The sequence below is a fragment of the Klebsiella sp. LY genome, from assembly GCF_004010915.1.
Taxonomy (GTDB): domain Bacteria; phylum Pseudomonadota; class Gammaproteobacteria; order Enterobacterales; family Enterobacteriaceae; genus Klebsiella; species Klebsiella quasipneumoniae.
In genome coordinates this window covers 2,606,576-2,721,918 of record NZ_CP022444.1, presented here as the reverse complement: position 1 = coordinate 2,721,918, position 115,343 = coordinate 2,606,576, and the positions used below count along the sequence as shown (strand labels likewise).

The window sequence follows — 115,343 nt, the reverse complement described above, 5'->3', positions numbered from 1 at the left end:
TGTCGGCAGCTTTGGTCTGCGCGATTTCCTGCAGCTGAGCGCGGGAGATTTTACCCACTTTATCTTTGTTCGGCTTACCGGAACCAGACTTGATGCCTGCAGCTTTCTTCAGCAGAACAGCAGCCGGCGGAGTCTTGGTAACAAAGGTAAAGGAACGGTCAGCGTAAACGGTGATAACAACCGGGATCGGCAGACCTTTCTCCAGGGAATCAGTTTTGGCGTTGAACGCTTTGCAGAATTCCATGATGTTCACGCCCTGCTGACCCAGTGCTGGGCCGACCGGCGGGCTCGGGTTCGCCATACCAGCTGCAACCTGCAGCTTGACGTAGGCTTGGACTTTCTTAGCCATTCTTAAATCCTCAAATTGGGTATTAACGCTTCAGAGAAGCTCCCCGTGATTAAACATCGTTTTACGGGCCGGGCCCATAAAAACAAAAGGCGCGAAATTGTATGCCAATTTCGCGCCCTATGCAACGATTAAATCGCTGCTTTTTTGATCGCCGGCTTACGCCTTCTCAACCTGGCTGAAGTCCAGTTCTACCGGGGTCGCACGACCGAAGATAGAAACGGAAACTTTCAGGCGGGACTTCTCATAGTCCACTTCTTCCACCACGCCGTTAAAGTCAGCGAACGGACCGTCGTTAACGCGAACCATTTCACCCGGTTCAAACAGCGTTTTCGGACGCGGCTTATCGCCAACCTGCTGCAGACGATTCATGATGGCGTCGACTTCTTTGTCGCTGATCGGCGCCGGACGGTCAGAGGTACCGCCGATGAAGCCCATCACGCGCGGTACGCTGCGCACCAGGTGCCAGCTTGCGTCGTTCATGACCATCTGGACCAGAACGTAGCCCGGGAAGAATTTACGTTCGCTTTTGCGACGCTGGCCGCCACGGATCTCAACCACTTCTTCGGTCGGGACCATGACTTCGCCAAATAACTCTTCCATGTTGTGTAATTTGATATGTTCACGCAGCGACGTGGCTACGCGACCTTCAAAACCGGAAAACGCCTGAACGACGTACCAGCGCTTTTTAGGAGCTTCAGACATCTCAGAACCTCAGGCCAGTGATAAAGGAGACCAGGCGAACCAGAATACCATCCAGTCCCCACAGGATCAGTGACATTACTGCAGTCACGGCAGCAACAATCAGCGTAGTATGCAGCGTTTCCTGGCGAGTCGGCCAAATCACTTTACGAACTTCGGTTCTCGCTTCGCGAGCAAAAGCAACGGTCGCCTTACCTTTCGTCGTCAACAGCGCGACGCCACCGGCAGCAGCAATAAGAATAACCACGGCCAGCGCACGCACCGCCAGCATAATGTCGCGATAAAGGAAGTTGCCCACGATCGCCACGATCAGCAGCACGGCAACGATAATCCACTTCATCGCTTCCAGGCCGCGCCCGCTCCCTTGAGCTTCGGTATTCGCACTCATAAACCAACCTGTCAGAAGTATTCTACAAACAATTTCACCCCGCGGGGGCGAGGCGATCCAAACCGAAATTAAGTTTCGGATTATACACTTAACTATTCAAATTGCTTCAACGCTGACGGTTTTGTCGCCCCTGCCCTGCTAACGCAAAGGAGGATGCTGATTGCCGTCGCACTATCGCTCGAATGGTTTGGTGTATAAACGCCCTCTTCAGAGCCTGTCTCAGCAATGATTATGACAAATAAAATCACTGATGAGCCAGGTTCTGGTGTGAAAGCGTGCAAAAAGGGCATCAAATGATGCCCTTTTATTGCGCATTGCGTCAAATGTTATCAGCGATTAGCCGAGAACTTTAGCAACCACGCCCGCGCCAACGGTACGACCGCCTTCACGGATTGCGAAACGCAGACCATCGTCCATCGCGATCGGGTGGATCAGGGTAACAACCATTTTGATGTTGTCGCCCGGCATTACCATCTCTACGCCTTCCGGCAGTTCGATGGTGCCAGTCACGTCAGTTGTACGGAAGTAGAACTGTGGACGGTAGCCTTTGAAGAACGGAGTATGACGGCCGCCTTCGTCTTTGGACAGAATGTACACTTCAGATTCGAACTTGGTGTGCGGGTTGATGGTGCCCGGCTTAGCCAGTACCTGACCACGTTCGATTTCTTCACGTTTGATACCACGCAGCAGAACACCTACGTTCTCACCAGCACGGCCTTCGTCCAGCAGTTTGCGGAACATTTCAACGCCAGTACAGGTGGTTTTCGCGGTTTCTTTGATACCAACGATTTCAACTTCTTCACCCACTTTGATGATACCGCGCTCTACACGACCGGTAACAACGGTACCACGACCGGAGATGGAGAATACGTCTTCGATCGGCAGCAGGAACGGCTTGTCAATCGCACGCTCTGGTTCCGGGATATAGGTATCCAGGTGGCCAGCCAGTTCGATGATTTTCGCTTCCCACTCTGCGTCGCCTTCCAGCGCTTTCAGAGCAGAACCACGAACGATCGGAGTGTCGTCGCCCGGGAAATCGTACTGAGACAGCAGTTCACGAACTTCCATCTCAACCAGTTCCAGCAGCTCTTCGTCATCAACCATGTCGCATTTGTTCAGGAACACGATGATGTACGGAACGCCTACCTGACGACCCAGCAGGATGTGCTCACGAGTCTGCGGCATCGGGCCGTCAGTCGCAGCAACAACCAGGATCGCGCCGTCCATCTGCGCAGCACCGGTGATCATGTTTTTAACATAGTCGGCGTGGCCCGGGCAGTCTACGTGCGCGTAGTGGCGAGTCGGGGTGTCATATTCAACGTGAGAGGTGTTGATGGTGATACCACGAGCTTTTTCTTCCGGCGCGTTATCGATCTGGTCGAATGCGCGAGCGGAACCACCGTAGGTTTTAGCCAGTACGGTAGTGATGGCAGCGGTCAGCGTTGTTTTACCATGGTCAACGTGGCCGATAGTACCGACGTTAACGTGCGGTTTTGTACGTTCAAACTTTTCTTTAGACATCGATTGTCCCTCTAAGACACGGATAAATCGGTGATATCACCACATCAACCAGGCAACATGCCCGACTTGTTGAATGAACATAACAGAAGAGAAACAGGGAAGGAGAGAAAAGAAGTGGTGCTGATACCCAGAGTCGAACTGGGGACCTCACCCTTACCAAGGGTGCGCTCTACCAACTGAGCCATATCAGCACGTCTGGAGCGGGCAGCGGGAATCGAACCCGCATCATCAGCTTGGAAGGCTGAGGTAATAGCCATTATACGATGCCCGCATCCTGAAACTCGGCTACCCAGTTCTTTCTGTAATACTAAAAAGACTGCTCTCTTTAGTATTGAGCTGATTAGTTTACCCAACCAACTCCGGCTACGCAAAGCGTCGCCAGAAAGTGGTGGTGGGGGAAGGATTCGAACCTTCGAAGTCGATGACGGCAGATTTACAGTCTGCTCCCTTTGGCCGCTCGGGAACCCCACCCAAATTGTTATGGTGCCGACTACCGGAATCGAACTGGTGACCTACTGATTACAAGTCAGTTGCTCTACCTACTGAGCTAAGTCGGCATCAAGTAGCGCGCATTCTAGGGAGAGGAGCGAGTTCATGCAACTAAAAATTTGCATAAAACGTTCTCTTGCTCACATTTTGTGCTCTTACGCGAAAAAACGGTGTAATTTCAAACAAAGGAGTGCAAATAATCGCCAGCAAACAGCACAGCAGGCGCGGTTTCGGTCATCCACGTTTACCCGGAACGTATGCTGACCGCAGACTGAAAGGCAGCAGGCCGTTAGTACCATCCTGTTAGCAAAGGCCATGCTTTGCAAAGCATAAGAAACTTATTCCTCTCTTGTGACGCTGGCGCGAGAAAGCGGCATTCAATGAGTTTTTTTCTTATTATTCCCGGCAATCTGGTGTTACCCTCCTGCCCATTGTCCTGATTAACTCGTGTGAAGCATCGCCGTTTCAACGTATTCGGTGATGGTAAGAACATGCTTATGAGCCAAAAAGAGCAGACGTTAATGACACCGTACCTACAATTTAACCGCCACCAATGGGCTGCACTTCGTGATTCTGTCCCGATGACGTTAACCGAGGAAGAAATCACGCGGTTAAAAGGCATCAACGAAGATCTCTCTCTGGAAGAGGTTGCTGAGATCTATTTGCCGCTGTCGCGTTTGCTCAACTTCTATATCAGTTCTAACCTGCGTCGTCAGGCTGTTCTCGAACAATTTCTTGGCACCAACGGTCAGCGAATTCCCTATATTATCAGTATCGCTGGCAGCGTGGCGGTAGGAAAAAGCACCACCGCCCGTGTACTGCAGGCCTTGCTGAGCCGTTGGCCGGAGCATCGCCATGTCGAACTCATTACCACTGACGGATTTTTGCACCCTAACTCAGTTTTGAAAGAACGTGGGTTAATGAAGAAAAAAGGCTTTCCGCAGTCCTATGATATGCATCGGCTGGTGAAGTTTGTCTCCGATCTCAAATCAGGGGTACCACAGGCAACTGCACCGGTTTATTCCCATCTAATTTATGATGTTATTCCCGACGGCGATAAAACCGTCGCTCAACCGGATATTCTCATTCTTGAAGGACTGAATGTTCTGCAAAGTGGGATGGATTATCCACACGATCCGCATCATGTATTCGTATCGGATTTTGTCGACTTTTCTATTTATGTCGATGCCCCGGAAGAATTATTGAAAAGCTGGTATATCAACCGCTTTCTTAAATTCCGGGAAGGGGCATTTACCGACCCGGATTCTTATTTTCATAATTACGCCAAGCTGTCGAAGGAAGAAGCGGTCGAAATTGCCACCTCGCTTTGGAATGAGATTAACCTAATGAATCTCAAGGAAAACATCCTTCCAACTCGCGAGCGCGCCAGCCTGATTATGACCAAGAGCGCCAATCATTCTGTTAATCAGGTACGCTTACGTAAATAAAGCAAAGGGAGCCGGAGCTCCCTTTTTTATTCTGCGCTGCGCAATGATATTTCACCACCAACCCAGGCTTTTATCACACCATCCTGCTCCAGCAATAGCGCACCCTGGGCGTCAATGCCGCGGGAAATGCCATAAATTTCTTTATCACCGATAATCAGTTTTACCGGACGATGAATAAAGTTATCCAGTTTTTCCCAGCGCGGCAGATAAGGAGCCAACCCTTCCTGCTCGAACAGCTCCAGTCCCAGGCGCAGCTCTTTAATCAGGCGCGCGGCGAGGAGATTACGGTCGATGACCACCCCCGCTTCCTGAAGACTGATCCAACCCTGATTGACGACATCAGACTCCACACGACGCATCACAAGGTTGATACCCGCGCCGCTGACGATTTGTGCGGCATCGCCCGTTTTCCCCGTCAGCTCCACGAGGATCCCTGACAGCTTACGATCCTGCAGGTAAATATCGTTTGGCCATTTCACGCGAACCTGTTCGGCCCCGAGTTGCTGCAGCACTTCAGCGATCACAATACCAATCACCAGGCTTAGGCCAATCGCCGCTGCCGGGCCCTGCTCCAGACGCCAGTACATCGAGAGATAGAGATTCGCACCAAAGGGGGAAAACCATTTTCTGCCTCGCCGGCCTCGCCCTGCCTGCTGATATTCAGCTACGCAGGCATCGCCGGACGTCAGCTCATCCAGTCTGTCCAGCAAATACTGGTTAGTGGAGTCGATTACCGGAAGGACAGTCACTCGACCGTGCTCTATCTGTTGGGAGATCTTTTTCTCATCCAACAGATGAATGGGCTCTGGCAGGCTGTACCCCTTGCCCGGCACGGTAAACACATCGACGCCCCAGTCGCGTAACGTCTGGATATGCTTATTAATCGCCGCCCGGCTCATGCCTAACTGCTCGCCAAGCTGTTCACCTGAGTGAAACTCACCATCAGCAAGGATAGAAATTAGCGTTAAAGGGATAGTATGGTCTTTCACGCAATGCTCTCCTCTGCGTTGACTTCACCATGCGTTCCAATGAAGCGCACCTCGGGCTGAAGCCATACATTGAATTTTGCCCCCACCTGCTGGCGAACGTAATGGGCTAGCTTTATCACATCCTCGCTGGTCGCTTGATCTTCATTAATCAGTACCAGCGCCTGCTGTCGATGCACGGCCGCGCCGCCGATGCGTTTTCCTTTGAGCTGACATTGATCGATTAGCCAGCCAGCGGCCAGCTTGACGCTGCCATTTGCCTGCGGATAGTGCGGTGCATGAGGGAACTGCGCCAGCAGCGCTTCAGCAACCTGAGCGCTGACGATCGGGTTCTTAAAAAAGCTGCCAGCATTACCGTTAATCTTTGGATCCGGCAATTTAGTCATTCGCATATGGCAGACCGCATCGAATACCTGCTGCGGGGTGACTCTCTGCGGATCGAGACGTGTTAAATCACCGTAGCTCAGCACAGGTCGCCACGCTTTCGCTAACGATAAGCCAATCGCGACGATGGCGTAGCGGTCCTGATATTCATGTTTAAAGATACTGTCGCGATAGCCGAAACGGCATTCCGCCGCGGAAAGGCGTTGTTTACGTCCCGTTTCCAGCTCGATGCAGTCAACATATTCGCAGACCCGCTGTAATTCGACGCCGTAGGCACCAATATTCTGGATCGGCGACGATCCTGCGCAGCCTGGGATTAATGCCAGATTTTCCAGACCAGGCATCGCATGCTGTAGCGTGAACTGCACCAGTTGATGCCAGTTTTCGCCGGCGCCGACGTGCAAGCGCCAGGCATCCGGGGTTTCGCTCACCTCGATCCCCATAATCCGGTTGAGGATCACCGTACCGGCATAGTCGTTCAGAAACAGGACGTTACTGCCTTCCCCAAGGATTAGCGTGGGTTCGCCAGCCGCGGCAGCGGTTTGCCAGGCGCTTAGCAACTGTTGCTCAGTTTCGGCGCGTACTATCGTATTGGCGGATCGCTCAATGCCAAAGGTATTCCAGGGTTTGAGGGAGTGGTTCATAGTGGCTTCCTGATGCAAAATCGGCGTTAGTTTACCGTATCTGGCGGGGGAAGGCTTGCCTGATTACAGAGGCAATAATATTGCGGAGCGTTACCAGTGGTGAGAGGTGTACCGCGCCGGGCTACAGAACCCGCAAGGCCCCTGGCCCAGGTAAGCGCAGCGCCACCGGGGGGGCATGCCGGCACCCTTCCCGGATGGCACAAACGCAAAAAAGCCCAGTCTTTCGACTGGGCTTTCTGCTTTATTTGATGCCTGGCAGTTCCCTACTCTCACATGGGGAGACCCCACACTACCATCGGCGCTACGGCGTTTCACTTCTGAGTTCGGCATGGGGTCAGGTGGGACCACCGCGCTAGTGCCGCCAGGCAAATTCTGTTTTATCAACACGTCCTGCGGACGCATCGACTAATCTGTATCAGCTGAAAATCTTCTCAAACCGCCAAAACATCTTCGGCGTTGTAAGGTTAAGCCTCACGGTTCATTAGTACCGGTTAGCTCAACGCATCGCTGCGCTTACACACCCGGCCTATCAACGTCATCGTCTTTAACGTTCCTTCAGGAGACTTAAAGTCTCAGGGAGAACTCATCTCGGGGCAAGTTTCGTGCTTAGATGCTTTCAGCACTTATCTCTTCCGCATTTAGCTACCGGGCAGTGCCATTGGCATGACAACCCGAACACCAGTGATGCGTCCACTCCGGTCCTCTCGTACTAGGAGCAGCCCCCCTCAATTCTCCAGCGCCCACGGCAGATAGGGACCGAACTGTCTCACGACGTTCTAAACCCAGCTCGCGTACCACTTTAAATGGCGAACAGCCATACCCTTGGGACCTACTTCAGCCCCAGGATGTGATGAGCCGACATCGAGGTGCCAAACACCGCCGTCGATATGAACTCTTGGGCGGTATCAGCCTGTTATCCCCGGAGTACCTTTTATCCGTTGAGCGATGGCCCTTCCATTCAGAACCACCGGATCACTATGACCTGCTTTCGCACCTGCTCGCGCCGTCACGCTCGCAGTCAAGCTAGCTTATGCCATTGCACTAACCTCCTGATGTCCGACCAGGATTAGCTAACCTTCGTGCTCCTCCGTTACGCTTTGGGAGGAGACCGCCCCAGTCAAACTACCCACCAGACACTGTCCGCAACCCCGATAAGGGGCCAACGTTAGAACATCAAACATTAAAGGGTGGTATTTCAAGGTTGGCTCCACGCAGACTGGCGTCCACGCTTCAAAGCCTCCCACCTATCCTACACATCAAGGCTCAATGTTCAGTGTCAAGCTATAGTAAAGGTTCACGGGGTCTTTCCGTCTTGCCGCGGGTACACTGCATCTTCACAGCGAGTTCAATTTCACTGAGTCTCGGGTGGAGACAGCCTGGCCATCATTACGCCATTCGTGCAGGTCGGAACTTACCCGACAAGGAATTTCGCTACCTTAGGACCGTTATAGTTACGGCCGCCGTTTACCGGGGCTTCGATCAAGAGCTTCTCCTTACGGATAACCCCATCAATTAACCTTCCGGCACCGGGCAGGCGTCACACCGTATACGTCCACTTTCGTGTTTGCACAGTGCTGTGTTTTTAATAAACAGTTGCAGCCAGCTGGTATCTTCGACTGGTCTCAGCTCCATCCGCAGGGACTTCACCTACACACCAGCGTGCCTTCTCCCGAAGTTACGGCACCATTTTGCCTAGTTCCTTCACCCGAGTTCTCTCAAGCGCCTTGGTATTCTCTACCTGACCACCTGTGTCGGTTTGGGGTACGATTTGATGTTACCTGATGCTTAGAGGCTTTTCCTGGAAGCAGGGCATTTGTTACTTCAGCACCGTAGTGCCTCGTCATCACACCTCAGCCTTGATTATCCGGATTTGCCTGGATAATCAGCCTACATGCTTAAACCGGGACAACCGTCGCCCGGCTAACATAGCCTTCTCCGTCCCCCCTTCGCAGTAACACCAAGTACAGGAATATTAACCTGTTTCCCATCGACTACGCCTTTCGGCCTCGCCTTAGGGGTCGACTCACCCTGCCCCGATTAACGTTGGACAGGAACCCTTGGTCTTCCGGCGAGCGGGCTTTTCACCCGCTTTATCGTTACTTATGTCAGCATTCGCACTTCTGATACCTCCAGCAACCCTCACAGGTCACCTTCGCAGGCTTACAGAACGCTCCCCTACCCAACAACACATCGTGTCGCTGCCGCAGCTTCGGTGCATGGTTTAGCCCCGTTACATCTTCCGCGCAGGCCGACTCGACCAGTGAGCTATTACGCTTTCTTTAAATGATGGCTGCTTCTAAGCCAACATCCTGGCTGTCTGTGCCTTCCCACATCGTTTCCCACTTAACCATGACTTTGGGACCTTAGCTGGCGGTCTGGGTTGTTTCCCTCTTCACGACGGACGTTAGCACCCGCCGTGTGTCTCCCGTGATAACATTCTTCGGTATTCGTAGTTTGCATCGGGTTGGTAAGTCGGGATGACCCCCTAGCCGAAACAGTGCTCTACCCCCGAAGATGAGTTCACGAGGCGCTACCTAAATAGCTTTCGGGGAGAACCAGCTATCTCCCGGTTTGATTGGCCTTTCACCCCCAGCCACAAGTCATCCGCTAATTTTTCAACATTAGTCGGTTCGGTCCTCCAGTTAGTGTTACCCAACCTTCAACCTGCCCATGGCTAGATCACCGGGTTTCGGGTCTATACCCTGCAACTTAACGCCCAGTTAAGACTCGGTTTCCCTGCGGCTCCCCTATACGGTTAACCTTGCTACAGAATATAAGTCGCTGACCCATTATACAAAAGGTACGCAGTCACACCATAAAGGTGCTCCCACTGCTTGTACGTACACGGTTTCAGGTTCTTTTTCACTCCCCTCGCCGGGGTTCTTTTCGCCTTTCCCTCACGGTACTGGTTCACTATCGGTCAGTCAGGAGTATTTAGCCTTGGAGGATGGTCCCCCCATATTCAGACAGGATACCACGTGTCCCGCCCTACTCTTCGAGTTCACAACCTGTGCATTTTGGTGTACGGGACTATCACCCTGTACCGTCGGACTTTCCAGACCGTTCCACTAACACACAAGCTGATTCAGACTCTGGGCTGCTCCCCGTTCGCTCGCCGCTACTGGGGGAATCTCGGTTGATTTCTTTTCCTCGGGGTACTTAGATGTTTCAGTTCCCCCGGTTCGCCTCGTTAACCTATGTATTCAGTTAACGATAGTGCAACGAATTGCACTGGGTTTCCCCATTCGGACATCGCCGGTTATAACGGTTCATATCACCTTACCGACGCTTTTCGCAGATTAGCACGTCCTTCATCGCCTCTGACTGCCAGGGCATCCACCGTGTACGCTTAGTCGCTTAACCTCACAACCCGAAGATGTTTCGTAAAACATCATCGTGTCGCGAAAATTTGAGAGACTCGAACACACATTAACTGTGTGTCGTTTCAATTTTCAGCTTGATCCAGATTTTTAAAGAGCAAAACTTCGCAGTGCACCTTTTCAGGTTCACTCTGAAGTTTTCTTGTGTTCGCAGTAAAGATGGTGGAGCTATGCGGGATCGAACCGCAGACCTCCTGCGTGCAAAGCAGGCGCTCTCCCAGCTGAGCTATAGCCCCATCGGTGTTATCTCTGTACCGGTAATTTTTCCTGAGACAAGGCGTGGTGAAGCGAAGCATACTGAAGTATGCGAGCTTTGCCACAACGCAGTATTCAGGGAAAATTTGGTAGGCCTGAGTGGACTTGAACCACCGACCTCACCCTTATCAGGGGTGCGCTCTAACCACCTGAGCTACAAGCCTGCAGAGATTATTTACTGCTCTATTTCATCAGACAATCTGTGTGAGCACTGCAAAGGCAGGTTCTTTAAGGTAAGGAGGTGATCCAACCGCAGGTTCCCCTACGGTTACCTTGTTACGACTTCACCCCAGTCATGAATCACAAAGTGGTAAGCGCCCTCCCGAAGGTTAAGCTACCTACTTCTTTTGCAACCCACTCCCATGGTGTGACGGGCGGTGTGTACAAGGCCCGGGAACGTATTCACCGTAGCATTCTGATCTACGATTACTAGCGATTCCGACTTCATGGAGTCGAGTTGCAGACTCCAATCCGGACTACGACGCACTTTATGAGGTCCGCTTGCTCTCGCGAGGTCGCTTCTCTTTGTATGCGCCATTGTAGCACGTGTGTAGCCCTGGTCGTAAGGGCCATGATGACTTGACGTCATCCCCACCTTCCTCCAGTTTATCACTGGCAGTCTCCTTTGAGTTCCCGGCCGAACCGCTGGCAACAAAGGATAAGGGTTGCGCTCGTTGCGGGACTTAACCCAACATTTCACAACACGAGCTGACGACAGCCATGCAGCACCTGTCTCACAGTTCCCGAAGGCACCAAAGCATCTCTGCTAAGTTCTGTGGATGTCAAGACCAGGTAAGGTTCTTCGCGTTGCATCGAATTAAACCACATGCTCCACCGCTTGTGCGGGCCCCCGTCAATTCATTTGAGTTTTAACCTTGCGGCCGTACTCCCCAGGCGGTCGATTTAACGCGTTAGCTCCGGAAGCCACGCCTCAAGGGCACAACCTCCAAATCGACATCGTTTACGGCGTGGACTACCAGGGTATCTAATCCTGTTTGCTCCCCACGCTTTCGCACCTGAGCGTCAGTCTTTGTCCAGGGGGCCGCCTTCGCCACCGGTATTCCTCCAGATCTCTACGCATTTCACCGCTACACCTGGAATTCTACCCCCCTCTACAAGACTCTAGCCTGCCAGTTTCGAATGCAGTTCCCAGGTTGAGCCCGGGGATTTCACATCCGACTTGACAGACCGCCTGCGTGCGCTTTACGCCCAGTAATTCCGATTAACGCTTGCACCCTCCGTATTACCGCGGCTGCTGGCACGGAGTTAGCCGGTGCTTCTTCTGCGGGTAACGTCAATCGACAAGGTTATTAACCTTATCGCCTTCCTCCCCGCTGAAAGTACTTTACAACCCGAAGGCCTTCTTCATACACGCGGCATGGCTGCATCAGGCTTGCGCCCATTGTGCAATATTCCCCACTGCTGCCTCCCGTAGGAGTCTGGACCGTGTCTCAGTTCCAGTGTGGCTGGTCATCCTCTCAGACCAGCTAGGGATCGTCGCCTAGGTGAGCCGTTACCCCACCTACTAGCTAATCCCATCTGGGCACATCTGATGGCATGAGGCCCGAAGGTCCCCCACTTTGGTCTTGCGACGTTATGCGGTATTAGCTACCGTTTCCAGTAGTTATCCCCCTCCATCAGGCAGTTTCCCAGACATTACTCACCCGTCCGCCGCTCGTCACCCGAGAGCAAGCTCTCTGTGCTACCGCTCGACTTGCATGTGTTAGGCCTGCCGCCAGCGTTCAATCTGAGCCATGATCAAACTCTTCAATTTAAGTTTGATGCTCAAAGAATTAAACTTCGTAATGAATTACGTGTTCACTCTTGAGACTTGGTATTCATTTTTCGTCCGAGGACGTTAAGAATCCATTTCACTTTGAGTGCCCACACAGATTGTCTGATAAATTGTTAAAGAGCAGTGCCGCTTCGTTTTTCGCTGCGGCGCGGGGTGTGCATATTACGCTTTCCCGCTGCAGAGTCAAGCATTTATTTTTGCTTTTCTCTGCGAGGTTCTCACCGGAACCCCGCTGACCCGGCGGCTTGCTTGCCGTTGTTCCGTGTCAGTGGAGGCGCATTATAGGGAGTAATTCCGAGGTGACAAGGGGAAATGCAAAAAAACTTTTCGTTCGCTCGCTTTTCCATCAAGACGCTGTTTAAACGCCCTGTTTGCTGATCATTTGCGCGATTTCTCGGGCAAATCGGGAGACCTGTTGCCAGTCGGTATAGACCACTTCTTTACGGGTATCCGTTTCGCCCCCGGTCATTTTCATAATCAGGCGGATCATAAACCGATCGTACCAGCGGTAACGCGGGTAACGTAGCGCCCCGGCAAACACCGCGCAGCTCTGCGGCTGCCAAGGCGAGTTGAGCAGAAACTTGCGCGTATAGCTATTGGTCTGCGGCGTGCGCTTTTCGGGTTTGCGCGCAACCAGGTTCACCGAAAAGAATGCCCCCGGCAGCGCCTGCAATGCTGCCAGGTGCTTTTTCACAAAGCGGTCCACCGCCGGATGAAAGTGTCCGTAGCGAATCGACGCGCCAATCACCACGCGATCATAATGATGCCATTCCACGTTATCGGTACGGTTCAGATTCAGGGTATCCGCATCGATACCCAGCTCTTTCAGCTCCGAGGCGAGAAACGAAGCGATTTCACGGGTCTGCCCGTCGCGGGTGGAAAAGAGAATTAAAGTTTTCACGAGCACTCCTGTTATTCGCGCCAGAAAGTGGGAGTAAAGAGCACCAGTAAGGTGAACACTTCCAGACGACCAAACAGCATATTAGCAATCAGGATCCATTTCGCGACCGGGTTCATGGTGGCAAAGTTGTCCGCGACGACGCCGAGCCCAGGCCCGAGGTTGTTCAATGTCGCCACCACGGAGGCGAAAGCAGAGAAGTCATCCACCCCGGTGGCGATAATAGCCAGCATACTAATGATAAAGACCAGCGCATAGGCGGAGAAGAATCCCCACACCGCTTCCAGAATACGTTCCGGCAGCGCGCGGTTACCTAATTTAATGCTATACACCGCATTCGGGTGAACCAGACGCTTAAGCTCACGGTTGCCCTGCTTGAACAGCAACAGGATACGGATCACCTTTAAGCCACCGCCCGTGGAGCCAGCGCAGCCGCCGATAAATGCGGAGCACAGCAGCAGCACCGGCAGGAACAGCGGCCAGCGCGCAATGCTATCGGTGGTGAATCCTGCGGTGGTCGCCATCGACACCACCTGGAAAAACGCCTGATTCAGCGTCGTCAGCACCGAGCCGTACACGTTATGAAGCCATAGCACCAGCGTACAGACGATGACCAGCGTCAACTGGACGCCAATGAACATTCGAAACTCAGGGTCGCGCCAGTACACCTTCAGGCTGCGTCCGCTCAACAACGAAAAATGCAGACCGTAGTTACAGCCGGAGATCAGCAGGAAGATGGCAATGATGGAGTTGATCATCGGGCTGTTGAAATAGCCGACGCTGGCATCGTGAGTCGAGAAACCGCCGATAGCGATGGTGGCGAAGCTGTGCCCTATCGCATCGAAGGCCGGCATACCGGCAAACCAGAGCGCCAATGCGCAGGCGACCGTTAGTAACACATAGATAAGCCACAATGTCTTTGCCGTCTCGGCGATGCGCGGGCGCATCTTGTTATCTTTCAGCGGGCCGGGCATTTCCGCGCGGTAGAGCTGCATTCCCCCGACGCCGAGGATAGGCAGAATGGCCACCGCCAGCACAATGATCCCCATGCCGCCGAACCACTGCAGCATCTGCCGGTAAAAAAGGATAGCGTGCGGAAGCGAGTCCAGCCCCACCAGGGTGGTCGCCCCGGTCGTCGTCAGGCCGGAAAATGATTCGAAGAAGGCATCCGTCACCGTCAGGTTCGGCTGTTCGGCGAATATAAAGGGCAAGGCCCCTACGCTACCCAGCACGGTCCAGAACAGCACCACGATCAGAAACCCTTCACGAGATTTCAGTTCGCCCTTTTGCTTACGGTTCGGCCACCACAGCATGGAGCCGATCGCCAGAGCGACAAAAAAAGTTTGAGTGAAGGCCCGTCCCGCGCCATCGCGATATATCAGGGCCACTAATCCCGGGACGATCATTGTCCCCGAGAATAAGATGACCAGCAGTCCAACGATTCGGGTTATGGCGCGAAAATGCATCTCTGGCGCTTCCTTTGATAGGCAAAAAAACAGAGGGGATTATTCGTTAATCTTCAGCAATTGCAATGAACCGCGACTAAAATCAGCCAGTTTTGCTGAAAAAGCCGCCACTTCGGCCTGGGGAAGCGCCACGCGCAGCCGAACCGACGCCAGATATTCGCTTTCAACGACATTCCCGGAAAATTGGGCGAGCAACGCTTCAACGCCGGCCAGTTGCCCATATTCACATTGCAAAGTATATGCCGTTAACGGCGTCTTGCGCAGCGTCGTCAACTGCGCCAGCGCCTGATGGACACCGCCGCCATAGGCTTTCACCAGGCCGCCGGTGCCCAGCAGGATACCACCGTAATAACGTACGACGACAGCGGTTATCTCACCGACGCCGCTACCCATCAACTGCGCCAGCATCGGTTTACCCGCCGTTCCCGCCGGTTCGCCATCGTCTGAGAACCCAAGCTGTTGCGAATCATCAGGCGGTCCGGCGACCCACGCCACGCAGTGGTGGCGAGCATCGGGGTGATCCGCTCTGACCGACTCGACAAAGGCTTTCGCCGCCGCCACGCCGTCGGTATGCGCCAACAGCGTGATAAAACGGCTCTTTTTGATCTCCTCAACGACGGAAACTGGCGCCGCCGGGATTAACCAGCTCTCCATCAGGCCAGCTTCAGATCGCGCGTCATGTTTTCGATACTGTTTTCGTGAACCACCACGTTATCTTCGATACGGATCCCGCCGAATGGCTTCATGGCGTCAATTTTTTGCCAGTTGAAGTGCTTGCTGAACGGGCCTTCACGCCACGACGCCAGTAACGACTCGATAAAGTAGATGCCGGGTTCAATGGTCAACACCATCCGCGGCTCGATAATACGGGTGCAGCGCAGATACGGGTATTTCGCTGGCGCCGCCAGATGCGTACCGGAGTCGTCTTGCATAAAGCCAGCAACATCATGCACCTGCAGACCCAGCGGATGACCAATCCCGTGCGGCATAAATGGCCCGGTCAGATCGTTCTCCACCATCGCCTCTTCGCTCATGTCAGTGACTAACTGGTGTTTACGCAGCAGCTTCGCAATACGCTGATGGAACTGGATATGGTAATCAACGTAGCGCGTCCCGGCTTTCATGGTGCTAATCAGCGCCAGCTGCTCGTCGTTAACGTCTTTAATCAGATGGGCGAAATCGTTATCGCCGTGTGCCGCCCAGGTCCGCGTCAGATCCGCGGCATAGCCGTTATATTCCGCGCCGGCGTCGAGCAGGAAGCTGCGCATCTCCGCCGGAGCGCGATGGTCCAGTTTGGTGTAGTGCAGGACGGAAGCATGCTCGTTCAGCGCCACGATGTTGCTGTAAGGCACGTCGGTATCGCGGTGACCGGTGGCGGTAAGATAGGCCTGGTTGATATCGAATTCGCTCATCCCGGACTGGAAAGCCTCATAGGCCGCACGATGACCATTCACCGCCGACTTCTGCGCTTCACGCATACAGGCCAGCTCGTAATCGGTTTTGTAAGCCCGGTAGTAATGCAGATAATCGATAACCCCTTTCGGGTTGATCTTATCCGCGGCGATTCCCAGGCCCAGCGCGCGCTCCGGCACCGGCCCGATATAGCCAATATTACCGCGAGCGGCAGGCAGTTGGCTGCCGATGCCATCGGCCTTCGGCAGCGCGACCACATCGACCTCTTCGGTCCAGAACGAGGTCGGCAGCGGCTCAACGTTATGCCAGTAATCAACCGGCAGATAGAACCACAGCTTCGGTTTATTCACACCGTCCACCAGCAACCAGCAGTTAGGCACCTGAGTCACCGGCACCCAGGCTTTGAACTGCGGATTGACCTTGAACGGGTATGGATGGTCATCAAGGAAGACGTTAACCAGCTCGCCGGAGTGAATCAGCAGAGCATCCATCTGAAAACGGGCCAGGACGTCGCGGGTACGTTCTTGTAGGGTAACAATATGATTTTTATAGAGCGCGGCCAGGGATTCCATCTTTTGTCCTTTGCTTTTATGGGATCGTGATACTCCGCATCTTAGCACATCGACCTGCGTGCGGGTGATTTCCGCCGGATGTGATCCGACCAGCAATTATTTAAAGAGTAATTTGCAATTCTTTAACATAAATTCCACACTCCGTTTCATCTGGTATGACCAGATCATATTGCTGGATTCAGGAGACTGACATGCTCTACAAAGGCGACACCCTGTACCTCGACTGGCTGGAAGATGGCATCGCCGAACTGGTGTTCGATGCCCCAGGTTCGGTCAACAAGCTTGATACCGCAACCGTAGCCAGCCTCGGTCACGCGCTGGATGTACTGGAAAAACAAAACGATCTCAAAGGCCTGCTGCTGCGCTCTGAAAAAGCGGCGTTTATCGTCGGCGCGGATATCACTGAATTCCTCTCACTGTTCCTGGTCCCTGAGGAGCAGTTAAGCCAATGGCTGCATTTTGCTAACAGCGTCTTTAACCGTCTGGAAGATCTTCCCGTCCCCACTATCTCTGCCGTCAATGGTTACGCGCTGGGCGGCGGTTGTGAATGTGTCCTGGCGACCGATTACCGCCTGGCGACGCCGGATCTGCGCATTGGCCTGCCGGAAACCAAACTCGGCATTATGCCAGGCTTCGGCGGCTCAGTCCGTTTGCCGCGCCTGCTCGGCGCCGACAGCGCGCTGGAGATCATTGCTGCCGGGAAAGATGTCGGCGCCGAGCACGCGCTGAAAATCGGCCTGGTGGATGGCGTGGTCGCCGCGGAAAAACTGCGCGACGGCGCGCTGGCGATCCTGCGCCAGGCGATTCAGGGCGACCTGGACTGGAAAGCGAAACGTCAACCGAAGCTGGAGCCGCTGAAACTCAGCAAAATTGAAGCGACGATGAGTTTCACCATCGCCAAAGGCATGGTCGCGCAAACCGCCGGGAAGCATTATCCGGCGCCGATCACCGCGGTGAAAACCATCGAAGCCGCTGCGCGTCTTGGTCGTGAAGAAGCTCTGGTGCTGGAAAATAAAAGCTTTGTCCCGCTGGCTCATACCAACGAGGCCCGCGCACTGGTCGGTATCTTCCTGAACGACCAGTACGTCAAAGCGAAAGCGAAAAAACTGACCAAAGATGTCGAAACACCGAAGCATGCTGCCGTACTGGGCGCTGGCATTATGGGCGGCGGTATCGCATACCAGTCGGCCTGGAAGGGCGTGCCGGTGGTGATGAAAGACATTAGCGACAAATCGCTGACCCTTGGGATGACCGAAGCGGCGAAGCTGCTGAATAAACAGCTGGAACGCGGCAAAATTGACGGTCTGAAGCTGGCCGGAGTCATAAGCACCATTCAGCCGACGCTGGAGTATAGCGGTTTTGATCGCGTGGACGTGGTCGTTGAAGCGGTGGTGGAAAACCCGAAAGTGAAGAAAGCGGTGCTGGCGGAAACCGAGGCAAAAGTGCGCCCGGATACCGTACTGGCATCCAACACCTCAACGATCCCCATCAGCGAGCTAGCCAGCGTTCTGCAGCGCCCGGAGAACTTCTGCGGCATGCACTTCTTTAACCCGGTGCATCGCATGCCGCTGGTTGAAGTGATTCGCGGCGAAAAAACCTCGGATAAGACCATTGCCAAAGTGGTGGCCTGGGCCAGCAAAATGGGCAAGACGCCAATCGTGGTCAATGATTGTCCCGGTTTCTTCGTCAACCGCGTGCTGTTCCCCTACTTCGCCGGATTTAGCCAGCTGCTGCGCGACGGGGCGGATTTCCGCAAAGTCGACAAAGTGATGGAGAAACAGTTTGGCTGGCCGATGGGCCCAGCTTATCTGCTGGACGTGGTCGGCATCGATACCGCGCACCATGCTCAGGCGGTCATGGCGGCGGGTTTCCCGCAGCGGATGCAGAAAGATTATCGCGACGCTATCGACGCCCTGTTTGACGCCAACCGTTTCGGGCAGAAGAACAGCCTCGGCTTCTGGCGCTATAAAGAAGACAGCAAAGGTAAGCCGAAGAAAGAAGAAGATGCTGCCGTCGACAGCCTGCTGGCCGACGTCAGCCAGCCGAAGCGCGATTTCAGCGATGAAGAGATTATCGCCCGCATGATGATCCCGATGGTTAACGAAGTCGTCCGCTGCCTGGAAGAAGGCATTATCGCCAGCCCGGCGGAAGCGGATATGGCGCTGGTATACGGCCTCGGCTTCCCTCCGTTCCACGGCGGCGCCTTCCGCTGGTTGGATACCATCGGCAGCGCGAAGTATCTCGATATGGCGCAGCAGTACCAGCACCTTGGGCCGCTGTATGAAGTCCCTGCCGGTCTGCGAGACAAAGCGCGCCATAACGAAGCGTATTATCCCCAGGTAGAGCCAGCCCGTCCGGTTGGCGCTCTGAAAACGGCTTAAGGAGTCACAATGGAACAGGTTGTCATTGTCGATGCTATTCGCACCCCGATGGGCCGTTCAAAGGGCGGCGCATTTCGCCACGTGCGCGCGGAGGACCTCTCCGCGCACTTGATGCGCAGCCTGCTGTCGCGCAACCCGTCGCTTGAGGCAAGCGCGATAGACGATATCTACTGGGGCTGCGTACAGCAAACCCTCGAGCAGGGTTTTAACATCGCCCGTAACGCGGCGCTGCTGGCGGAGATCCCGCATTCGGTACCGGCAAACACGGTTAACCGTCTGTGCGGTTCTTCCATGCAGGCGCTGCACGATGCCGCACGCATGATCATGACCGGCGATGCCAGCGTCTGCCTGATTGGCGGCGTGGAGCACATGGGCCATGTGCCGATGAGTCACGGCGTCGATTTCCACCCGGGCCTGAGCCGTAACGTGGCAAAGGCGGCAGGGATGATGGGGCTGACCGCTGAAATGCTGGCGCGTTTGCACGGCATTAGCCGGGAAATGCAGGATCAGTTTGCCGCGCGCTCCCACGCCCGCGCCTGGGCTGCGACCCAGTCCGGCGCATTCAAAGCCGAGATTATCCCCACCGGCGGCCACGATGCCGATGGCGTACTGAAGTCCTTTAACTATGACGAAGTGATCCGCCCGGAAACCACCGTCGAGACGCTGTCTACCCTAAGGCCGGCGTTTGACCCGGTGACCGGTACGGTAACGGCGGGCACCTCTTCCGCCCTTTCCGATGGCGCGGCGGCGATGCTGCTGATGAGCGAAAGCCGCGCCCGCGAACTGGGTCTGAAGCCACGCGCCCGCGTCCGTTCGATGGCGGTGGTCGGCTGCGACCCGTCTATTATGGGCTATGGCCCGGTTCCCGCTTCGAAGCTGGCGCTGAAAAAAGCGGGCTTATCCACCAGCGATATCGACGTCTTTGAAATGAATGAGGCCTTTGCCGCGCAGATCCTGCCGTGCATTAAAGATCTGGGCCTGATGGAGCAGATCGATGAGAAGATCAACCTCAACGGCGGGGCGATCGCGCTCGGTCATCCGCTGGGTTGTTCCGGGGCGCGTATTAGCACCACGCTGATTAATCAGATGGAGCGTAAAGATGCCCAGTTCGGCCTCGCCACCATGTGCATCGGCCTGGGACAAGGGATCGCCACCGTGTTTGAGCGGGTGTAAATTTACAAAAGGATATCTCACAGCCAATGGCGTCAGAACAAGGCGGCAAGCGAGCGAATCCCGATGAGCTTACTGAAGTAAGTGATTCGGGTGAGCAAGCGCAGCCAACGCAGTGATGACGTCATTGGCGAAGAGAGACAGTTTAGTTGCCGTTCTTCCCGCCTGTCAGGGGCGGGTTTTTTATTTGCAGATATCAGATAAAGGCAAACGCGTCGCCAAACAGGCGATCTTCGCGCGCGCCGCGTTCGTTGCAGAACAGGTCGCGAGCAATCTTAGCCATCTCGAAACGCCCGGCAATATAGATATCGTGATCGGCCAGGGTACCGTAATCCTGCAGCACCGCGGTCAGCACGGTGCCGGAACGCCCACGCCAGCCCTCTTCCGGCTGCTCAACCACCGGCTCGATGCGCAGATTTGGATGCTTGACGCTCAAGGCTTCCAGCTCGGCCAGATCGTACAGATGTTTGGTCTCGCGACCGCCCCAGTAAATCGCGATATCGCGCTGAGGATTGCGTGACAGCGCGGTGAGCAGAATAGAACGCACATAAGAGAAGCCGGTACCGCCGGCAATCAAAATCAGCGGGCGGTCTTCATCTTCACGCAGCCAGGCTTCGCCATGCGGAATATCAACCTCAATTTCACGCTCTTTCAGGATGCGATCCATGACCGCCATCGCGTACAGATTGAGCTCCGAGGCGCCGATATGCAGTTCGATAAACTCCTGTTCCGCCGGCGTGGAGGCCATGGAGAATGGGCGTTTGTCGCGCTCATCCATTACCACCATCAGATACTGGCCAGCGCGGAAAGAGAATGCCGCTTCCGGTACTAATCGAACACGATACACGGTATCGGTAATCGCCTCCACCGAGGTCACTTTACAGCTTAAGGTTGTCATGCGTCCCCTCTGTCGGGTCTAAAGAGCAAAACAGCGGCGTTAGCCCCGCTTACTGTTGTTTAAAGATGGCCAGATCATCCCAGATGGCGTCAATGCGCGCCGTGACGGCAGGATCTTTTTTGATTGGGCGACCCCATTCACGCTGGGTTTCGCCAGGCCATTTATTGGTGGCATCCAGCCCCATTTTTGAACCCAGGCCGGAAACCGGCGAGGCAAAATCCAGATAATCAATTGGCGTATTCTCTACCAGTACCGTATCACGAGCCGGGTCCATACGGGTAGTGATCGCCCAAATCACATCGTTCCAGTCGCGGGCGTTAACATCGTCATCGCAGACAATCACGAATTTGGTGTACATAAACTGGCGCAGGAACGACCAGACGCCCATCATCACGCGCTTGGCATGGCCTGCGTACTGTTTTTTCATCGTCACCACCGCCAGGCGGTAGGAGCACCCTTCCGGCGGCAGATAGAAATCGACAATTTCAGGAAACTGTTTCTGCAGGATCGGGACGAAGACTTCATTCAGCGCCACGCCCAGCACCGCAGGCTCATCCGGCGGACGGCCGGTATAGGTCGAATGATAAATCGCGTCTTCACGCTGGGTAATATGGGTGACCGTAAACACCGGGAACTGGTCTACTTCATTGTAGTAGCCGGTATGGTCGCCATACGGACCTTCCGGCGCCATCTCCCCGGCCTCGATATAACCTTCCAGCACAATCTCTGCGCTGGCAGGCACCTCAAGATCGTTCGAGACGCATTTCACCACTTCGGTTTTGGTGCCGCGCAGCAGCCCGGCAAAGGCATATTCCGACAGCGTATCCGGCACCGGGGTCACTGCACCAAGAATGGTCGCCGGGTCGGCGCCGAGTGCCACAGAAACCGGGAAGCGTTCCCCCGGACGCGCCGCGCACCACTCCTGGAAATCCAGCGCGCCGCCGCGATGAGACAGCCAGCGCATAATCAGTTTGTTTTTGCCAATCAGCTGCTGGCGATAAATCCCCAGGTTTTGCCGATCTTTGTGCGGCCCACGGGTCACCGTCAGCCCCCAGGTGATCAGCGGCGCGGCATCTTCCGGCCAGCAGGTCATAATCGGGATTTTCCTCAGGTCGACGTCATCGCCCTGGATGATTTTTTGCTGACAGGGGGCGCCGCGCAGACGTTTGGTGGGCATATTCAGCACTTGCTTAAACTGCGGCAGCTTATCAAACAGATCGCGGAAACCTTTGGGCGGCTCAGGCTCTTTCAGAAAGGCTAACAGCTTACCCACCTCGCGCAGCGAACTGACGTCCTCCTGACCCATCCCCAGCGCCACGCGCCGCGGCGTGCCGAACAGGTTGCACAGCACCGGCATGGTATAGCCTTTCGGATTCTCAAACAGCAGCGCAGGACCGCCAGCGCGCAGGGTGCGGTCGGCAATTTCGGTGATTTCCAGGTGAGGATCGACCGGCAGAGTGATACGTTTTAGTTCGCCCTGTTGTTCCAGGAGTGTCAGAAAGTCGCGAAGATCGTGATATTTCATGAAAGTGTTATTGACCTCTCTACAGGCGGCTAATTATACGGTGTTCAACGGCGAGATGCTGTAATTTTGTTAAATTAGCGTGAAAGAACGCTGAAATTTGGATTTCAATTATAATGGCTTTCGCGATTACACCAGCCATTTGTTATGCTTGCCGTTATTAGAAGTGGAATGAGTCATTATGCAAGCCTGGTACTTACTGTATTGCAAACGTGGGCAGCTACAACGAGCCCAGGAACATCTGGAACGTCAGTCAGTTAACTGCCTGATGCCGACGATTGCGCTGGAAAAAATCATTCGCGGTAAACGCACCATGGTCAGCGAACCGCTGTTCCCGAACTACCTGTTTATTGAGTTCGATCCAGAGGTGATTCATACCACCACCATCAGCGCCACCCGCGGGGTTAACAACTTCGTGCGCTTTGGCGCCCTACCCGCTATCGTCCCCTCGGCGGTCATCCACCAGCTCTCTATCTACAAACCGGAAGGCATTACCGACCCGGAAACGCCGCATGAGGGCGATAGCGTACTGATCACCGACGGCGCGTTCGAAGGCTTACAGGCTATCTTTACCGAGCCGGACGGTGAAGCACGCTCTATGTTGCTGTTAAACCTGCTGAATAAGCAAGTCCTGCAGAGCGTTAAAAACACCGATTTCCAGAAAATCTAAGCGCCGTTAACGTCGACGCCAAACAGCGCCCTGACGTTGGCGTCCGTTTGCGCCTCCAGCCACTGCGCTTCCTCGCCGCGCCAGGCCGCGACGCTGGCCAGGATATGCGGCAAATACGCGGGCTCGTTACGACGCGAGGCGGGTTTCGGCTTGAGGTCGCGCGGCAGCAGATAGGGCGCATCGGTCTCCAGCAGCAGACGTTCCGCCGGGATCGCCGGCAATAGCGCTCGCAGCTCGAGCCCGCGCCGCTCATCGCATACCCAACCGGTAATGCCGATAAACAGCCCCAGATCCAGACATTCCTGCACCTCGCTGCGGCTGCCGGTAAAGCAGTGCAGCACCGCGCCCGGGATCTTCCCAAGCCAGGGTTTAAGCAGCGCCAGAAACCGGTCGTGGGCGTCGCGGCAGTGTAAAAACACCGGCATCGATAGCTCGGCGGCCAGCGCCAGCTGGGCACTGAACGCCTCCTCCTGCTCCTGGGGCGTGGAGAAATTACGATTAAAATCCAGACCGCACTCCCCTATCGCCACCACCTGCGGCTCGCGGGCGAGGGCATAAATCGCCTCGGCGACCGCTGGCGTCCAGCTGCTGCCGTCATGGGGATGAACCCCCGCCGTGGACCAGCAGCCGGCGTAATGACTCGCCATTCTCTGCGCCTGCTGGCTCTCCGGTAAATTTGTGCCGGTCAGCAGCATGCCGTGAACCCCTGCCGCCCGGGCGCGCGCCACCACCTCATCATGGTCGCGGGCAAACTGTGAACTGGTCAGATTAACGCCGATATCAAACATGATCGCTCCATATGACAACCGCCCTGACGGGCGGTTGGCGGTATTACTCTTCTCTGTGCTCAGCGGCTTCAGCTTCGGCCGCGGCATCGTCATCACGCGTCAGGCGCTTCCCGGTGTAGAAGCGGGCGAAGAACACCCCGACTTCAAACAGGCAGTACATCGGAATAGCCAGCAGCGTCTGCGAGAACACGTCCGGCGGCGTCAGCAGCATCCCCACCACGAAGGCGCCCACCAGCACATACGGCCGTTTTTTGCGCAGCTCTTCCGGCGTGGTGACGCCCATCCAGCAGAGCAGCACAATAGCGACCGGCACCTCAAAAGAGACCCCGAACGCCATAAACAGCGCCATCACGAAGTCGAGATAGCTGCGGATATCGGTCGAGACCAGCACCCCCTCCGGGGCAGCATGGGTCAGGAAGCCGAACGCCAGCGGAAACACGACAAAATACGCGAAAGCCATGCCGATATAGAACAGCAGAGTGCTGGAGACCAGTAAGGGCACCACCAGCCGGCGCTCATGCTTATACAGCGCCGGCGCGACGAAGGCCCATACCTGATACAGAATAATCGGCACCGACAGGATCACCGACACCATGAAGGTCAGCTTTATCGGCGTAAAGAAAGGTGAAGCGACATCGGTGGCGATCATCGTCGCGCCTACCGGCATCTTGCTGATAAGCGGGGCCGAGACCAGCTGATAGATATCATTGGCGAAATAGACCAGCGCCAGGAAGATCACCAGGATAGCAATGATGCTGTTGAGCAGACGCTTGCGCAGCTCAATCAGATGCGAAATTAGCGGTTGTGTATCGTCTACGCCCATGTTTACGGTTTATCACTCGATGCGGGGGAAGAATGGGGGGCAGCCGCCGTAGCGGTTGTTTTCTCTGCCGGTGAAGCGGGTTGCTCGTCGGCCACGGGATCCGGCGCATGAACCGGAGCGCTGGCGTGATGTTCTGCCGTCGCCGGCGTGATGTCCTGCCGCTGCGCTTCGCTGCCTTTCACCACCGGATTATGGATGGTATTCGCTTCGTCACTGGCCTTTTCCGGGTCGTGGGCGCTATAGGAGCGCTTCATCGACTCCGCGGCCTCGCGCAGCTCATCCATGGAGGCTTTCAGCTCCGGCGTCAGGTTATTCAGGCTGGCCTTTTCCACCTTCTTGAGGCTCTCCTGGAACTCCTGCAGTTTTAGCTCCTGAGCCAGCTCATTCTGTACCGTGGTCGCCAGCGACCGTAGCGTACGGATCCAGCCAACCACCGTTTTAACCGCGACGGGAAGCCGCTGTGGCCCCAGAACGATGAGGCCAATCACAAACACCAGCAGTAGTTCACTAAAACCAATATCGAACACGAGTTACACCTGCTCTTTGTCGTGGCGTTTTGTCTCGTCTTTTTTTGCATCATCCTGTTTATCGGCGATAGTTTTCGCCGTGAAATCTGCGTCTGGCGCCGACTTTTCAGGTTTATCATCATCACTCATGGCTTTTTTAAAGCCTTTGATGGATGCCCCTAAGTCTGACCCCAGTGAGCTCAGCTTCTTCGTCCCGAAAAGCAGAACTACGATGACGACAACAATTAATAACTGCCAAATACTGATACCACCCATACACGTTCCCCTATGACAGATGATGAATTATGTGGACGCATTATACACGCCATCCTGCCAGCCGCCTCGCCGTCAGGCCACCGGCATGATTTTGCGCAAATAAGCCTGCGTCATGAAGAGGCGAACCGATCAGCGGGTTTTTCGCCAGCCAATCAGCCAGGTCACGATACCGCCGGCCATCAGCCAGCCGGGCATCATTCCCCACTCAGGGCGATGGATAAAAAGCAGCGTACCACTGAGCAATAAAACCGCGCCTATACCAAACAGATAACGGGATTGGCCCTGGCGCACATGACGCACATGCATATCCCGCACGATAGTATCGACGCTGGTCTGCAGCTGTTTGCTCTGCTGCAGGCTCTGATACACCAGCTCAGGTATTTCAGGCATTCTTTCGATCCAGAACGGCGCTTTGTCTTTAAACGCGCGCACCAGCGCCGGAATACCGACCTGATCTTTGATCCACGACTCAAGGAAAGGCTTCGCCGTTTTCCACAAGTCTAACTGAGGATAGAGCTGCCGGCCTACCCCTTCTACGTAAAGTAATGTCTTCTGTAGCAAAACAAGCTGCGGCTGGACTTCCATATTGAAGCGCCGCGCGGTGTTGAACAGATTTAGCAGCACGTGGCCGAAGGAGATCTCCGCCAGCGGCTTCTCAAAGATGGGCTCGCAGACCGTGCGGATCGCGAACTCAAACTCTTCAACATTGGTGTCCGGCGGAACCCAACCGGAGTCGACGTGCAGCTCGGCAACCTTACGATAATCGCGGTTGAAAAAGGCGATAAAGTTTTCCGCCAGATAGCGCTTATCTTCTTTGTTCAGCGAGCCGACAATACCGCAGTCGATGCCAATATACTGCGGATCTTCCGGGTGCTCGTAGCTGACGAAGATGTTGCCAGGGTGCATATCGGCATGGAAAAAGCTGTCGCGGAACACCTGGGTGAAGAAGACCTGCACACCCCGCTCCGCCAGCAGTTGCATATTGGTTCCCTGAGCCTCGAGCGCCTCCACGTCGGAAACCGGAATGCCGTAGATGCGCTCCATCACCATCATGCTTTCGCTGCAGTAATCGGGGTACACTTCCGGCACATACAGCATCGGGCTGTCTTCGAAATTACGCCGCAACTGAATGGCGTTGGCGGATTCCCGCAGCAGGTTCAGCTCGTCCAGCAGCGTTTTTTCATACTCACGAACCACCTCCTGCGGGCGCAGACGTCGGCCGTCAGGCAGCAGTCGCGGCACCCAGCGCGCCAGGCGGTAGATGAGCTTCATGTCCGCTTTAATGATCGGCAAGATATCCGGGCGGATAACCTTGATCACCACCTCTTTGCCGCTCTCTTTCAGACGCGCGGTATGCACCTGGGCGATAGACGCCGAGGCTAACGGCTCAACGGAGAAATCATCAAACCAGGCCTCCACCGGCAGGCCACCCATCGCTTTTTCTATCTGCTGCTGCGCAAGCTTCCCTTCAAAGGGCGCCACGCGGTCCTGCAACAGCGCCAGTTGATCGGCAATATGCGGAGGAAAGAGATCCCGCCGCGTGGAAAGCATCTGGCCGAATTTAATCCACACCGGCCCCAGCTCCTGGAGCGCCAGCCGCAGACGGGCGCCAAGAGGTTGATCCTGATGGCGGTTTGGCATCCAGAAGAGCATCCGCCGCCAGATACGCAGCGGCAGCGTGATCCGCATTTTGGGGATAAGCTCATCGAGCCCGTAGCTCAAAAAGGTGTGGATGATGAAATACAGGCGCCGTAATTCTCCTGGCGTCATTTGCCCTCCAGCGTTTCCAGCCGTTTTTCCAGTGCGGCCAGCGCGCGTTCAATAGCCGTCGTCTCTTCAGCAAACCAGGCCAGCTCCAGCGGCCCCGGTGCCAGGCGCCACTCTTCAGTGATCGCTTCAGCGACATAACGCTGCTGGCGCTGCGCGCCCTTCAGTAAAAACTGAGCGCCGCCGCGGAGGACTTTACCGACGCCTTCGGCCACGATGTCACCGGTATAAGGCGCCAGCAGCTCAGCGGGATCGAACTCTGCCAGATCGCACAGGGTGACCATGTTCTGCACCACCTGCAGATCGCCCTGCACTTCCAGCTCGCCGCTACGGATAAGCGCCGTCAGTTGTTGACGGTTGCGTAGTTTTGGCAGCACGCTGAGCCGGGTAATCACGGTGCAGTCAGCCTCTCCGTCCCAGGCGCTCAGAACATCAACCTGGCGTTCACTGAACACCAGCACCACGGGCGTAGCGAAATCCTGCAGCTGTACCCGCAATACCTTGCCCAGCAGGCGCTGGCGGGCGGGTTTTAGCGCTTTGTCGCGCCAGAGGAAAGTATTTAGCGCCGTTTCAATGCCAGCGGTCACCAGGGGTGTGAAAGGCATAGCGTCCCTCCTGTCAGAACTTGTAACCGCGATGCAAAGCAACGATACCCGCCGTCAGGTTGTAGTAGTCCACGCTTTCGAAGCCTGCATCCTGCATCATCCCTTTCAGGGTTTCCTGGTCCGGATGCATACGAATAGATTCCGCCAGGTAGCGATAGCTGTCGCCATCTTTTGCCACCAGCTCGCCCACTTTCGGCAGGATATGGAAGGAGTAAGCGTCGTAGGCTTTGCTCAGCGGTTCGATAATGGGTTTAGAAAACTCCAGCACCAGCAGACGTCCACCCGGCTTCAGCACGCGGTACATCGAGCGCAGCGCTTTCTCTTTGTCGGTCACGTTACGCAGACCGAAAGAGATGGTGATGCAGTCAAAGGTATTATCAGCAAACGGCAGGGCTTCCGCGTTGGCCTGAACATACTCAACGTTACCCACGATGCCGATATTGCGCAGCTTTTCGCGGCCCATTTTGAGCATTGAATCATTGATATCAGCAAGCATAACGCGGCCGGTTTCCCCTACCAGACGGGAAAACTTAGCCGTCAAATCACCGGTCCCCCCCGCCAGATCCAGCACGGTCTGCCCGCGACGTACGCCGCTGCAGTCGATGGTGAAACGCTTCCACAAACGATGGATACCAAACGACATCAAGTCATTCATCACATCATACTTTGCGGCGACAGAATGGAATACATGCGCCACCATGTCTGCTTTCTGCTCTTTAGCGACCGTCTGAAAGCCAAAGTGCGTCGTTTCTTGTGAATCCTCAACCATCTTTATGCCTGCTTGCTTTTCAAGAAAATGTTCACTGAGTGTATCAGACTCAGCGCATTTCCCATACGTTTCAGCGTGGCGGAGCCGCCTCCCGGCTACGCACCGGCTCGGCAGAGTCGGGTGAAAATGCCTCATTTTCCGGCAGGTTATCCTCCGCTTCGAGACGATATGGATCGTCCTGAGCAATGGCTTGTTCGACTAAATCAGGATTAATCCCGCGCTTGACCTCCACGCCCAACCCGCGAAAAGCCTCCGCCTGGGCCAGAAGATTACCGCGCCCGGAAGCGAGCTTTTTCATCGCCTGGCGATAGTTCTCTTGCGCTTTATCCAGACTCTGGCCGATAGCGGACATATCGTCCACAAACAGGCGCATTTTGTCGTAAAGGCGCCCCGCCCGCTCGGCGATCTTCTGCGCGTTGCGGCTTTGGTGCTCATAACGCCACAGATTGGCGATGGTGCGCAGGGCCACCAGCAGCGTCGTCGGGCTAACCAGCATAATATTATTTTGCAGCGCCTCGCTGATAAGCTCGGGCTGACGGTCGATGGCCAGCAGGAATGCCGGCTCGACGGGAATAAACATCAGCACATAGTCTAGGGAGCGCAGGCCTGGCAGTTGCTGATAATCCTTGCGCCCCAGCAGGCGAATATGATTTCGCACCGAAGCAAGGTGCTCCTGCAGCGCGACTTCGCGGGTGTAGTCGTCCTCGGCGTTGAAATAACGCTCATAGGCGACAAGGGTCATTTTGGCGTCGATAACCACGTCTTTACCCTGCGGCAGGCGCACGATGACGTCCGGCTGCATCCGCGAGCGGTTGTCGGTCTCGATGCTGACCTGGGTTTGGTACTCATAGCCTTCCCGCAGGCCGGAGGCCTCCAGCACGCGGGTGAGAACCACTTCCCCCCAATTGCCCTGGGTTTTGTTATCGCCCTTCAGCGCTTTGGTCAGGTTCAGCGCCTCCTGCGCCATCTGCGCGTTCAGCTGCTGCAGGTTACGGATCTCATGCGCCAGGGTGTGCCTTTCTCGCGCCTCCTGACCGAAGCTCTCCTGCACCTGCCGGCGGAACCCGTCCAGTTGTTCGCGAAGCGGTGTCAGCAGGCCATGCAGGCTCTGGCGATTTTGCTCATCGACGCGTCGGTTGCTGTGTTCGAAAATGCGGTTGGCGAGGTTTTCAAACTGCTCGCTCAGGCGCTGCTCGCTGTTCACCATCTGGCGGATCTTATCTTCCGCATGCAGCTGGGTGGATTCGAGCCGGGTGGTAACCTCACGCAGATCGGCCTCCAGCGAGGTATTGATATCCCGCAGGCTGCGCAGCTCGTTGTTCAGCAGCTCGCACTCTTCACGCCAGTGGGCTTCCTGGACCAGTTGCTGACGGGCAGCGCTCAGCTCAATATCCAGCTCTCGCCGCTCCTCGATAAGATCGGCCCGAATTTGATCGGCGCGCGCTTTGGTCGCCAGCCAGCCGACGATTAACCCGGCAGCCAGTGCGATAACCGCGCTGATAATAATGGAGAGATCCACGACGCCCCCTGCGATAACCTGATGACACAAAATAGAATTGTGCTGTACAAACGTCCAGTTTAAAAGGAATTTCCTGCGAGAGGCGACGCAAAAAAAAGGCCGGAGGATCCGGCCTGAAGGGAAAGCGGTTTAATTACAGCAGACGGCGCGCCGCTTCGACGACGATTTTCACCGCGTGGCTTTCGGTTTGCTTCATGGTTTCGGCGTTAGGGATCTCTTGCTGGGTACGGTTAACGATAACCCCAGCCACCATCCCGGCGCGCAGGCCCTGGCTGGCGCACATGGTCAGCAGCGTAGCGGATTCCATTTCATAGTTCATCACGCCCATCGCCTGCCACTCTTCCATAGAGCCTTTGAAGCGGCTCACCACGCGACCGGAGAACGTGTCGTAACGCTCCTGGCCCGGGTAGAAAGTATCCGAGGAGGCGGTCACGCCGATATGGGTGGTGGCGCCAATGGATTTCGCCGCTTCCACCAGCGCGGTGGTGCAGGCGAAATCTGCGACGGCCGGGAATTCCATCGGCGCGAAGTGCAGGCTGGCGCCGTCCAGACGCACGGAGGCGGTGGTGACCAGCACATCGCCAACGTTGATGTGCGGCTGAATGGCGCCGGTGGTGCCAATGCGCAGGAAGGTACGTACGCCAAGCTGCGCCAGCTCTTCCACAGCGATAGACGTAGACGGGCCGCCGATGCCAGTGGAGCAGACGATCACCGGTTTGCCGTCCAGCTCCGCGCGCCAGGAGGTAAATTCGCGGTGGGATGCCAGCTTAACCGGCTTATCCATCAGCGCGGCGATCTTTTCCACACGCTCCGGATCGCCAGGGACGATAGCCAGCGTAGCCCCTTGTAAATCGTTCTTGGTGAGGCCGAGATGAAAAACATCAGACTTGGACATAAAAAACTCCTCTGTGGGTCGAATTATCAGCAGAAGCAAAACGGTACTGTACAGAAGCCCCAGGCAACATTTTGTGATGATAGTCACCAAGAACAATAATGATTGCAGTTGTTTTTCAGTAAATAGTGATACACATCACATTAACAAGTTATATTCATCGTCACAGAACAAAAGATAGCCGCTTTCAGGCACTGTGCTTTATTACCGCCCGAACTAAAGGTAAAGGGTCTATAGTTACTGATGCGCTAATAAATAAGGGTACGGAGAATACCATGACCACCACCAAGCAACCTGGATTCGCACCTGCAGCCTCGCCGCACGCCGCAACCGCCGTTCATACGCCGGAAGAGCATATTGTCGCCGGAGAGACCTCTATTCCCTCTCAGGGTGAAAACATGCCGGCTTACCATGCCCGTCCGAAAAACGTCGATGGCCCATTGCCGATCGTCATCGTGGTACAGGAAATTTTCGGCGTGCATGAGCATATTCGCGATCTTTGTCGCCGCCTGGCGCAGGAAGGCTATCTGGCTATCGCGCCTGAGTTGTACTTCCGTCAGGGCGATCCGAATGAGTATCACGATATCCCAACCCTGTTTAAAGAGCTGGTTACCAAGGTGCCGGACGCGCAGGTGTTGGCGGATCTCGACCACGTCGCCAGCTGGGCGGCGCGTCATGGCGGCGATGCCCATCGTCTGCTGATCACCGGCTTCTGCTGGGGCGGACGCATCACCTGGCTGTATGCCGCACATAACCCGCAGCTTAAAGCGGCAGTGGCCTGGTACGGCAAGCTGGTGGGAGAAAAATCGCTGAATTCGCCAAAACATCCGGTGGATATCGCCGTCGATCTCAACGCCCCGGTGCTCGGCCTGTACGGTGCGAAAGACGCCAGCATTCCGCAGGACACCGTCGAGACGATGCGTCAGGCGCTGCGGGCGGCTAACGCCACAGCGGAAATCGTGGTCTATCCCGAAGCCGATCACGCCTTTAACGCCGACTATCGCGCCAGCTATCACGAAGAGTCAGCCAAAGACGGCTGGCAGCGAATGCTGGCCTGGTTTGCGCAGTATGGCGGAAAAAAAGGGTAATCGCCCAAAGCATGAAAAAAGGAGGCAAATGCCTCCTTTTTGATTTTTCCGGTGACGATCAAGCGGACTGGCGCAGATTCCGCGCCGCTTGCACCATATTCGCCAGCGCGGCGCGCGTCTCCGGCCAGCCGCGGGTTTTCAGGCCGCAGTCCGGATTGACCCACAGCCGCTCCGCCGGGATACGCTGCGCGGCTTTTTCCAGCAGCGCTTCGATCCACTCCACGCTCGGTACGTTTGGCGAGTGAATATCATATACTCCCGGCCCGATCTCATTGGGATACTCGAACACTTCGAACGACTCCAGCAGTTCCATGTCGGAACGCGAGGTTTCAATGGTGATCACGTCAGCATCCAGCGCGGCGATGGAGTCCATGATGTCGTTGAACTCGCAATAGCACATGTGGGTATGGATCTGAGTATCGTCTTTGGCCACCGCAGCGTTAAGACGGAAGGCTTCCACACCCCACTGCAGATAGGCATCCCAGTCGCTGCGCTTCAGCGGTAAACCTTCGCGCAAGGCCGGCTCATCAATCTGGATGATGCCGATACCGGCCGCCTCCAGATCCGCCACTTCATCACGCAGGGCCAGCGCAATCTGTTTCGCGATGGTTTCACGGCTGACGTCTTCCCGCGGGAAGGACCAGCACAGAATCGTCACCGGTCCAGTGAGCATCCCTTTCACCGGCTTGTCGGTCAGCGACTGCGCGTACTTCGCCCATTCAACGGTGATCGCCTGCGGACGGCTAACGTCGCCGATCACCACCGGCGGCTTCACGCAGCGGGAGCCATAGCTCTGCACCCAGCCGTTTTGCGTGAAGATGAAACCGTCCAGATGTTCACCGAAGTATTCCACCATATCGTTCCGCTCGGCTTCCCCGTGCACCAGTACGTCTAATCCTAACCGCTCCTGCTCGACGATCGCCTGCTTAATATGTTCCGCAATGCCGGTACGATAATGACTGGCGTCAAGATTTCCCTTTTTGAAGTCCAGGCGCAGGCCGCGGATCTCGGTCGTCTGCGGGAATGACCCGATGGTGGTGGTCGGCCAGGCCGGCAGGTTAAAGCGTTGACGCTGTGCCTGAGCGCGAACCTCATAGGGGCTGGCTCGCTGGCTGTCCTGAGGAGTGATCGCCGCCAGCCGTTTTTCCACCGCCGGGTTGTGTACGCGAGACGAATGGCGACGAGCATGGACTGGCGCGCTCCACTCGGTAATCGCCGCCGTATCGCCGCTGTTCAGCGCATCGCGCAGCAGCGCCAGCTCACCGCATTTTTGCAGAGCGAAGGCAAACCAGCTCTTCACTTCCGCATCAAGGCGCGTCTCCACGCTCAGGTCGATCGGGCTGTGCAGCAGAGAGCAGGATGAAGCGACCCACAGCTCGCGCTTACCGACGAGGTCTTTAATTTGCGCATACTTTTCGGCGAGATCGGCGCGCCAGACGTTACGCCCGTTGATCAGGCCGGCGGACAGCAGCCAGTCGGCCGGCAGACGTTTATGCAGTTCGGCGACATCATCTTTACCGTGGACCAGATCGACGTGCAGCCCCTGGACCGGTAGCGCAGCAATGGTCTCGAGATTGTCGCTAACGCCTTCAAAATAGGTGGTCAGCAGCAGTTTGACCTGGCCCTGCAGGGCGTCATAAGCCGGTTTAAAGGCCTCCAGCCACGCTGGCGGCAGCTCCAGCACCAGCGCCGGTTCATCAATCTGCACCCACGCAATGCCGCGCTTCGCCAGTTCGGCCAGCACCTGCTGATAAACCGGCAGGATGGCATTCAGCAGGCTCAGACGGTCAAACGGTTCGCCTTTCACTTTGCCCAGCCACAGATAAGTCACCGGCCCCAGCAGCACGGGCTTGATCTTGTGGCCTAGCGCCAGCGCTTCGTCCACTTCATCCAGCAGTTGGGTCCAGGTCAGTTTGAACTGCTGGCCCTGCACGAACTCCGGCACCATGTAGTGATAGTTGGTGTTGAACCACTTGGTCATTTCCGCGGCGGCCGCTGGCTCGCCGGTGGGCGCGCGGCCGCGGCCAATGCGGAACAGGGTATCGATATCGACAGAGCCGTCTTTGTTCTGATGACGAGCCGGCACGTTGCCAAGCAGCAGGCTGGTGGTCAGAACATGGTCGTACCAGGCGAAATCGCCCACCGGCAGCAGGTCAATACCGGCCTGCTTCTGCTGCTCCCAGTGACGGGCGCGCAGTTCCCGGCCTACCGCCAGCAGCTCCTCGCGAGTGACATTGCCCGCCCAATAGCTCTCTTGCGCTTTTTTCAGCTCGCGACGCAGGCCAACGCGAGGAAAACCGAGGGTGTGGTTAATAATTGTCATTTTTGTTCCTCTCTTATTTCATTGAATCTGAAGAAAAACTCTAAATAGTTCGGCTTGCAGGAAGGCGGCAACGATGCGCATCCCCAGGAGCTTACTGAAGTAAGTGACTGGGGTAAGCGAGGCAGCCAACGCATCTGCAAGTCGAAATATGACGAGTTTTAGACGTCCAGATGTTTACACATCCATAATTGGCAGTTACTGTATATTCCTCAAGCGCAAATTGCTCATGGCGAAGTGAAGGACTTTCATGATCGAAATTAAACATCTGAAAACGCTGCAAGCGTTGCGGAATAGCGGTTCACTGGCGGGCGCAGCGGCTGCCCTGCACCAGACCCAGTCCGCCTTGTCTCACCAGTTCAGCGATCTGGAACAGCGTCTTGGCTTTCGTCTCTTTGTGCGTAAGAGCCAGCCGCTGCGTTTTACCCCTCAGGGGGAGATCCTCTTACAGCTGGCCAACCAGGTGCTGCCGCAGATCGCCCGCGCCCTGCAGGACTGTAACGAACCGCAGCAGACCCGGCTGCGGCTGGCTATCGAATGCCACAGCTGTATTCAGTGGCTGACGCCGGCGCTGGAGAATTTCCGCGCCCGCTGGCCACACGTGGAAGTCGACTTCCATTCCGGCGTCACCTTCGACCCGCAGCCTGCGCTGCAGCAGGGCGAACTGGATCTGGTGATGACCTCCGATATCCTGCCGCGCAGCGGTCTGCATTACTCGCCAATGTTTGATTATGAGGTGCGCCTGGTGCTGGCGCCTGAGCACCCGTTAGCCATGAAGACGCTGATTACGCCGGAGGATCTGGCCGCGGAAACGCTGCTGATTTATCCCGTACAGCGCGGACGCCTCGACATCTGGCGCCATTTCCTGCAGCCGGCCGGTATCAGCCCCCAGCTAAAAAGCGTCGATAACACGCTGTTGCTGATCCAGATGGTGGCAGCCCGGATGGGCATCGCCGCGCTGCCGCACTGGGTGGTGGAAAGTTTTGAACGCCAGGGTCTGGTGGTGACCAAAACCCTGGGAGAGGGATTATGGAGCCGGCTGTACGCGGCCGTTCGCGATGGCGAGCAGCGTCAACCGGTCACCGAAGCGTTTATTCGCTCTGCGCGGAACCACGCCTGCGATCATCTGCCGTTTGTCCGGAGTGCGGAGCGACCCAGCGTCGATGGACCCACAGCGAGGCCAGGATCACCAACGCTCCGCTAATAAAGCTCGGCCAGTGCGGCTGCTCCTGCCAGATGGCAAGGTTAACCAGCAGCCCGGCGGGGACATGGACGTTATTCATGATCCCCAGCGTGCCGGCATCCACCTGGGTGGCGCCATAGTTCCACATAAAGTAGCCCAGCCCGGAAGCCACCACGCCGAGCCACACCAGCACGCTCCACTGCAGCGTGGTGGTCGGCAGCTTCTGGGCGTTGCCGAGCATAAACCACGCCGCCACCGCCACGATAAAGGCCCCGACATAGAACCAGGCAAAGGCATTGTGCTGCGGCATCGGACGCACCTCCATCAGGCGCTTGTAACCCACCATCCCGATGGCGAAGCAGAGGTTTGACAACTGCACCAGTAACAGCCCGGTCCAGAAATGATCGCTGACTTTGTCGTAACGGATAATCGCCGCCCCCAGCACCGCCAGCGCGGCGCTCAGCAGATAGCCCCAGCGCAGTTTCCGTCCGCTGAGCAGATCGTAGATCAGCGTGATATACAACGGGGTAAACACGGTAAACAGCAGGAATTCCGAGACCGTCAGATAGAGATAAGCGCGGAAGGCCAGCAGGTACATGATGCCAAGCTGCATCGCGCCCACCAGCATATAGAGCACGATCGTGCGCGGAGACTGGCCTCGCGTGCGCAGGAAAGGCAGGAACACCAGCGCCGCCAGGCCCACGCGCATCAGTACCGAAAAATAGCTGTCGACGCTACCGGCCAGGTACTCGCCAATCAGGCTAAAAGAAAAGGCCCACAGGATAGTGGTGATAATTAACAGCGCCACAATGGTCGTCTCGTTGGATAAAGAACAGGCATTGTAGCGAAGAGTCAGGTTGACGACTGGGTAATTATTCGCCAGTCGTCAATCTTTGTCAGTCGAGGTACAGCTTACGCAGGTAGTGCGGGACCGCATCGTCGGCGTTGCTACCGATCACTTCCAGTTCCGGATGCAGATCCTTCAGCCGCTGGTGGGCGTTGGCCATAATGCAGCCTTTGCCGGCCATCGACAGCATCTCGGCGTCGTTCATGCCGTCGCCGAAAGCGATGCAATCTGACAGACTGTAGCCGAGCATTTTCGCCACTGCCTCCAGCGCATGCCCCTTCGATACCCCGCCCGCCATCACCTCCAGGCAGGTTAAGGTGGAGAAGCTGACGTTCACGCGATCGCCCCAGCGGGCGTTCATCGCCTGCTCAAGCGGCAGCAAATGTTCGTGATCCTCACAGGTAAAGAACACCTTGCTGATCCCCTGCGGATCCAGTTCGCCCGGCTCATACAGCTTGTAGTTAAACACCGCCTCTTTGAAAAAGCGCATCTCTTCCGGGCGATGGCGGTTCATATACCACTCATCTTCCCGATAGACGTTAGTGACGATTTTCGGGTCGTTACGCACGATCTCAAACAGGTCGGCGGCAATATCACGGTCAAGGTTATGGGCGAAGATTTGCTGACCATCGCTATCGTGAACGCGGGCGCCGTTAGAGGTGATCATGTACGACCGGATGCCGAGGTTATCGCGGATCTGCCCGACGTCGATGTAGTGTCGGCCGGTGGCGAAGACGAAATTGATCCCACGGGCGGTAAGCAGCTTCAGCGTCTCTTTGGCATAGGGGGTCAGGAAATGATCGGGGGAAAGCAGCGTGCCGTCTAAATCAGACGCAACAACCTGGTACATAAAAAAGTTAACCTCTAAGCAGGGCGACGAGCGTTATCGTCGGATTAAGTATGTCGATTGAAAAACTCGACGATGGCATTGAGCGCGACTGAGCGCATAGCGTCCTTTTCAAAAAGGATCTCATGGTATGCCCCTTCAATGACGAGCGGCTTTCCGCCCTCACAGGGATGGCCGGCGGCGGCCCGTAATTCACAATAGCGGTCGTGCATTAGATTATCGACCACCCGCTCCTCCTCCGCCTGCAGCAGCAGCGTCGGGGCGGTATCTTTTTCCACATTCGCCAGCACTTCGTCACCGGCCAGCATGCCTTCGCGCACCCAGTGCCAGGTCGGGCCGCCAACCTGCAGTCGCGGCTCGTCGGCATAGAAGCGCAGGTTACGACGATAGCGTTGTCGACTGTGCGTCAGCACGTTAACGGCAAAAGGCAGCGCCCGCCAGCGTCCGGTGCCGATGGCATACTCTTCGCGAATGCGCTGATGGCCCTCAGCCCAGTCGAGAATATGACGCACCATCCAGTCCGGCAGCCGAATGATAATCCCGAACATCGGCGCGCAGAGCGCAATCGCATCGCAATGCGCCTGGTAGCGTTGCAGAAAGAGCGTGGCAATCGCCCCGCCCATAGAGTGAGCGAGGATAAACCGTTTTCGCCAGTGGCCGGGGACCACCTGCTGCTGCCAGAGCGCAGCCAGGTCATCAACATAATCGCTGAAGTTCACCACGTGCCCGCGGTGAGTATCAGAGAGCAGACGACCCGAGCGACCCTGACCGCGATGGTCGATGATCATCACGTCAAAGCCGCTGTGAAAGAGATCGTAGGCCACTTCAGCATACTTCACGTAGCTTTCAATGCGCCCAGGGCAAATCAGCACCAGTCGATCGTGATTTTGCGCGCAAAAGCGAACAAAGCGTACCGGTACATCATCGACGCCTTTAAATTCAGCCTCTTCGCGCTGTCGCCAGAAATCCGTCAGCGGCCCCATGCTAAAGGCCGCAAACGCGTTTTCTCGTGTTTCCCAGTCCTTTTTCTGCCCAAACATCGGGTTTACACCCCTGTTAACCGCTGAAAATCGTTTTTTTGCCGTGTATCACACAATGCTGACACAATAGCGTATTGTGGCATAAAAACAGACAATCAGGGAGTTTCTCATGACCATTGAGTGGTGGTTCGCCTACCTGCTGACATCAATCATTCTCAGCCTGTCCCCGGGTTCCGGAGCGATTAATACCATGACCACCTCCATTAACCACGGATACCGCGGCGCGGCGGCGTCAATTGCCGGTTTGCAGACCGGGCTGGCCATTCATATCGTGCTGGTCGGCGTCGGTCTCGGCACCCTGTTCTCCCGCTCGGTTCTGGCCTTTGAGGTGCTGAAATGGGCCGGCGCAGCCTATCTTATCTGGCTGGGTATCCAGCAATGGCGCGCGGCAGGGGCCATCGACCTGAATACGCTGGCGAAGGCGCAGACGCGCGGCAAACTGTTCCAGCGTGCGGTGTTCGTGAATCTCACCAATCCCAAAAGCATTGTTTTTCTGGCCGCCCTGTTTCCGCAGTTTATCCTGCCCCACCAGCCCCAGGTGATGCAGTATCTCGTTCTGGGCGTCACCACCATCGTCGTCGATATCATTGTGATGATTGGCTATGCGACCCTGGCGCAGCGCATTTCAGCCTGGATTAAAGGGCCAAAGCAGATGAAGGCGCTGAATAAAGTCTTTGGTTCACTGTTTATGCTGGTTGGGGCGCTCCTCGCCTCCGCCCGTCACGCCTGAATGATGAAATCTCGCTCGCAAAGAGAGGTTCGCCTGGCGGGCGAAGCAATCTCTCTGCGCGAGCCGGCGCGCAAAGCGGGAAATTAATTTTTTTGCCCGCTGTCGACGCTGAGCCCACCGTGCCAGGATGCCGCCAGATAGGTGATTCACGGATGAACGGCGATGGCAGAAACGGCGACCCCTCATGATGCGGTATTTAAAACTTTTCTCTCACGGATAGAGACGGCGCGCGATTTCATCGAGATCCACCTGCCTCCGGCGTTAACAGCGATCTGCAAACTGGATACCCTACGTCTGGAATCCGGCAGCTTTCTTGAAGACGACCTCAGGCCCTACTACAGCGATATTCTCTACTCGCTGGAAACCACCCGCGGTAAGGGGTATGTCCATGTTCTGATCGAGCACCAGAGCGCCCCCGATAAACTGATGGCCTTTCGCTTAATGCGCTATGCCGTCGCCGCCATGCAGCGCCATCTGGAGAACGGCCATAAAACGCTGCCTCTGGTTATCCCGGTCCTCTTCTATCAGGGACGACGCAGCCCCTATCCCTGGTCTATGAGCTGGCTGGATAATTTCGCCGATCCCGAGACCGCCCGCCAGCTCTATAGCGGAGCGTTTCCGCTGGTCGATATCACGGTGATCCCCGACGACGACATTATGCAGCACCGCAGCATGGCGGCCCTGACGCTGGTGCAAAAACACATCCGTCAGCGCGATATGGCGCAATTGCTGGATAAGTTGACCCAACTCTTAATGCTGGAGCAGATGAGCGGACAACAAATCACCGTATTGGTAAACTATATGGCTCAGGCAGGGGATGCCGAGGATACTCGGACACTCTTATACGGGCTGGCACAGCGCGTGCCGCAGCATGGAGGATTACTGATGACGCTGGCGGAAACATGGCTCGCAGAAGGTATGGAAAAAGACATCAGGAAAGGCGTACAGCAAGGTATAAAGGAAGGTATAAAGGAAGGCAAACATCAGGCCCTGCTGCAGGTTGCCGAAGCGATGCGCAAACGCGGTATTGATGACGAAGCGATTATGGAAATGACCGGTCTGTCTGAAGACGAGCTGCAGCGGCTTCGCCACTGACACTTTCTCCACCCGGATATAGCCGGGTGGAGCATCACGCCAGGTTAACGCGAGATAATCAGGTGGATGCCGAAGCCCGCAAACAGCGTGCCGGCGATACCGTCGATCCACTTCGCCATCCGCTGATAGCCGCGGCGCATCCCCGGCAGGGCGAACAGGCTGGCAACCACCATAAACCAGGCCAGCGTCTCCATGATAATCAGCAGAAAAATACCCCAGCGCGCGCCGGCGCCAACGCTGTCACCGACGAACAGCGAGAACACCGAGCCGAAATAGATAATCGCTTTCGGGTTCGCCAGATTGGTCAGCAATCCCTTCAGGAAGCTGCGTCCGCTGCGGGCCAGCTCAACCTGCGGCTCTGGCGGGGATACCGCCTCTTTTTTCAACGCGCCGCGCAGCATCTGGTAGCCCATCCAGCACAGGTACAAGCCCCCGCCGACCATAATGATGTTGTGCAGCCACGCCATTCTGGCGAGGATCAGGTTCAGGCCGAGCAGCGCTACCCCCGCCCAGATCATTACGCCGCAGGTGATCCCCAGCACTCCCATCATCGCCTCTCTGCGCGAGCGGCTGATGGCCGTTTGTGAGACAAAGAAAAAATCCGGCCCCGGACTCATCAGCGCAATGATATGCACCAGCGCCACGGTAAGGAAAAGCATCAGCATAGTTAACTCGCAGGAAAATAATGAAGAGGATAACTATTCTGGCACTTTTATAGCCAGCTGACTACTCGTCGTCGCCATCGACATGCGACCGGATCAGCGCCATAAACGGCTTGCCGAAACGCTCGAGTTTACGTGTCCCCACGCCGTTGACGCTGAGCATTTCGCCGGCGGTTAGCGGCGACTGCTCCGCCATCTCAATAAGCGTCGCGTCGTTAAAGACCACGTACGGGGGAATGTTTTCTTCATCGGCAATCGCTTTACGTAATTTGCGCAGCTTGGCAAACAGCTTACGATCGTAATTACCGCCGAAGGATTTCTGCATCGCCTTCGGCTTCAGCGCCACGATACGCGGTACGGCAAGCTGCAGCGGGACGTCGCCGCGCAGCACCGGGCGTGCGGCTTCGGTCAGCTGCAGCGCGGAGTGCTGGGCGATATTCTGCGTCACCAGCCCAAGGTGAATCAGTTGGCGGATCACGCTCACCCAGTGCTCGTGACTCTGTTCCCGGCCGATGCCGTATACCGGGAGCTTATCGTGGCCCATCTCACGGATGCGCTGATTGTTAGCGCCTCGCAGGACTTCCACCACATAACCCATCCCGAAGCGCTGGTTGACCCGGTAAATAGTGGAGAGCGCCTTACGGGCGTCCATTAAGCCATCGTACTGCTTCGGCGGATCAAGACAGATATCGCAATTGCCGCACGGCTCCTGGCGTCCTTCGCCAAAGTAGTTCAGCAGCACCAGACGACGACAGGTCTGGGCTTCAGCAAACGCCCCCATCGCGTTCAGCTTATGCCGTTCGATATCCTGCAGCGGCCCGGCGGGCTTCTCTTCCAGACAGCGGCGCAGCCACGCCATGTCCGCCGGATCGTAAAACAGCATCGCTTCCGCCGGCAGGCCGTCACGCCCGGCGCGGCCGGTCTCCTGATAGTAGGATTCAATATTGCGCGGGATATCAAAATGCACCACAAAGCGGACGTTCGGCTTGTTGATGCCCATCCCAAAGGCCACTGTCGCCACCACAATCTGCAGATCGTCGCGCTGGAATTTCTCCTGCACGTCGGCGCGCACGTCGTTTTCCAGGCCGGCATGGTAAGCCGCCGCGCTGATGCCGCGGCTCTGCAGACGCGCGGCGGTATCTTCCACTTTCGAACGGCTGTTGCAGTAGATAATGCCCGATTTGCCGCGCTGATCCTGGACGTAGCGCATCAGTTGGTCGAGTGGCTTGAATTTCTCCATCAGCATATAGCGGATGTTCGGCCGGTCGAAGCTGCTGACCTGTATGAGCGGATCGTTAAGTCCCAGCAGACGGACGATATCGCGGCGGGTGGTGTCATCGGCGGTGGCGGTCAACGCCATAAACGGGATCTGCGGCATCCGCTGACGAAGCTGGCCCAGCGCGGCATATTCCGGGCGGAAGTCATGGCCCCACTGGGAGATGCAGTGCGCTTCGTCCACCGCCAGCATCGCCAGATTCCAGTTCGCCAGATGCTCAAGGAAGTTGTCGAGCATCAACCGTTCCGGAGCGATATACAGCAGACGAACCTGCCCGCTGCGGCAGCCGGCCATCACGTCCTGCTGCTGTTCGCGGCTCTGGGTCGAGTTCAGACAGGCCGCCGCCACGCCGTTGGCCAGCAGCTGATCGACCTGATCTTTCATCAGCGAGATCAGCGGCGAGACCACTACCGTCAGGCCGCCCATAACCAGCGCCGGTACCTGATAACACAGTGACTTGCCGCCACCGGTCGGCATGACCACCAGGCAGTCACGGCCCTCGAGCACCGTCTCGATAATCGTCTCCTGGCCAGGGCGGAACTGCTGGTAGCCGAAGGTCTCTTGTAAAACCTGCTTAGCCAGCGATTCCTGATTTAATACTTCCGCCTGTGCCACGTTGACCCCATTTGCCTGAAAAGAAAACAGGCGCTATTTTCAGCGCCTGCGAGCCAGAGTGCAACGATTAAAACAGATCGTTGAGCATTAGCCCGACGCCGACGCGCGTTTGATTAAAGTTATAGTCGATAAGCGATTCGCCGTAGCCGCTGTAGATCTGGGTGTAAGCGCGAACATGTTTGGTGATGGGATAGCTCACCCCCAACTCCGCCCCGCCGTAGCCAGTGTTCCAGTTATATTGCCCCTGCGCGCTGAGGATCGCCTCGCCAAGCTGGTAACCCACCTTCAGGCGGTAATAGCCCATATATTTGGTGATATCCGGGTTATCATCGGTGCTGCCCACCACATACCAGGGTTTCACTTCCACCAGCCAGTTGCCATTTTGCGCCATCAGGCGGGCATAGAGCCGGTTCCAGCTACGCGAGGTGGGATCGGAGCGGCCATTCGAGTCGTGGTTATATCCCATTTCGATATCGCGCAACGTCCAGCCGGCAAACTGATAGTCGGTGGCAAAGCCAAGGAACAGCTGAGGTTCATAGTTGGTTTCGCGAAACGGCGCCGACTCTTTGCTGTTGGAGAGCTGCCACCAGGACTTCTGGGTATAGGACGCGCCGAGCAGCGAATTATCCCCCAGGATGCCGCGCCACAGCGGGAAGGCGAGGCTCAGTTGAAACTTGACTTCATCTTTACGGGCATTTTCGGCCCAGTCATAGCTGCGAATCGCCTCTTTATTGAGATCGCTGGTCCACGTGTAGAGCAGATAGTTGCTTTCATAAGGGTAGAGCAGAAAAGGATTATCATGATCCTGTAGCAGGTTGGCGATAATACTGCCGCGCACTGCTGGTTTGTCGTGTACCGACGCATCCTGCGCCATAACACCAGCCGGTAGCGCGCACAGCGCCGCCAGGCAGGCCAAAGAGATACGCATGCTGGTCTCCTGATAAATAGTTTTTATTTTTGTTTAACCTGAAGACATTCTACCTGTTTATTAATCCCCTGCCCCCTAATCCACTCCGAAAGTGGAAATCAATATTTTAGAAGCATAAAATCAACATTTTATTAACGAATGGAACCGGTGTTATGTCTGAACTTACTGCCGAAGCAGCTCTGAAACTGGTGGGGGAGATTTTCGTCTATCACATGCCGTTTAACCGCGCCCTCGGCCTCGAACTGGAGCGCTATGAAAAAGCGTTTGCCCAGCTCAGCTTTAATAATCAGCCGATGATGGTCGGCAACTGGGCGCAAAGCATTCTGCATGGCGGTGTAATCGCCTCCGCGCTGGACGTCGCCGCAGGTCTGGTCTGCGTTGGCAGCACCCTTACCCGCCATGACACCATCAATGAAGAAGAGCTGCGCCAGCGGCTTTCCCGCATGGGAACCATCGACCTGCGCGTGGACTACCTGCGTCCTGGCCGCGGCGAACGTTTTACCGCGACCAGCACCCTGCTGCGCGCCGGCAATAAAGTGGCGGTAGCCCGTGTGGAACTGCATAACGAAGCTCAGGTATATATTGCCAGCGCAACAGCGACCTATATGGTGGGTTGATTGCCCAAAATCGAGTAACATCACTCTCTTTGGCAATGGATTTTACCGATGGATGCGAAACAGACGCGGTTGGGGATTATTCTGGCCCTCGCCGCCTACTTTATCTGGGGTATCGCGCCGGCGTACTTCAAACTTATCTACTATGTTCCCGCCGATGAAATTCTGACCCATCGCGTGATCTGGTCTTTCTTCTTCATGGTGGCGCTCATCAGCGTTAGCCGTCAGTGGCCGCAGGTGAAAAAGCTGCTGAAGACGCCGCGCAAGATCTTCCTGCTGGCGCTCTCTGCGGTGCTGGTCGGCGGCAACTGGCTGCTGTTCATCTGGGCGGTGAATAACCACCATATGCTGGAAGCCAGCCTCGGCTACTTTATCAACCCGCTGGTGAATATTCTGTTAGGGATGATTTTCCTTGGCGAACGTTTCCGTCGCCTGCAGTGGCTGGCGATGATCCTCGCCTTTTGCGGCGTGCTGGTGCAGCTCTGGACCTTTGGTTCGCTACCGATAATCGGCCTTGGTTTGGCCTTCAGCTTTGCCTTTTATGGTCTGGTGCGGAAGAAAATCGCTGTCGATGCGCAGACCGGCATGCTGGTGGAAACGCTGTGGCTGTTGCCGGTGGCGGCGATTTGGCTGTTCGGCATCACCGACAGCCCCACCAGCCATATGGGGCAGAACCCCTGGTCGCTCAATCTGCTGCTGATGGCGGCGGGCGTGGTGACCACCATCCCTCTGCTGTGCTTCACCGGGGCGGCAACGCGTCTGCGGCTCTCCACGCTGGGCTTTTTCCAGTACATCGGCCCGACGCTGATGTTCCTGCTGGCGGTGACGTTCTACGGCGAAGTGCCGGGCAAGGATAAAATGGTCACCTTTGGCTTTATCTGGGTGGCGCTGGCGATATTCGTGATGGATGCGGTGTATACGCAAAGGCGGGGGCGTCGGAGCTAGGACATTGCCGGATGGCGGCTCCGCCCTATCCGGCTTACAAAAGTACAGCACCCAGGCCGGATAAGCGCAGCGCATCCGGCACAACAACTACAGCCAGTTTTTACGCTTGAAGTAGAGATACGGCGCCAGGCCAGCCAGCATCATAAAGACGATCGCCCCCGGGTAGCCGAAGCTCCAGTGCAGCTCAGGCATAAATTCAAAGTTCATCCCGTAGCTGGAGGCCACCAGAGTTGGCGGCAGGAACACCACCGACACCACCGAGAAGATCTTGATGATGCGGTTCTGCTCGATGTTGATAAAGCCCATCGCCGCCTGCATCAGGAAGTTCACCTTCTGGAACAGCGATTCGTTGTGCGGCAGCAGGGATTCGATATCGCGCAGGATCTCCCGCGCCTGCTCCAGTTGGCCCGCCGGCAGGCGCGCTTTGCGCACGAGAAAGTTCAGCGCGCGCTGGGTATCCATCAAACACAGGCGGACCTTCCAGCCGATATCTTCCAGCTCCGCCAACGTCGACAGCGCTTCGTCGTACTCATCGCCCTGGTGGCCTTCCATAATCACGCGGCTCAGCTTTTCCAGGTCGCTGTAGATGTTTTCTATCTCATCCGCCAGCTGTTCGATTTTGGTCTCGAACAGATCTAACAGCAGCTCGTAGGCGTTGCCGTCCACCAGGGTCTGGTTACGCACGCGCATGCGGTAGAGGCGAAAAGCGGGCAGTTCACGCTCACGCAGCGTAAACAGGCGCCCTTCGCGGATGGTAAACGCCACGGTAGAGTTACCCGCGTGATCGTCGGCATCTTCGAAAAAGAAGAAGGAGTGGATATGTAACCCGTCTTCATCTTCAAAGAAACGCGCGGAGGCTTCGATATCTTCCAGCTCCGGGCGCGTCGCCAGGTTCTGACCCAGTTCCGTCTGCACGCGGCTTCGCTCATCGTCGTCAGGCTCGACCAGATCGACCCACACCGAGCTGGCGAGGTGCTTGATCTCATCGGCTTCCAGGCGCGTTAAACGATTGTTTTCCAGTTGAAATGCGCTCAGCATGACCGGGACTCCCAATGCAAAAAAATTATCGGACAGTTCGGTGGGCACACAGAAACAAATTGGGTTTCAGACCATTAAGCCTGACTCAGCGCGACGGGAATGGGGCAGGTCGCTGACAACCGCTAAGGCTATCAGCATAAGAGGATAGCCTTAGGAGTTGTTCCTGAATGACAGGAAGTTGAGCCAGCATCTACTGGGTGTGTCCAAGGCGAATGTCCTCTTAGCGTAATCGTGCGCGCATGTTACGCCAGCGCAAAATCGGCGTCAACACGCAACGGAACGCGAAAGCGCAAATCAGGCGCCTTAACGTATAAAGGTAGCAGAATATTACAAAATAATGATATTTTTCTTAAAGTTACACTTCCTCGAGCCGGGCGTAAGCCGCGACCAGCCATTTGATCCCCTGACCCTGAAAAGCCACCTGCAGCCGGCTGTGCTCGCCGCTGCCTTCGAGGTTGACGATGGTGCCTTCGCCAAACTTCGGATGCCGTACGCGCTGGCCTAATTTGTAGCCGGTATCGCTCTCGGCAATCGGCGCGCCCAGTCGCTGATGGTTTACCGGGCGGCTCACCGTAGCCCGCAGACGCACTTCTTCTACGCACTCCTGCGGCAGTTCTCCAATAAAGCGCGACGGCCGATGGTAAACCTCTTTGCCGTACAGACGTCGGGTTTCCGCGTAGGTCAGCGTCAGCTTCTGCATGGCGCGGGTCACGCCGACGTAGGCCAGACGACGCTCTTCTTCCAGGCGGCCGCCTTCATCAAGGGCCATCTGGCTCGGGAACATCCCCTCCTCGACGCCGACGATGAACACCTGCGGGAACTCCAGCCCTTTCGCCGAGTGCAGGGTCATTAGCTGAACCGCGTCCTGCCAGGTATCCGCCTGTCCCTCGCCCGCTTCCAGCGCGGCGTGGGAGAGGAACGCCTGCAGCGGCATCAGATCTTCATCTTCTTCGTTGTAGCTAAACTGGCGCGTCGCCGTCACCAGCTCCTCTAAGTTTTCAATACGGGTCTGACCCTTCTCGCCTTTCTCCTGCTCGTACATCGCGCGCAGCCCGGAGTCTTTAATCACCCGATCGGTCTGGACGTGCAGCGGCATATCGGTGGTCTCCTGCGCCAGCGCGTCAATCAGCTCCATAAAGCGCTGCAGGGCGCTGGCGGCGCGACCGGCCAGCGCTTTATCTTTCAGCAGCTCACGGCTGGCCTGCCACAGCGTCAGCTGACGATCGCGTGACGTCTGGCGCACCACGTCCAGCGTGCGGTCGCCGATGCCGCGGGTCGGCGTATTGACTACGCGCTCAAACGCCGCATCGTCGTTACGGTTGGCGATCAGACGCAGGTACGAGAGCGCGTCTTTGATTTCCTGGCGTTCGAAGAAGCGCATGCCGCCATAGATGCGGTACGGCATACTGGCCTGCAGAAGCGCCTCTTCCAGCACGCGCGACTGGGCGTTGCTGCGATAGAGGATGGCGCACTGCTCCAGCGCCCCGCCGTTCTCCTGCCAGGTTTTTATCCGGTTCACTACGAAGCGTGCTTCGTCGAGATCGTTGAAAGCGCAGTACAGCGAGATCGGCTCGCCGTCGGCGCCGTCGGTCCATAGCTTCTTGCCCAGGCGACCGTTGTTGTTTTCAATCAGGGCGTTGGCGGCGCTGAGGATGTTGCTGGTCGAGCGATAGTTCTGCTCAAGGCGGATGGTTTCCGCACCGGGAAAATCGTTAAGGAAACGCTGAATGTTCTCGACCTGCGCGCCGCGCCAGCCGTAAATCGACTGATCGTCATCGCCGACGATCATCACCTTGCCGGTATCGCCCGCCAACAGGCGGATCCACGCGTACTGAATGTTGTTGGTATCCTGGAATTCGTCGACGAGGATATTGGTGAACCGCTCACGGTAGTGCTGGAGGATATGCGGCTTATTCAGCCACAGCTCGTGGGCGCGCAGCAGCAGTTCGGCGAAGTCCACCAGCCCGGCGCGATCGCAGGCTTCCTGATAGGCCTGATAGACCTTCTGCCAGGTCTGCTCGACCGGGTTGCCGTAGCTCTGAATATGATGCGGGCGCAGCCCTTCATCTTTCTGGCTGTTGATGTACCACATCGCCTGACGCGGCGGCCACTGCTTCTCATCGAGGTTCATCGCCTTAATCAGACGCTTCAGCAGGCGCAGCTGGTCTTCGCTATCGAGGATTTGGAAATCCTGCGGCAGGTTGGCGTCCAGATGGTGCGCGCGCAGCAGGCGGTGGGCCAGGCCGTGGAAGGTGCCCACCCACATGCCGCCCTGGGTGGTGCCCATCAGCTGGCCGATACGGTGGCGCATCTCTGCCGCCGCTTTGTTGGTAAAGGTCACCGCCATAATAGAATACGGCGAGCAGTTCTCCACGCTCAGCAGCCAGGCGATACGGTGCACCAGAACGCGCGTCTTACCACTGCCCGCCCCTGCCAGAACCAGCATGTTGGTGCGCGAGGCCGCTACGGCTTCACGCTGTTTGTCATTAAGGCTGTCGAGCAGGTAAGAAACGTCCATTGGCACCGCCGGAAGAGAAGGGGTTCCACGAACCCCTGTTAATATATACAGAGTAACTGGTGATTATATCAGCGAGGTCAGAGATGCCAACCGTGAAATTTCAATATGCGGCAGCAGGCGGCTGTCCGCGGTGTGCATCAGGTCCGCGCCTTGCTGTTTGATCCAGCAGGCCTGCATGCCACAGCGCAGCGATCCGGCGACGTCAGTGGTCAGGTCATCGCCGACGTGCAGAATATGCCCGAGCGGTAAGTTCAGGCGCTCCGCCGCCAGATGGTACATGTCGGCAAACGGCTTGGAGCGGCCATCCGGCCCGGCGCGCAGCACAAAGCGGAAATAGTCGCTCAGGCCGAACAACTCTGGTCGGGCGTTGCCGTTGGTAATCGCCACCAGCGGCCACTTCTCCGCCAGCTTCGCCAGCGTATCGTGGGTCTCCTGCGGGACATCGACGCGGCTGCGCCACTGGGCGAAGTGTTCCATCGCCGCATCGGCCCCCGCTTTCGCCTCGTCGGCGGAGAGTCCGGCGTTACGCATGCCTAACTCCAGCGCACGGTGGCGCCAGACGGTCACGTCGTGATAGATCTCAGGCTCGGATGCCAACAGCGTCTGGCGCAGCTGATTAAGCTCATGGGCGTCGAACTGGCTGAGCGACGGATGGTAGCTGCGTACAAAAGCCAGCGACTCGTGCATCGTCCGGTCAATGACCGGGCGGTTATCATAAAGGGTATCGTCCAGGTCAAACGTCAGCGCGGAAATCTGGCCCAGAGGTCGGTAAAAACGCATTATTTCCCCCGTTTTGCGCGCGGATGCGCGGCATCGTACACCGAGGCAAGGTGTTGAAAGTCGAGATGGGTATAGATTTGGGTGGTGGAGAGGTTAGCATGACCCAACAGCTCCTGCACACCGCGCAGATCGCCGCTGGACTCCAGCATATGGGTGGCAAAGGAGTGGCGAAGCTTGTGCGGATGCACATGGCTGTTCAGTCCCTGCTTAATGCCCCACTCGGCGAACCGCTTCTGTACGTTGCGCGCCGAAATGCGCTTGCCCAGTTTCGACAAAAACAGCGCGTCGTCGTCAGTACCGAACAGGCCGCGTAAATCCAGCCAGTGCTCAATCCACATCACGGCGTTGCGACCGATCGGCAAGCGGCGCTCTTTGCTGCCTTTGCCCATCACCCAGACCTCGCCGCTTTCGAGATCGAGATGTTTGATATCAAGGTTGACCAGCTCGGACAAACGCAGCCCCGCGCCGTACATCACCTCCAGCATCGCCCGGTCGCGCACCGCCAGCGGATCGTTGAGATCAATATCCAGCAGCCGATTGACGTCATCGACATCGATATTTTTTGGCAGGTGACGGGGAATTTTCGGCGCGGCAATCCCTTTCGCCGGATTGGCGCTGAGCTCGCCCTGGCCGACCAGCCAGTCGAAGAAACTGCGCAGCGCCGACAGGCGAAGCGCCAGGCTTGCCGGGCCTAATCCCGCGCGGCGACTGCGCACCGCAAAACTTCGCACCTGAGCGGCATCGCACTGCGACCAGCTTTTCAGACCCGCCTCATCCGCCAGGGCAATCAGCGCGTCCAGCTGTCGCTGGTAATTCAGTAACGTGATCGGGCTGAGCTGGCGTTCAACGCCAAGGTGGCGCAGAAAGCGGGCGACGGCGGAGAAGAGAGGAGAATCGGTCATGCGCGTTCAATCCAGCGCTCCAGCAGGCCGGGCAGCATCTGGGCGATCTCCTGCAGCAGCTGCGTCCCCTGTCCTGGCTGATAATGCTGCGCATCGCGGCTGCTAAAGAGCATCACGCCAGGGGCATTATCGCCGCCCAGCAGCGACATCGCCACTGACCCAATGGCTTTCGCCTCCGGCAATACCACCAGCAGCTCCGGACCGTTCAACGGCCCAAGGTAGTGGCGCGCCTGGCCCAGACGCTGAATACGGATCGGCTCAAACGCCTGCCGGCTTAACGCCAGGTGGGTAAACTTCGAAGGCGCGCCCAGGCGCCAGCTGTCAGGGAACAGGCGCACCGTGGCGCCCGCCAGCCCCAGCTCGCGCGCCCAGCGGTGAAGGCGGTTAAGCATATCGTCGAGGCTCTCCGCAGCCGCCAGCCGCGCTTGCAGCTGCAGCAGGCGCTGGAACAGGCTTTCATTGGCTACCGCCTGCTCCATCAGCAGCGACATATTCTCTTCCAGCACATGGATATGGTTACGCGCCCGCATCATGTGCCACTCCACCAGCGAAATCGTACCGCGCACCGGATGCGGGACGCGGAGATGTTCGACCTGGGCGGCATTACGAATAAAAAATTCAGGATTTTGCAACAGATAGTCCACCACTGCACGATCGTTCAATGCGCTGGCGACCTCCTGCTGTTCTTCCCCGATTGGTTTCATAAATGAATAAATCCATCATAGACATGGGCCGCCGGGCCGGTCATAAACAGCGGCTGGCCCGGGCCTTTCCAGGCGATATCAAGACGACCGCCGGGTAATTCCACACGTACCGTTTCAGCGAGCAACCCCTGCTGGATCCCCACCGCCACCGCGGCGCAAGCGCCGCTGCCACAGGCCTGGGTTTCCCCCGCGCCGCGTTCGTAGACGCGCAGACGAATATGGGACCGGCCGACCACCTGCATAAAACCGATATTCGCGCGCTCCGGAAAACGCTCATGGCTTTCCATCACCGGGCCGAGGGTTTCCACCGCCGCCGTATCCACATCATCCACCTGGATAACGCAGTGCGGGTTCCCCATGGACACCACGCCGCACAATACTGTCTGCTCGGCGGCACGCATGATATAGGTCTTTTCCGCTTTGTTGGCGCGGAACGGCACCTGGGAGGGCTCGAAGTTGGGCTCGCCCATATTCACCCGCACCAGATCGTCTTCCGTTACGCTTAATACCATACGGCCGTTGGCCGTACTCACGCGGATATCACGTTTATTGGTCAGGCCTTTCAGCCGGACGAAACGCGCGAAACAGCGCGCGCCGTTGCCGCACTGCGACACTTCGCTACCGTCGGCATTAAAGATCCGGTAATGGAAATCCAGATCCGGATCGTAGGGCGGCTCCACCACCAACAGCTGATCGAACCCGACGCCAAGGTGGCGATCCGCCAGGCGGCGAATCAGCTCCGGCGAGAAAAAAACATTCTGCGTTACCGCGTCAACGACCATAAAATCGTTGCCAAGGCCATGCATTTTAGAGAACTGCATCATCTACTCCAGTTGCGCGGAACAGAACGTTATCGTTAGTAATTGACCTGGCTCGGACCACCAGTATCGCCACGATCGTTACGATCCGGCGTTGAGCTCTGAATGCCCGGGTTAACCGGTTTGGTCGGCGGCGGCGCAGTTTTATCAGCCGGCGGGAAATAGAGAGGCCCTTTCAGACCGCAGCCGGTCAGGCTGAAGATCGCAAACAAAACGGCAAGCGTAGGAAAAACGTTTTTCATTGATAGTTGCCCGTGATTCATTCTTTCTGCTTTCTATCATCGCAGGAGAAGACGTAAAAGCAAGCCTTTAGCATCCGACTGCGCGCGCTTTTGTTTCGCGCTATACTGCGACCCATCTTCAAAAATCAAAAAAGCAGAATAAAATTATGAACGACAGTGAATTCCATCGCCTGGCCGATAGCCTGTGGATGACCATCGAAGAACGCCTGGATGACTGGGACGGCGATAGCGACATCGACTGCGAAATCAACGGCGGCGTGCTGACCATTAGCTTTGAAAACGGCAGCAAAATCATTATTAACCGTCAGGAGCCGCTGCACCAGGTGTGGCTGGCCACCAAACAGGGCGGCTACCATTTCGATCTCAAAGGCGACGACTGGATCTGCGATCGCAGCGGTGAAACCTTCTGGGATCTGCTGGAGCAGGCGGCGAGCCAGCAGGCCGGTGAGACGGTGAGATTCCGTTAATGACATGTTTCCCGGATGACGGCGCATTGCGCCTTTTCCGGGCCAAATCTACGAGTAGCGCTGCTGCAGCACCGGCGAGGCGGTAACGTCCTGGCTGGTGGGTATCGCGGCGGCAATCGCCTGGGTGCGGAAAGGGATCACCTGGGTGCGCCCGTCCACCTCGACAATCTGATAGAACTGCGGCAGGTTGAAGTTGATAAAACTGGAGCCGTAGGTAAAACGATCGTGCGATGACGAATAGAAGCGGCTGACGTCGCGCACCAGCTCCTCTTTGCTGCCCTCGCAGTGGTGATAGACCTCAGCGCGGTTGCTCTCATCGAGAATATAGATGTTAAAGCCGCTGTCGTTGTTATCCGCGTCTTCAAAGAAGAACTGGATAATCCCTTCGCTGGCGAATCCGTCCACTACCGCCGGCAGCTTAACGTGATTGGTTTCCACCTGCACCGACAGGCCATGGAGCTTGTTGTGCGAGATAGCGCCGTAGAACTCAATGGCGTTTTCCAGCTTCTGCACCGAAACATTGAGACGCTCGAAGAACAGTCCCCAGGTCTGGCCGGAGACGCGCAGCGCTTTAAAGCGCCCGGTATCCTGACGGGTACTGGAGAGACGCAGTTCGATGCACTCGGAGATCATCTGCTGTACGCGGGTGCGGATCAGGCCGCGCAGATGCTGGCTATAGCAGAAGACCTCCACGCTGTCCGGCGGCGCGGCATCCTGATGCATTTTACCAAGGATCGTTTTCAGCGCTTCAATCATCGCCTGCTCGCCGTTGAAATGCAGCGTACGCACTTCATTCCACGAGTTGCGATACAGCAGGTCGACGCTGCCGATCAGACATTTTTGCTCTTCGCCGAAGCTGAAGACATCGAGCTTACGGAAATCGAAGTGCACCACCTGATTGCGGAAGGCCGCCGTCGGGTCATATTCGAGGTTGACGATAATCGCCAGGTGGCGAATTTCGCACGGGCTGTATAGCGCTTTTGGCGTGGGCGCCGGCAGGCGCAGCGGGAAGTGGTGCGACACATCGGCCACCATCTCCTGCAGCTTCGCCAGATCGACGATGCCGTTGCCCTTAATAAACAGGCGGGTGCGTGAGGTCAGCAGGCCGTTAAACCAGGCCCAGGCCACCAGCTTATTAAGATAGCGGTTATATTCCAGCGGCTGATGGCTGATGATCGATTCCATATCCGGCGCGCGGTTATACAGATACCAACCGGTACGGTTGGCGCGACCCGGCGGCACGTGAATAAAGGTCAGATTCGGTTCCGACAGATCCGGCGAAATTTGCGGGTTCACCAGCGTCACTTTGCCCGGCAGCGCTTCAAAGGCCGCATACAGCTTACGCGTCAGCACGCCGATATCCTGCGGACTGGCGGAGACGCTGAGGTTATTGCGCCGTGCGAAGCGGATCAGATTACGATAGCTCTGCATCATCGCATCGAGCAGTTCGTTGTGCGCCTTGCGCACTTCATCAATTTTCCAGTTCGCCCGGTTGTCGAGCATCATCAGACGCTTTTCATCCCAGCCCCACGCGTTGACCAGCTGGCTGACGACTTCGCGACGCCAGCCGACGCAGGCGCGCTCGCGGCTGAGTTTTTCGCACACTTTCAGGTAGAAGCAGCGGCGCACCAGGTCGAGACGAGTTTCATCGTCAATGGCCTGGAGGTAGGTGGTCACGCGCTCCAGCATCATGCAGTAGGGGTCGAGTCCGAAGGAGACGATCTCGCCGTCGTGCAGGCGCTGTTTGATATCTTTCGCCAGCAGGCGGTTGTTGGGGTATTCCCAGGAGTAGGCTTCCAGCAGCAGCGTTTTCAGCACCGCTTTATAGGGCGAGTCGATACTCTTATACAGCTGCCACAGGCTGGCGCCGAAGTACTCTTCCGCCGACAGTGAACTAAGGCCGCCGAGATCGAGCCACTCGTTTGGCGTCAGCACGCCCTGGGCATACAGCCCCATGACGTAATCGTCGTAATGCTCTTCTTCATCGCACGGCACCATATTCCACAGAATACGCTTGCCGGCGAGACGCACCGCGGTGCGGTAGAACTCATCGAGCAGTAAAATATGCTGGGTCGAACCGCAGTCTTCGCCGCCGAGGCTGCCGCTTTCGTTATGGCGGAAGCGGTTTTCGTCGATCAGGAAGAAGCTGACTTCCACGCCGAGCGAGGCCGCCCAGCTCTCAAGCAGGCTGCATTTTCGCTGCAGCAGCTGGCGCTCTTCGCTATCCAGCCAGGCCTGGTGACATACCCAGATATCAAGATCGGAAGAACAGCTCTGGCCGACGGAGGAGGTACTACCCATCGAGTAGACGCCGGTGATCGGCAGCTCGCCTTTTGGCGGCTCCTGGGTCTGCATGCCGCGATGCAGTTCCAGTTCTTCAAGATAGTGGCGTTGGGTTTCATCAGGCGTGTAGAGGCAAATGCCACGGGGAACGTTACCGTCAAGGTAACCCGGCATCAGCGGGTGATGATAATGTAATAACGTTGGCAGTAGACTGTAAACCTGCTGGAAAGCGGGTCCCATGGCAGCAAGCGCGCGATCCACGCGCAATTGGTTGATGGCATCCAGTCTCTGTTTCAGTGTCTCAATATAGAGGTACAAGACATATCGCCTGATGTTCAAAAACCCGAGGTACAATAGTACGGAGGATTTCAGTATTTCAACAAAAACCGTCACCATTCGTCGTCGGTGTGGTTGTGATGAGCAGCGGACGGACAAATGGTTTAAAACGTGATCAATTTAACACCTTGCTCATTGACCGTAAAGAAAGATGCGCTACATACAAGTGTAGCACCGTTTATTACCTGTAAATTCCTCACTACGCCTCCGGCAACCGCCACGCGCATGAAAGGTTAAAAAAGAGTGGGCCGGAGCTATCTCCCACATAAACCGTGAAAACTAACATCCGTAAGACAACAATGTTAGGATGGTTAGTGGTCGACAATGACGGTAACAAGCATGTTAGACAAAGTTTTGAAAATTGCCACACGGCAAAGCCCGCTTGCGCTATGGCAGGCGCAATATGTTAAAGCGCGCCTCGAACACGCGCATCCCGGACTGAAGGTCGAGCTGGTGCCGATGGTCACTCGCGGGGATGTCATCCTTGATACTCCGCTGGCAAAGGTGGGTGGCAAGGGCTTATTTGTGAAAGAGTTAGAGCTTGCCATGCTCGAAGGGCGCGCCGATATCGCCGTTCATTCGATGAAAGATGTGCCGGTGGAATTCCCGGAGGGTCTGGGGCTGGTGACTATCTGCGAGCGCGACGATCCGCGCGACGCGTTTGTCTCCAATCACTATGCCTCGATTGATGAACTCCCGGCCGGCAGCGTCGTTGGCACATCAAGTTTACGCCGTCAGTGCCAGCTGGCCGCCACTCGTCCGGACCTGGTGATCCGCTCTCTGCGCGGTAACGTCGGTACCCGACTGAGTAAGCTGGATAACGGCGAGTATGACGCCATCATCCTCGCCGCCGCCGGCCTGAAGCGCCTGCAGCTCGAGGCGAGAATTCGCCAGCCGCTGTCGCCGGAGCAATCCCTGCCGGCGGTCGGCCAGGGTGCGGTCGGCATCGAATGCCGTCTCGACGATGCATGGACCCAGGGGCTGCTAGCGCCTCTCAACCATACGGAAACGGCAGTGCGCGTGCGCGCCGAGCGGGCGATGAACACTCGTCTCGAAGGCGGCTGCCAGGTGCCGATTGGCAGCTATGCGGAACTCGTCAACGGCGAACTGTGGCTGCGGGCGCTGGTTGGCGCCCCGGATGGTTCGCAGATGGTACGCGGCGAACGGCGCGGGCCAGCAGAGCAGGCCGAAGCGCTCGGCATCTCGCTGGCGGAAGAGCTCCTGGATAACGGCGCGCGCGACATTCTCGCGGCAGTTTATGATGGAGAAGCCCCACGATGAGCATCCTGGTCACTCGTCCATTACCGCAAGGAGAAGCGCTGGTCAGCCGTCTGCGGGCCATGGGACGCGTGGCCTGGGGCTTTCCGCTGATAGAATTTACGCCTGGCCGGGAGCTTCCCGCGCTGGGCGACGCGCTTGCCCGCCTCGGGCCTGACGATCTGCTGTTTGCGCTGTCCCAGCATGCGGTGGAGTTCGCCCATGCCCGCCTGCAGCAACAGGGGCTGCCCTGGCCCACTTCCCCACGCTATTTTGCCATTGGCCGCACGACGGCGCTGGCCCTGCATACGGTCAGCGGGCAGCATATCCATTACCCGTTAGATCGGGAAATTAGCGAAGTCTTGCTACAATTACCTGAATTACAAAACATTGCCGGGAAAAATGCGCTGATCTTACGCGGCAATGGCGGGCGGGAACTCTTAGGCGCGACGCTGACCGAGCGCGGCGCCAGGGTCACATTTTGTGAATGTTATCAACGTAGTGCAAAGCATTACGATGGCGCAGAAGAAGCGATGCGCTGGCAATCTCGCGGGGTCACCACGCTGGTGGTCACCAGCGGCGAGATGCTGCAGCAGCTATGGTCGTTAATACCGCAATGGTATCGCGAACGGTGGCTCCTGCACTGCCGCGTTGTCGTTGTCAGCGAACGTCTGGCCCTTCAGGCCCGGGAGCTGGGCTGGCAGGAGATTCAGGTTGCCGATAGCGCCGACAACGATGCGCTGCTACGCGCATTACAATAACTCTCAACATTGGAAGCCATAATGACGGAACAACAAAATCAATCCGCCGTGGTTGAAGAGACCAGGGAGGCCGTGGAGACCACACCACAGCCAGAGAACACTGATAAGAAGAAGGCTGGCAACAAAACCAGCCTGGCGCTCAGCGCGATCGCTATCGCCATTGCGATAGCCGCCGGTATCGGTCTGTATGGCCTGAACAAACAGCAGGCCTCGCGTCAAAACGAAACCACCTCTGAATTATCAAGCCAGGTCGCGGCGCTGCAAAAAGCGCAGGAGAGCCAAAAAAGCGAACTGGAAGGCATTATCAAACAGCAGGCCGACCAGCTAAACGAAGCCAAACGCCAGCAGGAGACGCTGGCCAAACAGCTGGACGAAGTCCAGCAAAAAGTGGCGGTCATTTCCGGTAGCGACGCCAAAACCTGGCTGCTGGCCCAGGCCGACTTCCTCGTCAAGCTGGCGGGACGTAAGCTGTGGAGCGATCAGGATGTCACCACCGCCGCCGCGCTGCTGAAAAGCGCCGACGCCAGTCTCGCCGACATGAATGACCCGAGCCTGATCGGCGCCCGCCGGGCGATTACCGACGACATCGCCACTCTCTCCGCGGTGAACCAGGTGGACTACGACGGCATGATCCTCAAGGTTAATCAGCTGGCGAACCAAATCGATAACCTGCGGCTGGCGGATAATAACGATGACGATTCGCCGATGGATTCTGATAGCGATGAGCTCTCCAGCTCCATCAGCGAATGGCGCATCAATCTGCAGAAAAGCTGGCAGAATTTTATGGACAGCTTTATCACCGTGCGCCGTCGCGATGAAACGGCGGTCCCGCTGCTGGCGCCGAATCAGGATATCTATCTGCGGGAAAATATTCGCTCTCGCCTGCTGGTCGCCGCGCAGGCGGTGCCGCGCCATCAGGAAGAGACATGGAAACAGTCGCTGGATAACGTCTCGACCTGGGTACGCGCCTATTACGATACCGATGACGCCACCACTAAAGCCTTCCTTGAAGAGGTGGATAAACTCAGTCAGCAAAGCATTACCATGACGGTGCCGGAGACGCTGCAGAGCCAGGCGTTGCTGGAAAAACTGATGCAGACCCGGGTGCGTAATCTGATGGCGCAGCCTGCCGTTTCCGCGGGCGGCGCGCCCGCACCTGCACCGTCTGCACCTGCTGCACCGGCCGCCCCCGCTGCGCCGCAAGGAGAGTAACGCATGCTGAAAATTCTTTTACTCTTCGCACTGTTGATCGCCGGGATCGTGCTTGGCCCGATGATCGCCGGCCATCAGGGCTACGTCCTGATCCAGACTGATAACTACAATATCGAGACCAGCGTGACCGGGCTGGTGATTATCCTGATCCTCGCCATGGTGGTGCTGTTCGCCATTGAATGGCTGCTGCGCCGCATTTTCCGCACCGGGGCGCATACGCGCGGCTGGTTTGTCGGCCGTAAACGCCGTCGCGCGCGTAAGCAAACCGAGCAGGCGCTGCTTAAGCTGGCGGAAGGTGATTACCAGCAGGTTGAGAAGCTGATGGCGAAAAACGCCGATCACGCCGAACAGCCGGTGGTGAACTATCTGCTGGCGGCGGAAGCGGCCCAGCAGCGCGGCGATGAAGCGCGGGCTAACCAGCATCTGGAGCGCGCCACAGAACTGGCGGGCGATGATCTGATCCCGGTGGAAATCACCCGCGTTCGCCTGCAGCTGGCGCGCAATGAAAATCACGCCGCGCGCCATGGCATCGATAAGCTGCTGGAGATCACCCCGCGTCATCCGGAAGTGCTGCGCCTCGCCGAACAGGCTTATACCCGCACCGGCGCCTGGCAGTCGCTGCTGGATATCATTCCGTCGATGGCGAAAGCTAACGTCGGCGATGAAGAGCACCGCGCCGCGCTGGAACAGCTGGCGTGGGTTGGCCTGATGGACAAAGCGCTGGCCGATGGCGGCAGCGAGGGGCTGCGTGAATGGTGGCGCAACCAGAGCCGTAAAACGCGGGCGCTGGTGCCGCTGCAGGTGGCGATGGCCGAGCGCCTCATCGAGAGCGACGATCACGATACCGCGCAGCAAATTATCATTGATGGTCTGAAGAAACAGTATGACGACCTTCTGGTGATGCCGATCCCGCGCCTGAAGACCAATAACCCGGAACAGCTGGAGAAAGTACTGCGCCAACAGATCAAAGCCGTTGGCGACCGTCCGCTGCTGTGGAGCACCCTGGGCCAGTCGCTGATGCGGCACGGTGAATGGCAGGAGGCCAGCATCGCCTTCCGCGCCGCGCTTAAGCAGCGTCCGGATGCCTTTGATTACGCCTGGCTGGCCGATGCCCTGGATCGCCTGCATCAGCCGGAGGAAGCGGCCACCATGCGCCGCGATGGCCTGCTGCTGACGCTGCAGAATAACCCTCAGCAATAACCTGGTCTGGCTATCGCCTCCTGCGGGGCGATAGCGCTTCTCCCCCGCCTTCGCGTTGACGATCCCCTGAAAGAAAAAAACGCCTGCGCTGAAATCAGGGCAGGCGTTAAAACAGGTCTGTTTGACAACAAATTGGGTGCTTCACTCAACGTAATGTCCATGGTGTTTGATGAGGCATAAATGCGACATCTGTCAGTGGACGATAAGCACCGTAAGAACGGCTCTGCATCATTCCGGAGTTTATGAGGCACGAAGGCGAACATAAGAGATGGAATGAGCATCTACCCGGTTATTATCGCACAGGATCCGGGGAAATTGCATCTACCACAGTGATGAATTGAGAGTTTTCCTGACGCGTATTCTTAAGCAAAGAGAAGATTTTTTATCAGCAAGATCAGGGGAATAAGTCATGGCAGGAAGTAACAGAAAACAAAAAACCCCGCCGAAGCGGGGTTCAAAATTGGTCGGCGAGAGAGGATTCGAACCTCCGACCCACTGGTCCCAAACCAGTTGCGCTACCAAGCTGCGCTACTCGCCGAAATACTGCTTTTTGAATTTTTAGTTCAATTCGTTAAAGTCGTGGTGCGAGGGGGGGGACTTGAACCCCCACGTCCGTAAGAACACTAACACCTGAAGCTAGCGCGTCTACCAATTCCGCCACCTTCGCAAATTCACAACTCTATCAAATAATGGGGTGGCTAATGGGATTCGAACCCACGACAACTGGAATCACAATCCAGGGCTCTACCAACTGAGCTATAGCCACCACTGCAAACCTTTTACGCGGTATTAAAACCACCGCAGCTCCAGCACCGGGTTAATGGTGCGCCCGACAGGATTCGAACCTGAGACCTCTGCCTCCGGAGGGCAGCGCTCTATCCAGCTGAGCTACGGGCGCTTAGCGCCGTTGCGGGGTCGGATAATACGGACTTCCTCCCCCGCTGTCTAGTGCCTTTTTAAAGAAAATTATCGTTTGCTCATGCTTTGTTCGTTTTGACGCTTATTCAGCCGGATTATTGATTTGTCCCTGTCTTCCAAGGCCAAACACCTTATAAATCAGGGTAACGGCAGCAAGGAAAATAATACCGACAAAGAGCGACATCCGGGTTTCATCATTCAGCCCCATCCCGACCAGCACGCAGATCAGGAAAGCCATGGTGAAATAGTTGGCCCACGGAAACAGCAGCGAACGGAACGGATGGCTGGCTATCGCTGCCTGATGTACGCGACGGAAACGCAGCTGGCTAATCAGGATCACAAACCACGGCACCATCCCCGGCAGGACGCTGGCGCTATAGACATAGACAAATACCCGCTGGGGATTAGGAATGATGTAATTCAGGCAGGAGCCTACCAGCAGGATCAGAATCGACAGCGCCACGCCGACGGCAGGAACGCCGTTGCGCGATACCTTACCGATCGCCGCCGGCAGTTGACGGTTCTTCGCCAGGGCGTACAGCATACGTCCGCAGCTGTACATCCCGCTGTTGCAGCCGGAAAGCGCCGCCGTCAGCACCACGAAGTTGATAATCCCCGCCGCGGCGGTAATACCGATTTTGGCAAACGTCAGTACGAACGGGCTGCCGTTGGAGCCGATTTGATCCCATGGGAAAATGGTGACGATAACGAAAATCGCGCCGACGTAGAAAATCAGGATCCGCCACAGCACTTTGCCCACCGCGCTACGTAACGTAACCTGCGGATTTTTCGCTTCACCTGCGGTAATGCCGATGAGCTCCACGCCCTGATATGAGGCGACCACGATACACAGCGCCGTCAGGAAGCCCTTCCAGCCGCCGGCAAAGAAACCGCCATGTTCGGTCAGGTTGCCAAAACCGATGGAGTGGCCGCCGTTGCCAAAGCCGAAGAAAATGACGCCCAGGCCCACGACGATCATCACAATAATGGTGGTCACTTTAATCATGGCGAACCAGAACTCGATTTCACCGTACAGCCGGACCGCCGCGAGGTTTGCCAGCGCCACCAGCCCCACGGCAATTAATGCCGGTATCCACTGCGCCATCTCCGGGAACCAGAACTGCACATAGACGCCGATGGCGGTAATCTCCGAGATGCCCACCGCCATCCACATAAACCAGTACGACCACGCGGTCAGGTAGCCGAAGAAGGGGCTCATATAGCGATGCGCATACACCGCGAAAGAGCCGGTGACGGGCTCAAGGAACAGCATTTCGCCCATTGAGCGCATAATGAAAAAGACGAACAGGCCAGCGATAATGTACGCCAGCAGCACGGAAGGTCCAGCCCACTTCAGCGTACTGGCCGCCCCCATAAACAACCCCACGCCAATCGTCCCACCAAGGGCGATCAGTTCAATATGCCGGGCCTCCAGTCCACGCTGGAGCTCCGCTTTTTTCTCAGTCATATATCCTCTTGTGTTTGCCGTATTCCGGGTACTCCCGGTTATTGTTATTAACTGAACTCATAGCCTTGCCGACGCGCAGGTCTCCCCCGCGCGTATAAAGCCTGCGAATGGTTAATTAATTTTGCGGAAATGGCAAATAAAGTATCAGGCGAGTGAAGAGATTACACAGAATATGTATGCAAACTCGCCTGGTTGCAGTGGAATATCAGAGCTTACCGGAATAATGCCAACGTAAATAGCGCAGTAGGCGGAACTGTCTCTTGATGCGGCTCGGCTGTAAAAGCAGACGATAGAACCATTCCAGCCCCAGATCCTGCCAGAACTTCGGCGCCCGATGCACGTGCCCGGTGAAAACATCGTAAGTGCCGCCGACGCCCATATACAGCGCGTGCGGGTACAGACGCCGACAGTCGCGCATAAAGATCTCCTGACGCGGGGACCCCATGGCGACGGTGACGATTTTCGCCCCGCTGTCGCGAATGCGTTCGAATAATGCCTGGCGCTGCTCAGGAGCAAAATAGCCGTCCTGGGTGCCGACGATATTCACCTGCCAGCGCTGGCGCAGGCTGGACGCTGTCTGCGCCAGGACTTCAGGTTTACCGCCGACCAAAAACACCGGTGTGCCTTCAGCGCCGGCGCGCTGCATTAACGCTTCCCAGAGATCGGCCCCTGCCACGCGGGACACCTGGGCTTGCGGATATTTTTTACGCAGCGAACGCACCACGCTGATGCCATCCGCATATTTAAACTCCGCCGCCTCAATCAGCGCCCGCACCTCCGGGTTATCCTCTACGGCCAGCATTTTCTCGGCATTAATCGCCACCAGCGTCCCCTCGCGGAGAACGCCGTCGGCATACAAATAATCCAGAGCGTGCTGCATATCGCGCCAGCCTATGAGCTGCAGCCCTCTTAACAGGTACAACGGCGCGGAAATGGTCCCAGTCATGTCCATCCTTCTCAGACTTGCGGTTGCGAAAGCGGTTTTACGCGCTTATGAATCAGTCCCACGCTATCCAGGAACCAGTACAGCAGTTTCGCCGCCAGCAAGCAGATACCAAAGATCACGAGGAAAAACACCACGCGGGAGCCGAACGAATCCAGGCCCTCGCGCGCCAGCACTATCATGTTGAAGATAGCGCCGAAACAGAAACTGTGCAGGATAGCCGCTTTATAGCGATTGCTCTCCCGGTTGCCCAGCTCATACAGCCAGTCGAACCATTTAATAATCAACCCGACCGCCACGGCGCCCAGCGGCACAAACCAGACGCCGCCCATCACCACCAGCGAGCCAATCAGCGTCGGCGAAATCGCCAGCCCCGAATGGTTGTTTAATACTTCCCAGGTAAAGTAGTTGGCGGTATTGAGCACCATCGTCGGGCGACCGTGCCACATCCAGCTGGGGATAAAGACGTAGAAATCGCGGATCATCGGCGCCAGCCCCTGGAAATCGATCTTGTCGTAGTTTTGCAGCAGCAGCGCCAGGTTCTCCCACGGCGAGAAGGTATCGCGTGTGAGATAGAGGAAGGTATAAAACGCTTCGTCGCCGCTGACGTTCATCCCGTAGCGCTTCAGCGCCAGCCAGAACATGCCGACGATGCCCAGCACGCCCGCCGCCGCCAGCATCCACAGGCTGATCCAACCGCGAATAATGCCGATAAACAGGAAGATGGCGAAGGCGATGATGATATTGGCGCGCGTCCCGCCGACGATGGCGTAGGTCAGCAAACCAAAGGCCACCGTGCTGACGAGGAAGAAGATCCACGCCTTATAATCCTGGCGCAGGAAATAGACCACCAGCATCGCCGGAATAAAGAAGTAGAAGAAGCGCTTCAACGCCACGCCGGAGACTTCAGCAGAGAAAATCTGGCTGTAGGAGTTGAGCTTAAACAGCAGGAAACCGTTGTGGGCGAAGAAGATGCCAACGCACAGCAGCGCCAGCCCCATCAAAATGCCCCACGCCAGATGGGTTTCTACCCGGTTCATGGTGAACAGCGGCCGACGCGCAACCTCACGCGATGCCGGACGCAGCCGCGTTTTATAGGTCACGTAGTAAATCGCATAGAAGCACACCGCGATCAGCAGCGTCTGCAGCAAAATCTCCGGCGGCGCCACGCTGACGTCAAAGCGGAACACCAGAATACTGGTCAGCGGGAAACCGAAGAAGAAAGTCAGCAGAAACAGCAACGAGAAAAAGACGTTGAAGTTGAAGCGTACCCGGCGGAACTCAAACCAGGTGGCGGTAGCGATAAACAGCGTCGACAGCAGCCAGACTACCAGCAGCCCGCTAAATTGCATTAACGTCATGCCTGCCCCTCCGCCGCTAACCGTAGCGCCCGCTGCCAGCCCGTCAGATAGTTCGGCCGGAAGAAAGCGATACCCGACTTATCCACGCTCGCCAGTTGGCGCTGCGCTTCGCGCACCACGCTGACGTCCAGCGCATCGCTGGTGAACAGCACCGGCACATGCTGCTCGGTCATATCCTGCCAGAACGGGTTTTCGCGGTTGAGCACGCAGGGAATGCCCGCCTGAATCAGCAAGCACAGGGTGCCGATCCCCTGCTGACGCGCGAACAGGAAATAGCCCAGATCGCAGCGGCGCAGCAGCGCCAGATAATCATGAAACTCCAGTTTCTCGCTGAGGATCTGCAGATGCTCACCGCTAAACAGCGCCGCCCCCGCCTCACGAACCTCATTGATATAGGCCTCGTTATTCGCCGGATAGCCCATCGGCACGATGACGTTTACCGTATCGCCAAACTGCTGATGAATAGCCTTCATCGCGGCAATATGTTCATTGCTGCGATCCCCGGAGTTACCCACCAGAATGGTCAGCGTGTCGCCGCGCGGCGCGTTTTCGGCCAGGGTATTCAGCGCCGGATCCATACGGGTCGGGAAATAGAGCAGTTCGCCCGGGACGCGCGGATGACGGTTTGCGAACCAGCTCAGATCGCCGCGGGTGGCGAAAACGCGCCCTACCCGCCCCTGCGCCAGGCGGCGCAGCGGATAGAACAGACGGAACTTCAGGCTGGTGGCGTTTTCGTACAGATCCGCCCCCCAGATATGCCAGTTAAACTGCGACGGGCGGATACCACCGCCCAACAGCGCCAGCCACAGGCCGGTATTGAACTGGCCGTGGAAGAAAAAGCGCTGCTGGCGGTTGGCTTTGGCTTGCGCAATCACCGCCTGCGCCAGCGACTTCTTCCCCGGATAACAGGTGATGTCCAGCGCCGGATACCCATCACGCACGCTGGCCTCATCACCGACGATCATAAATCTCCTGGCCTGCGGATCGGCGGCCAGTTCGTCGTTAAAGAACCGCAGTACGGTCTGGTTATGATGCGGGATATCTGATCCCAGTACATGTATCAGTGCTGTCATGCCCGTTTACGCCAGAGTAAAAACACGCCACTACAAAGGGCGAAATAAACAATATAAGTGGCCATATACGCCTGCGCCGCGCCAACCGCGCCGTGCGCCGGTATAAGCCAGTGTGAGAATGCGGTCAGCAGTGTGAACTGACTGATTTCCGTCAGAATATAAAAACGCAGCGACGCTTTGGCGATCACCAGATAGCCATAGACGTAGGCGCCTACTTTTAAAACGTCGCCCACCAGCTGCCAGGCGAACAGGTCACGCATCGCGGTAAAGCGATCGGAAAACAGCAGCCAGATGGCAAAATCGCGCAGCAGCCAGACCGTCAGGCTCGCCGCCGCCACTGCCGGCAGGACGAATTTCAGCGACTTGACTATCTCGCGGGTGATATCCGTTTTGGCGCTCAGCCGCGACAGCGTCGGCAGGAGATAGACGCTGAACGAGGCGGTAATAAACTGCAGATAGGCATCAGAGATGCTGCTCACCCCCTGCCAGATACCCACCGCCTCCCAGCCATAATGCGCCGCCAGCAGATTACGCATCATCACATAAGCCACCGGCAGGGTCACTGAGGTTATCAGCGCCATCAGGGTAAATTTCGATAGCTGTCCCGCCAGACCGTTATCCCAGCGCGGACGCAGGGCGCTCAGCGGGATATTACCCCGCCGCCAGAGCATAATACCCGCCGGAACCACCACCAGCGCCGGAACTAACGCCAGCCCCAGCAGCGCGCCCTGATAGCCGCCCAACACGTAGCAAGCATAGTAAGCCGCCACGCCGATCAGGCTCCCGGCAATCAGCGAGAAGGCGTTACCCGCCGCATCGCGAAAGCCTTTCATCAGCGCCAGCAGGAAGTTCGCCCAGGCGATCCCCATCTGTACCAGCGCCACCAGCCGTACCAGATTCTGATAATGAGTATGGCCGAACAGCCCCTGGCTTATCGGCGCCGCGGCCAGTAAAAACACCAGCGCCAGCAGTGTGGAAAAGCCAAGCACCATCGCCGACGAGGTGCCCACCACCTGCTTCAGGCGCGGGGGATCGTCGTGATGCTGCGCCACCAGCTTCGTGACGCCATTAAATATCCCGGCCCCGGCCAGCACGCCGAGTACGGTGACCAGTTGCCGGAAGTTACCGGCCTGGCCAACGCCCGCGGGCCCAAACGAGACGGCCAGCAGCTTGACGACCAACAGCCCGGCGCCGATTTTGACCAGCGTCGATGCCGCCGTCCACAATGAAGCTTTTGCTAACGACATATCAGGAGAAGTAGCTCAGCAGCGAGTTAATCACCGTCCGCTGGTTCACCACAGACAGATTGTAAAACAGCGGCAGGCGTACCAGGCGCTCGCTCTCCTGGGTGGTATAGCGGTCTTCACCGTGGAATTCGCCGAAGTGTTCGCCTGCCGGACAGCTGTGCAGAGGAATGTAATGGAATACCGCGAGGATCTCCGCCTCTTTCAGCCAGGCGATCAGCCTGCTGCGATCCTCGATATCGCGCAGCTTAATATAGAACATGTGCGCGTTTTGCCCGCAGTCGGCCGGGATCGTCGGCAGTTCGATACGTCCCGCGCGTGCCAGCGGCAGCAGGGCGTCATAGTAGTTCTGCCACAGCGCCAGGCGCTGTTGGTTGATGCGCTCCGCCGCTTCCAGCTGCGCCCACAGGTAGGCGGCCTGCAGGTCGGACATCAGATAGCTGGAGCCAATGTCCCGCCAGGTATATTTATCCACCAGGCCACGAAAGAACTGGCTACGGTTGGTGCCTTTTTCGCGAATGATCTCCGCGCGCTCCACCAGCGTGCGATCGTTGATGAGCGTCGCCCCGCCCTCACCGCCAGCGGTGTAGTTTTTGGTTTCATGGAAGCTGAAGCAGCCGATATGGCCGATGGTGCCCAGCGCACGCCCCTTGTAGGTGGACATCACCCCCTGCGCGGCATCTTCCACCACGAACAGGTTGTACTTGTCGGCGATGGCCATGATGATATCCATCTCGCAAGCTACGCCGGCATAATGCACCGGGACGATCGCCCGGGTTTTATCGGTGATAGCGGCTTCGATTAACGTTTCATCGATATTCATGGTATCGCGACGGATATCGACGAAGACGATTTTCGCCCCGCGCAGCACAAAAGCATTGGCGGTGGAGACAAAGGTATAGCTGGGCATAATCACTTCGTCGCCCGGCTGGATATCCAGCAGCAGCGCGGCCATCTCCAGCGAAGCCGTGCAGGAAGGGGTTAGCAGGGCCTTTGCCGTGCCAAAACGCTGCTCCATCCACTGCTGGCAGCGGCGCGTAAAGCCGCCGTCGCCGCACAGCTTGCCGCTGTTCATCGCAGACTGCATGTAATCAAGCTCGGTTCCAACCACCGGCGGCGCGTTAAATGGGATCATGAGGTCACCTGTATAGCCAGTAGGCGGTGCTTTCCACATTAGCACCGCTGAGAATATAACGTTTAAGCGCGGCGGTGTTGCCCATCTGGGTCGCCACCCGCAGTGTAGAAAGTCCGCGCGAAGCGGCCCAGTACCGCGCCGCCTGCATCAGCTGCGCCCCGGCGCCGCGTCCGGCCAGCAGGCCGATACGCGCCTCGCTGGCATTGAGCTGGCGCAGGGAGACAAAGGCGCGAATATCGCCCTCAGGATGACGGTAAATCAGGCACTGATGATCGAAGGTGCCGCGCACCGCATTTTCAATCCACTGGGCATAGAAGCGGCCGCTGGCATCGGCAGCGTACCAGGGCGCACGAAAGCGGCTCAGGGCAAAGGCCTGCGCCGCCAGCTCGCGCAGTGGCGCAATATCCGCCTCCACGGCGACGTCGGCGCCCGCATCCGCAGGGTTGCCCACCGGTAGCGCCAGATCGACCTCGCCTTCCACCAGCTGAAAACCCAGCTGCTGCAGCGCGTCGAGCCGGACGGTGTCGCTGGCGGCTACCTTCGCCTGCACCCGCGACCACCCCGCCAGCGCCTCAGGCGTCAGCAGCGGCGCACGCTCGTCAAAGTGAACGACGGCGCTGTTAACGGCAAAGAAGCGGTTCTCCCACTCCAGGGGATCAATACTGGCGCGGACGGGCACGGAGCAGATCCAGCAGATATTGGCCGTAGCCGGTTTTTTCCAGCCGCTTCGCCGCGCGTTTGACGCCGTCGTCGTCCAGCCAGCCGTTGCGCCAGCCGATCTCTTCCAGACAGGCGATTTTAAAGCCCTGACGCTTCTCGACGGTCTGCACAAACATGCTGGCCTCGATCAAGCTATCGTGGGTGCCGGTATCCAGCCACGCAAAGCCGCGTCCAAGCAGTTCGACGGTTAATGCGCCATCTTCAAGGTACATCTGGTTGATGGAGGTGATTTCCAGTTCGCCGCGCTCGGATGGCTTGACCCGTTTGGCGTACTCCGCCACCTTGCCATCGTAGAAATAGAGACCGGTGACCGCCCAGTTCGACTTCGGCTGCTTCGGCTTCTCTTCCAGCGACAGCGCGCGGAAGTTGTCATCAAACTCCACCACGCCAAAGCGTTCAGGATCCATCACCTGATAGCCAAAAATCGTCGCCCCTTCCGTGCGGGCAGCCACGCTGCGCAGCTTGGGGCTGAAGCTCTGGCCGAAGAAGATGTTGTCGCCTAACACCAGGCACGCCGGTTCACCGTTAAGAAAGGCTTCGCCGATGATAAACGCCTGGGCTAAACCATCCGGCGACGGCTGTACGGCATAGTGCAGCGCAATGCCAAACTCTGAACCATCGCCGAGCAGGCGCTGGAAATCGCGCAGATCGTCCGGCGTGGTGATGATCAGGATCTCACGGATCCCGGCCAGCATTAATACCGACAGCGGGTAGTAGATCATCGGCTTATCGTAGATCGGCAACAGCTGCTTCGACACGCCGCGGGTGATAGGATGCAGTCGCGTTCCGGACCCCCCCGCCAGAATAATACCTTTCATCATTCCCCCCAGAGATGATTAGCCTTGCAGCCCAAGACGCTCGCCCTGATAGCTACCGTCCTGAACCTGGCGCCACCATGTCTCGTTCGCCAGATACCACGCCACGGTCTTACGCATGCCGGAAGTGAAGGTCTCAGCCGGCGTCCAGCCCAGCTCACGGGCAATCTTCGAGGCATCAATGGCATAGCGCAGATCGTGGCCCGGGCGGTCGGCAACAAAGGCGATCAGGTCGCGATAGTGCGCCACGCCCTGCGGCTTATTCGGCGCCAGCGCTTCGAGCAATTCGCAAATGGTTTCCACCACCTCGATGTTTTTACGTTCGTTATGACCGCCGATATTGTAAGTCTCGCCCGGTTCGCCGCGGGTCGCCACCAGATATAGCGCCCTGGCGTGATCTTCCACGTACAGCCAGTCGCGGATCTGCTGTCCATTGCCATACACCGGCAGCGGCTTGCCCGCCAGCGCGTTGAGGATCGTCAGCGGGATCAGCTTCTCGGGGAAGTGATACGGGCCGTAGTTGTTCGAACAGTTGGTAATAAGCGTCGGCAGGCCATAGGTTCGCAGCCAGGCGCGCACCAGGTGGTCGCTGCTGGCTTTCGAGGCCGAATAGGGACTGCTTGGCGCATAGGGCGTAGTCTCGGTAAAGAAATCATCGCTGCCGTGCAGATCGCCATACACTTCATCGGTGGAGATGTGATGGAAGCGAAACGCCGATTTTTGCACCGTAGCCAGCGTATTCCACCAGCTACGGGCCGCCTCCAGCAGCGTATAGGTGCCCACGATATTGGTTTCAATAAACGCCGCCGGGCCGTCAATCGAACGATCGACATGGCTTTCCGCAGCCAGGTGCATCACTGTATCCGGTTGATACTGAACGAAAATACGATCAAGCTCGCCGCGGTCGCAAATATCCACCTGTTCAAAGGCGAAACGCGCATCCTGCGCCACCGTCGCCAGCGACATTAAATTGCCGGCGTAGGTCAGTTTATCCACCACCACCACGCGATCGGCGGTGTGCTGGATAATCTCCCGCACTACCGCCGAACCAATGAAGCCCGCGCCGCCGGTGACCAGAATGGTTCTCACCGCCACACTCCTTTGGTGTCGATGATATACGCCTGGGTGACGCTATCGCCGCTAACGGCTTTAAATTCCTGGTGATCGACCAGCATCACCAGCACATCGGCGCTGGCCAGCGCCGCATCGAGGGTCGCCAGCGTACACAGACCGTCGAGCTTCTTCGGCAGCGCGTGAATGTTGGGCTCAACCACCTGCGTCGTGCCGCTGTGCCAGCGGGCAATCTGCGCGGCAATTTCCATTGCCGGGCTTTCGCGCAGGTCGTCAATATTCGGCTTAAAGGCGAGGCCAAAACAGGCAATGGTCAGTTCGCTGGCCCGTTTGTTGGTGGCATTCAGGCAGTCCGCTACCTGCGCTTTCACCTGTTCGATAACCCATTCCGGCTTGTGGTCGTTAACCTCACGGGCCGTGCGGATCAGACGCGCCTGCTGCGGGTTCTGCGCCACGATAAACCACGGGTCGACGGCGATACAGTGGCCGCCGACGCCCGGACCCGGCTGCAGGATATTCACCCGAGGATGACGGTTCGCCAGGCGGATCAGCTCCCAGACGTTAATGCCCTGGTCAGCGCAAATCAGCGAAAGCTCGTTGGCAAAAGCGATGTTGACGTCGCGGAAGCTGTTTTCCGTCAGCTTGCACATCTCAGCGGTGCGCGAGTTGGTCACCACACATTCGCCTTCAAGGAAGATTTTATACAGCTCGCTGGCGCGAGCGGAGCAGACTGGCGACATGCCCCCGATAACGCGGTCGTTTTTAATCAGCTCGACCATCACCTGACCGGGCAATACCCGCTCCGGGCAGTAGGCGATATTCACGTCCGCCGCTTCACCCACCTGCTGGGGGAAGCTAAGATCCGGGCGCATCTCCGCCAGCCACTCAGCCATCTGTTCGGTCGACCCGACCGGCGAGGTGGACTCGAGGATCACCAGCGAGCCTTTCTTTAACGTTGGCGCAATGGATTTTGCCGCCGACTCGACAAACACCATATCCGGCTCGTGGCGATCTTTAAACGGCGTCGGCACGGCAATCAGGTAGGCATCCGCTGCCACCGGGGTGGTGGTGGCGCTTAAATACCCCTGCTCGACCGCGGTCTTCACCACGCTCGCCAGATCCGGCTCCACGATATGAATCTCTCCACGGTTAATGGTCTCCACGGCATGTTGATTGACATCAACGCCGACCACCCGCTTCTGCCGGGAGGCGAACGCGGCAGCGGTTGGCAGCCCGATATAGCCAAGGCCAATCACTGAAATGGTAGAAAAACTCATAGCGTTACCTGATTATTTTTAAGTGCAGACAAAATTCGACGACATGCTTCGCCATCGCCATAAGGATTATGTGCGCGGCTCATCACCTGGTATGCGGCATCATCCTCCAGCAGACGCGTCACTTCCGCGACGATGCGCTGGCTGTCAGTGCCCACCAGACACACGGTGCCGGCGGCCACCGCTTCCGGACGTTCGGTCATATCGCGCATGACCAGCACCGGTTTCCCCAGGGAAGGCGCCTCTTCCTGAATGCCACCGGAATCGGTCAGGATGAGCCAGGCCCGATCCATCAACCAGACGAACGGCAGGTAGTCCTGCGGTTCAATCAACATCACGTTGTCGATATGGCCGAGAATACGGTTCACCGGTTCGCTGACATTAGGATTCAGGTGAACCGGATAGACAATCTGCACCTCAGGGTGGGTATGGGCTATCTCCGCCAGCGCCTGGCAGATCTGCTCAAAACCGCGGCCGAAGCTTTCCCGCCGATGGCCGGTAACCAGAATCATTTTTTTACCGTGGCTAATGAAAGGGTAGCGCTGCAGCAAGGTCTCCCGTAGCGCTTCATCGCCCAGAACCCGATCGCGCACCCAGAACAGAGCATCGATGACGGTATTACCGGTCACCGTGATGCGACTGTCGGCAATGTTCTCCCGCAGGAGATTCTGCCGCGAGGTTTCCGTAGGGGCGAAGTGGTACGTCGCCAGATGCCCGGTCAACGTACGGTTGCCCTCTTCCGGCCACGGCGAACTTAAATCGCCGGTCCGCAGCCCCGCCTCTACATGGCCCACCGGTATGCGCTGGTAAAACGCCGCCAGGCTCGCCGCCATCGTGGTGGTGGTATCGCCATGCACCAGCACCACGTCGGGTTTAAACGACTCCAGGACCGGCTTCAGCCCCTCAAGAATACGGCAGGTGATCTCGGTGAGCCCCTGCCCCGGCTTCATGATGTTGAGATCGTAGTCCGGGGTGATGGAGAATAGTTTCAACACCTGATCGAGCATCTCCCGATGCTGCGCGGTCACGCATACTTTCGCCTCAAAATGAGGATCCTTTGCCAGCGCATGGACCAGAGGAGCCATCTTGATGGCTTCCGGCCTCGTGCCAAATACAGTTAGTACTTTCACATCGATTCTCTTCGATTAGGCGATGAAGGTCATCTGCCCTTCACCACAGGCCGCAATCACAGGACACGACGACGCGATAACGCCACGCCTGCGCCGATGAGCGCACCCACAATCCCCCACATCACCATCAGAAATACACGGCGCGGGCTATCGCGTTTTACAGGTTCTTCCGGCGTTCGCAAATACCGGTAAGTCTGAAAACGCGGGTCCAACGTTGGACCGACGTTCAACGTGCTCAGCATGGCGCGATTCTGGTCGTAATCGAGGTCATATTCCGGTCCGACGGCCTGCAGGTTTTCCAGTCTGGCCTGCAGCATCGGCCTGCCCAATAAAAATAGCTCTGAATCCGGCAACTGATCGGCAGGAACATCCGTTTCGCTGCGTGAGATGTTATGCTGCTGAGCGACCTTCAGCGCTTGCTCCACGCTGTGGGTCCGGCGGTTGAAAATAGCCTCGGCCACCTCCTCCTGGCGCTTCACCTGCGCCTTCATTTGCACCGTCCGCGCCGCCCAGGCGCCTTTGAGTTCGTCGTTAAGATGGCCGGCCGCCCGCTGGCTGGCGAAAGCCACATACTGGCGCAGCAAATTATTGGCATCCTGCCCGGTCTCGGCAGTCAGTTTGACGCTGTCATTGACGCTCTTGGCCGCATCGCCGGGCATAAACTGGATATTGTTAATCAAATCATCCAGCATCGCCGCATCGGCGCGAGCATTACCCGACTGGCGCTGCTTGTAGTAGTCCGTTTGCAGCCAGAAATCACGCCGGGTGTCCCAGGAGGCCAGCTGCATGATGAACTCTTTATACGCTTCATCCATGGCGGAAGGCTGATCCACCGAGGCCAGGTCGGCTTTGATATCCAGATTGCGTAAGAACTGCTGCTGGGAATAGTACCCCCCCAACATGTTGACAGTAGGCCGATCGGTGATCGCCGTGGCGCTCCACTCCTGGCGAGCAAAGAAGGTGTACACCAACACGATAGCGGCGAAGAGAACAGCGCCGCCGACTATCCAGCCTTTTCCTGCCCATAAAGCGCGAAACAGCCCGCGAATATCCAGCTCGTTCTCAACGTTCACTGCTTGTGCTCCCGGTAATGGTTGAGTCATCACATCCCCAGCTTTACTTGGTTAGTTTCGGATTATTGCCGCTGTGTCGCCGAATTCTGCGTCTGATGCGCTTAACCAGACGCGCCACTTTCCAGGCGCGCTTAATACAGTAGCCATAAAGGAAGAAGGCCACCAAAAAGAGAATTAACATCACCCATTCCGGCACAATGCGGGTATATTCCGCCGCGACGCCAACCAGCGCCAGCAGGGCAGCGGCCAGGGTAATCAGGACGAACGCCTGGCGGGAAGTAAACCCGGCGCGCATGATCAAATGATGAATATGCTGCCGGTCCGGTGAGAAAGGACTCATGCCTTTACGCAGGCGGCGATACATAATCGCCACCATATCCATCAACGGGATAGCGATAATCCACAGCGCAGTGACCGGGCTGATGGGATGCGTTTTACCTTGGGTGGTTTCCAGCAGGATCCAGATGATGGTGAAGCCAATCATGGTGCTGCCGGCGTCACCCATAAAAACTTTATAGCGGCGGCCGAGGGCGCCAAGATTAAGAAGAATATAGGGCAGAATGGCGGCGATCATCGCAAAACACCACATCGCCAGGCTGTACTGGCCATCAAACCAAAGGATGATCCCGGTCGCCGCAAAGGAGACCGATGACAGGCCGCCGAGCAGACCGTCAATCCCATCGACCATATTAAACGCATTGATGGCGGCCCAGACGGCAAACAGAGTAAGGAAGAAGCCGAAGGGCCCCAGCACCAGCTCCCACGAGCCAAAAATAAAGCCCAGACTACTCAGATGCAGATTCCCTGCCATCATCATAATCACGGCGATCGCGGCCTGAATGACCGCGCGAATTTTCACGCTGATGTCGAAGCGATCGTCCAGCGCACCAACCAGCACCAATACCCCCGCACAGGCCAGATACAGCGAGGCGTGAGGAATATAATAATCGGCGATAGCGAAGGTAAAACAGATGCCTGCATAAACTGAGATACCACCGACCAACGGAATCAACCCCTGATGCCGTTTGCGATAGTTTGGTTTATCCACTAACCCAATCTTTTTTGCCACTTTCCGCGCGACAAAAATAAAGAGGGTCGTGAATAAGAAAATACTGATTAATTCAGTAATAGCAGTGAGTAAATTCACAACGCATGTGCTCTCAGCATAGTTAATCCGGGAAGTATAGCGATGATGCCCCAACTCCAGAAGGGGAAAAGCAGAACATTACAAATTTATTGTATAGATTTTAGTCTGTTAAAGCTGTCTCCGCCTGCTGTCCGGCGCCATTATACGACAACTTTCGTCCCGCTTTCTCTGTCTCTGGATCATACAAATCCCAAAATGAAAACGCCACGCAAAGGCGTGGCGTTTTTGGCTTTTTTTACCTTACGAGCGCTTCATCATATCGAAGAAGTCATCATTCGTCTTAGTCATTGCCAGTTTATTAATGAGGAATTCCATCGCGTCGATCTCACCCATCGGATGGATAATTTTGCGCAGGATCCACATTTTCTGCAGCTCTTCCTGAGTGGTGAGCAGCTCTTCTTTACGCGTACCGGAACGGTTGTAATCGATAGCCGGGAAGACGCGTTTTTCAGCAATCTTACGAGAGAGGTGCAGCTCCATGTTACCGGTGCCTTTAAACTCTTCGTAGATAACTTCATCCATTTTGGAGCCAGTGTCGATCAGCGCCGTGGCGATGATGGTCAGGCTACCGCCCTCTTCAACGTTACGCGCCGCGCCGAAGAAACGCTTCGGACGGTGCAGGGCGTTAGCGTCCACACCACCGGTCAGCACTTTACCGGAAGCCGGGACCACAGTGTTGTAGGCACGCGCCAGACGGGTAATGGAGTCGAGCAGGATGATAACGTCTTTCTTGTGTTCAACCAGACGTTTCGCTTTCTCGATAACCATCTCAGCAACCTGAACGTGACGGGATGCCGGTTCGTCGAAGGTGGAAGCAACGACTTCACCTTTCACCAGACGCTGCATCTCGGTCACTTCTTCCGGACGTTCGTCGATCAGCAGCACCATCAGCACGCAGTCCGGATGGTTGTAAGCGATGCTCTGCGCGATGTTCTGCAGCAGCATGGTTTTACCGGCTTTCGGCGGCGCGACGATCAGACCACGCTGGCCGCGGCCAATCGGGGAAGCCAGATCCAGTACGCGAGCGGTTAAGTCTTCGGTAGAACCGTTACCACGCTCCATACGCAGACGAGAATTCGCGTGCAGCGGCGTTAAGTTCTCGAACAGGATCTTGTTACGGGCGTTTTCCGGCTTGTCGTAGTTAACTTCGTTAACTTTCAGCAGCGCAAAGTAACGCTCACCCTCTTTCGGAGGACGAATCTTACCGGAAATGGTGTCACCAGTGCGGAGGTTGAAACGGCGGATTTGGCTGGGGGATACGTAGATGTCGTCAGGGCCGGCGAGGTAGGAGCTGTCTGCGGAGCGGAGGAATCCAAATCCATCCTGCAGTATCTCCAGTACGCCGTCGCCAAAGATATCTTCGCCACTCTTCGAATGCTGCTTGAGGATGGCAAAAATAATATCCTGCTTACGCATACGAGCCAGATTTTCCAGCCCCATATTTTCGCCGAGAGTAATCAGCTCAGAAACCGGCGTATTCTTTAATTCGGTAAGATTCATAGTGGTGTGGGTTCTTAAACTCGGGGTAAATCTCGAACTTAATGTTGTGAATGGTATGGCAGGAACTTCCATGCCTGTTAACGGCCTTCATCTCGTGTCTGTACGTTGCCTGGTCACAGGAAAGAACGCAGAACTGAAACGACTAGACGGAATGAGTGAAAAGCCCGGAATTAATAGCTTCACGCGCATTTTTTTGCGGGATGCTTCGGGTAAAACAAGATTCAAACAAGGTATGTTTAAAACGAAGTCTGTGGATTAACTTAGCACGACTCCAGCCGGGCGTCCAGAGTTCCGCAAAAAATAGGAATCTGGACGCCGGAACAGCAATTCGCTTACGCCAGGTTGGCGTCGAGGAACTCTTTCAGCTGACCCTTGGACAGGGCGCCAACTTTGGTGGCCGCCACTTCGCCGTTTTTGAACAGCAGCAGGGTTGGGATGCCGCGAATGCCGTACTTCGGCGCGGTACCCGGGTTCTGGTCGATGTTCAGCTTAGCTACGGTCAGTTTGCCCTGATACTCTTCAGCGATCTCATCCAGAATCGGGGCGATCATTTTGCACGGACCACACCACTCTGCCCAGAAATCGACGAGGGTCAGCCCGTCAGCCTTGAGTACGTCCGTGTCAAAACTGTCGTCAGTCAGGTGAATAATTTTATCGCTCATATTTAACTCCACAGGAATAAGCCTGGTGTGTTGGTGTCGTAGCCATCAACGACGCGCTGCAGCTACGTTATGCACGCTATTCTTCAGGATACCTCAATTCTCTGGTCTGCCAACTGGCGCGATCCATCATGGACCCACCTTTTGACGCCAGGGTTGCCCGAACGCGAACTGCATGCTGCAGATTTATCGCTCCCGACTCGCTTAGTGGTCTAAGCTATCCTGGATTCGTTCAGTTACCGTAGACGTACCTTGAATAATTTCGCACACCGCCAACGAAAGGTTGACGTTATTTCACCGGATACGCTTTCTTAATGCAATAGTTAGCTGATATTCTACCACACTATGAGCAAAACACATTTAACAGAACAGAAGTTTTCCGACTTCGCCCTGCACCCGGCAGTCATTGAAGCCCTTGAAAAGAAAGGGTTTCATAATTGCACACCTATTCAGGCCCTCGCCCTTCCGCTGACGCTGGAAGGCCGCGATGTCGCCGGGCAGGCGCAAACCGGTACCGGTAAAACGATGGCGTTCCTGACGTCGACGTTTCATTATCTTCTCTCTCACCCGGCTATCGCCGATCGCCAGGTAAACCAGCCGCGCGCGCTGATTATGGCGCCGACGCGTGAACTGGCGGTACAGATCCACGCGGACGCTGAACCGCTGGCGCAGGCCACCGGTCTGAAGCTGGGTCTGGCTTACGGCGGCGACGGCTACGATAAGCAGCTGAAAGTGCTGGAAAGCGGCGTCGATATTCTGATCGGCACCACCGGTCGTCTGATCGATTACGCGAAGCAAAACCACATTAACCTCGGCGCCATTCAGGTCGTCGTGCTGGACGAAGCCGATCGCATGTACGATCTCGGCTTTATTAAAGATATCCGCTGGCTATTCCGCCGCATGCCGCCGGCCACTCAGCGTCTGAACATGCTGTTCTCCGCGACCCTTTCCTATCGCGTACGCGAACTGGCGTTCGAACAAATGAACAACGCCGAGTACGTTGAAGTCGAGCCGGAACAGAAAACGGGCCACCGTATTAAAGAAGAGCTCTTCTACCCGTCCAACGAAGAAAAAATGCGCCTGCTGCAGACGCTGCTGGAAGAAGAGTGGCCCGATCGCGCCATCGTCTTCGCCAATACCAAGCATCGTTGTGAAGATATCTGGGGCCATCTCGCCGCCGACGGCCATCGCGTAGGTCTGCTGACCGGCGACGTGGCGCAGAAAAAACGTCTGCGTATTCTCGAAGAATTTACCCGCGGCGACCTCGATATCCTGGTCGCGACTGACGTTGCCGCTCGTGGCTTGCACATTCCGGCCGTGACCCACGTATTTAACTACGATCTACCAGACGATTGCGAAGATTACGTTCACCGCATTGGCCGTACCGGTCGCGCTGGCGCAAGCGGTCACTCCATCAGCCTCGCCTGCGAAGAGTATGCGCTGAACATGCCGGCTATCGAAACCTATATTGGTCACTCAATTCCGGTCAGCAAGTACAACCCGGACGCGCTGATGACCGATCTGCCGAAGCCGCTGCGCCTGACCCGTGCTCGCCCAGGCAACGGCCCGCGCCGCAACGGTCCACCGCGCAATCGTCGTCGTTCAGGTTAAGAAATCTATGCTATACGCTCAATCATTCAGAATGTGCCAGGGCGCGCTTCCCCGGCAACCCGCTCAGTTACACGGATTGGGCACAAGCGCCCCGTCGACCAGGGAGCCTTCTGAACGATGAAGAGCATGAGCTCCACCTCGCTGTATGCCGCCATTGATTTGGGCTCCAACAGTTTTCATATGTTGGTGGTGCGCGAGGTGGCTGGCAGTATCCAGACGCTGAGCCGCATTAAGCGCAAAGTCCGTCTTGCCGCCGGCCTGAATAGCGACAACACGCTCTCCGCAGAAGCGATGGAGCGCGGCTGGCAGTGCTTACGCCTGTTTGCCGAACGCCTGCAGGATATTCCGCCGGCGCAAATCCGCGTCGTGGCCACCGCCACGCTGCGTCTTGCCGTCAATGCCGGCGAATTTCTGGCGAAAGCGCAGGAGATCCTCGGCAGTCCGGTACAGGTCATTAGTGGCGAAGAAGAAGCGCGTCTGATTTATCAGGGGGTCGCCCACACCACCGGCGGCGCCGATCAGCGTCTGGTGGTCGATATCGGCGGCGCCAGCACCGAACTGGTGACCGGAACCGGCGCGCAAACGACCTCGCTATTTAGCCTGTCGATGGGCTGTGTGACCTGGCTTGAACGCTATTTCGCCGATCGCAGCCTGACGAAAGAAAATTTCGATCTTGCCGAGGCGGCCGCGCGTGAGGTGCTGCTGCCCGTCGCCGATGTGCTGCGCTATCACGGATGGAAAGTGTGCGTTGGCGCCTCCGGCACCGTTCAGGCTCTGCAGGAAATTATGATGGCGCAGGGGATGGATGAGCGGATCACCCTGACCAAACTCCAGCAGCTTAAACAGCGCGCCATTCAGTGCGGACGCCTGGAAGAGCTGGAGATCGAAGGCTTAACCCTTGAGCGAGCGCTGGTGTTTCCAAGCGGGCTGGCGATCCTTATCGCTATCTTCAGCGAACTGAATATTCAGTGTATGACCCTCGCGGGCGGCGCGTTACGTGAAGGTCTGGTGTACGGCATGCTGCATCTCTCCGTTGAACAGGACATCCGCAGCCGCACTCTGCGTAATATTCAGCGTCGTTTTATGATCGACACCGAACAGGCCCAGCGCGTCGCTGGTCTCGCCAGCCACCTGCTCAGCCAGCTGGACGGCAGCTGGGAGCTGGATCCGCTAAGCCGCGACTTGCTCCTCAGCGCCTGTGCATTGCATGAAATTGGCCTGAGCGTGGATTTTAAGCGCGCGCCGCAGCACGCGGCCTATCTGGTCAATAATCTCGACCTGCCCGGCTTTACCCCGGCGCAGAAGAAGCTGATTGCGACGCTGTTGCTTAACCAGACTAACGCCATCGACCTCTCATCGCTTCATCAGCAGAATGCCGTCCCGCCGCGAGTTGCCGAACATCTTTGTCGCCTGCTGCGACTGGCGATCCTCTTTGCCAGCCGGCGGCGTGACGATTTGCTGCCCGCCATCAATCTTGTGGCCGATGATGAAAAACTGTCCCTGACGCTGCCGGAAAACTGGCTGGATAATCACCCGCTTGGGGCTGAGCTGATCGAACAGGAATGCCAGTGGCAGAGCTATGTGCACTGGGTGCTTGAGGTGAAGTAATACGCTGAACATTGCCGGGCGGCGGCTTCGCCTTACCCGGCCAGCTTATCGCTATCCTTTCTCTTTAGCTTTTGCCAGCATGGCGCGAATGTTCGCCACGTTAGCCTGTCCTTTATGCATTCGCTCTTCAGCGGTAATCACTTTGCGCGCCTGCTCCCAAATCAGATCGTCCTGGGGTAGCTCCAGCAGAAAACGGCTCGGTTCCGGGCGCACCACCTCACCATACTGCCGGCGCTCCTTACAGAGCGTAAAGGTCAGCTCTTTCTGCGCGCGGGTGATGCCCACGTAGGCTAACCGGCGCTCTTCATCGACATTATCTTCATCAATGCTGCTCTGGTGCGGGAGCAATCCCTCTTCCATTCCCACCAGGTAAACATACGGGAACTCCAGCCCTTTTGAGGCATGAAGGGTCATCAGCTGCACCTGATCCAGCTCTTCATCCGATTCACCGCGCTCCATCATGTCGCGCAGCGTAAAGCGGGTGACCACCTGCGTCAGGGTCATTGGCTCATCGATTTCGCTGCCTTCCAGCATCTCGGTCATCCAGGTGAACAGCTGGTTGACGTTTTTCATGCGCATTTCTGCGGCCTTCGGGCTGGGCGAGGTTTCATACAGCCAGGATTCGTAGTCAATTCCGCGGATTAAGTCGCGCACGGCGTTAACCGGCTCGCGTTCGGCCAGCTGCTGGATCTCACGCAGCCAGTGGGTGAAGCGGGTGAGTGATTCATACCCGCGCCCGGTCAGCGTCTGGCTGAGACCCATATCAAAGCTGGCGGTGAACAATCCTTTGTTGCGGCCCATCGCCCACTCACCGAGCTTTTGCAGCGTCGCCGGGCCGATCTCGCGCTTCGGTGTATTCACGATACGCAGGAAGGCGCTGTCGTCGTCCGGGTTGGTCAGCACGCGCAGATAGGCCAGCAGATCTTTAATTTCCGGGCGCGAGAAGAACGACGTGCCGCCGGAGATTTTGTACGGGATGCGGTTCTGCATCAGCATCTTTTCAAAGACCCGCGACTGGTGATTGCCGCGATAAAGGATCGCGTAGTCTTTGTAATTGGTTTTATTAATGAAGTGGTGGGCGATCAGCTCCCCGGCCACGCGCTCCGCTTCATGATCTTCATTGTTGGCGGAGAGCACTTTCAGCTCAGCGCCATATCCCAGCTCAGAGAACAGCCGCTTTTCAAAAACGTGCGGGTTATTGGCGATCAGAATGTTAGCGGCTTTCAGAATACGCCCGGAGGAGCGATAGTTCTGCTCAAGCTTGATAACCTGCAGCGCCGGGAAGTCCTGGCTGAGCAGCACCAGGTTCTGCGGCCGCGCGCCGCGCCACGAGTAGATCGACTGGTCATCGTCGCCTACCACGGTAAAACGCGCCCGCTGGCCCACCAGCAGCTTCACCAGCTCATACTGGCTGGTGTTGGTATCCTGATACTCATCCACCAGCAGGTAGCGGATCTTATTCTGCCAGCGTTCGCGCACCTCCTCGTTGCGCTGCAGCAGCAGCGTCGGCAGCAGGATCAGATCGTCAAAATCGAGGACATTGCAGGCCTTCATATGCGCATCGTACAGCCCATAGCAGTGGGCGAAGATGCGATCCCGTTCGCCTTTCGCACCCGCGGCGGCCTGCGCCGGGGTTTTCAGATCGTTTTTCCAGTTGGAGATCGTCGAGATCAACTGCTGGAGCACCACTTTGTCATCTTCGATCAACCCTTCGGTCAGCTCTTTGAGCAGCGCCACCTGGTCAGTATCGTCGAATAAGGAGAAGTTAGACTTCATGCCCAGCGCGGCGTATTCCCGCTTGATGATATCCAGCCCCAGAGTGTGGAAGGTGGAGATCATCAGCCCGCGCGCCTCTTTGCGCCCCAGCGTTTGCCCAACGCGCTCTTTCATCTCGCGCGCGGCTTTGTTGGTAAAGGTCACAGCCGCGATATGGCGCGCCTGATAGCCGCAGCCGCGGATCAGGTGGGCGATTTTATTGGTGATCACGCGGGTCTTACCGGAGCCGGCGCCCGCCAGCACCAGGCAAGGTCCGGTTACAAATTCGACGGCTTGTTGTTGGCCAGGGTTTAAACGCATGGGAGTCTTGCTCAATCTTCGAACGGGGTGGGGATTGTAGCAGAAAGCGGAGCCGAGATTTACCGACTGATGGTAAAGTGAAGAAATCGCGATTAACCCGTAGAGCAGAACCATGAAAAAGACCGCAGCAGCCCTGCATATCCTGGTCAAAGAAGAGAAACTGGCCCAGGAGATCCTTGCCAAACTGGAACGCGGCATCAGCTTCGATCATCTGGCGAAGCGCTATTCGAAATGCCCGTCCGGGCGTAACGGCGGCGATCTGGGGGAGTTTCAGCAAGGCGCGATGGTCGGCCCATTCGATCAGGCGGTCTTTAGCTGCCCACTTCTCAAGCCCTACGGTCCGGTAAAAACCAAATTTGGCTACCATATCATTAAGGTGCTTTATCGCCGCTGACGCGTGGTATATTGCGCCCCGATTTATCTCAACCTATTCAAGGCACGATCATGGCAAAAACAGCAGCAGCACTGCATATTCTTGTTAAAGAAGAGAAACTGGCTCTGGATCTTCTGGAGCAGATTAAAAACGGCGCCGACTTCGGTAAGCTGGCGAAGAAGCACTCCATTTGCCCATCAGGCAAACGCGGCGGTGATTTAGGTGAGTTCCGCCAGGGCCAGATGGTGCCGGCGTTCGATAAAGTGGTTTTCTCCTGCCCGGTGCTGGAGCCAACCGGCCCGCTGCATACCCAGTTCGGCTACCACATCATCAAAGTGCTGTACCGGAAATAATAAAAAAACCCGGGGATCTTAATCTCCGGGTTTTTGCCTGATGGCGCTTCGCTTATCAGGCCTATTAAACAAATCCATTCCTCTATGGATTTCGGCTTGCCGGAAGGCGGCAAAGAGGTACATCCCCACGAACATAGATTACTATGTGACTGGGGTGTACGTACCGTAGCCAACGCATCGGCAAGTCAAAAGACGACGAGGAATTAGCCGGCTACCGCGATACGCTTCATATCGGTCATATAACCGCGCAGTTTCTTACCAACCTGCTCAATAGCGTGGCTGCGAATGGCTTCGTTAACATCACGCAGCTGAGCGTTGTCTACCGCGCCTTCGGCAATCGCCGTACCCAGGTCGCCAGTCTGCAGGGTGGTCATGAACTCTTTCAGCAGCGGTACGCAAGCGTAAGAGAACAGGTAGTTACCATATTCAGCGGTATCAGAGATAACCACGTTCATCTCGTACAGACGCTTACGGGCAATAGTATTGGCGATCAGCGGCAGCTCGTGCAGTGATTCGTAGTACGCGGACTCTTCGATGATGCCGGAGGCCACCATGGTTTCGAAGGCCAGCTCAACGCCCGCTTTCACCATCGCGATCATCAGAACGCCTTTATCGAAGTACTCCTGCTCGCCGATTTTACCTTCATACTGCGGCGCGGTTTCGAACGCGGTTTTACCAGTCTCTTCACGCCAGGTCAGCAGTTTCTTATCGTCGTTCGCCCAGTCCGCCATCATACCGGAGGAGAATTCGCCGGAAATGATGTCGTCCATGTGTTTCTGGAACAGCGGTGCCATAATCTCTTTCAGCTGCTCGGAGAGCGCATAAGCGCGCAGTTTCGCCGGGTTAGAGAGGCGATCCATCATCAGGGTGATGCCGCCCTGCTTCAGCGCTTCGGTGATGGTTTCCCAGCCGAACTGAATCAGTTTTTCTGCATACGCCGGATCGGTACCTTCCGCCACCAGCTTGTCGAAGCACAGCAGAGAACCCGCCTGCAGCATGCCGCAGAGGATGGTCTGCTCGCCCATCAGGTCAGATTTCACTTCGGCAACGAAGGAAGATTCCAGCACGCCCGCACGATGGCCGCCGGTCGCCGCCGCCCATGCTTTCGCAATGGCCATGCCTTCGCCTTTCGGGTCGTTTTCCGGATGTACCGCGATAAGCGTCGGTACGCCGAAACCGCGTTTGTACTCTTCACGCACTTCGGTACCCGGGCACTTCGGCGCCACCATCACCACGGTGATGTCTTTACGGATCTGCTCGCCCACTTCCACGATGTTGAAACCGTGGGAGTAGCCCAGCGCCGCGCCGTCTTTCATCAGCGGCTGTACGGAGCGCACAACGTCAGAGTGCTGTTTGTCCGGAGTCAGGTTAACCACCAGGTCCGCCTGCGGGATCAGCTCTTCATAAGTGCCGACTTTGAAGCCGTTTTCGGTCGCTTTACGCCAGGAGGCGCGCTTCTCGGCGATCGCTTCTTTGCGCAGCGCATAGGAGATATCCAGGCCGGAGTCACGCATGTTCAGACCCTGGTTCAGGCCCTGCGCGCCGCAGCCGACGATGACCACTTTTTTACCCTGAAGGTAGCTTGCGCCATCGGCGAATTCGTCGCGCGCCATAAAGCGGCATTTGCCCAGCTGTGCCAGCTGCTGGCGCAGGTTCAGTGTATTAAAGTAGTTAGCCATGTCTGTAACTCCGTGATGTTGTGTCGTGCTTATTGTTCGGTTCGCTTTTGCGAGAATGAACTTACTATATGACAGGAATTTTATTGCGGAAATTGATATATTCACAACGTCACGTTGCATTTTATGAAATACAAAACCGGGGAGAACGCGCCGTGGATTTACGCGATCTGAAAACCTTTCTGCATCTGGCGGAAAGCCGCCATTTTGGCCGCAGCGCGCGGGCCATGCACGTCAGCCCGTCGACGCTTTCGCGCCAGATCCAGCGTCTGGAAGAGGACCTCGGCCAGCCGCTGTTCGTGCGAGATAATCGCACGGTGACCCTTACCGAAGCCGGGGAAGAGTTACGTACCTTTGCCCAACAGACTTTACTGCAGTATCAGCAGCTTCGTCACGTCATCGATCAGCAGGGCCCTTCGCTCTCCGGCGAGCTGCACATCTTCTGCTCCGTCACCGCCGCCTATAGCCATTTGCCGCCGATCCTCGACCGCTTTCGCGCCGCGCACCCCTCGGTGGAGATTAAGCTGTCGACCGGCGACGCCGCCGACGCCATGGAGAAGGTGGTCACCGGCGAAGCCGACCTGGCGATTGCCGGTAAGCCGGAGACTCTGCCAGGGTCGGTGGCGTTTTCGATGCTGGAGAACCTCGCCGTGGTGTTAATTGCCCCGGCCCTTCCCTGCCCGGTGCGCAACCAGGTGACCGTCGAGCGCCCCGACTGGTCGACAGTGCCCTTTATCATGGCCGACCAGGGGCCGGTACGTCGGCGCATCGAGCTGTGGTTTCGGCGGCATAAAATCAGCAATCCATCGATCTACGCCACCGTCGGCGGGCACGAAGCGATGGTGTCGATGGTCGCCCTGGGATGCGGCGTGGCGCTGCTGCCGGAAGTGGTGCTGGAGAACAGTCCAGAGCCGGTACGCAACAGGGTGATGATCCTGGAGCGCAGCGATGAGCAAACCCCGTTTGAGCTCGGCGTTTGCGCACAAAAAAAGCGGCTGCATGAGCCGCTTATTGATGCTTTCTGGAAAATTCTGCCGAACCACTAGCCCGCGAGGAAAAAGCGGAATGCCGGGTTATGGGTCTCATCATGACACTCATAGCCCAGTTCATTAAGACGGGTTTCAAAATCCGGCTCGTGCTCACCCAGCTCGAAGGCCGCCAAAACCCGACCATAGTCGGTGCCGTGGCTGCGGTAGTGGAACAGCGAAATATTCCAGTGGGTGCCGAGGGTGTGCAGGAACTTCAGCAGCGCCCCCGGCGATTCCGGAAACTCGAAGCTGAACAGCCGCTCCTGCAGCGCTTTGGACGGTCGGCCGCCGACCATATAGCGCACATGGAGCTTGGCCATTTCGTCATCGGAAAGGTCAACGACGCTGTAGCCGCCGTCGTTCAGTAACTGGAGGATCTCTTTCCGCTCCTCCAGCCCACGACTCAGACGTACCCCCACAAAGATGCAGGCGTCTTTGGCATCGGCAAAGCGGTAGTTGAACTCCGTCACCGAGCGGCCCCCCAGCAGCTGGCAAAACTTCAGAAAGCTGCCCTTCTCTTCCGGGATCGTCACCGCCAGCAGCGCTTCGCGCTGTTCCCCTAGCTCGCAGCGCTCAGACACGTAGCGCAGACCGTGGAAGTTGACGTTGGCCCCGGACAGGATGTGAGCCAGTCGCTCGCCGCGAATATTGTGCTGAGCGACATATTTCTTCATCCCCGCCAGCGCCAGCGCGCCGGAAGGCTCTGCCACCGCCCGCACATCTTCGAACAGATCCTTCATCGCCGCGCAAATAGCGTCGCTGTCGACGGTGATGATGTCGTCCAGATACTCCTGGCACAGACGGAAGGTTTCATCGCCGATGCGTTTGACCGCCACGCCTTCGGCAAACAAGCCGACGCGCGGCAGGTCCACCGGATGACCGGCGTCCAGCGCCGCCTTCAGGCAGGCCGAATCTTCCGCTTCCACCGCGATTACTTTGATCTGCGGCATCAGCTGCTTGATCAGCACCGCCACGCCTGCCGCCAGGCCGCCGCCGCCCACCGGGACGAACACGCGGTCGATGTGGGCATCCTGCTGCAGCAGCTCCAGCGCCAGGGTTCCCTGACCGGCGATGACCATCGGGTGATCGAACGGCGGCACCCAGGTAAAGCCCTGCTGCTGCGCCAGCTCAATCGCCCTCGCCTTCGCTTCGTCAAAGTTGGCGCCATGCAGCAGCACTTCGCCGCCAAATCCGCGAACGGCATCCACTTTGATGTCGGCGGTCGCTACCGGCATCACGATCAGCGCCTTAACGCCCAGCCGCGATGCGGAGAACGCCACGCCCTGGGCATGATTGCCCGCCGAGGCGGTGATCACCCCGTGGGATTTCTGTTCCGCGGTCAGGCTGGACATCATCGCGTAGGCGCCGCGCAGCTTAAAGCTGTGTACCGGTTGGCGATCTTCGCGCTTCACCAGAATAACGTTATCCAGGCGAGAAGAGAGTTTGTCCATTTTTTGCAGCGGCGTTTTCTGCACCGCTTCATAAACCGGCGCGCGCAGCACTGCTCTCAGGTATTCGGCGCCCTCAGGGGCGCCGGACAGGGGTTGTGAATCCGCCATGATTAGCCACCCAGTTTCGATTTATCGCGAACCGCGCCTTTGTCGGCGCTGGTCGCCAGGCTGGCGTAGGCGCGAAGGGCAAAGGAGACCTGACGCTGGCGATTCTTCGGCGTCCACGCCTGGTCGCCACGCGCTTCCTGGGCTTCACGACGCGCCGCAATTTCCGCATCGCTCAGCTGCAGCTGGATGCTGCGGTTCGGAATATCAATCGCGATCATGTCGCCATCTTCAATGAGCGCAATGTTGCCGCCGCTCGCCGCTTCCGGTGAGACGTGACCGATAGAGAGCCCTGAGGTGCCGCCGGAGAAACGGCCATCGGTGATCAGCGCGCAGGCTTTGCCCAGCCCCATCGACTTCAGGAAGCTGGTGGGGTAAAGCATCTCCTGCATCCCCGGCCCGCCTTTCGGCCCTTCGTAGCGGATCACCACGACGTCGCCTTCAACGACTTTACCGCCGAGGATGGCCTCAACCGCATCGTCCTGGCTCTCATACACTTTCGCCGGACCGGTAAATTTCAGGATGCTGTCGTCCACGCCGGCGGTTTTCACGATACAACCGTTTTCCGCGAAATTGCCGTACAGTACCGCCAGGCCGCCGTCCTTGCTGTAAGCGTGTTCCAGAGAACGGATACAGCCTTCGGCGCGATCGTCATCCAGCGTATCCCAGCGGCAGTCTTGCGAGAACGCCTGGGTGGTACGGATGCCCGCCGGCCCGGCGCGGAACATTTTTTTCACCGCGTCGTCCTGGGTCACCATCACATCGTACTGTTCCAGGGTCTGCGGCAGCGTCAGGCCGAGAACGTTTTTGACCTCGCGATTCAACAGCCCGGCGCGGTCCAGCTCGCCCAGAATGCCCAGCACGCCGCCGGCGCGATGCACATCTTCCATATGGTATTTCTGCGTGCTCGGCGCCACCTTACACAGCTGCGGCACTTTGCGGGAAAGCTTATCGATATCGCTCATGGTGAAGTCGATTTCAGCTTCCTGCGCCGCCGCCAGCAGGTGCAGAACGGTGTTGGTGGAACCGCCCATGGCGATATCCAGCGTCATGGCGTTCTCAAAGGCCGCCTTGCTGGCGATATTGCGCGGCAGCGCGGAAGCGTCATCCTGCTCGTAATAGCGTTTGGTCAGCTCAACGATACGTTTCCCGGCGTTAAGGAACAGCTCCTTACGATCGGCGTGGGTCGCCAGCAGAGAGCCGTTACCCGGCTGCGACAGACCCAGCGCTTCGGTCAGGCAGTTCATGGAGTTGGCGGTGAACATCCCGGAACAGGAGCCGCAGGTCGGACAGGCGGAGCGTTCCACCTGATTACTCTGCTCGTCGGACACTTTCGGATCCGCCCCCTGGATCATCGCATCCACCAGGTCGAGCTTGATAATTTTATCTGACAGCTTGGTTTTCCCGGCTTCCATCGGGCCGCCGGACACAAAGATCACCGGAATGTTCAGGCGCAGGGAAGCCATCAGCATCCCCGGGGTGATTTTGTCGCAGTTGGAGATACAGACCATCGCATCCGCACAATGGGCGTTAACCATGTACTCCACCGAGTCGGCGATCAGCTCGCGGGATGGCAGTGAATAGAGCATACCCCCGTGGCCCATGGCGATCCCATCATCCACTGCGATGGTGTTGAATTCTTTGGCCACGCCACCGGCGGCTTCAATCTGCTCGGCAACCAGTTTGCCGAGGTCGCGCAGGTGCACGTGCCCAGGAACAAACTGGGTAAAGGAGTTAACGACGGCGATAATCGGTTTGCCGAAATCGGCATCGGTCATTCCGGTTGCGCGCCACAACGCGCGGGCGCCCGCCATATTGCGGCCATGTGTGGTGGTGGCGGAACGGTACTTAGGCATGCTCTTTTTACTCCCATCTGTGTTTATTAAATGGGACGGTGCGTGCCGTCCCATTTTTAATTACTTACTTACCGGATCCAACCAGCCCCATTTATCTTCTGTTTCACCGGTGAAGAGGCCAAAGAAGGCTTCCTGAATGCGTTTGGTGACCGGACCGCGACGGCCTGCGCCGACCTGGATACCATCCACGCTGCGTACCGGGGTGATTTCCGCCGCGGTCCCGGACATGAAGACTTCATCCGCCAGGTACAGGGATTCACGGGACAATACCTGCTCGCGGACTTCAATACCGAGATCTTTCGCCAGCTTGATGATGGCGTCGCGGGTAATGCCCGGCAGCGCGGAAGAGGTAAACGGCGGGGTGAACAGCACGCCGTCCTTCACTTCAAACAGGTTTTCCCCTGCGCCTTCGGAGATATAGCCGTTAACGTCGAGGGCAATACCTTCCTGATAGCCATGGCGACGCGCTTCGCTGCCAACCAGCAGCGAGGAGAGATAGTTGCCGCCGGCTTTCGCCGCCGTCGGTATGGTGTTCGGCGCCGCGCGGTTCCAGGAAGAGACCATGGCATCGATCCCCTGCTCCAGCGCTTCTGCGCCGAGGTAGGCTCCCCACGGGAACGCCGCGATGATCACGTCAGTGTTGTAACCCGGAGGCGGGTTTACCCCCATGCCGACATCGCCAACAAACACCAGCGGGCGGATATAAGCGCTGGTCAGATTATTAGTGCGAATGACTTCGCGGCAGGCTTCCATCAGTTCGTCGACGCTCTGGGAGACCGGGAAACGATAAATTTTGGCTGAGTCATGCAGACGCTGCATATGTTCGCGATGACGGAACACCACCGGGCCTTTGTGCGAGTCGTAGCAACGGATGCCTTCGAATACCGAGGTGCCATAGTGCAGCGCATGGGACATCACATGAACTTTCGCTTCGCCCCACGGAACCATCTCGCCATTGAACCAGATGTAATCAGCTTTTTTCGTCGTCATTTTTCTTCCTTTGCGCTCAGGCGCGGATTTGTTGTGATGTGGGTTGCTGGATCTCGACGCAGGCAACGTCGACCAGTTTACTTAATTGACTAAACAGTAATTCGACGGGCCGCGGGCTGGCAACGGTCAATTCGATATTTATGTTCTGTGCGTCCGCTGCGGTTTCCATGTTCATTGCGCAGATTTGAAAACCACGGTGACGGACAACGCGCAGCACGCGCTCTAAGGTTTCCGGGTTGAAACGTGCCTGTAAAGCGACCTGATGTTGCATCATGATAATTTCTCCAGCATTTCAGAGTTACTGGCGCCGGGCGGCACCAACGGCCAGACATTCTCAAGTTCGTCGATTGAGACATGAAGCAGGTATGGCCCCTGGCTCGAAAGCATGGTGTCGAGTGCCGCTTCAACCTGGTCTTTACGGGTGACGTGTTGGCCAGGAATACCGAAGGCGCTGGCCAGCGTGAGGAAATCAGGGTTATCAGTCAGAGTGGTTTCGCTATAACGTTCCTGGAAAAACAGCTGCTGCCATTGTCGAACCATCCCTAACCGCTGGTTGTCGAGTAATACGATCTTCAGCGGTAACTGCTTGCGTTTTACGGTGCCCAGCTCCTGCACATTCATCATGAAGGAGCCGTCACCAGAGATACAGATCACCGTATCGTTAGGGCGCGCCACCTGGGCGCCAACGGCGGCCGGCAGGCCAAAGCCCATGGTGCCTAAGCCGCTGGAGGTGATGAAGTTTTCCGGGCGGGTATAGGTCATATGCTGAGCCGACCACATCTGATGCTGGCCTACGTCGGTTGTCACCACGCTGTCCGCCGGCTTGCGGTCGGAAAGCTGTTTCAGCAGCAGCGGCGCGTAGATAGCCTCACCGGGATGATCGTAACGCCAGGCGTGGTCGGCACGCAGTGCGGCACTCCGCTCGCGCCAGCCATCGATCGCTAACGGCTGCTGCAGCGCCGGCAGCAAGCGGTTCAGATCGCCGGTCAGACCAATGTGCGCCTGGCGCAGCTTGTTCAGCTCCGCCGGATCGATGTCCATATGGATCACTTTGGCATGCGGCGCGAAGGTGTTGAGCTTGCCAGTCACGCGATCGTCAAAGCGCGCGCCGACAGCGATCAGCAGATCGCACTCCTGTACCGCCAGATTGGCCGCCTTGGTGCCGTGCATTCCCAGCATGCCGAGATAATACGGGTAATCGGCGTCCACCACGCCCAGCCCTTTCAGGGTGCAGGTCGCCGGCATCCGGGTCACTGCGAGGAATTCGCGCAGCGCCGGTACCGCCTGCGCCATGCCGACCCCGCCGCCAACATACAGCATCGGTTGCTGCGATTGAGCCAGCATCTGCAGAGCCTGAGCCACTTCCGCCTGCGGGAATGCCATCTCATCGGCGACCGTAGAGAAATGGGGATCGAGATCGCCCTGCGCCATCTGAATATCCTTAGGGATATCAACCAGCACCGGGCCTGGACGGCCTGAGTTTGCCACCTGGAAAGCTTCAGCAATGACCCGCGGCAGCTCGTCCAGAGACTGCACGAGGAAACTGTGCTTAGTACAGGCCAGTGACAAACCGAGAACGTCTACCTCCTGGAACGCATCCGTGCCGATGAAGGGTGCGGCCACCTGGCCGGTGATGGCGACAATGGGGATGGAGTCAAGCAAAGCGTCCGCCAGGCCGGTGATCAGGTTGGTTGCGCCCGGGCCGGAGGTCGCGATACATACCCCGGTTTTACCGGTTGCTCGCGCATAACCAATGGCCGCCATGGCTGCCCCTTGCTCATGCCGGCACAGCAGGTGCTCCACGCCGCCGTCATACAGTGCATCGTAAACCGGCATAATTGCGCCACCCGGATAGCCAAAAACGGTGTCGACCCCCTGTGTCCGCAAAGCATGTACCACCCACTGCGCGCCATTCATAGTTAGTTCCCCGTCATAAATCGGGAGAAACAGAATTTTATGCTAAAAGTCATCATCTGCTCCTCGCTTAGGTTATTTCAGTTATAAAAAAACCCCCGGACCTTTCGGTGCGGGGGTCTTAGTTCGTTAAGGCTTGATTATTAAGCCTTTCCTCGTCCAAGTGCAGCCCCGCACGGTGGGATAATAATCACCACCACGCTAATCACGACCAGGCTAATCACTCGTAGAAGGGCTGTCATTTTCTGTACTTTCTGGCTTCTTGTTCGAAGGAATACCTAAAGAGGTACCACAGACATCACATAAAACACAAGATTTTTTTATATCTCTGTTGCTGAGCAGCCTAACAGTTTCAGCAAAAATAATTGTTTTATATGAAAAAATTCGAAGATGAAAAAAACTCAGTTTTCTCTCGCCTGCCGCGCTCTTTTGCGCCCTCCTTCCCAACGCCGCTCTGTTTTGCGAGCGAACTTCCAGTTTCGGCTAAATGTAACAATATGGCGCGAAAAGTATGGATTTATGGTCCTAACTTCTGACTATTACCGATCCCGTTTTAACACAGGTCAGCCATAATCCTGCCTGGTCCAGGAGGTTTTATGTCGCTCGCCATCGTCTATACCCGCGCGGCGCTCGGTATCGAAGCGCCATTGATTACTGTCGAGGTTCATCTCAGCAACGGTCTGCCCGGCCTGACTATGGTCGGACTGCCGGAGACCACCGTGAAAGAGGCCCGTGACCGGGTTCGCAGCGCCCTGATCAACAGCGGCTACGCTTTCCCTGCGAAGAAAATAACCATTAACCTGGCGCCAGCGGATCTGCCTAAAGAGGGCGGGCGATACGATCTACCTATCGCTCTCGCGCTTCTCGTTGCCTCAGAGCAGCTCAACACGACGCGACTGAATCAATATGAGTTTGTGGGCGAACTCGCCCTCACAGGTGGGTTACGCGGCGTTCCAGGGGCGATCCCCAGCGCAATGGAGGCCATCAAAGCCGGCCGGCGCATCGTCGTCTCCTCTGATAATGCGGCTGAGGTCGGCCTGATCGGCGGCAGCGATTGCCTGGTCGCCGACCATCTGCAGGAGGTGTGCGCTTTTCTCGCGGGGCAGACATCGCTTTCGCCGCCTCTCGCCGAGGCACCCTCTGTTGATGAACGCGGCGAAGATCTGCGCGATGTTATCGGCCAGCAGCAGGGCAAGCGAGCGCTGGAGATTGTGGCCGCCGGAGGTCACAACCTGCTCCTGATCGGCCCGCCCGGCACAGGGAAAACCATGCTTGCCAGCCGGCTACCCGGTCTCCTGCCGCCATTAAGCAATCAGGAAGCACTGGAGAGCACGGCCATTCAGAGTCTGGTCAATCTGCATACCGCGAAGACCCGGTGGCGTCAGAGGCCGTTTCGCGCACCTCATCATAGCGCCTCGCTGGCAGCGATGGTGGGCGGCGGCTCGATACCGGTCCCCGGTGAGATTTCCCTGGCCCATAATGGCGTGCTGTTTCTTGATGAGCTGCCGGAGTTTGAGCGGCGTGTACTGGATGCGCTGCGCGAACCCATTGAGTCAGGCAAGATCCATATATCACGCTCGCGCGCCAAAATTGACTATCCGGCGCGCTTTCAGCTTATCGCGGCAATGAATCCAAGCCCGACAGGGCATTATCAGGGCAAACATAATCGTACATCGCCTGAGCAGACATTACGTTATCTGGGACGTCTGTCAGGCCCCTTCCTTGACCGCTTCGATCTCTCCTTAGAGATCCCGCTGCCGCCGCCAGGGATACTGAGCCAGGGCACGCAGGGCGAAGAGTCTAGCGCAACGGTCCGACAACGGGTGCTGGCGGCGCGCGAACGGCAAATGCTCAGACAAAATAAGCTCAATGCGCATCTTGAGAATCGTGAAATGAAGAGCTGCTGCCACTTACGGCGGGAGGACGCTGTCTGGCTGGAACAGACGCTAACGCAGCTGGGGCTCTCTATACGAGCCTGGCAGCGTCTGTTAAAGGTGGCGAGAACCATTGCCGATCTGGCAGAGGCTGAAGAGATTGAACGCCGTCATTTGCAGGAGGCGCTCAGCTATCGGGCGATAGACCGGATGCTAAACCATCTGCAGAAAATGATGGCGTAAAAAAAGGGCTTACGCCCTTTTTTCTTAGTCATCGCTTTCGGTGTAATCGTCAGCGCCTTCCATCTGCGGTTTGCCGCCGGAAAGAGTATGGAAACGCTTCGGCCGCTTGATGCGCGCCATATACTTAATCCATACGCGTTCTGCTTCCGTTACCGGCTCACGCTCACCACGGCACACCGAGACAAACTGTTTTTCATCATCGGTAACAGGTTCGCGTTTACCCAGTTCCAGTTCGTTAAAGGCATAACCATGACGTTCCAGCAGTTGCGCCTCTTTGATGGTGAAATCACCGTGACGGGAGAACCCGCGTGGATAATTTTTATTGTCGAAAAAACGATTAGTCGTCGTAAAGCTTTCCGCCATCCTACACGCTCCTGATTCTTTGGCCGAGCTATTTATGGCGCGGAGTATTAGTTACGCTTGACAGAGCGTCAAACAAAACATTTAAATCATCACGACAAATAATTTTGTGGAGAACGGTGTGGATACGGAATTGCTCAAGACTTTCCTGGAAGTGAGCAGAACTCGTCACTTTGGGCGAGCAGCAGAGGCGCTTTACCTGACGCAGTCAGCGGTCAGCTTTCGTATTCGTCAGCTGGAAAATCAACTTGGTGTGAACCTGTTCACCCGACATCGTAATAACATTCGCCTGACGACCGCCGGAGAAAAGCTCCTGCCCTACGCCGAAACGCTAATGAATACCTGGCAGGCTGCGCGCAAGGAGGTCGCACACTCTTCGCGACATAATGAATTCTCCATCGGGGCCAGCGCCTCGCTGTGGGAATGCATGCTTAACGGCTGGCTCGGCACCCTCTACAGCGCACCTTACAATCTCCAGTTTGAAGCGCGTATCGCGCAGCGGCAGTCGCTGGTTAAACAGCTTCACGAACGCCAGTTGGATCTGCTGATCACCACCGAATCGCCGAAGATGGATGAATTAAGCAGCCAGCTGTTGGGTAATTTTACTCTTGCCCTGTATTGCACATCGCCTGCAAAAAACAGAAATGAATTGAACTACTTGCGCCTTGAATGGGGGCCCGATTTTCAGCAAAACGAAGTGGGTCTGATAGGAAGCGATGATGTTCCGCTGCTCACTACCTCTTCAGCTGAACTGATCTATCAGCAATTATCGCGTCTGAGCGGCTGCTGTTGGCTACCTGTTCGCTGGGCGAAAGAGAAGCATGGGTTACATACGGTCATGGACAGCGCTACGCTGTCCCGCCCACTCTATGCGATCTGGTTACAAAATAGCGATAAGCAGGCGCAGATCCACGAGATCCTGAAAAGCCCTATCCTGGAATAAGCGGTACTCTCCATGGACGGAGAGGAGCAAGGTATTTTGAATAGGGATATTGCAGATGGATAGTAGAGATAAAAAAAATCCTTTGCCTGAGCAAAGGATTCTTATAAATGGCAGGGGCGGAGAGACTCGAACTCCCAACACCCGGTTTTGGAGACCGGTGCTCTACCAATTGAACTACGCCCCTAAAGCTTTCTTACCACTAAGCCTGCTATCTGAGCAGGCTTAATGTTAAATAAGTGGCGGAACGGACGGGACTCGAACCCGCGACCCCCTGCGTGACAGGCAGGTATTCTAACCGACTGAACTACCGCTCCACCGAATTTTTTCGCTTTATGACCACCGGTTGTCACCCCGGCTTACTGCAATTTGATGCCTGGCAGTTCCCTACTCTCACATGGGGAGACCCCACACTACCATCGGCGCTACGGCGTTTCACTTCTGAGTTCGGCATGGGGTCAGGTGGGACCACCGCGCTAGTGCCGCCAGGCAAATTCTGTTTTATCAACACGTCCTGCGGACGCATCGACTAATCTGTATCAGCTGAAAATCTTCTCAAATCCGCCAAAACATCTTCGGCGTTGTAAGGTTAAGCCTCACGGTTCATTAGTACCGGTTAGCTCAACGCATCGCTGCGCTTACACACCCGGCCTATCAACGTCGTCGTCTTCAACGTTCCTTCAGGAGACTTAAAGTCTCAGGGAGAACTCATCTCGGGGCAAGTTTCGTGCTTAGATGCTTTCAGCACTTATCTCTTCCGCATTTAGCTACCGGGCAGTGCCATTGGCATGACAACCCGAACACCAGTGATGCGTCCACTCCGGTCCTCTCGTACTAGGAGCAGCCCCCCTCAATTCTCCAGCGCCCACGGCAGATAGGGACCGAACTGTCTCACGACGTTCTAAACCCAGCTCGCGTACCACTTTAAATGGCGAACAGCCATACCCTTGGGACCTACTTCAGCCCCAGGATGTGATGAGCCGACATCGAGGTGCCAAACACCGCCGTCGATATGAACTCTTGGGCGGTATCAGCCTGTTATCCCCGGAGTACCTTTTATCCGTTGAGCGATGGCCCTTCCATTCAGAACCACCGGATCACTATGACCTGCTTTCGCACCTGCTCGCGCCGTCACGCTCGCAGTCAAGCTAGCTTATGCCATTGCACTAACCTCCTGATGTCCGACCAGGATTAGCTAACCTTCGTGCTCCTCCGTTACGCTTTGGGAGGAGACCGCCCCAGTCAAACTACCCACCAGACACTGTCCGCAACCCCGATAAGGGGCCAACGTTAGAACATCAAACATTAAAGGGTGGTATTTCAAGGTTGGCTCCACGCAGACTGGCGTCCACGCTTCAAAGCCTCCCACCTATCCTACACATCAAGGCTCAATGTTCAGTGTCAAGCTATAGTAAAGGTTCACGGGGTCTTTCCGTCTTGCCGCGGGTACACTGCATCTTCACAGCGAGTTCAATTTCACTGAGTCTCGGGTGGAGACAGCCTGGCCATCATTACGCCATTCGTGCAGGTCGGAACTTACCCGACAAGGAATTTCGCTACCTTAGGACCGTTATAGTTACGGCCGCCGTTTACCGGGGCTTCGATCAAGAGCTTCTCCTTACGGATAACCCCATCAATTAACCTTCCGGCACCGGGCAGGCGTCACACCGTATACGTCCACTTTCGTGTTTGCACAGTGCTGTGTTTTTAATAAACAGTTGCAGCCAGCTGGTATCTTCGACTGGTCTCAGCTCCATCCGCAGGGACTTCACCTACACACCAGCGTGCCTTCTCCCGAAGTTACGGCACCATTTTGCCTAGTTCCTTCACCCGAGTTCTCTCAAGCGCCTTGGTATTCTCTACCTGACCACCTGTGTCGGTTTGGGGTACGATTTGATGTTACCTGATGCTTAGAGGCTTTTCCTGGAAGCAGGGCATTTGTTACTTCAGCACCGTAGTGCCTCGTCATCACACCTCAGCCTTGATTATCCGGATTTGCCTGGATAATCAGCCTACATGCTTAAACCGGGACAACCGTCGCCCGGCTAACATAGCCTTCTCCGTCCCCCCTTCGCAGTAACACCAAGTACAGGAATATTAACCTGTTTCCCATCGACTACGCCTTTCGGCCTCGCCTTAGGGGTCGACTCACCCTGCCCCGATTAACGTTGGACAGGAACCCTTGGTCTTCCGGCGAGCGGGCTTTTCACCCGCTTTATCGTTACTTATGTCAGCATTCGCACTTCTGATACCTCCAGCAACCCTCACAGGCCACCTTCGCAGGCTTACAGAACGCTCCCCTACCCAACAACACATAGTGTCGCTGCCGCAGCTTCGGTGCATGGTTTAGCCCCGTTACATCTTCCGCGCAGGCCGACTCGACCAGTGAGCTATTACGCTTTCTTTAAATGATGGCTGCTTCTAAGCCAACATCCTGGCTGTCTGTGCCTTCCCACATCGTTTCCCACTTAACCATGACTTTGGGACCTTAGCTGGCGGTCTGGGTTGTTTCCCTCTTCACGACGGACGTTAGCACCCGCCGTGTGTCTCCCGTGATAACATTCTTCGGTATTCGTAGTTTGCATCGGGTTGGTAAGTCGGGATGACCCCCTAGCCGAAACAGTGCTCTACCCCCGAAGATGAGTTCACGAGGCGCTACCTAAATAGCTTTCGGGGAGAACCAGCTATCTCCCGGTTTGATTGGCCTTTCACCCCCAGCCACAAGTCATCCGCTAATTTTTCAACATTAGTCGGTTCGGTCCTCCAGTTAGTGTTACCCAACCTTCAACCTGCCCATGGCTAGATCACCGGGTTTCGGGTCTATACCCTGCAACTTAACGCCCAGTTAAGACTCGGTTTCCCTGCGGCTCCCCTATACGGTTAACCTTGCTACAGAATATAAGTCGCTGACCCATTATACAAAAGGTACGCAGTCACACCACGAAGGTGCTCCCACTGCTTGTACGTACACGGTTTCAGGTTCTTTTTCACTCCCCTCGCCGGGGTTCTTTTCGCCTTTCCCTCACGGTACTGGTTCACTATCGGTCAGTCAGGAGTATTTAGCCTTGGAGGATGGTCCCCCCATATTCAGACAGGATACCACGTGTCCCGCCCTACTCTTCGAGTTCACAGCCTGTGCATTTTGGTGTACGGGACTATCACCCTGTACCGTCGGACTTTCCAGACCGTTCCACTAACACACAAGCTGATTCAGACTCTGGGCTGCTCCCCGTTCGCTCGCCGCTACTGGGGGAATCTCGGTTGATTTCTTTTCCTCGGGGTACTTAGATGTTTCAGTTCCCCCGGTTCGCCTCGTTAACCTATGTATTCAGTTAACGATAGTGCAACGAATTGCACTGGGTTTCCCCATTCGGACATCGCCGGCTATAACGGTTCATATCACCTTACCGACGCTTTTCGCAGATTAGCACGTCCTTCATCGCCTCTGACTGCCAGGGCATCCACCGTGTACGCTTAGTCGCTTAACCTCACAACCCGAAGATGTTTCGTAAAACATCATCGTGTCGCGAAAATTTGAGAGACTCGAACACACATTAACTGTGTGTCGTTTCAATTTTCAGCTTGATCCAGATTTTTAAAGAGCAAAACTTCGCAGTGCACCTTTTCAGGTTCACTCTGAAGTTTTCTTGTATTCGCAGTAAAGATGGTGGAGCTATGCGGGATCGAACCGCAGACCTCCTGCGTGCAAAGCAGGCGCTCTCCCAGCTGAGCTATAGCCCCATCGTTTGCAACCTCTTCAAATTTGCTTCGCAAATTTGGTAGGCCTGAGTGGACTTGAACCACCGACCTCACCCTTATCAGGGGTGCGCTCTAACCACCTGAGCTACAAGCCTGTAGAGGTTTTTACTGCTGTTTTTCATCAGACAATCTGTGTGAGCACTACAAAGGCAGGTTCTTTAAGGTAAGGAGGTGATCCAACCGCAGGTTCCCCTACGGTTACCTTGTTACGACTTCACCCCAGTCATGAATCACAAAGTGGTAAGCGCCCTCCCGAAGGTTAAGCTACCTACTTCTTTTGCAACCCACTCCCATGGTGTGACGGGCGGTGTGTACAAGGCCCGGGAACGTATTCACCGTAGCATTCTGATCTACGATTACTAGCGATTCCGACTTCATGGAGTCGAGTTGCAGACTCCAATCCGGACTACGACATACTTTATGAGGTCCGCTTGCTCTCGCGAGGTCGCTTCTCTTTGTATATGCCATTGTAGCACGTGTGTAGCCCTGGTCGTAAGGGCCATGATGACTTGACGTCATCCCCACCTTCCTCCAGTTTATCACTGGCAGTCTCCTTTGAGTTCCCGGCCTAACCGCTGGCAACAAAGGATAAGGGTTGCGCTCGTTGCGGGACTTAACCCAACATTTCACAACACGAGCTGACGACAGCCATGCAGCACCTGTCTCACAGTTCCCGAAGGCACCAAGCCATCTCTGGCAAGTTCTGTGGATGTCAAGACCAGGTAAGGTTCTTCGCGTTGCATCGAATTAAACCACATGCTCCACCGCTTGTGCGGGCCCCCGTCAATTCATTTGAGTTTTAACCTTGCGGCCGTACTCCCCAGGCGGTCGATTTAACGCGTTAGCTCCGGAAGCCACGCCTCAAGGGCACAACCTCCAAATCGACATCGTTTACGGCGTGGACTACCAGGGTATCTAATCCTGTTTGCTCCCCACGCTTTCGCACCTGAGCGTCAGTCTTTGTCCAGGGGGCCGCCTTCGCCACCGGTATTCCTCCAGATCTCTACGCATTTCACCGCTACACCTGGAATTCTACCCCCCTCTACAAGACTCTAGCCTGCCAGTTTCGAATGCAGTTCCCAGGTTGAGCCCGGGGATTTCACATCCGACTTGACAGACCGCCTGCGTGCGCTTTACGCCCAGTAATTCCGATTAACGCTTGCACCCTCCGTATTACCGCGGCTGCTGGCACGGAGTTAGCCGGTGCTTCTTCTGCGGGTAACGTCAATCGACAAGGTTATTAACCTTATCGCCTTCCTCCCCGCTGAAAGTACTTTACAACCCGAAGGCCTTCTTCATACACGCGGCATGGCTGCATCAGGCTTGCGCCCATTGTGCAATATTCCCCACTGCTGCCTCCCGTAGGAGTCTGGACCGTGTCTCAGTTCCAGTGTGGCTGGTCATCCTCTCAGACCAGCTAGGGATCGTCGCCTAGGTGAGCCGTTACCCCACCTACTAGCTAATCCCATCTGGGCACATCTGATGGCATGAGGCCCGAAGGTCCCCCACTTTGGTCTTGCGACATTATGCGGTATTAGCTACCGTTTCCAGTAGTTATCCCCCTCCATCAGGCAGTTTCCCAGACATTACTCACCCGTCCGCCGCTCGTCACCCGAGAGCAAGCTCTCTGTGCTACCGCTCGACTTGCATGTGTTAGGCCTGCCGCCAGCGTTCAATCTGAGCCATGATCAAACTCTTCAATTTAAGTTTGATGCTCAAAGAATTAAACTTCGTAATGAATTACGTGTTCACTCTTGAGACTTGGTATTCATTTTTCGTCCGAGGACGTTAAGAATCCATGTCACTTTGAGTGCCCACACAGATTGTCTGATAAATTGTTAAAGAGCAGTTGCAACGCGGCTTTCAGCTCACCGTTGCGAGGTCCCGTATAATACGTTTTCCTCATTCAGAGTCAAGCCCTTATTTTGCTTTTCTCTGTCGGTTTTCAGCGCTGAACTTCATCGCCGAAACCCTGCTGACCCGGCGGCTCGCTTGCCGTTGTTCCGTGTCAGTGGAGGCGCATTATAGGGAGTTCTGAGACGTTGACAAGCCCTGTTTTCAAAAAATTATTCAACCGTCTCTTTTTTGTGCAAAACGCCGTTAAAGCGGTAATTTTTCCAGCGTCGAGAAGCCATAGCGATGCAAAACGGGTAAAAGTTGTTCCGTTTCTGCCGTCAACGCCATGCAGAATGCTTTATTCTCGTCGCTGGACTTCGCATCCGGCGCTTCATGCTCTAACAGCCAGGCGGTGCGACGGGCAATCGCCGCGCCGGAATCAATCAGCCGCGTGCCTTCCGGCAGAACGCACTGCAGCTCCTCCTGTAAAAGAGGAAAATGGGTGCAGCCCAGCACCACCGTATCCGGCGGCTCCTGCATCCGCAGCCACGGGCGCAGGATACGGCGCAGCTCTTCTAACGGCACAGGCTCGCCGTGCAGCTTCGCTTCCGCCAGCTCCACCAGCTCCGCCGACCCCAGCATCTCAATCCGACATTCATTGGCAAAGCGGTCGATCAGCTCACGGGTATAAGGACGCTTTACGGTACCGCGCGTCGCCAGCAGACCAACAATGCCGTTCGCCGTTAAGCGGGCGGCGGGCTTGATCGCCGGCACCACGCCAACAACGGGGAAGGCGAACTTTTCACGCAGGGCAGGCAGGGAGACGGTACTGGCGGTATTGCAGGCGATCACCGCCAGCGCCAGGGGATAACGCTGCTGGACAGCGGTGACGATTTCCACAACGCGCTCAACGATAAACTCCTCGCTCTTCTCGCCATAGGGGAAGGCAACGTTATCGAAAGCATAGATGTAATGCAGATTCGGCAGCAGCTGCCGAATCTCATTATAAACCGACAACCCACCGACGCCGGAATCAAACACCAGCACGGTGGGACGTGGATCAGAAGGTGTAGCTGCCAGACAAGGTGTATTCCCGTCCTGCAGATTGGTAGCCATAAACTGTCTCGTAATCTTTATCGAACAGGTTGGCTATTTTACCACGAACTGTCAGGTGTGAGGTGACGGGATACGATAAACCGACATCCCAGAGGCTCAACCCACCCATATTGACGGTACGCGAATTGTCGTAATCATAATCGTAGCGCTTGCCGATGTAGTGATACGTCACATCCCAACCCAGATCGTAGACCTGGCCGTTCAGCTCGTATTTCACCTGCTGCTTCGCCCGGCGATAGAGGATCTTGTTAGTTTCATCATCGCGAGGGTCAACATACTGCAGCGTCAGATGGTGCTCCACCGGCCCTGTGGTGACATTTCCCGTCCACTCCAGCCCCTTGATCGTCGCCGACTTGACGTTGTAATAGGCGTTGTTGTCGTAATCGATGAGGTTTTGAATCTCATAGCGATACGCGGAGAGACGCCAGTCGACCGGCCCCGTTAACCCTTCAAGGCCCGCTTCCCATTGCTTCGACTCCTCTGGCTTCAGGTTCGGGTTAGAGGCGATGCCAAAGCGTTCTGCGCCGTACTGCTGCCCGAGGGAGGGGGCGAGGAATCCTGTGCCGTACGAGAGCGTTGTCCGATAACCGTCGATAAATTCCCAGCCAGCCGCCGTCTGCCAGGTACCGTGCCAGCCAAACTGCTCGTCATGATCCTCACGGCCGGAAGCTTCCAGCGTCACGCTGTCAATCTGCTGCTGGCCCGTCAGATAAAGACCGGTGGTATCGCGCTTATACACGTCGGTATTGGTCGTTCCGCTGGATTTCAGCTTCTCCTGTTTCCAGTCTACGCCGCCGCTCACCGCGCCATGGCCCACCACAACATTATTTCCCCACTGGATATAGCGCTGTTCCATATCATCCAGGGTGGTGCCCGCGGCATAGCGGCCAGCGTCGCTGCTGTAGTTGTAATCTTTAATACGCTGATAGTTCGCAATCAGCTGGGAGGAGTAAATTCCGGAGTGGTAGTGCAGACCGGTATCCCAGGATTGGGTATAGGACTGATCTTCATCGTTTCCACCTGCGTAGCCCCAGTTACCCTGGTCATAGTCAGCATTGGCGGAATAACCATAGCCGCGGAAGAATCCCGAGAAGTTATCATCGAACTGATGCTGTACCCCGCCCCACAGCATTTTATTGCGGTAGCCGTCGCGATCGCTGTCGCCGCTATAAGAGGAGTTCGGCTGGACGTTAAACCCTTTGGTGGTCTGATAGGCGCCGGCAGCGGTAACCAGCGTATCGCCAAACCGCTTGTTGAAGGCGCCATCATAGGACTGATAGCCGTTCGTTCCCGCGCCGGCGTTGATCTGCGAACGCTCAGCGTCGGTCATGGTGATAATGTTCACCACCCCGCCGATCGCTCCGGAGCCGTACACCGCGGAGCGCGGGCCGCGGATATATTCCACCCGCTGGACCAGCGAGATAGGGATCTGACTGATATCCACGCCATTGGAGATCCCCGGACGCGCCATCGGCACACCGTCGATCAGCACCAGCACGTGGCGAGCCTCCGTCCCCCGAACATACAGCGAAGCGCTCTGCCCCATGCCGCCGTTGCGGGCAATATCGACCCCGGGAAGACGACGCATGACATCGTTTAAATCTTTGGACTGCCAGCGGTCGATGTCATCGCGCGTCACTATATCGGTCGGCGCCAGCACGGTATTGACCGGCTGTTGAAAACGGTTTGCTGTCACCACCAACGTATCTGAATTGCTATCCTGCGCCCAGCCGGAAAATGCCGTGACGGATAAGGCCGTCATCAGCGAAGCTTTTTTAATCATTGTAAAAGCATCCGAAACAGAAAAAGGATGCCGCAGGTTTTATCAGTTGCTCGCGACGATAAAACCCAGTGCGACGTATTCCGGCAGGTCTTCGGGCTTGGAGGCTGTTTCAAGAAATAATGACTTCCCACGGCTAACCGCAGTGTCTGCACCGAGTGCGCTCATTTCTCACCTTCCTTACCGCTGCGCGTCAGCCCCAGATTTCCACTGGGTTCCCTTTTAACTCACAGGACCGGTAGGCGAATGCTACAATCAGAATCATATAGATGTCCAGACTGCTAATTATATTTCCCGCGGCATTCGAGGCTGGACATCCCCGGCGCTTTCCCTACAATCCCCGCGTACTTATTTTATTCAGGATACATCATGACCCCCGAACACCTTCCTACCGAACAATACGAAGCGCAACTGGCAGAAAAAGTCGTCCGTTTGCAAACCATGATGGCGCCTTTTGCCGCGCCGGTTCCGGAAGTGTTTCGTTCGCCGGTCAGCCACTACCGTATGCGCGCCGAGTTCCGTCTGTGGCACGATGGCGACGACCTGTACCATATTATTTTCGATCAGCAGACCCGGTCGCGGATTCGCGTTGACAGCTTCCCGGCCGCCAGCGCGCTCATCAATCAGCTGATGACCGCCATGCTGGAGGGCGTACGCAACAATCCCGTGCTGCGCCATAAGCTGTTCCAGATTGACTATCTGACCACCCTCAGCAATCAGGCGGTCGTCTCGCTGCTGTATCATAAAAAACTCGATGATGCCTGGCGTGAGCAAGCGGAGGCGCTGCGTGACGCCCTGCGAGCCCAGGGGCTCAATGTGCATCTCATTGGTCGGGCGACCAAAACTAAAATCGAGCTCGATCAGGATTATATAGATGAACGTCTGCCGGTTGGCGGTCGGGAGATGATCTACCGTCAGGTGGAAAACAGCTTTACCCAACCGAACGCGGCAATGAACATTCAAATGCTGGAGTGGGCGCTGGATGTCACCAAAGGAGCGACCGGCGACCTGCTGGAATTGTACTGCGGCAACGGTAACTTCTCGCTGGCGCTGGCGCGTAATTTCGATCGCGTCCTGGCCACCGAAATCGCCAAACCGTCGGTGGCGGCGGCGCAGTACAACATCGCCGCCAACCATATCGACAACGTGCAGATTATCCGCATGGCGGCGGAAGAGTTTACTCAGGCGATGAACGGCGTTCGTGAGTTTAACCGGCTGCAGGGTATCGATCTGCAAAGCTATCAGTGCGAGACCATTTTCGTCGATCCGCCGCGTAGCGGGCTGGACAGTGAAACGGAAAAAATGGTGCAGGCCTATCCGCGCATTCTGTACATTTCGTGCAACCCGGAAACGCTGTGCCGCAATCTGGAAACGCTAAGCCAGACGCATAATGTTACCCGGCTGGCGCTGTTCGACCAGTTCCCGTATACCCATCACATGGAATGCGGCGTGCTGTTGACCCGGAAATAGGCCAAAAAAAACCGGCAACGTCATATTGCCGGTTTTTTATCACTGGCGGCTTATTCGGCTGCCGTATTTTTGCGGTTACGCATCTTGTAGCCGATCCAGAAGACCATCGCGACGGACAGAACGGCCGGGAAGAAGTTAGAGCCGATATCCGGGTACTCCGCACGCACGACGGTGCTGTACAACAGCACCCCGAGAATAAAAAAAGCGGCGGCCAGGCCCGGTAGCCCAACGGGCATACTGCGATTCTGATAGCGCTGATGCAGACAGTAGACCGTCAGCAGCAGGGATAAGATGGGGAAGACGGAAAACGGAACTATCGAACTGAACAGCGCCGCAAAGGCGCCATTAATAGATAACCCGGCAATCAGCGCCAGCAGCAGCGTACCTTTATCTTGAACTGAGTGTTTCATTGCTCGTCCTTCACGTTATTCGGAATGATGTGACATTTTTTCTTGTTCACGGCGATACCAGTAATACGCGCCTTTAGAGATCATTCTGAGCTGCAGTACCAACCGTTCTTCCAGCTGTCGGCGCTGTTCAGGGCCGACATCCAGCGCTTCCGCGCCAGCGCTAAAAACGATGGTGACCATAGCTTCAGCCTGCGCTTCGGTAAAGGCGCGCGGCATATGGTTTTCGAGTTCTAAATAGTCGGCGAGTTCCGCAATAAAGTGCTGGATCTCGCGTGCGACGGCGGCGCGAAACGCCGCAGAAGTTCCCGAGCGCTCGCGCAGCAGCAGGCGGAAGGCGTTCGGGTTGTTACCGATAAACTCCATAAAGGTCGAGACCGAGGTGCGGATCACGCTGCCGCCTTTGGCAATCCGCTGGCGCGCCTGGCGCATCAGCTGGCGCAGCATCAGTCCGCTCTCATCGACCATCGTCAGGCCTAACTCATCGACATCGCGAAAATGACGATAAAAGGACGTCGGCGCGATCCCTGCTTCCCGCGCCACTTCACGCAAACTCAGGCTGGCGAAACTCCGCTCAGCGCTAAGTTGGCTGAATGCCGCTTCCACCAGCGAACGGCGGGTTTTTTCTTTTTGTTGTGCTCTTACGCCCATCACGATGTATGAATCCTTCCAATAGCCCTGCTGGCACTATACCAGAGATTAAAACTAATCGGTTTGCCCTGGATTGTGAATGATTGTTTACGAGCCGTTTCTGCTTTTATGCCGCAAAAAAGCACAACGATAATTGGGTTAAAGCGCAGCGAATGTTATCATCGTGTTTATTTTATGTATAAAACAGGTGAGTAATGCCATGTCACACTCTTGGGATTATGATGCAATAGTGATTGGTTCCGGTCCTGGCGGCGAAGGCGCCGCCATGGGACTGGTGAAACAGGGAGCACGCGTTGCCGTCATCGAGCGCTACCATAATGTCGGCGGCGGTTGCACCCACTGGGGCACCATCCCGTCGAAAGCCCTCCGCCATGCCGTCAGCCGTATTATCGAGTTTAACCAAAACCCCCTCTACAGCGACCACTCCCGCCTTCTTCGCTCTTCTTTCGCCGACATCCTTAACCATGCCGACAGCGTCATCAACCAGCAGACTCATATGCGCCAGGGATTCTATGAGCGCAACCACTGTGAAATTCTGCAGGGCAATGCCCACTTCGTTGATGAGCATACTCTGGCGCTGGAGTGTCATGACGGCACGGTTGAGACGGTGACCGCGGAGAAATTCGTTATCGCCTGCGGATCTCGCCCCTACCATCCGGCGGATGTCGATTTCCACCACCCGCGCATCTATGACAGCGATTCGATTCTCAGCCTGCAGCATGAGCCGCGCCATGTGATCATTTACGGCGCCGGGGTAATCGGTTGTGAATATGCGTCGATCTTCCGCGGCATGGAGGTGAAGGTCGATCTGATCAACACCCGCGATCGTCTGCTGGCCTTCCTCGATCAGGAGATGTCAGATTCGCTCTCTTATCACTTCTGGAACAGCGGCGTGGTCATTCGCCACAACGAGGAGTATGAGAAAATTGAGGGGGTGGATGACGGGGTGATCATGCACCTGAAGTCCGGCAAAAAACTGAAAGCCGATTGCCTGCTGTACGCCAACGGCCGCACCGGCAATACCGACACTCTGGCGCTGGAAAATATCGGTCTGCAGACCGACAGCCGCGGTCAGCTGAAGGTCAACAGCATGTATCAGACCGCCCTTCCGCACATCTATGCGGTTGGGGATGTCATCGGCTATCCGAGCCTCGCCTCCGCGGCGTACGATCAGGGACGCATTGCCGCCCAGGCGCTGGTGAAAGGCGAAGCCTCAGCGCATCTGATTGAAGATATCCCGACCGGGATCTACACCATTCCGGAAATCAGCTCCGTCGGGAAAACCGAGCAGCAGCTGACGGCGATGAAAGTGCCGTATGAGGTGGGTCGCGCTCAGTTTAAACACCTGGCGCGGGCGCAAATCGTTGGCATGAGCGTGGGAACCCTGAAGATCCTGTTCCATCGGGAGACCAAGGAGATCCTCGGCATTCACTGCTTTGGCGAACGCGCAGCCGAAATCATTCACATCGGCCAGGCGATCATGGAGCAGAAAGGTGGTGGTAACACCATTGAGTACTTCGTCAACACCACCTTTAACTACCCGACCATGGCGGAAGCGTACCGGGTTGCCGCGCTGAACGGCTTAAACCGCCTGTTTTAACGCCTTGTCGAAATGGCCATCCATCGTGCCGCGGATGGCCTCCGCCAGATGTTCGTAGCGGCTGCGCAGCGGTGAGCCCGGACGGTAAACCAGACCGATGGTGCGTCTTGGCTCTGGCTTAATGCACGGCAGGTAGACCACGCCATCGCGTTTTCTTTCCTGCGGCACCGCCAGCGCAGGCAGCAGGGTAATACCGCTGCCTGCCGCTACCATATTGCGCAGCGTTTCCAGGCTGGTCGCGCGGAAGTGGGTATCCTCATCCGCCCCCGCTTCAAAGCAGAAGCCCATCGCCTGATCGCGCAGGCAGTGCCCATCCTCCAGCATCAGCAGCTTTTCACCGGCCAGATCCGACATCGGCACCCGATCGCGGTTTGCCCACGGATGATCCTCATAGATAGCCAGCATCATCGGCTCATCGAACAGCGGCACCTCGATAAAGGCCTCGCTCTCTTTGACCAGCGCCAGGATGGCGCAGTCGAGCTTACCGCTGTCGAGCTGAGCCAGCAGCTGATGGGTCTGCGCTTCGTGCAGATACATTTCCAGCTTCGGGAAGGTCTGATGCAGCATCGGAATGATGTGCGGCAGCAGGTACGGGCCAATTGTCGGGATCAGGCCGATATGCAGCGGCCCGGACATGGTTTCCCCTTGTTGGCTTGCCATCTCCTTGAGCACTTTTACTTCGCGTAACACGGTACGCGCCTGATCCACCAGCAACAGCCCCGCCTGGGTAAACAGAACCTTACGGCTGGTGCGCTCCAGCAGCATGACGCCAAGCTCATCCTCCAGCTTGCGGATCTGTCCGCTGAGCGTCGGTTGGCTCACATGGCATGAGTCAGCCGCCCGCCGGAAGTGGCGGTGTTCGGCGAGCGCTACCAGGTATTCAAGATCGCGAATATTCATTATTCATCCTCCATCGCCACGATAGTCCATGGCGATAGATAGCATAGCAACGAACGATTATCCCTATCAAGTTTTCTGTTCAATAATACACCCATAAAGACGGTGAACCTCTGAAAACCACTGGCCCGTCACACTGTTTCTCTACCCGAACAACTAAAGCCAACGTGAACTTTTGCGGACCTTGCGTCCGCTTTTTTTTTTGCATAAAAAACCCGGCGTCGCTGGGCTCGGCCGGGTCAGGGGGGCAGATATCTAAGGATTAGCTCAGACGGGCCTTCGCCTCGCCGATAGCCTGCGCCACCTGCTGCGGCGAGACGCCGCCTTTTGCCGCGCGTTTATCCAGGCAGGACTGCAGCGACAGGATCGGATAAACATCGTCCACAATCACCGGGCTGAATTTCTGCAGATCGGCCAGGGCCAGCGCTTCCAGCGGTTTCCCTTGCGCAATGGCTTCCACCACCGCTTCACCGACAATATGGTGCGCCTCGCGGAACGGTACGCCTTTCGCCACCAGATAATCCGCCAGCTCCGTGGCGTTGGCATAGCCCTGCTGCGCCGCTTCCGCACAGCGCGGACGTTTTACCTGGATGCCATCCAGCACCAGGGTCGCCATATGCAGGCAGTCGAGCCAGGTATCCAGGGCGTCGAAAAGCCCCTCTTTATCTTCCTGCATATCTTTGTTGTAGGCCAGCGGCAGCCCTTTCAGGGTCATCATCATGCCGGTCAGCGCACCCTGCACGCGACCGCATTTGCCACGGATAAGCTCCAGGGCGTCCGGGTTTTTCTTTTGCGGCATCAGCGAGGAGCCTGAGGTTACGCGGTCGGAAAGCTCGACGAAATTCGCCTCGCCGGAGTTAAAGAAAATCAGATCTTCCGCAAAGCGCGACAGATGCACCATGCCGATAGAGGCATCGGAAAGCAGCTCCAGAACATGGTCACGGTCGGACACGCTGTCGAGGCTGTTTCGGGTGGCGGAGGCAAAGCCCAGCCACCCGGCCAGCTGCTCGCGGTCGATCTCATACGCCGTTCCCGCCAGCGCGCCGCAGCCCAGCGGGCTAACGTCGAGGCGCTTCAGCGCGTCCTGCAGGCGGCTTTCGTCGCGCGCCAGCATTTCGACATAGGCCAGACACCAGTGCGCGAACGTCACCGGTTGGGCGCGCTGCAGGTGGGTGTACCCCGGCATCACCGCGTCCTGGTTCTGCTGGGCCGTCTCCACCAGCGCGCTCTGCAGCTGGCGGTTCGCCGACAGCAATTCGACAACGGTATCTTTGCACCACAGTTTAAGATCGGTAGCGACCTGGTCGTTACGGCTGCGGCCGGTATGCAGTTTCTTGCCCAACTGGCCCACTTTGTCGATCAGTTTGCCTTCCACCCAGCTGTGAATATCTTCGGCATCGCTGGCGAGGATTTGCTGCGGATTGGCGCGCACCTCTTCCAGTAGCACATTCAGCGCTTCTTCCAGCTGCTGCTGTTCAGCGGCACTCAGAACGCCGACCGTTACCAGCGCTTTCGACCAGGCGACAGAGCCAACGATATCCTGCTCCGCCAGACGATAGTCGAAGCGCAACGAGTCATTGAACTGTTTAAACCGTTGATCTGCTGCCTGTGTAAAACGCCCGCCCCAAAGTGCCATAACATGCTTCCTTTATTCGTTAGTTCCGCCGGTGGCGTTGTGCCTCCCCGGCCTACGGTCTTGTAAGCCCGGCAGACAACGCGCCGCCGGGCATGAAATCTTAAGCCAGAATACGTGTGCCGATAGGCGTGCCGTTAAACAACGCCGGCAGCTGCTCGGCGTGACGCCAGGAGGCGATGTCCACCGGACGGCCCAGAGCGCGCGCGGCGTCGAGGGCCGCATTCACTTTGACAATCATGCCGTCGGTGATAATCCCCTGCTCGATCAGTTGCTCCGCTTTCTCGGCGGTCATCTCGGCAATGCGCTGCCCTTTACCGTCGAGGATACCGCTGACGTCAGACAGCAGAATCAGATCCGCCCCCAGGGTAGCCGCCAGCGCCGTCGCCGCCTGGTCAGCATTGACGTTCATCAGCTGGCCCTCATCGGTCACGCCGATAGAGCTCACCACCGGCAGGTAACCGCCCGCCAGCAGGGTGTTGATCAGCGTCGGAGAGCCCGGCTGCGCCAGCCCGACATGGCCCAGCTCAGCATCCAGCTGCGTCACCTTCACGCTATCGCCATCGCCGAGGAACAGGCCGACAGAGGCCAGACCGTGCTTTTTCGCCCACGCCAGCAGCGTCTTGTTAGCGGTTCCCGCCAGCGCGCCGGTGATGATGTCGATTTGCTCAGCCGGCGTCACCCGCAGACCATTTTTCTTCTGCACCGGCAGATTGAGCTGCTTCATCAGCTCATCCACCACGCAGCCGCCGCCGTGGACGATAATCAGCGGACGCTGGTGCGCTTCACGGTAATTGACCAGCGCGGTAAACAGACGCTCCAGCGCTTCTTCGCTATCGAGTAATACGCCGCCGAGTTTGATAATTAATGGGTTCATCATCACACCTTAAATAAGAGACTGCGTCTCAGCGAAGCCGAAACGAATATTCGCGCACTGCACCGCCTGCGCTGCGGCGCCTTTCAGCAGATTATCTTCTGCCGCGACGACGATGAGATGATCGTCCTGCACGGCAAAACCGATATCACAGAATGGCAGACCTTCGACGCTTTTCACTGCGGGCACGCCTTTATCATATAAACGTACCAGCGGTTTATCGGCGTAAGCCTGCTGGTAAACCGCCGCGATCTGCGCATGGCCAACGCCCGGCTTCAGGCGGCAGGTAATGGTTTCCAGAATGCCGCGTTTAAAATTACCCAGGTGCGGGGTAAAAATCACTTTCGCTCCGAGGTGGCTGGCAATCTCCGGCTGATGACGATGGTTAAATATGCCGTACGGCTGCAGGCTGACTTCACAGAAGCTGTTGCCGATCGCGGCTTTGCGTCCCGCGCCGCTCACCCCGCTGGTGGCGTTGATCACTGGCCACTGGTTGAGATCCAGCAGACCGGCATCGATCAGCGGCTTCAGCGACAGCTGCGCCGCCGTTGGGTAGCAGCCAGGCACCGCGATTAACTGCGCTTCTTTAAGCGCATCCGCGCTCCACTCCGCCAGACCATACACCGCCTGTTTGAGCAGGTCGGGATGCTGATGAGTGAAACCATAATATTTTTCGTAGAACGCCCCATCGTTAACGCGGAAGGCACCGGAGAGATCGAACACCACGCAGCCGGCGGCAAGGAACTGCGGCGCCAGATCGTGACTCACTTCGTGCGCGGTGGCGAGAAACACCACGTCCACGCCAGCGCTGAATTCGCTGATATCGGACATCGGCTGCAGCGGCATATCGACAATGCCTTTGAGCTGCGGATGCAGGTCGGAAATTAATTTTCCCGCATCATTGCTTTGCGCGGAGACCGTCAAAGCGGTTATGTTCATATGCGGATGACGATTGATATAGGTCACCAGCTCTGCGCCGGCATAACCACTGGCACCCACAATCAGCGTATTTAACATTGGAAGCGCATCTCCTTACATTCGATGGGTTTTCTTACGCTCAACGATATTGTATTTTTATTCACAATAAATGCATGAATATTGATACTATCACGACCCAAGGTGTGTCAACAATGAAAAACAATTTACCGCCCTTTATCGAGATCTACCGCGCGTTGATCGCCACACCGTCCATCAGCGCGACCGAAGAGGCTCTCGATCAAAGCAATGAGTCTTTAATCAATTTGCTGGCCGGCTGGTTCCGCGATCTCGGCTTCAACGTCGAGGTACAGCCAGTGCCGGATACGCGCCATAAATTCAATCTGCTGGCCAGCACCGGACACGGCGCCGGCGGCCTGCTGCTCGCCGGGCATACCGATACCGTGCCGTTCGATGATGGCCGCTGGACGCGCGACCCGTTCACCCTCACCGAACACGATAACAAGCTCTACGGCCTCGGCACGGCCGATATGAAAGGCTTTTTCGCCTTTATTCTCGACGCCCTGCGCGATGTCGACGTCACCACGCTGAAAAAACCGCTGTATATTCTGGCCACCGCCGACGAAGAGACCAGCATGGCTGGCGCGCGCTATTTTGCCGAAACCACCCAGCTGCGCCCGGACTGCGCCATCATCGGCGAGCCCACCTCCCTGCAGCCAATCCGCGCCCATAAAGGACATATGTCCAACGCGATCCGTATTCAGGGCCAGTCCGGCCACTCCAGCGATCCGGCGCGCGGGGTCAACGCGATCGAGCTGATGCACGACGCCATCGGCCGGATTATGCAGCTGCGCGATCTGCTAAAAGAGCGCTACCACTTCGAGGCGTTCACGGTCCCTTACCCGACCCTCAACCTCGGCGCCATCCATGGCGGCGATGCCTCAAACCGTATCTGCGCCTGCTGTGAACTGCATATGGACATCCGCCCGCTGCCGGGGATGACCCTCAACGACCTTAATGGTCTGCTGGGCGAGGCGCTGGCCCCGGTCAGCGAACGCTGGCCAGGCCGCCTGACGGTCTCGGAGCTGCATCCGCCGATCCCCGGCTATGAGTGCCCACCGGACCATAAGCTGGTGCAGGTGGTTGAGAAACTGCTTGGCGCCCAGACCGACGTGGTGAACTACTGTACCGAAGCGCCGTTTATCCAGACGCTGTGCCCAACGCTGGTTCTCGGCCCGGGCTCGATCAACCAGGCCCATCAGCCTGACGAGTTTCTGGAGACGCGCTTTATCAAGCCGACGCGGGAGCTGATTAGCCAGGTGGTCCACCACTTCTGCTGGCACTAAAATCGCCCTCTTTTTCCGCCCCGTTCTCCCGGGGCGGAACGGTGACGATCGTCACATTTCCATAAGCGATGCTTATCCAGCGCCCCCTGAGTTAAATTTCGCAAATTACGGGTATTTACTCGTTTGCTGAAGCGATTTCGCAGTAATTGACGTGGGGGTATTTACGTGGCTTTATAAAAGACGGGTTGCTTATCCGTTGCTCACGTTCCAGCGCAGCGGATATAACAAAATAAAATGAGATGGGGTGTCTGGGGTAACATGAACGAACAATATTCCGCATTGCGTAGTAATGTCAGTATGCTCGGCAAGGTGCTGGGCGATACCATCAAGGATGCATTGGGAGAAAATATTCTTGATCGTGTCGAAACTATCCGTAAGTTGTCCAAATCTTCACGCGCCGGCAACGAAGCTAACCGCCAGGAGCTGCTGACCACGCTGCAGAATTTGTCTAACGACGAACTGCTGCCGGTAGCCCGTGCCTTCAGCCAGTTCCTGAATCTGGCTAACACCGCTGAGCAGTACCACAGCATTTCGCCGAATGGCGAAGCGGCCAGCAATCCGGAAGTCATTGCGCGTACCCTGAGAAAGCTCAAAGACCAACCCAATCTCAACGAAGAGACCATCAAAAAAGCGGTGGAATCTCTTTCCCTGGAGCTGGTGTTAACCGCCCACCCGACCGAGATCACCCGCCGGACGCTGATCCATAAAATGGTGGAAGTGAACAACTGCCTCAAGCAGCTGGATAACAAAGATATCGCGGACTACGAGCACCACCAGCTGATGCGCCGTCTGCGCCAGCTGATCGCCCAGTCCTGGCATACCGATGAAATTCGTAAGCACCGTCCTTCCCCGGTCGATGAAGCCAAATGGGGCTTCGCGGTGGTGGAAAACAGCCTGTGGGAAGGGGTGCCTAACTACCTGCGCGAGCTGAACGAACAGCTGGAAGCCAACCTCGGCTATCAGCTGCCGGTGGACTTTGTCCCGGTGCGTTTCACTTCGTGGATGGGCGGCGACCGCGACGGCAACCCGAACGTGACCGCCGATATCACCCGCCACGTGCTGCTGCTC

Annotated in this window: 96 protein-coding genes, 14 tRNA genes, 6 rRNA genes and 1 riboswitch (2 of these 117 running past the window's edge); of the genes, 26 read left to right on the top strand and 90 right to left on the bottom strand. The window is 56.6% G+C overall.

What is annotated here, in order from left to right:
- The 8 genes from rplK to CE636_RS16175 form a co-directional block, all read right to left on the bottom strand.
- Nucleotides 1-349 carry the 5' portion of a 50S ribosomal protein L11 gene (gene rplK / locus CE636_RS16215; protein ID WP_002884034.1) on the bottom strand. The gene continues 80 nt to the left of window position 1, outside the view, so 349 of the gene's 429 nt are visible here — the first part of the coding sequence; the start codon lies at nucleotides 347-349; the stop codon falls past the left edge of the window.
- 156 nt (nucleotides 350-505) lie between these two features.
- Nucleotides 506-1,051, bottom strand: a complete 546-nt coding sequence (nusG, locus tag CE636_RS16210) for a transcription termination/antitermination protein NusG (protein WP_001287521.1) — start codon at nucleotides 1,049-1,051, stop codon at nucleotides 506-508.
- Between the two features lies 1 nt (nucleotide 1,052).
- Nucleotides 1,053-1,436: a preprotein translocase subunit SecE gene (gene secE, locus CE636_RS16205; protein WP_002883772.1), complete on the bottom strand. Its 384-nt coding sequence runs from the start codon at nucleotides 1,434-1,436 to the stop codon at nucleotides 1,053-1,055.
- 336 nt (nucleotides 1,437-1,772) lie between these two features.
- On the bottom strand, nucleotides 1,773-2,957 hold the full coding sequence (tuf, locus tag CE636_RS16195; RefSeq protein WP_004174069.1) for an elongation factor Tu: 1,185 nt from the start codon (nucleotides 2,955-2,957) through the stop codon (nucleotides 1,773-1,775).
- 115 nt (nucleotides 2,958-3,072) lie between these two features.
- Nucleotides 3,073-3,148 (bottom strand) — tRNA-Thr (locus CE636_RS16190).
- A gap of 5 nt (nucleotides 3,149-3,153) precedes the next feature.
- Nucleotides 3,154-3,228, bottom strand: a tRNA-Gly gene (locus CE636_RS16185).
- Between the two features lie 115 nt (nucleotides 3,229-3,343).
- Nucleotides 3,344-3,428: transfer RNA gene (locus CE636_RS16180), tRNA-Tyr, on the bottom strand.
- Nucleotides 3,429-3,438: 10 nt separating this feature from the next.
- Nucleotides 3,439-3,514: transfer RNA gene (locus CE636_RS16175), tRNA-Thr, on the bottom strand.
- A 429-nt stretch (nucleotides 3,515-3,943) separates the two neighbouring features.
- Between CE636_RS16175 and coaA the strand changes: the two genes are divergently transcribed.
- Nucleotides 3,944-4,894 (top strand): type I pantothenate kinase, encoded by a 951-nt coding sequence (gene coaA / locus CE636_RS16170; RefSeq protein WP_004206833.1) that lies wholly within the window; start codon nucleotides 3,944-3,946, stop codon nucleotides 4,892-4,894.
- 26 nt (nucleotides 4,895-4,920) lie between these two features.
- Here coaA and birA read toward each other — a convergent pair whose 3' ends face one another.
- The 11 genes from birA to pepQ form a co-directional block, all read right to left on the bottom strand.
- On the bottom strand, nucleotides 4,921-5,883 hold the full coding sequence (gene birA / locus CE636_RS16165; RefSeq protein WP_004206834.1) for a bifunctional biotin--[acetyl-CoA-carboxylase] ligase/biotin operon repressor BirA: 963 nt from the start codon (nucleotides 5,881-5,883) through the stop codon (nucleotides 4,921-4,923).
- The gene (gene murB / locus CE636_RS16160) at nucleotides 5,880-6,908 is read right to left on the bottom strand and encodes a UDP-N-acetylmuramate dehydrogenase (RefSeq protein WP_017901455.1); all 1,029 of its coding nucleotides are present in this window, start codon (nucleotides 6,906-6,908) and stop codon (nucleotides 5,880-5,882) included. The genes birA and murB overlap by 4 nt, the downstream gene beginning before the upstream one ends.
- A gap of 250 nt (nucleotides 6,909-7,158) precedes the next feature.
- Nucleotides 7,159-7,274 (bottom strand): 5S ribosomal RNA (rrf, locus tag CE636_RS16155).
- Nucleotides 7,275-7,368: 94 nt separating this feature from the next.
- Nucleotides 7,369-10,271: ribosomal RNA gene (locus CE636_RS16150) — 23S ribosomal RNA — on the bottom strand.
- A gap of 177 nt (nucleotides 10,272-10,448) precedes the next feature.
- Nucleotides 10,449-10,524, bottom strand: a tRNA-Ala gene (locus CE636_RS16145).
- Nucleotides 10,525-10,630: 106 nt separating this feature from the next.
- A tRNA-Ile gene (locus CE636_RS16140) sits at nucleotides 10,631-10,707 on the bottom strand.
- 70 nt (nucleotides 10,708-10,777) lie between these two features.
- Nucleotides 10,778-12,317, bottom strand: a 16S ribosomal RNA gene (locus CE636_RS16135).
- Together the 16S, 23S and 5S rRNA genes with 2 tRNA genes alongside form the textbook arrangement of a ribosomal RNA operon.
- A gap of 379 nt (nucleotides 12,318-12,696) precedes the next feature.
- Nucleotides 12,697-13,239 (bottom strand): menaquinone-dependent protoporphyrinogen IX dehydrogenase, encoded by a 543-nt coding sequence (gene hemG, locus CE636_RS16130; RefSeq protein ID WP_017899381.1) that lies wholly within the window; start codon nucleotides 13,237-13,239, stop codon nucleotides 12,697-12,699.
- Nucleotides 13,240-13,250: 11 nt separating this feature from the next.
- On the bottom strand, nucleotides 13,251-14,702 hold the full coding sequence (gene trkH / locus CE636_RS16125) for a Trk system potassium transporter TrkH (RefSeq protein WP_004886724.1): 1,452 nt from the start codon (nucleotides 14,700-14,702) through the stop codon (nucleotides 13,251-13,253).
- A 39-nt stretch (nucleotides 14,703-14,741) separates the two neighbouring features.
- Nucleotides 14,742-15,356, bottom strand: coding sequence for an IMPACT family protein (locus tag CE636_RS16120; protein WP_004886726.1), 615 nt, complete (start codon nucleotides 15,354-15,356; stop codon nucleotides 14,742-14,744).
- Complete coding sequence (gene pepQ, locus CE636_RS16115) at nucleotides 15,356-16,687, bottom strand: Xaa-Pro dipeptidase (protein ID WP_017899382.1); 1,332 nt, start codon at nucleotides 16,685-16,687, stop codon at nucleotides 15,356-15,358. The genes CE636_RS16120 and pepQ overlap by 1 nt, the downstream gene beginning before the upstream one ends.
- A gap of 191 nt (nucleotides 16,688-16,878) precedes the next feature.
- On the opposite strand from pepQ, the gene fadB reads away from it, so the two are divergent.
- Both fadB and fadA read left to right on the top strand, forming a co-directional pair.
- Nucleotides 16,879-19,068, top strand: coding sequence for a fatty acid oxidation complex subunit alpha FadB (fadB, locus tag CE636_RS16105; RefSeq protein ID WP_017899383.1), 2,190 nt, complete (start codon nucleotides 16,879-16,881; stop codon nucleotides 19,066-19,068).
- 9 nt (nucleotides 19,069-19,077) lie between these two features.
- Nucleotides 19,078-20,241: an acetyl-CoA C-acyltransferase FadA gene (gene fadA / locus CE636_RS16100; RefSeq protein WP_004886733.1), complete on the top strand. Its 1,164-nt coding sequence runs from the start codon at nucleotides 19,078-19,080 to the stop codon at nucleotides 20,239-20,241.
- Nucleotides 20,242-20,434: 193 nt separating this feature from the next.
- Here the strand turns inward: fadA and fre are convergent, their stop codons facing one another.
- Both fre and ubiD read right to left on the bottom strand, forming a co-directional pair.
- Nucleotides 20,435-21,136, bottom strand: a complete 702-nt coding sequence (fre, locus tag CE636_RS16095) for an NAD(P)H-flavin reductase (RefSeq protein ID WP_004886735.1) — start codon at nucleotides 21,134-21,136, stop codon at nucleotides 20,435-20,437.
- A 49-nt stretch (nucleotides 21,137-21,185) separates the two neighbouring features.
- On the bottom strand, nucleotides 21,186-22,661 hold the full coding sequence (gene ubiD, locus CE636_RS16090; RefSeq protein ID WP_017899384.1) for a 4-hydroxy-3-polyprenylbenzoate decarboxylase: 1,476 nt from the start codon (nucleotides 22,659-22,661) through the stop codon (nucleotides 21,186-21,188).
- Nucleotides 22,662-22,839: 178 nt separating this feature from the next.
- Here ubiD and rfaH point away from each other — a divergent pair, with 178 nt between their 5' ends.
- Nucleotides 22,840-23,328 (top strand): transcription/translation regulatory transformer protein RfaH, encoded by a 489-nt coding sequence (rfaH, locus tag CE636_RS16085; RefSeq protein WP_004886742.1) that lies wholly within the window; start codon nucleotides 22,840-22,842, stop codon nucleotides 23,326-23,328.
- Here rfaH and tatD read toward each other — a convergent pair.
- The 9 genes from tatD to udp form a co-directional block, all read right to left on the bottom strand.
- The gene (tatD, locus tag CE636_RS16080; RefSeq protein ID WP_017899385.1) at nucleotides 23,325-24,116 is read right to left on the bottom strand and encodes a 3'-5' ssDNA/RNA exonuclease TatD; all 792 of its coding nucleotides are present in this window, start codon (nucleotides 24,114-24,116) and stop codon (nucleotides 23,325-23,327) included. The genes rfaH and tatD overlap by 4 nt on opposite strands.
- A 43-nt stretch (nucleotides 24,117-24,159) precedes the next feature.
- Nucleotides 24,160-24,939 (bottom strand): Sec-independent protein translocase subunit TatC, encoded by a 780-nt coding sequence (gene tatC, locus CE636_RS16075; RefSeq protein ID WP_004886745.1) that lies wholly within the window; start codon nucleotides 24,937-24,939, stop codon nucleotides 24,160-24,162.
- 2 nt (nucleotides 24,940-24,941) lie between these two features.
- On the bottom strand, nucleotides 24,942-25,466 hold the full coding sequence (gene tatB / locus CE636_RS16070; protein ID WP_017899386.1) for a Sec-independent protein translocase protein TatB: 525 nt from the start codon (nucleotides 25,464-25,466) through the stop codon (nucleotides 24,942-24,944).
- Nucleotides 25,467-25,469: 3 nt separating this feature from the next.
- The gene (gene tatA, locus CE636_RS16065; protein WP_002883425.1) at nucleotides 25,470-25,721 is read right to left on the bottom strand and encodes a Sec-independent protein translocase subunit TatA; all 252 of its coding nucleotides are present in this window, start codon (nucleotides 25,719-25,721) and stop codon (nucleotides 25,470-25,472) included.
- Between the two features lie 129 nt (nucleotides 25,722-25,850).
- Complete coding sequence (gene ubiB, locus CE636_RS16060; protein WP_017899387.1) at nucleotides 25,851-27,491, bottom strand: ubiquinone biosynthesis regulatory protein kinase UbiB; 1,641 nt, start codon at nucleotides 27,489-27,491, stop codon at nucleotides 25,851-25,853.
- On the bottom strand, nucleotides 27,488-28,093 hold the full coding sequence (ubiJ, locus tag CE636_RS16055; protein WP_004886750.1) for a ubiquinone biosynthesis protein UbiJ: 606 nt from the start codon (nucleotides 28,091-28,093) through the stop codon (nucleotides 27,488-27,490). The genes ubiB and ubiJ overlap by 4 nt, the downstream gene beginning before the upstream one ends.
- Before the next feature lie 13 nt (nucleotides 28,094-28,106).
- Entirely contained in the window at nucleotides 28,107-28,862 is a 756-nt protein-coding gene (gene ubiE / locus CE636_RS16050; protein ID WP_004886751.1) for a bifunctional demethylmenaquinone methyltransferase/2-methoxy-6-polyprenyl-1,4-benzoquinol methylase UbiE, read from the bottom strand.
- Between the two features lie 70 nt (nucleotides 28,863-28,932).
- Nucleotides 28,933-30,381, bottom strand: a complete 1,449-nt coding sequence (rmuC, locus tag CE636_RS16045; RefSeq protein ID WP_017899388.1) for a DNA recombination protein RmuC — start codon at nucleotides 30,379-30,381, stop codon at nucleotides 28,933-28,935.
- A gap of 133 nt (nucleotides 30,382-30,514) precedes the next feature.
- The gene (gene udp / locus CE636_RS16040; protein ID WP_002883419.1) at nucleotides 30,515-31,276 is read right to left on the bottom strand and encodes a uridine phosphorylase; all 762 of its coding nucleotides are present in this window, start codon (nucleotides 31,274-31,276) and stop codon (nucleotides 30,515-30,517) included.
- Between the two features lie 272 nt (nucleotides 31,277-31,548).
- On the opposite strand from udp, the gene CE636_RS16035 reads away from it, so the two are divergent.
- Nucleotides 31,549-32,361 (top strand): dienelactone hydrolase family protein, encoded by an 813-nt coding sequence (locus CE636_RS16035; protein WP_004886756.1) that lies wholly within the window; start codon nucleotides 31,549-31,551, stop codon nucleotides 32,359-32,361.
- A gap of 58 nt (nucleotides 32,362-32,419) precedes the next feature.
- Here the strand turns inward: CE636_RS16035 and metE are convergent, their stop codons facing one another.
- Entirely contained in the window at nucleotides 32,420-34,684 is a 2,265-nt protein-coding gene (gene metE / locus CE636_RS16030) for a 5-methyltetrahydropteroyltriglutamate--homocysteine S-methyltransferase (protein ID WP_017899389.1), read from the bottom strand.
- Between the two features lie 247 nt (nucleotides 34,685-34,931).
- Here metE and metR point away from each other — a divergent pair, with 247 nt between their 5' ends.
- The gene (metR, locus tag CE636_RS16025) at nucleotides 34,932-35,885 is read left to right on the top strand and encodes an HTH-type transcriptional regulator MetR (RefSeq protein ID WP_017899391.1); all 954 of its coding nucleotides are present in this window, start codon (nucleotides 34,932-34,934) and stop codon (nucleotides 35,883-35,885) included.
- On the opposite strand, the gene CE636_RS16020 is transcribed toward metR, so the two are convergent.
- From CE636_RS16020 to pldB, 3 genes are all read right to left on the bottom strand, one after another.
- Nucleotides 35,773-36,672: a carboxylate/amino acid/amine transporter gene (locus CE636_RS16020; protein ID WP_002883414.1), complete on the bottom strand. Its 900-nt coding sequence runs from the start codon at nucleotides 36,670-36,672 to the stop codon at nucleotides 35,773-35,775. The genes metR and CE636_RS16020 overlap by 113 nt on opposite strands.
- 88 nt (nucleotides 36,673-36,760) lie before the next feature.
- Nucleotides 36,761-37,561: a sugar/pyridoxal phosphate phosphatase YigL gene (gene yigL / locus CE636_RS16015; protein ID WP_017899394.1), complete on the bottom strand. Its 801-nt coding sequence runs from the start codon at nucleotides 37,559-37,561 to the stop codon at nucleotides 36,761-36,763.
- 44 nt (nucleotides 37,562-37,605) lie between these two features.
- Nucleotides 37,606-38,598 carry a lysophospholipase L2 gene (gene pldB, locus CE636_RS16010; RefSeq protein ID WP_004886768.1) on the bottom strand — a complete coding sequence of 331 codons (993 nt, stop codon included), beginning with the start codon at nucleotides 38,596-38,598 and terminating at the stop codon, nucleotides 37,606-37,608.
- Nucleotides 38,599-38,707: 109 nt separating this feature from the next.
- Between pldB and rhtB the strand changes: the two genes are divergently transcribed.
- Both rhtB and CE636_RS16000 read left to right on the top strand, forming a co-directional pair.
- On the top strand, nucleotides 38,708-39,328 hold the full coding sequence (rhtB, locus tag CE636_RS16005; protein ID WP_002883411.1) for a homoserine/homoserine lactone efflux protein: 621 nt from the start codon (nucleotides 38,708-38,710) through the stop codon (nucleotides 39,326-39,328).
- Between the two features lie 162 nt (nucleotides 39,329-39,490).
- Nucleotides 39,491-40,423, top strand: coding sequence for an Rpn family recombination-promoting nuclease/putative transposase (locus CE636_RS16000; protein WP_017899395.1), 933 nt, complete (start codon nucleotides 39,491-39,493; stop codon nucleotides 40,421-40,423).
- Between the two features lie 44 nt (nucleotides 40,424-40,467).
- Here CE636_RS16000 and rhtC read toward each other — a convergent pair whose 3' ends face one another.
- From rhtC to pldA, 3 genes are all read right to left on the bottom strand, one after another.
- Nucleotides 40,468-41,088: a threonine export protein RhtC gene (gene rhtC / locus CE636_RS15995; protein WP_004886772.1), complete on the bottom strand. Its 621-nt coding sequence runs from the start codon at nucleotides 41,086-41,088 to the stop codon at nucleotides 40,468-40,470.
- Nucleotides 41,089-41,149: 61 nt separating this feature from the next.
- Nucleotides 41,150-42,976, bottom strand: a complete 1,827-nt coding sequence (gene recQ / locus CE636_RS15990) for an ATP-dependent DNA helicase RecQ (RefSeq protein WP_004886773.1) — start codon at nucleotides 42,974-42,976, stop codon at nucleotides 41,150-41,152.
- Between the two features lie 67 nt (nucleotides 42,977-43,043).
- Nucleotides 43,044-43,904 (bottom strand): phospholipase A, encoded by an 861-nt coding sequence (pldA, locus tag CE636_RS15985; protein ID WP_004886777.1) that lies wholly within the window; start codon nucleotides 43,902-43,904, stop codon nucleotides 43,044-43,046.
- A gap of 152 nt (nucleotides 43,905-44,056) precedes the next feature.
- Here pldA and yigI point away from each other — a divergent pair, with 152 nt between their 5' ends.
- On the top strand, nucleotides 44,057-44,521 hold the full coding sequence (yigI, locus tag CE636_RS15980) for an acyl-CoA thioesterase YigI (protein ID WP_002883404.1): 465 nt from the start codon (nucleotides 44,057-44,059) through the stop codon (nucleotides 44,519-44,521).
- A 48-nt stretch (nucleotides 44,522-44,569) separates the two neighbouring features.
- Nucleotides 44,570-45,463 (top strand): EamA family transporter RarD, encoded by an 894-nt coding sequence (gene rarD / locus CE636_RS15975; RefSeq protein ID WP_017899396.1) that lies wholly within the window; start codon nucleotides 44,570-44,572, stop codon nucleotides 45,461-45,463.
- A gap of 87 nt (nucleotides 45,464-45,550) precedes the next feature.
- Here the strand turns inward: rarD and corA are convergent, their stop codons facing one another.
- The 8 genes from corA to lptM form a co-directional block, all read right to left on the bottom strand.
- Nucleotides 45,551-46,501 (bottom strand): magnesium/cobalt transporter CorA, encoded by a 951-nt coding sequence (corA, locus tag CE636_RS15970; RefSeq protein WP_002883400.1) that lies wholly within the window; start codon nucleotides 46,499-46,501, stop codon nucleotides 45,551-45,553.
- A 150-nt stretch (nucleotides 46,502-46,651) separates the two neighbouring features.
- The gene (ysgD, locus tag CE636_RS29665) at nucleotides 46,652-46,708 is read right to left on the bottom strand and encodes a YsgD/CorL family protein (RefSeq protein ID WP_349815745.1); all 57 of its coding nucleotides are present in this window, start codon (nucleotides 46,706-46,708) and stop codon (nucleotides 46,652-46,654) included.
- 148 nt (nucleotides 46,709-46,856) lie between these two features.
- On the bottom strand, nucleotides 46,857-49,019 hold the full coding sequence (gene uvrD / locus CE636_RS15965; RefSeq protein WP_004886784.1) for a DNA helicase II: 2,163 nt from the start codon (nucleotides 49,017-49,019) through the stop codon (nucleotides 46,857-46,859).
- A 63-nt stretch (nucleotides 49,020-49,082) separates the two neighbouring features.
- Nucleotides 49,083-49,799 carry a 5-amino-6-(5-phospho-D-ribitylamino)uracil phosphatase YigB gene (gene yigB, locus CE636_RS15960; protein WP_017899397.1) on the bottom strand — a complete coding sequence of 239 codons (717 nt, stop codon included), beginning with the start codon at nucleotides 49,797-49,799 and terminating at the stop codon, nucleotides 49,083-49,085.
- Entirely contained in the window at nucleotides 49,799-50,701 is a 903-nt protein-coding gene (gene xerC, locus CE636_RS15955) for a tyrosine recombinase XerC (protein ID WP_004886788.1), read from the bottom strand. The genes yigB and xerC overlap by 1 nt, the downstream gene beginning before the upstream one ends.
- Nucleotides 50,698-51,405, bottom strand: coding sequence for a DUF484 domain-containing protein (locus tag CE636_RS15950; protein WP_017899398.1), 708 nt, complete (start codon nucleotides 51,403-51,405; stop codon nucleotides 50,698-50,700). Before CE636_RS15950 ends, xerC begins: the two co-directional genes overlap by 4 nt.
- Nucleotides 51,402-52,226, bottom strand: coding sequence for a diaminopimelate epimerase (dapF, locus tag CE636_RS15945; protein WP_002883394.1), 825 nt, complete (start codon nucleotides 52,224-52,226; stop codon nucleotides 51,402-51,404). The genes CE636_RS15950 and dapF overlap by 4 nt, the downstream gene beginning before the upstream one ends.
- Before the next feature lie 35 nt (nucleotides 52,227-52,261).
- On the bottom strand, nucleotides 52,262-52,465 hold the full coding sequence (gene lptM, locus CE636_RS15940; RefSeq protein ID WP_004886794.1) for an LPS translocon maturation chaperone LptM: 204 nt from the start codon (nucleotides 52,463-52,465) through the stop codon (nucleotides 52,262-52,264).
- 146 nt (nucleotides 52,466-52,611) lie between these two features.
- On the opposite strand from lptM, the gene cyaY reads away from it, so the two are divergent.
- Nucleotides 52,612-52,932, top strand: a complete 321-nt coding sequence (cyaY, locus tag CE636_RS15935) for an iron donor protein CyaY (protein ID WP_017899399.1) — start codon at nucleotides 52,612-52,614, stop codon at nucleotides 52,930-52,932.
- A gap of 48 nt (nucleotides 52,933-52,980) precedes the next feature.
- On the opposite strand, the gene cyaA is transcribed toward cyaY, so the two are convergent.
- Nucleotides 52,981-55,533, bottom strand: a complete 2,553-nt coding sequence (cyaA, locus tag CE636_RS15930) for a class I adenylate cyclase (protein ID WP_025999157.1) — start codon at nucleotides 55,531-55,533, stop codon at nucleotides 52,981-52,983.
- Nucleotides 55,534-55,890: 357 nt separating this feature from the next.
- Between cyaA and hemC the strand changes: the two genes are divergently transcribed.
- The 4 genes from hemC to hemY are packed head-to-tail and all read left to right on the top strand — an operon-like array spanning nucleotide 55,891 to nucleotide 59,981.
- Entirely contained in the window at nucleotides 55,891-56,832 is a 942-nt protein-coding gene (gene hemC, locus CE636_RS15925) for a hydroxymethylbilane synthase (protein ID WP_004886804.1), read from the top strand.
- Nucleotides 56,829-57,569 (top strand): uroporphyrinogen-III synthase, encoded by a 741-nt coding sequence (hemD, locus tag CE636_RS15920; protein WP_017899402.1) that lies wholly within the window; start codon nucleotides 56,829-56,831, stop codon nucleotides 57,567-57,569. The genes hemC and hemD overlap by 4 nt, the downstream gene beginning before the upstream one ends.
- A gap of 21 nt (nucleotides 57,570-57,590) precedes the next feature.
- Nucleotides 57,591-58,781, top strand: a complete 1,191-nt coding sequence (gene hemX / locus CE636_RS15915; RefSeq protein ID WP_004886808.1) for a uroporphyrinogen-III C-methyltransferase — start codon at nucleotides 57,591-57,593, stop codon at nucleotides 58,779-58,781.
- Between the two features lie 3 nt (nucleotides 58,782-58,784).
- Complete coding sequence (hemY, locus tag CE636_RS15910; protein WP_017899403.1) at nucleotides 58,785-59,981, top strand: protoheme IX biogenesis protein HemY; 1,197 nt, start codon at nucleotides 58,785-58,787, stop codon at nucleotides 59,979-59,981.
- A gap of 461 nt (nucleotides 59,982-60,442) precedes the next feature.
- Here hemY and CE636_RS15905 read toward each other — a convergent pair.
- From CE636_RS15905 to trxA, 19 genes are all read right to left on the bottom strand, one after another.
- Nucleotides 60,443-60,519: transfer RNA gene (locus CE636_RS15905), tRNA-Pro, on the bottom strand.
- A 42-nt stretch (nucleotides 60,520-60,561) separates the two neighbouring features.
- Nucleotides 60,562-60,648, bottom strand: a tRNA-Leu gene (locus CE636_RS15900).
- A gap of 23 nt (nucleotides 60,649-60,671) precedes the next feature.
- A tRNA-His gene (locus CE636_RS15895) sits at nucleotides 60,672-60,747 on the bottom strand.
- A 55-nt stretch (nucleotides 60,748-60,802) separates the two neighbouring features.
- A tRNA-Arg gene (locus tag CE636_RS15890) sits at nucleotides 60,803-60,879 on the bottom strand.
- A gap of 102 nt (nucleotides 60,880-60,981) precedes the next feature.
- Nucleotides 60,982-62,367 carry a bifunctional threonine/serine APC transporter ThrP gene (gene thrP, locus CE636_RS15885; protein ID WP_004886813.1) on the bottom strand — a complete coding sequence of 462 codons (1,386 nt, stop codon included), beginning with the start codon at nucleotides 62,365-62,367 and terminating at the stop codon, nucleotides 60,982-60,984.
- Between the two features lie 205 nt (nucleotides 62,368-62,572).
- The gene (gene wecG / locus CE636_RS15880) at nucleotides 62,573-63,313 is read right to left on the bottom strand and encodes a lipopolysaccharide N-acetylmannosaminouronosyltransferase (RefSeq protein ID WP_004886818.1); all 741 of its coding nucleotides are present in this window, start codon (nucleotides 63,311-63,313) and stop codon (nucleotides 62,573-62,575) included.
- Nucleotides 63,314-63,324: 11 nt separating this feature from the next.
- Nucleotides 63,325-64,671, bottom strand: coding sequence for an ECA oligosaccharide polymerase (gene wzyE / locus CE636_RS15875; protein ID WP_017899404.1), 1,347 nt, complete (start codon nucleotides 64,669-64,671; stop codon nucleotides 63,325-63,327).
- Entirely contained in the window at nucleotides 64,668-65,744 is a 1,077-nt protein-coding gene (locus CE636_RS15870) for a TDP-N-acetylfucosamine:lipid II N-acetylfucosaminyltransferase (protein ID WP_017899405.1), read from the bottom strand. The genes wzyE and CE636_RS15870 overlap by 4 nt, the downstream gene beginning before the upstream one ends.
- Complete coding sequence (gene wzxE / locus CE636_RS15865; protein WP_004886828.1) at nucleotides 65,741-66,991, bottom strand: lipid III flippase WzxE; 1,251 nt, start codon at nucleotides 66,989-66,991, stop codon at nucleotides 65,741-65,743. Before wzxE ends, CE636_RS15870 begins: the two co-directional genes overlap by 4 nt.
- A gap of 1 nt (nucleotide 66,992) precedes the next feature.
- Entirely contained in the window at nucleotides 66,993-68,123 is a 1,131-nt protein-coding gene (gene rffA / locus CE636_RS15860; protein WP_004886831.1) for a dTDP-4-amino-4,6-dideoxygalactose transaminase, read from the bottom strand.
- A gap of 4 nt (nucleotides 68,124-68,127) precedes the next feature.
- Complete coding sequence (rffC, locus tag CE636_RS15855; RefSeq protein ID WP_017899406.1) at nucleotides 68,128-68,802, bottom strand: dTDP-4-amino-4,6-dideoxy-D-galactose acyltransferase; 675 nt, start codon at nucleotides 68,800-68,802, stop codon at nucleotides 68,128-68,130.
- Nucleotides 68,780-69,661, bottom strand: coding sequence for a glucose-1-phosphate thymidylyltransferase RfbA (rfbA, locus tag CE636_RS15850; RefSeq protein WP_004886836.1), 882 nt, complete (start codon nucleotides 69,659-69,661; stop codon nucleotides 68,780-68,782). Before rfbA ends, rffC begins: the two co-directional genes overlap by 23 nt.
- A gap of 18 nt (nucleotides 69,662-69,679) precedes the next feature.
- Nucleotides 69,680-70,747 (bottom strand): dTDP-glucose 4,6-dehydratase, encoded by a 1,068-nt coding sequence (gene rffG / locus CE636_RS15845; protein ID WP_017899407.1) that lies wholly within the window; start codon nucleotides 70,745-70,747, stop codon nucleotides 69,680-69,682.
- Complete coding sequence (wecC, locus tag CE636_RS15840) at nucleotides 70,744-72,006, bottom strand: UDP-N-acetyl-D-mannosamine dehydrogenase (RefSeq protein WP_017899408.1); 1,263 nt, start codon at nucleotides 72,004-72,006, stop codon at nucleotides 70,744-70,746. The genes rffG and wecC overlap by 4 nt, the downstream gene beginning before the upstream one ends.
- Nucleotides 72,003-73,133: a non-hydrolyzing UDP-N-acetylglucosamine 2-epimerase gene (wecB, locus tag CE636_RS15835; RefSeq protein ID WP_017899409.1), complete on the bottom strand. Its 1,131-nt coding sequence runs from the start codon at nucleotides 73,131-73,133 to the stop codon at nucleotides 72,003-72,005. Before wecB ends, wecC begins: the two co-directional genes overlap by 4 nt.
- 56 nt (nucleotides 73,134-73,189) lie before the next feature.
- Nucleotides 73,190-74,236, bottom strand: a complete 1,047-nt coding sequence (gene wzzE, locus CE636_RS15830) for an ECA polysaccharide chain length modulation protein (RefSeq protein WP_004886846.1) — start codon at nucleotides 74,234-74,236, stop codon at nucleotides 73,190-73,192.
- Nucleotides 74,237-74,249: 13 nt separating this feature from the next.
- On the bottom strand, nucleotides 74,250-75,353 hold the full coding sequence (gene wecA, locus CE636_RS15825; protein ID WP_004886849.1) for a UDP-N-acetylglucosamine--undecaprenyl-phosphate N-acetylglucosaminephosphotransferase: 1,104 nt from the start codon (nucleotides 75,351-75,353) through the stop codon (nucleotides 74,250-74,252).
- A gap of 240 nt (nucleotides 75,354-75,593) precedes the next feature.
- Nucleotides 75,594-76,853 carry a transcription termination factor Rho gene (rho, locus tag CE636_RS15820; RefSeq protein WP_002883293.1) on the bottom strand — a complete coding sequence of 420 codons (1,260 nt, stop codon included), beginning with the start codon at nucleotides 76,851-76,853 and terminating at the stop codon, nucleotides 75,594-75,596.
- Nucleotides 76,854-77,185: 332 nt separating this feature from the next.
- Nucleotides 77,186-77,515, bottom strand: coding sequence for a thioredoxin TrxA (trxA, locus tag CE636_RS15810; protein WP_002883224.1), 330 nt, complete (start codon nucleotides 77,513-77,515; stop codon nucleotides 77,186-77,188).
- 342 nt (nucleotides 77,516-77,857) lie between these two features.
- On the opposite strand from trxA, the gene rhlB reads away from it, so the two are divergent.
- Nucleotides 77,858-79,123 (top strand): ATP-dependent RNA helicase RhlB, encoded by a 1,266-nt coding sequence (rhlB, locus tag CE636_RS15805; RefSeq protein WP_017899411.1) that lies wholly within the window; start codon nucleotides 77,858-77,860, stop codon nucleotides 79,121-79,123.
- A gap of 117 nt (nucleotides 79,124-79,240) precedes the next feature.
- Nucleotides 79,241-80,731 (top strand): guanosine-5'-triphosphate,3'-diphosphate diphosphatase, encoded by a 1,491-nt coding sequence (gppA, locus tag CE636_RS15795; RefSeq protein WP_023319439.1) that lies wholly within the window; start codon nucleotides 79,241-79,243, stop codon nucleotides 80,729-80,731.
- Nucleotides 80,732-80,782: 51 nt separating this feature from the next.
- Here the strand turns inward: gppA and rep are convergent, their stop codons facing one another.
- Nucleotides 80,783-82,807: a DNA helicase Rep gene (gene rep, locus CE636_RS15790; RefSeq protein ID WP_004886858.1), complete on the bottom strand. Its 2,025-nt coding sequence runs from the start codon at nucleotides 82,805-82,807 to the stop codon at nucleotides 80,783-80,785.
- 112 nt (nucleotides 82,808-82,919) lie between these two features.
- On the opposite strand from rep, the gene ppiC (CE636_RS15785) reads away from it, so the two are divergent.
- Together ppiC (CE636_RS15785) and ppiC (CE636_RS15780) are read left to right on the top strand one after the other, a co-directional pair.
- The gene (ppiC, locus tag CE636_RS15785) at nucleotides 82,920-83,201 is read left to right on the top strand and encodes a peptidylprolyl isomerase PpiC (RefSeq protein WP_004886860.1); all 282 of its coding nucleotides are present in this window, start codon (nucleotides 82,920-82,922) and stop codon (nucleotides 83,199-83,201) included.
- 50 nt (nucleotides 83,202-83,251) lie between these two features.
- Nucleotides 83,252-83,533: a peptidylprolyl isomerase PpiC gene (gene ppiC, locus CE636_RS15780; protein ID WP_004886861.1), complete on the top strand. Its 282-nt coding sequence runs from the start codon at nucleotides 83,252-83,254 to the stop codon at nucleotides 83,531-83,533.
- Between the two features lie 203 nt (nucleotides 83,534-83,736).
- On the opposite strand, the gene ilvC is transcribed toward ppiC (CE636_RS15780), so the two are convergent.
- A complete protein-coding gene (gene ilvC, locus CE636_RS15775; protein ID WP_002883178.1) occupies nucleotides 83,737-85,212 on the bottom strand; it encodes a ketol-acid reductoisomerase in 1,476 nt (491 codons plus the stop codon).
- 152 nt (nucleotides 85,213-85,364) lie between these two features.
- On the opposite strand from ilvC, the gene ilvY reads away from it, so the two are divergent.
- Nucleotides 85,365-86,255 carry an HTH-type transcriptional activator IlvY gene (gene ilvY / locus CE636_RS15770; protein WP_002883176.1) on the top strand — a complete coding sequence of 297 codons (891 nt, stop codon included), beginning with the start codon at nucleotides 85,365-85,367 and terminating at the stop codon, nucleotides 86,253-86,255.
- Here the strand turns inward: ilvY and ilvA are convergent.
- From ilvA to ilvL, 7 genes are all read right to left on the bottom strand, one after another.
- On the bottom strand, nucleotides 86,252-87,796 hold the full coding sequence (gene ilvA / locus CE636_RS15765) for a threonine ammonia-lyase, biosynthetic (RefSeq protein ID WP_017899412.1): 1,545 nt from the start codon (nucleotides 87,794-87,796) through the stop codon (nucleotides 86,252-86,254). The genes ilvY and ilvA overlap by 4 nt on opposite strands.
- A 2-nt stretch (nucleotides 87,797-87,798) precedes the next feature.
- Entirely contained in the window at nucleotides 87,799-89,649 is a 1,851-nt protein-coding gene (gene ilvD / locus CE636_RS15760; protein WP_002883173.1) for a dihydroxy-acid dehydratase, read from the bottom strand.
- 60 nt (nucleotides 89,650-89,709) lie between these two features.
- A complete protein-coding gene (gene ilvE / locus CE636_RS15755; protein WP_002883171.1) occupies nucleotides 89,710-90,639 on the bottom strand; it encodes a branched-chain-amino-acid transaminase in 930 nt (309 codons plus the stop codon).
- A gap of 16 nt (nucleotides 90,640-90,655) precedes the next feature.
- Complete coding sequence (ilvM, locus tag CE636_RS15750; protein WP_004886870.1) at nucleotides 90,656-90,913, bottom strand: acetolactate synthase 2 small subunit; 258 nt, start codon at nucleotides 90,911-90,913, stop codon at nucleotides 90,656-90,658.
- Nucleotides 90,910-92,556 carry an acetolactate synthase 2 catalytic subunit gene (gene ilvG / locus CE636_RS15745; protein WP_017899413.1) on the bottom strand — a complete coding sequence of 549 codons (1,647 nt, stop codon included), beginning with the start codon at nucleotides 92,554-92,556 and terminating at the stop codon, nucleotides 90,910-90,912. Before ilvG ends, ilvM begins: the two co-directional genes overlap by 4 nt.
- Nucleotides 92,557-92,558: 2 nt before the next feature.
- Nucleotides 92,559-92,609: a peptide IlvX gene (ilvX, locus tag CE636_RS29660; protein WP_175426296.1), complete on the bottom strand. Its 51-nt coding sequence runs from the start codon at nucleotides 92,607-92,609 to the stop codon at nucleotides 92,559-92,561.
- Nucleotides 92,610-92,696: 87 nt separating this feature from the next.
- The gene (gene ilvL, locus CE636_RS15740) at nucleotides 92,697-92,795 is read right to left on the bottom strand and encodes an ilv operon leader peptide (RefSeq protein WP_001311244.1); all 99 of its coding nucleotides are present in this window, start codon (nucleotides 92,793-92,795) and stop codon (nucleotides 92,697-92,699) included.
- A gap of 354 nt (nucleotides 92,796-93,149) precedes the next feature.
- On the opposite strand from ilvL, the gene CE636_RS15735 reads away from it, so the two are divergent.
- Nucleotides 93,150-94,670, top strand: coding sequence for a YifB family Mg chelatase-like AAA ATPase (locus CE636_RS15735; protein WP_017899414.1), 1,521 nt, complete (start codon nucleotides 93,150-93,152; stop codon nucleotides 94,668-94,670).
- Between the two features lie 24 nt (nucleotides 94,671-94,694).
- Here CE636_RS15735 and CE636_RS15730 read toward each other — a convergent pair whose 3' ends face one another.
- The gene (locus CE636_RS15730; RefSeq protein ID WP_004886877.1) at nucleotides 94,695-95,033 is read right to left on the bottom strand and encodes a DUF413 domain-containing protein; all 339 of its coding nucleotides are present in this window, start codon (nucleotides 95,031-95,033) and stop codon (nucleotides 94,695-94,697) included.
- Between the two features lie 118 nt (nucleotides 95,034-95,151).
- Between CE636_RS15730 and hdfR the strand changes: the two genes are divergently transcribed.
- A complete protein-coding gene (hdfR, locus tag CE636_RS15725; RefSeq protein ID WP_004886879.1) occupies nucleotides 95,152-95,973 on the top strand; it encodes an HTH-type transcriptional regulator HdfR in 822 nt (273 codons plus the stop codon).
- 108 nt (nucleotides 95,974-96,081) lie between these two features.
- On the opposite strand, the gene CE636_RS15720 is transcribed toward hdfR, so the two are convergent.
- The 9 genes from CE636_RS15720 to btuB form a co-directional block, all read right to left on the bottom strand.
- A tRNA-Trp gene (locus CE636_RS15720) sits at nucleotides 96,082-96,157 on the bottom strand.
- Nucleotides 96,158-96,210: 53 nt separating this feature from the next.
- Nucleotides 96,211-96,287 (bottom strand) — tRNA-Asp (locus CE636_RS15715).
- Nucleotides 96,288-96,344: 57 nt separating this feature from the next.
- Nucleotides 96,345-96,460, bottom strand: a 5S ribosomal RNA gene (gene rrf, locus CE636_RS15710).
- A gap of 95 nt (nucleotides 96,461-96,555) precedes the next feature.
- Nucleotides 96,556-99,458 (bottom strand): 23S ribosomal RNA (locus tag CE636_RS15705).
- Between the two features lie 177 nt (nucleotides 99,459-99,635).
- A tRNA-Ala gene (locus CE636_RS15700) sits at nucleotides 99,636-99,711 on the bottom strand.
- Between the two features lie 36 nt (nucleotides 99,712-99,747).
- Nucleotides 99,748-99,824: transfer RNA gene (locus CE636_RS15695), tRNA-Ile, on the bottom strand.
- Between the two features lie 69 nt (nucleotides 99,825-99,893).
- A 16S ribosomal RNA gene (locus tag CE636_RS15690) occupies nucleotides 99,894-101,433 on the bottom strand.
- A 396-nt stretch (nucleotides 101,434-101,829) separates the two neighbouring features.
- On the bottom strand, nucleotides 101,830-102,681 hold the full coding sequence (gene murI, locus CE636_RS15685; protein ID WP_004203695.1) for a glutamate racemase: 852 nt from the start codon (nucleotides 102,679-102,681) through the stop codon (nucleotides 101,830-101,832).
- A complete protein-coding gene (gene btuB / locus CE636_RS15680; protein WP_023319435.1) occupies nucleotides 102,626-104,464 on the bottom strand; it encodes a TonB-dependent vitamin B12 receptor BtuB in 1,839 nt (612 codons plus the stop codon). The genes murI and btuB overlap by 56 nt, the downstream gene beginning before the upstream one ends.
- A gap of 64 nt (nucleotides 104,465-104,528) precedes the next feature.
- A riboswitch (cobalamin riboswitch) is annotated at nucleotides 104,529-104,716 on the bottom strand.
- Between the two features lie 114 nt (nucleotides 104,717-104,830).
- On the opposite strand from btuB, the gene trmA reads away from it, so the two are divergent.
- A complete protein-coding gene (gene trmA, locus CE636_RS15675) occupies nucleotides 104,831-105,931 on the top strand; it encodes a tRNA (uridine(54)-C5)-methyltransferase TrmA (RefSeq protein ID WP_004203692.1) in 1,101 nt (366 codons plus the stop codon).
- Nucleotides 105,932-105,981: 50 nt separating this feature from the next.
- On the opposite strand, the gene CE636_RS15670 is transcribed toward trmA, so the two are convergent.
- Together CE636_RS15670 and fabR are read right to left on the bottom strand one after the other, a co-directional pair.
- On the bottom strand, nucleotides 105,982-106,341 hold the full coding sequence (locus tag CE636_RS15670; RefSeq protein WP_004203691.1) for a YijD family membrane protein: 360 nt from the start codon (nucleotides 106,339-106,341) through the stop codon (nucleotides 105,982-105,984).
- 15 nt (nucleotides 106,342-106,356) lie between these two features.
- A complete protein-coding gene (gene fabR / locus CE636_RS15665; protein WP_004151856.1) occupies nucleotides 106,357-106,992 on the bottom strand; it encodes an HTH-type transcriptional repressor FabR in 636 nt (211 codons plus the stop codon).
- Between the two features lie 196 nt (nucleotides 106,993-107,188).
- On the opposite strand from fabR, the gene sthA reads away from it, so the two are divergent.
- The gene (sthA, locus tag CE636_RS15660) at nucleotides 107,189-108,589 is read left to right on the top strand and encodes a Si-specific NAD(P)(+) transhydrogenase (protein WP_002883016.1); all 1,401 of its coding nucleotides are present in this window, start codon (nucleotides 107,189-107,191) and stop codon (nucleotides 108,587-108,589) included.
- Here the strand turns inward: sthA and oxyR are convergent.
- The 4 genes from oxyR to argC form a co-directional block, all read right to left on the bottom strand.
- Nucleotides 108,572-109,489, bottom strand: a complete 918-nt coding sequence (gene oxyR / locus CE636_RS15655; RefSeq protein ID WP_002883015.1) for a DNA-binding transcriptional regulator OxyR — start codon at nucleotides 109,487-109,489, stop codon at nucleotides 108,572-108,574. The genes sthA and oxyR overlap by 18 nt on opposite strands.
- Before the next feature lie 259 nt (nucleotides 109,490-109,748).
- On the bottom strand, nucleotides 109,749-111,122 hold the full coding sequence (gene argH / locus CE636_RS15645) for an argininosuccinate lyase (protein ID WP_017899811.1): 1,374 nt from the start codon (nucleotides 111,120-111,122) through the stop codon (nucleotides 109,749-109,751).
- A gap of 100 nt (nucleotides 111,123-111,222) precedes the next feature.
- Complete coding sequence (gene argB / locus CE636_RS15635) at nucleotides 111,223-111,999, bottom strand: acetylglutamate kinase (protein WP_085955164.1); 777 nt, start codon at nucleotides 111,997-111,999, stop codon at nucleotides 111,223-111,225.
- Between the two features lie 6 nt (nucleotides 112,000-112,005).
- Nucleotides 112,006-113,010, bottom strand: a complete 1,005-nt coding sequence (argC, locus tag CE636_RS15630; RefSeq protein WP_004203689.1) for an N-acetyl-gamma-glutamyl-phosphate reductase — start codon at nucleotides 113,008-113,010, stop codon at nucleotides 112,006-112,008.
- A 113-nt stretch (nucleotides 113,011-113,123) separates the two neighbouring features.
- On the opposite strand from argC, the gene argE reads away from it, so the two are divergent.
- Both argE and ppc read left to right on the top strand, forming a co-directional pair.
- Nucleotides 113,124-114,275 (top strand): acetylornithine deacetylase, encoded by a 1,152-nt coding sequence (argE, locus tag CE636_RS15625; RefSeq protein WP_004203688.1) that lies wholly within the window; start codon nucleotides 113,124-113,126, stop codon nucleotides 114,273-114,275.
- 258 nt (nucleotides 114,276-114,533) lie between these two features.
- Nucleotides 114,534-115,343, top strand: the beginning of a protein-coding gene (ppc, locus tag CE636_RS15620; RefSeq protein ID WP_017899812.1) for a phosphoenolpyruvate carboxylase. Its footprint extends 1,842 nt past the window's final position; the window shows 810 of its 2,652 coding nt (coding positions 1-810); its start codon is at nucleotides 114,534-114,536; its stop codon lies beyond the right edge, outside the window.

What these genes read in the sequence shown, in the direction of transcription:
- nusG (WP_001287521.1), bottom strand. Translation starts at nt 1,051, where the DNA reads ATGTCTGAAGCTCCTAAAAAGCGCTGGTACGTCGTTCAGGCGTTTTCC.
- secE (WP_002883772.1), bottom strand. Translation starts at nt 1,436, where the DNA reads ATGAGTGCGAATACCGAAGCTCAAGGGAGCGGGCGCGGCCTGGAAGCG.
- tuf (WP_004174069.1), bottom strand. Translation starts at nt 2,957, where the DNA reads ATGTCTAAAGAAAAGTTTGAACGTACAAAACCGCACGTTAACGTCGGT.
- coaA (WP_004206833.1), top strand. Translation starts at nt 3,944, where the DNA reads ATGAGCCAAAAAGAGCAGACGTTAATGACACCGTACCTACAATTTAAC.
- murB (WP_017901455.1), bottom strand. Translation starts at nt 6,908, where the DNA reads ATGAACCACTCCCTCAAACCCTGGAATACCTTTGGCATTGAGCGATCC.
- trkH (WP_004886724.1), bottom strand. Translation starts at nt 14,702, where the DNA reads ATGCATTTTCGCGCCATAACCCGAATCGTTGGACTGCTGGTCATCTTA.
- CE636_RS16120 (WP_004886726.1), bottom strand. Translation starts at nt 15,356, where the DNA reads ATGGAGAGCTGGTTAATCCCGGCGGCGCCAGTTTCCGTCGTTGAGGAG.
- pepQ (WP_017899382.1), bottom strand. Translation starts at nt 16,687, where the DNA reads ATGGAATCCCTGGCCGCGCTCTATAAAAATCATATTGTTACCCTACAA.
- fadB (WP_017899383.1), top strand. Translation starts at nt 16,879, where the DNA reads ATGCTCTACAAAGGCGACACCCTGTACCTCGACTGGCTGGAAGATGGC.
- fadA (WP_004886733.1), top strand. Translation starts at nt 19,078, where the DNA reads ATGGAACAGGTTGTCATTGTCGATGCTATTCGCACCCCGATGGGCCGT.
- fre (WP_004886735.1), bottom strand. Translation starts at nt 21,136, where the DNA reads ATGACAACCTTAAGCTGTAAAGTGACCTCGGTGGAGGCGATTACCGAT.
- ubiD (WP_017899384.1), bottom strand. Translation starts at nt 22,661, where the DNA reads ATGAAATATCACGATCTTCGCGACTTTCTGACACTCCTGGAACAACAG.
- rfaH (WP_004886742.1), top strand. Translation starts at nt 22,840, where the DNA reads ATGCAAGCCTGGTACTTACTGTATTGCAAACGTGGGCAGCTACAACGA.
- tatD (WP_017899385.1), bottom strand. Translation starts at nt 24,116, where the DNA reads ATGTTTGATATCGGCGTTAATCTGACCAGTTCACAGTTTGCCCGCGAC.
- tatC (WP_004886745.1), bottom strand. Translation starts at nt 24,939, where the DNA reads ATGGGCGTAGACGATACACAACCGCTAATTTCGCATCTGATTGAGCTG.
- tatA (WP_002883425.1), bottom strand. Translation starts at nt 25,721, where the DNA reads ATGGGTGGTATCAGTATTTGGCAGTTATTAATTGTTGTCGTCATCGTA.
- ubiB (WP_017899387.1), bottom strand. Translation starts at nt 27,491, where the DNA reads ATGACGCCAGGAGAATTACGGCGCCTGTATTTCATCATCCACACCTTT.
- ubiJ (WP_004886750.1), bottom strand. Translation starts at nt 28,093, where the DNA reads ATGCCTTTCACACCCCTGGTGACCGCTGGCATTGAAACGGCGCTAAAT.
- ubiE (WP_004886751.1), bottom strand. Translation starts at nt 28,862, where the DNA reads ATGGTTGAGGATTCACAAGAAACGACGCACTTTGGCTTTCAGACGGTC.
- udp (WP_002883419.1), bottom strand. Translation starts at nt 31,276, where the DNA reads ATGTCCAAGTCTGATGTTTTTCATCTCGGCCTCACCAAGAACGATTTA.
- CE636_RS16035 (WP_004886756.1), top strand. Translation starts at nt 31,549, where the DNA reads ATGACCACCACCAAGCAACCTGGATTCGCACCTGCAGCCTCGCCGCAC.
- metE (WP_017899389.1), bottom strand. Translation starts at nt 34,684, where the DNA reads ATGACAATTATTAACCACACCCTCGGTTTTCCTCGCGTTGGCCTGCGT.
- metR (WP_017899391.1), top strand. Translation starts at nt 34,932, where the DNA reads ATGATCGAAATTAAACATCTGAAAACGCTGCAAGCGTTGCGGAATAGC.
- yigL (WP_017899394.1), bottom strand. Translation starts at nt 37,561, where the DNA reads ATGTACCAGGTTGTTGCGTCTGATTTAGACGGCACGCTGCTTTCCCCC.
- pldB (WP_004886768.1), bottom strand. Translation starts at nt 38,598, where the DNA reads ATGTTTGGGCAGAAAAAGGACTGGGAAACACGAGAAAACGCGTTTGCG.
- rhtB (WP_002883411.1), top strand. Translation starts at nt 38,708, where the DNA reads ATGACCATTGAGTGGTGGTTCGCCTACCTGCTGACATCAATCATTCTC.
- CE636_RS16000 (WP_017899395.1), top strand. Translation starts at nt 39,491, where the DNA reads ATGGCAGAAACGGCGACCCCTCATGATGCGGTATTTAAAACTTTTCTC.
- rhtC (WP_004886772.1), bottom strand. Translation starts at nt 41,088, where the DNA reads ATGCTGATGCTTTTCCTTACCGTGGCGCTGGTGCATATCATTGCGCTG.
- pldA (WP_004886777.1), bottom strand. Translation starts at nt 43,904, where the DNA reads ATGCGTATCTCTTTGGCCTGCCTGGCGGCGCTGTGCGCGCTACCGGCT.
- yigI (WP_002883404.1), top strand. Translation starts at nt 44,057, where the DNA reads ATGTCTGAACTTACTGCCGAAGCAGCTCTGAAACTGGTGGGGGAGATT.
- rarD (WP_017899396.1), top strand. Translation starts at nt 44,570, where the DNA reads ATGGATGCGAAACAGACGCGGTTGGGGATTATTCTGGCCCTCGCCGCC.
- corA (WP_002883400.1), bottom strand. Translation starts at nt 46,501, where the DNA reads ATGCTGAGCGCATTTCAACTGGAAAACAATCGTTTAACGCGCCTGGAA.
- uvrD (WP_004886784.1), bottom strand. Translation starts at nt 49,019, where the DNA reads ATGGACGTTTCTTACCTGCTCGACAGCCTTAATGACAAACAGCGTGAA.
- yigB (WP_017899397.1), bottom strand. Translation starts at nt 49,799, where the DNA reads ATGCGTTTTTACCGACCTCTGGGCCAGATTTCCGCGCTGACGTTTGAC.
- xerC (WP_004886788.1), bottom strand. Translation starts at nt 50,701, where the DNA reads ATGACCGATTCTCCTCTCTTCTCCGCCGTCGCCCGCTTTCTGCGCCAC.
- CE636_RS15950 (WP_017899398.1), bottom strand. Translation starts at nt 51,405, where the DNA reads ATGAAACCAATCGGGGAAGAACAGCAGGAGGTCGCCAGCGCATTGAAC.
- dapF (WP_002883394.1), bottom strand. Translation starts at nt 52,226, where the DNA reads ATGCAGTTCTCTAAAATGCATGGCCTTGGCAACGATTTTATGGTCGTT.
- lptM (WP_004886794.1), bottom strand. Translation starts at nt 52,465, where the DNA reads ATGAAAAACGTTTTTCCTACGCTTGCCGTTTTGTTTGCGATCTTCAGC.
- cyaY (WP_017899399.1), top strand. Translation starts at nt 52,612, where the DNA reads ATGAACGACAGTGAATTCCATCGCCTGGCCGATAGCCTGTGGATGACC.
- hemC (WP_004886804.1), top strand. Translation starts at nt 55,891, where the DNA reads ATGTTAGACAAAGTTTTGAAAATTGCCACACGGCAAAGCCCGCTTGCG.
- hemD (WP_017899402.1), top strand. Translation starts at nt 56,829, where the DNA reads ATGAGCATCCTGGTCACTCGTCCATTACCGCAAGGAGAAGCGCTGGTC.
- hemX (WP_004886808.1), top strand. Translation starts at nt 57,591, where the DNA reads ATGACGGAACAACAAAATCAATCCGCCGTGGTTGAAGAGACCAGGGAG.
- hemY (WP_017899403.1), top strand. Translation starts at nt 58,785, where the DNA reads ATGCTGAAAATTCTTTTACTCTTCGCACTGTTGATCGCCGGGATCGTG.
- thrP (WP_004886813.1), bottom strand. Translation starts at nt 62,367, where the DNA reads ATGACTGAGAAAAAAGCGGAGCTCCAGCGTGGACTGGAGGCCCGGCAT.
- wecG (WP_004886818.1), bottom strand. Translation starts at nt 63,313, where the DNA reads ATGACTGGGACCATTTCCGCGCCGTTGTACCTGTTAAGAGGGCTGCAG.
- wzyE (WP_017899404.1), bottom strand. Translation starts at nt 64,671, where the DNA reads ATGACGTTAATGCAATTTAGCGGGCTGCTGGTAGTCTGGCTGCTGTCG.
- CE636_RS15870 (WP_017899405.1), bottom strand. Translation starts at nt 65,744, where the DNA reads ATGACAGCACTGATACATGTACTGGGATCAGATATCCCGCATCATAAC.
- wzxE (WP_004886828.1), bottom strand. Translation starts at nt 66,991, where the DNA reads ATGTCGTTAGCAAAAGCTTCATTGTGGACGGCGGCATCGACGCTGGTC.
- rffA (WP_004886831.1), bottom strand. Translation starts at nt 68,123, where the DNA reads ATGATCCCATTTAACGCGCCGCCGGTGGTTGGAACCGAGCTTGATTAC.
- rfbA (WP_004886836.1), bottom strand. Translation starts at nt 69,661, where the DNA reads ATGAAAGGTATTATTCTGGCGGGGGGGTCCGGAACGCGACTGCATCCT.
- wecC (WP_017899408.1), bottom strand. Translation starts at nt 72,006, where the DNA reads ATGAGTTTTTCTACCATTTCAGTGATTGGCCTTGGCTATATCGGGCTG.
- wzzE (WP_004886846.1), bottom strand. Translation starts at nt 74,236, where the DNA reads ATGACTCAACCATTACCGGGAGCACAAGCAGTGAACGTTGAGAACGAG.
- rho (WP_002883293.1), bottom strand. Translation starts at nt 76,853, where the DNA reads ATGAATCTTACCGAATTAAAGAATACGCCGGTTTCTGAGCTGATTACT.
- trxA (WP_002883224.1), bottom strand. Translation starts at nt 77,515, where the DNA reads ATGAGCGATAAAATTATTCACCTGACTGACGACAGTTTTGACACGGAC.
- rhlB (WP_017899411.1), top strand. Translation starts at nt 77,858, where the DNA reads ATGAGCAAAACACATTTAACAGAACAGAAGTTTTCCGACTTCGCCCTG.
- gppA (WP_023319439.1), top strand. Translation starts at nt 79,241, where the DNA reads ATGAAGAGCATGAGCTCCACCTCGCTGTATGCCGCCATTGATTTGGGC.
- rep (WP_004886858.1), bottom strand. Translation starts at nt 82,807, where the DNA reads ATGCGTTTAAACCCTGGCCAACAACAAGCCGTCGAATTTGTAACCGGA.
- ppiC (WP_004886860.1), top strand. Translation starts at nt 82,920, where the DNA reads ATGAAAAAGACCGCAGCAGCCCTGCATATCCTGGTCAAAGAAGAGAAA.
- ppiC (WP_004886861.1), top strand. Translation starts at nt 83,252, where the DNA reads ATGGCAAAAACAGCAGCAGCACTGCATATTCTTGTTAAAGAAGAGAAA.
- ilvC (WP_002883178.1), bottom strand. Translation starts at nt 85,212, where the DNA reads ATGGCTAACTACTTTAATACACTGAACCTGCGCCAGCAGCTGGCACAG.
- ilvA (WP_017899412.1), bottom strand. Translation starts at nt 87,796, where the DNA reads ATGGCGGATTCACAACCCCTGTCCGGCGCCCCTGAGGGCGCCGAATAC.
- ilvD (WP_002883173.1), bottom strand. Translation starts at nt 89,649, where the DNA reads ATGCCTAAGTACCGTTCCGCCACCACCACACATGGCCGCAATATGGCG.
- ilvE (WP_002883171.1), bottom strand. Translation starts at nt 90,639, where the DNA reads ATGACGACGAAAAAAGCTGATTACATCTGGTTCAATGGCGAGATGGTT.
- ilvM (WP_004886870.1), bottom strand. Translation starts at nt 90,913, where the DNA reads ATGATGCAACATCAGGTCGCTTTACAGGCACGTTTCAACCCGGAAACC.
- ilvG (WP_017899413.1), bottom strand. Translation starts at nt 92,556, where the DNA reads ATGAATGGCGCGCAGTGGGTGGTACATGCTTTGCGGACACAGGGGGTC.
- ilvL (WP_001311244.1), bottom strand. Translation starts at nt 92,795, where the DNA reads ATGACAGCCCTTCTACGAGTGATTAGCCTGGTCGTGATTAGCGTGGTG.
- CE636_RS15735 (WP_017899414.1), top strand. Translation starts at nt 93,150, where the DNA reads ATGTCGCTCGCCATCGTCTATACCCGCGCGGCGCTCGGTATCGAAGCG.
- CE636_RS15730 (WP_004886877.1), bottom strand. Translation starts at nt 95,033, where the DNA reads ATGGCGGAAAGCTTTACGACGACTAATCGTTTTTTCGACAATAAAAAT.
- murI (WP_004203695.1), bottom strand. Translation starts at nt 102,681, where the DNA reads ATGGCTACCAATCTGCAGGACGGGAATACACCTTGTCTGGCAGCTACA.
- btuB (WP_023319435.1), bottom strand. Translation starts at nt 104,464, where the DNA reads ATGATTAAAAAAGCTTCGCTGATGACGGCCTTATCCGTCACGGCATTT.
- trmA (WP_004203692.1), top strand. Translation starts at nt 104,831, where the DNA reads ATGACCCCCGAACACCTTCCTACCGAACAATACGAAGCGCAACTGGCA.
- CE636_RS15670 (WP_004203691.1), bottom strand. Translation starts at nt 106,341, where the DNA reads ATGAAACACTCAGTTCAAGATAAAGGTACGCTGCTGCTGGCGCTGATT.
- sthA (WP_002883016.1), top strand. Translation starts at nt 107,189, where the DNA reads ATGTCACACTCTTGGGATTATGATGCAATAGTGATTGGTTCCGGTCCT.
- oxyR (WP_002883015.1), bottom strand. Translation starts at nt 109,489, where the DNA reads ATGAATATTCGCGATCTTGAATACCTGGTAGCGCTCGCCGAACACCGC.
- argH (WP_017899811.1), bottom strand. Translation starts at nt 111,122, where the DNA reads ATGGCACTTTGGGGCGGGCGTTTTACACAGGCAGCAGATCAACGGTTT.
- argB (WP_085955164.1), bottom strand. Translation starts at nt 111,999, where the DNA reads ATGATGAACCCATTAATTATCAAACTCGGCGGCGTATTACTCGATAGC.
- argC (WP_004203689.1), bottom strand. Translation starts at nt 113,010, where the DNA reads ATGTTAAATACGCTGATTGTGGGTGCCAGTGGTTATGCCGGCGCAGAG.
- argE (WP_004203688.1), top strand. Translation starts at nt 113,124, where the DNA reads ATGAAAAACAATTTACCGCCCTTTATCGAGATCTACCGCGCGTTGATC.